This window comes from Nostoc sp. CCY0012, assembly GCF_963920855.1.
Lineage (GTDB): Bacteria > Cyanobacteriota > Cyanobacteriia > Cyanobacteriales > Nostocaceae > Cyanocohniella.
The window spans coordinates 1-100,322 of the sequence record NZ_CAWUDM010000008.1 but is presented as its reverse complement, the minus strand read 5'-3'; the positions used below and the strand labels follow the sequence as shown (position 1 = coordinate 100,322).

At 42.0% G+C, this 100,322-nt stretch carries 91 protein-coding genes; 39 read left to right on the top strand and 52 right to left on the bottom strand.

Annotated features, from left to right (window positions below; all coding sequences use genetic code 11):
* Nucleotides 1-213 precede the first annotated feature (213 nt).
* Nucleotides 214-549 carry a cytochrome c6 PetJ gene (gene petJ, locus ACM0OS_RS03780; RefSeq protein WP_414541817.1) on the bottom strand — a complete coding sequence of 112 codons (336 nt, stop codon included), beginning with the start codon at nucleotides 547-549 and terminating at the stop codon, nucleotides 214-216.
* 47 nt (nucleotides 550-596) lie between these two features.
* Nucleotides 597-821, bottom strand: coding sequence for a hypothetical protein (locus ACM0OS_RS03775; RefSeq protein WP_414541816.1), 225 nt, complete (start codon nucleotides 819-821; stop codon nucleotides 597-599).
* A 293-nt stretch (nucleotides 822-1,114) separates the two neighbouring features.
* Here ACM0OS_RS03775 and ACM0OS_RS03770 point away from each other — a divergent pair, with 293 nt between their 5' ends.
* A complete protein-coding gene (locus tag ACM0OS_RS03770; RefSeq protein ID WP_414541815.1) occupies nucleotides 1,115-1,915 on the top strand; it encodes a histidine kinase in 801 nt (266 codons plus the stop codon).
* A gap of 151 nt (nucleotides 1,916-2,066) precedes the next feature.
* On the opposite strand, the gene ACM0OS_RS03765 is transcribed toward ACM0OS_RS03770, so the two are convergent.
* From ACM0OS_RS03765 to ACM0OS_RS03755, 3 genes are all read right to left on the bottom strand, one after another.
* Nucleotides 2,067-2,258 (bottom strand): YqaE/Pmp3 family membrane protein, encoded by a 192-nt coding sequence (locus tag ACM0OS_RS03765; RefSeq protein ID WP_414541814.1) that lies wholly within the window; start codon nucleotides 2,256-2,258, stop codon nucleotides 2,067-2,069.
* A 79-nt stretch (nucleotides 2,259-2,337) separates the two neighbouring features.
* Entirely contained in the window at nucleotides 2,338-2,736 is a 399-nt protein-coding gene (locus tag ACM0OS_RS03760) for a phage holin family protein (RefSeq protein WP_414541813.1), read from the bottom strand.
* A gap of 232 nt (nucleotides 2,737-2,968) precedes the next feature.
* Nucleotides 2,969-5,128 carry a Tex family protein gene (locus tag ACM0OS_RS03755; RefSeq protein ID WP_414541812.1) on the bottom strand — a complete coding sequence of 720 codons (2,160 nt, stop codon included), beginning with the start codon at nucleotides 5,126-5,128 and terminating at the stop codon, nucleotides 2,969-2,971.
* A 238-nt stretch (nucleotides 5,129-5,366) separates the two neighbouring features.
* Between ACM0OS_RS03755 and ACM0OS_RS03750 the strand changes: the two genes are divergently transcribed.
* The gene (locus ACM0OS_RS03750; RefSeq protein WP_414541811.1) at nucleotides 5,367-5,567 is read left to right on the top strand and encodes a hypothetical protein; all 201 of its coding nucleotides are present in this window, start codon (nucleotides 5,367-5,369) and stop codon (nucleotides 5,565-5,567) included.
* A 149-nt stretch (nucleotides 5,568-5,716) separates the two neighbouring features.
* Here ACM0OS_RS03750 and ACM0OS_RS03745 read toward each other — a convergent pair whose 3' ends face one another.
* Entirely contained in the window at nucleotides 5,717-5,926 is a 210-nt protein-coding gene (locus ACM0OS_RS03745; protein WP_414541810.1) for a hypothetical protein, read from the bottom strand.
* Here ACM0OS_RS03745 and ACM0OS_RS03740 point away from each other — a divergent pair.
* The 4 genes from ACM0OS_RS03740 to atpC all read left to right on the top strand — a co-directional run bounded on the left by ACM0OS_RS03740 (nucleotide 5,895) and on the right by atpC (nucleotide 9,373).
* On the top strand, nucleotides 5,895-5,975 hold the full coding sequence (locus ACM0OS_RS03740; protein ID WP_414541823.1) for a hypothetical protein: 81 nt from the start codon (nucleotides 5,895-5,897) through the stop codon (nucleotides 5,973-5,975). The two genes, ACM0OS_RS03745 and ACM0OS_RS03740, sit on opposite strands and share 32 nt — an antisense overlap.
* Before the next feature lie 441 nt (nucleotides 5,976-6,416).
* Nucleotides 6,417-7,142 (top strand): PEP-CTERM sorting domain-containing protein, encoded by a 726-nt coding sequence (locus ACM0OS_RS03735; RefSeq protein WP_414541809.1) that lies wholly within the window; start codon nucleotides 6,417-6,419, stop codon nucleotides 7,140-7,142.
* 247 nt (nucleotides 7,143-7,389) lie between these two features.
* The gene (gene atpD / locus ACM0OS_RS03730; RefSeq protein ID WP_414541808.1) at nucleotides 7,390-8,838 is read left to right on the top strand and encodes a F0F1 ATP synthase subunit beta; all 1,449 of its coding nucleotides are present in this window, start codon (nucleotides 7,390-7,392) and stop codon (nucleotides 8,836-8,838) included.
* Nucleotides 8,839-8,959: 121 nt separating this feature from the next.
* The gene (atpC, locus tag ACM0OS_RS03725; protein ID WP_414541807.1) at nucleotides 8,960-9,373 is read left to right on the top strand and encodes an ATP synthase F1 subunit epsilon; all 414 of its coding nucleotides are present in this window, start codon (nucleotides 8,960-8,962) and stop codon (nucleotides 9,371-9,373) included.
* A gap of 97 nt (nucleotides 9,374-9,470) precedes the next feature.
* On the opposite strand, the gene ACM0OS_RS03720 is transcribed toward atpC, so the two are convergent.
* A complete protein-coding gene (locus ACM0OS_RS03720; RefSeq protein ID WP_414541806.1) occupies nucleotides 9,471-10,427 on the bottom strand; it encodes a DUF4351 domain-containing protein in 957 nt (318 codons plus the stop codon).
* Nucleotides 10,428-10,601: 174 nt separating this feature from the next.
* On the bottom strand, nucleotides 10,602-11,825 hold the full coding sequence (locus tag ACM0OS_RS03715; RefSeq protein ID WP_414541805.1) for an acetate kinase: 1,224 nt from the start codon (nucleotides 11,823-11,825) through the stop codon (nucleotides 10,602-10,604).
* A 99-nt stretch (nucleotides 11,826-11,924) separates the two neighbouring features.
* Between ACM0OS_RS03715 and ACM0OS_RS03710 the strand changes: the two genes are divergently transcribed.
* Nucleotides 11,925-12,302, top strand: a complete 378-nt coding sequence (locus ACM0OS_RS03710) for a hypothetical protein (protein ID WP_414541804.1) — start codon at nucleotides 11,925-11,927, stop codon at nucleotides 12,300-12,302.
* 140 nt (nucleotides 12,303-12,442) lie between these two features.
* Here the strand turns inward: ACM0OS_RS03710 and ACM0OS_RS03705 are convergent, their stop codons facing one another.
* From ACM0OS_RS03705 to gap, 3 genes are all read right to left on the bottom strand, one after another.
* The gene (locus tag ACM0OS_RS03705) at nucleotides 12,443-13,447 is read right to left on the bottom strand and encodes a transaldolase (protein WP_414541803.1); all 1,005 of its coding nucleotides are present in this window, start codon (nucleotides 13,445-13,447) and stop codon (nucleotides 12,443-12,445) included.
* 154 nt (nucleotides 13,448-13,601) lie between these two features.
* Nucleotides 13,602-15,032: a pyruvate kinase gene (gene pyk, locus ACM0OS_RS03700; RefSeq protein ID WP_414541802.1), complete on the bottom strand. Its 1,431-nt coding sequence runs from the start codon at nucleotides 15,030-15,032 to the stop codon at nucleotides 13,602-13,604.
* A gap of 245 nt (nucleotides 15,033-15,277) precedes the next feature.
* Nucleotides 15,278-16,315 (bottom strand): type I glyceraldehyde-3-phosphate dehydrogenase, encoded by a 1,038-nt coding sequence (gene gap, locus ACM0OS_RS03695; RefSeq protein ID WP_414541801.1) that lies wholly within the window; start codon nucleotides 16,313-16,315, stop codon nucleotides 15,278-15,280.
* Between the two features lie 362 nt (nucleotides 16,316-16,677).
* Here gap and ACM0OS_RS03690 point away from each other — a divergent pair, with 362 nt between their 5' ends.
* The 3 genes from ACM0OS_RS03690 to tmk all read left to right on the top strand — a co-directional run bounded on the left by ACM0OS_RS03690 (nucleotide 16,678) and on the right by tmk (nucleotide 18,440).
* Nucleotides 16,678-17,157 carry a DUF6398 domain-containing protein gene (locus tag ACM0OS_RS03690; RefSeq protein ID WP_414541800.1) on the top strand — a complete coding sequence of 160 codons (480 nt, stop codon included), beginning with the start codon at nucleotides 16,678-16,680 and terminating at the stop codon, nucleotides 17,155-17,157.
* A 53-nt stretch (nucleotides 17,158-17,210) separates the two neighbouring features.
* A complete protein-coding gene (locus ACM0OS_RS03685) occupies nucleotides 17,211-17,666 on the top strand; it encodes a plasmid pRiA4b ORF-3 family protein (protein ID WP_414541799.1) in 456 nt (151 codons plus the stop codon).
* Nucleotides 17,667-17,804: 138 nt separating this feature from the next.
* Nucleotides 17,805-18,440, top strand: a complete 636-nt coding sequence (gene tmk / locus ACM0OS_RS03680) for a dTMP kinase (RefSeq protein ID WP_414541798.1) — start codon at nucleotides 17,805-17,807, stop codon at nucleotides 18,438-18,440.
* A 259-nt stretch (nucleotides 18,441-18,699) separates the two neighbouring features.
* On the opposite strand, the gene ACM0OS_RS03675 is transcribed toward tmk, so the two are convergent.
* Nucleotides 18,700-19,053: a four-helix bundle copper-binding protein gene (locus ACM0OS_RS03675; RefSeq protein ID WP_414541797.1), complete on the bottom strand. Its 354-nt coding sequence runs from the start codon at nucleotides 19,051-19,053 to the stop codon at nucleotides 18,700-18,702.
* 336 nt (nucleotides 19,054-19,389) lie between these two features.
* Between ACM0OS_RS03675 and holB the strand changes: the two genes are divergently transcribed.
* On the top strand, nucleotides 19,390-20,355 hold the full coding sequence (gene holB, locus ACM0OS_RS03670) for a DNA polymerase III subunit delta' (RefSeq protein WP_414541796.1): 966 nt from the start codon (nucleotides 19,390-19,392) through the stop codon (nucleotides 20,353-20,355).
* Here holB and ACM0OS_RS03665 read toward each other — a convergent pair.
* Nucleotides 20,335-20,550 (bottom strand): type II toxin-antitoxin system PemK/MazF family toxin, encoded by a 216-nt coding sequence (locus tag ACM0OS_RS03665; protein WP_414541795.1) that lies wholly within the window; start codon nucleotides 20,548-20,550, stop codon nucleotides 20,335-20,337. The two genes, holB and ACM0OS_RS03665, sit on opposite strands and share 21 nt — an antisense overlap.
* 619 nt (nucleotides 20,551-21,169) lie before the next feature.
* Between ACM0OS_RS03665 and ACM0OS_RS03660 the strand changes: the two genes are divergently transcribed.
* Together ACM0OS_RS03660 and ACM0OS_RS03655 are read left to right on the top strand one after the other, a co-directional pair.
* Nucleotides 21,170-22,609, top strand: a complete 1,440-nt coding sequence (locus ACM0OS_RS03660) for a TldD/PmbA family protein (RefSeq protein ID WP_414541794.1) — start codon at nucleotides 21,170-21,172, stop codon at nucleotides 22,607-22,609.
* Nucleotides 22,610-22,875: 266 nt separating this feature from the next.
* The gene (locus tag ACM0OS_RS03655; RefSeq protein WP_414541793.1) at nucleotides 22,876-24,222 is read left to right on the top strand and encodes a TldD/PmbA family protein; all 1,347 of its coding nucleotides are present in this window, start codon (nucleotides 22,876-22,878) and stop codon (nucleotides 24,220-24,222) included.
* 331 nt (nucleotides 24,223-24,553) lie between these two features.
* Here the strand turns inward: ACM0OS_RS03655 and ACM0OS_RS03650 are convergent, their stop codons facing one another.
* A complete protein-coding gene (locus ACM0OS_RS03650; protein WP_414541792.1) occupies nucleotides 24,554-25,135 on the bottom strand; it encodes a hypothetical protein in 582 nt (193 codons plus the stop codon).
* 627 nt (nucleotides 25,136-25,762) lie between these two features.
* On the opposite strand from ACM0OS_RS03650, the gene bioD reads away from it, so the two are divergent.
* From bioD to ACM0OS_RS03630, 4 genes are all read left to right on the top strand, one after another.
* Nucleotides 25,763-26,455: a dethiobiotin synthase gene (gene bioD / locus ACM0OS_RS03645; protein ID WP_414541791.1), complete on the top strand. Its 693-nt coding sequence runs from the start codon at nucleotides 25,763-25,765 to the stop codon at nucleotides 26,453-26,455.
* Nucleotides 26,456-26,693: 238 nt separating this feature from the next.
* On the top strand, nucleotides 26,694-27,908 hold the full coding sequence (locus tag ACM0OS_RS03640; protein ID WP_414541790.1) for a M20 family metallopeptidase: 1,215 nt from the start codon (nucleotides 26,694-26,696) through the stop codon (nucleotides 27,906-27,908).
* Nucleotides 27,905-30,067, top strand: a complete 2,163-nt coding sequence (locus tag ACM0OS_RS03635) for a DEAD/DEAH box helicase (protein ID WP_414541789.1) — start codon at nucleotides 27,905-27,907, stop codon at nucleotides 30,065-30,067. The genes ACM0OS_RS03640 and ACM0OS_RS03635 overlap by 4 nt, the downstream gene beginning before the upstream one ends.
* 12 nt (nucleotides 30,068-30,079) lie before the next feature.
* Complete coding sequence (locus tag ACM0OS_RS03630; protein ID WP_414541788.1) at nucleotides 30,080-30,664, top strand: Npun_F5749 family FMN-dependent PPOX-type flavoprotein; 585 nt, start codon at nucleotides 30,080-30,082, stop codon at nucleotides 30,662-30,664.
* A gap of 115 nt (nucleotides 30,665-30,779) precedes the next feature.
* Here the strand turns inward: ACM0OS_RS03630 and cysE are convergent, their stop codons facing one another.
* The gene (gene cysE, locus ACM0OS_RS03625) at nucleotides 30,780-31,544 is read right to left on the bottom strand and encodes a serine O-acetyltransferase (protein ID WP_414541787.1); all 765 of its coding nucleotides are present in this window, start codon (nucleotides 31,542-31,544) and stop codon (nucleotides 30,780-30,782) included.
* Nucleotides 31,545-31,933: 389 nt separating this feature from the next.
* Here cysE and ACM0OS_RS03620 point away from each other — a divergent pair, with 389 nt between their 5' ends.
* Nucleotides 31,934-32,539 carry a hypothetical protein gene (locus ACM0OS_RS03620; protein ID WP_414541786.1) on the top strand — a complete coding sequence of 202 codons (606 nt, stop codon included), beginning with the start codon at nucleotides 31,934-31,936 and terminating at the stop codon, nucleotides 32,537-32,539.
* A gap of 177 nt (nucleotides 32,540-32,716) precedes the next feature.
* Here the strand turns inward: ACM0OS_RS03620 and ACM0OS_RS03615 are convergent, their stop codons facing one another.
* Together ACM0OS_RS03615 and ACM0OS_RS03610 are read right to left on the bottom strand one after the other, a co-directional pair.
* Nucleotides 32,717-33,100, bottom strand: coding sequence for a nuclear transport factor 2 family protein (locus ACM0OS_RS03615; protein ID WP_414541785.1), 384 nt, complete (start codon nucleotides 33,098-33,100; stop codon nucleotides 32,717-32,719).
* A gap of 243 nt (nucleotides 33,101-33,343) precedes the next feature.
* Nucleotides 33,344-35,059, bottom strand: a complete 1,716-nt coding sequence (locus tag ACM0OS_RS03610; RefSeq protein ID WP_414541784.1) for a protein kinase domain-containing protein — start codon at nucleotides 35,057-35,059, stop codon at nucleotides 33,344-33,346.
* 785 nt (nucleotides 35,060-35,844) lie between these two features.
* On the opposite strand from ACM0OS_RS03610, the gene ACM0OS_RS03605 reads away from it, so the two are divergent.
* Nucleotides 35,845-36,861, top strand: a complete 1,017-nt coding sequence (locus ACM0OS_RS03605) for a ribose-phosphate pyrophosphokinase (protein WP_414541783.1) — start codon at nucleotides 35,845-35,847, stop codon at nucleotides 36,859-36,861.
* A gap of 83 nt (nucleotides 36,862-36,944) precedes the next feature.
* On the opposite strand, the gene ACM0OS_RS03600 is transcribed toward ACM0OS_RS03605, so the two are convergent.
* The 7 genes from ACM0OS_RS03600 to ACM0OS_RS03570 form a co-directional block, all read right to left on the bottom strand.
* Entirely contained in the window at nucleotides 36,945-37,517 is a 573-nt protein-coding gene (locus ACM0OS_RS03600) for an HD domain-containing protein (RefSeq protein WP_414541782.1), read from the bottom strand.
* Between the two features lie 27 nt (nucleotides 37,518-37,544).
* Nucleotides 37,545-39,680 (bottom strand): cation:proton antiporter, encoded by a 2,136-nt coding sequence (locus ACM0OS_RS03595; protein WP_414541781.1) that lies wholly within the window; start codon nucleotides 39,678-39,680, stop codon nucleotides 37,545-37,547.
* Nucleotides 39,681-39,827: 147 nt separating this feature from the next.
* Nucleotides 39,828-40,484 carry an HAS-barrel domain-containing protein gene (locus tag ACM0OS_RS03590; RefSeq protein WP_414541780.1) on the bottom strand — a complete coding sequence of 219 codons (657 nt, stop codon included), beginning with the start codon at nucleotides 40,482-40,484 and terminating at the stop codon, nucleotides 39,828-39,830.
* Nucleotides 40,485-40,551: 67 nt separating this feature from the next.
* Nucleotides 40,552-40,749: an NAD(P)H dehydrogenase subunit NdhS gene (locus ACM0OS_RS03585; protein WP_414541822.1), complete on the bottom strand. Its 198-nt coding sequence runs from the start codon at nucleotides 40,747-40,749 to the stop codon at nucleotides 40,552-40,554.
* 94 nt (nucleotides 40,750-40,843) lie between these two features.
* Complete coding sequence (rodA, locus tag ACM0OS_RS03580; protein ID WP_414541779.1) at nucleotides 40,844-42,160, bottom strand: rod shape-determining protein RodA; 1,317 nt, start codon at nucleotides 42,158-42,160, stop codon at nucleotides 40,844-40,846.
* A gap of 123 nt (nucleotides 42,161-42,283) precedes the next feature.
* A complete protein-coding gene (locus ACM0OS_RS03575) occupies nucleotides 42,284-43,354 on the bottom strand; it encodes an Mrp/NBP35 family ATP-binding protein (protein ID WP_414541778.1) in 1,071 nt (356 codons plus the stop codon).
* Between the two features lie 328 nt (nucleotides 43,355-43,682).
* The gene (locus ACM0OS_RS03570; RefSeq protein ID WP_414541777.1) at nucleotides 43,683-44,207 is read right to left on the bottom strand and encodes an SRPBCC family protein; all 525 of its coding nucleotides are present in this window, start codon (nucleotides 44,205-44,207) and stop codon (nucleotides 43,683-43,685) included.
* Between the two features lie 310 nt (nucleotides 44,208-44,517).
* On the opposite strand from ACM0OS_RS03570, the gene hemF reads away from it, so the two are divergent.
* Nucleotides 44,518-45,558: an oxygen-dependent coproporphyrinogen oxidase gene (gene hemF / locus ACM0OS_RS03565; RefSeq protein WP_414541776.1), complete on the top strand. Its 1,041-nt coding sequence runs from the start codon at nucleotides 44,518-44,520 to the stop codon at nucleotides 45,556-45,558.
* Nucleotides 45,559-45,803: 245 nt separating this feature from the next.
* The gene (locus ACM0OS_RS03560; protein WP_414541821.1) at nucleotides 45,804-46,172 is read left to right on the top strand and encodes an STAS domain-containing protein; all 369 of its coding nucleotides are present in this window, start codon (nucleotides 45,804-45,806) and stop codon (nucleotides 46,170-46,172) included.
* 43 nt (nucleotides 46,173-46,215) lie between these two features.
* Here ACM0OS_RS03560 and ACM0OS_RS03555 read toward each other — a convergent pair whose 3' ends face one another.
* On the bottom strand, nucleotides 46,216-46,812 hold the full coding sequence (locus ACM0OS_RS03555) for a chromophore lyase CpcT/CpeT (RefSeq protein WP_414541775.1): 597 nt from the start codon (nucleotides 46,810-46,812) through the stop codon (nucleotides 46,216-46,218).
* A gap of 171 nt (nucleotides 46,813-46,983) precedes the next feature.
* On the opposite strand from ACM0OS_RS03555, the gene psb29 reads away from it, so the two are divergent.
* Nucleotides 46,984-47,691: a photosystem II biogenesis protein Psp29 gene (psb29, locus tag ACM0OS_RS03550; RefSeq protein WP_414541774.1), complete on the top strand. Its 708-nt coding sequence runs from the start codon at nucleotides 46,984-46,986 to the stop codon at nucleotides 47,689-47,691.
* A 192-nt stretch (nucleotides 47,692-47,883) separates the two neighbouring features.
* Here the strand turns inward: psb29 and ACM0OS_RS03545 are convergent, their stop codons facing one another.
* From ACM0OS_RS03545 to ACM0OS_RS03535, 3 genes are all read right to left on the bottom strand, one after another.
* Nucleotides 47,884-48,246, bottom strand: coding sequence for a phage holin family protein (locus ACM0OS_RS03545; protein WP_414541773.1), 363 nt, complete (start codon nucleotides 48,244-48,246; stop codon nucleotides 47,884-47,886).
* A gap of 200 nt (nucleotides 48,247-48,446) precedes the next feature.
* Nucleotides 48,447-49,079, bottom strand: coding sequence for a biopolymer transporter ExbD (locus ACM0OS_RS03540; RefSeq protein WP_414541772.1), 633 nt, complete (start codon nucleotides 49,077-49,079; stop codon nucleotides 48,447-48,449).
* 129 nt (nucleotides 49,080-49,208) lie between these two features.
* Nucleotides 49,209-49,967 carry a MotA/TolQ/ExbB proton channel family protein gene (locus tag ACM0OS_RS03535; protein WP_414541771.1) on the bottom strand — a complete coding sequence of 253 codons (759 nt, stop codon included), beginning with the start codon at nucleotides 49,965-49,967 and terminating at the stop codon, nucleotides 49,209-49,211.
* A 214-nt stretch (nucleotides 49,968-50,181) separates the two neighbouring features.
* On the opposite strand from ACM0OS_RS03535, the gene ACM0OS_RS03530 reads away from it, so the two are divergent.
* Together ACM0OS_RS03530 and ACM0OS_RS03525 are read left to right on the top strand one after the other, a co-directional pair.
* Complete coding sequence (locus ACM0OS_RS03530) at nucleotides 50,182-50,463, top strand: YkvA family protein (protein WP_414541770.1); 282 nt, start codon at nucleotides 50,182-50,184, stop codon at nucleotides 50,461-50,463.
* Nucleotides 50,464-50,998: 535 nt separating this feature from the next.
* Entirely contained in the window at nucleotides 50,999-52,234 is a 1,236-nt protein-coding gene (locus ACM0OS_RS03525) for a hypothetical protein (protein WP_414541769.1), read from the top strand.
* A gap of 65 nt (nucleotides 52,235-52,299) precedes the next feature.
* On the opposite strand, the gene ACM0OS_RS03520 is transcribed toward ACM0OS_RS03525, so the two are convergent.
* Complete coding sequence (locus tag ACM0OS_RS03520; protein ID WP_414541820.1) at nucleotides 52,300-55,518, bottom strand: glycoside hydrolase family 15 protein; 3,219 nt, start codon at nucleotides 55,516-55,518, stop codon at nucleotides 52,300-52,302.
* 363 nt (nucleotides 55,519-55,881) lie between these two features.
* On the opposite strand from ACM0OS_RS03520, the gene ACM0OS_RS03515 reads away from it, so the two are divergent.
* Nucleotides 55,882-56,013 (top strand): hypothetical protein, encoded by a 132-nt coding sequence (locus ACM0OS_RS03515; protein ID WP_414541768.1) that lies wholly within the window; start codon nucleotides 55,882-55,884, stop codon nucleotides 56,011-56,013.
* 31 nt (nucleotides 56,014-56,044) lie between these two features.
* On the opposite strand, the gene ACM0OS_RS03510 is transcribed toward ACM0OS_RS03515, so the two are convergent.
* From ACM0OS_RS03510 to metH, 5 genes are all read right to left on the bottom strand, one after another.
* On the bottom strand, nucleotides 56,045-57,031 hold the full coding sequence (locus ACM0OS_RS03510) for a YgfZ/GcvT domain-containing protein (protein WP_414541767.1): 987 nt from the start codon (nucleotides 57,029-57,031) through the stop codon (nucleotides 56,045-56,047).
* A gap of 168 nt (nucleotides 57,032-57,199) precedes the next feature.
* A complete protein-coding gene (locus ACM0OS_RS03505; RefSeq protein WP_414541766.1) occupies nucleotides 57,200-57,451 on the bottom strand; it encodes a CopG family antitoxin in 252 nt (83 codons plus the stop codon).
* A 117-nt stretch (nucleotides 57,452-57,568) separates the two neighbouring features.
* Nucleotides 57,569-58,267, bottom strand: coding sequence for a M15 family metallopeptidase (locus tag ACM0OS_RS03500; RefSeq protein WP_414541765.1), 699 nt, complete (start codon nucleotides 58,265-58,267; stop codon nucleotides 57,569-57,571).
* A 16-nt stretch (nucleotides 58,268-58,283) separates the two neighbouring features.
* Nucleotides 58,284-58,694: an endonuclease domain-containing protein gene (locus tag ACM0OS_RS03495; protein ID WP_414541764.1), complete on the bottom strand. Its 411-nt coding sequence runs from the start codon at nucleotides 58,692-58,694 to the stop codon at nucleotides 58,284-58,286.
* A 114-nt stretch (nucleotides 58,695-58,808) separates the two neighbouring features.
* The gene (gene metH, locus ACM0OS_RS03490; RefSeq protein WP_414541762.1) at nucleotides 58,809-62,345 is read right to left on the bottom strand and encodes a methionine synthase; all 3,537 of its coding nucleotides are present in this window, start codon (nucleotides 62,343-62,345) and stop codon (nucleotides 58,809-58,811) included.
* Nucleotides 62,346-62,564: 219 nt separating this feature from the next.
* Between metH and ACM0OS_RS03485 the strand changes: the two genes are divergently transcribed.
* Entirely contained in the window at nucleotides 62,565-63,206 is a 642-nt protein-coding gene (locus ACM0OS_RS03485; RefSeq protein ID WP_414541761.1) for a Uma2 family endonuclease, read from the top strand.
* A gap of 42 nt (nucleotides 63,207-63,248) precedes the next feature.
* On the opposite strand, the gene ACM0OS_RS03480 is transcribed toward ACM0OS_RS03485, so the two are convergent.
* Nucleotides 63,249-64,535 carry an ABC transporter substrate-binding protein gene (locus ACM0OS_RS03480; RefSeq protein ID WP_414541819.1) on the bottom strand — a complete coding sequence of 429 codons (1,287 nt, stop codon included), beginning with the start codon at nucleotides 64,533-64,535 and terminating at the stop codon, nucleotides 63,249-63,251.
* A 238-nt stretch (nucleotides 64,536-64,773) separates the two neighbouring features.
* Here ACM0OS_RS03480 and ACM0OS_RS03475 point away from each other — a divergent pair, with 238 nt between their 5' ends.
* The gene (locus ACM0OS_RS03475) at nucleotides 64,774-65,532 is read left to right on the top strand and encodes a YebC/PmpR family DNA-binding transcriptional regulator (RefSeq protein ID WP_414541760.1); all 759 of its coding nucleotides are present in this window, start codon (nucleotides 64,774-64,776) and stop codon (nucleotides 65,530-65,532) included.
* Nucleotides 65,533-65,564: 32 nt separating this feature from the next.
* Here ACM0OS_RS03475 and ACM0OS_RS03470 read toward each other — a convergent pair whose 3' ends face one another.
* The 7 genes from ACM0OS_RS03470 to ACM0OS_RS03440 all read right to left on the bottom strand — a co-directional run bounded on the left by ACM0OS_RS03470 (nucleotide 65,565) and on the right by ACM0OS_RS03440 (nucleotide 75,757).
* Complete coding sequence (locus ACM0OS_RS03470) at nucleotides 65,565-67,376, bottom strand: ABC transporter ATP-binding protein (protein WP_414541759.1); 1,812 nt, start codon at nucleotides 67,374-67,376, stop codon at nucleotides 65,565-65,567.
* Nucleotides 67,377-67,501: 125 nt separating this feature from the next.
* A complete protein-coding gene (locus ACM0OS_RS03465) occupies nucleotides 67,502-69,001 on the bottom strand; it encodes an iron uptake porin (RefSeq protein ID WP_414541758.1) in 1,500 nt (499 codons plus the stop codon).
* Between the two features lie 112 nt (nucleotides 69,002-69,113).
* Nucleotides 69,114-70,091 carry a phosphotransferase gene (locus ACM0OS_RS03460; RefSeq protein ID WP_414541757.1) on the bottom strand — a complete coding sequence of 326 codons (978 nt, stop codon included), beginning with the start codon at nucleotides 70,089-70,091 and terminating at the stop codon, nucleotides 69,114-69,116.
* 68 nt (nucleotides 70,092-70,159) lie between these two features.
* Nucleotides 70,160-71,989 carry an ABC transporter ATP-binding protein gene (locus ACM0OS_RS03455; RefSeq protein WP_414541756.1) on the bottom strand — a complete coding sequence of 610 codons (1,830 nt, stop codon included), beginning with the start codon at nucleotides 71,987-71,989 and terminating at the stop codon, nucleotides 70,160-70,162.
* Entirely contained in the window at nucleotides 71,990-73,147 is a 1,158-nt protein-coding gene (locus tag ACM0OS_RS03450; protein WP_414541755.1) for a glycosyltransferase family 4 protein, read from the bottom strand.
* Nucleotides 73,144-74,385 (bottom strand): glycosyltransferase, encoded by a 1,242-nt coding sequence (locus ACM0OS_RS03445; RefSeq protein ID WP_414541754.1) that lies wholly within the window; start codon nucleotides 74,383-74,385, stop codon nucleotides 73,144-73,146. Before ACM0OS_RS03445 ends, ACM0OS_RS03450 begins: the two co-directional genes overlap by 4 nt.
* An 85-nt stretch (nucleotides 74,386-74,470) precedes the next feature.
* Entirely contained in the window at nucleotides 74,471-75,757 is a 1,287-nt protein-coding gene (locus tag ACM0OS_RS03440) for a glycosyltransferase family protein (RefSeq protein ID WP_414541753.1), read from the bottom strand.
* A gap of 690 nt (nucleotides 75,758-76,447) precedes the next feature.
* Between ACM0OS_RS03440 and ACM0OS_RS03435 the strand changes: the two genes are divergently transcribed.
* The 7 genes from ACM0OS_RS03435 to ACM0OS_RS03405 all read left to right on the top strand — a co-directional run bounded on the left by ACM0OS_RS03435 (nucleotide 76,448) and on the right by ACM0OS_RS03405 (nucleotide 84,580).
* Nucleotides 76,448-78,073 (top strand): sensor histidine kinase, encoded by a 1,626-nt coding sequence (locus ACM0OS_RS03435; RefSeq protein ID WP_414541752.1) that lies wholly within the window; start codon nucleotides 76,448-76,450, stop codon nucleotides 78,071-78,073.
* On the top strand, nucleotides 78,051-78,719 hold the full coding sequence (locus ACM0OS_RS03430; RefSeq protein WP_414541751.1) for a response regulator transcription factor: 669 nt from the start codon (nucleotides 78,051-78,053) through the stop codon (nucleotides 78,717-78,719). The genes ACM0OS_RS03435 and ACM0OS_RS03430 overlap by 23 nt, the downstream gene beginning before the upstream one ends.
* A gap of 44 nt (nucleotides 78,720-78,763) precedes the next feature.
* Nucleotides 78,764-79,867 carry a HAMP domain-containing protein gene (locus tag ACM0OS_RS03425; protein ID WP_414541750.1) on the top strand — a complete coding sequence of 368 codons (1,104 nt, stop codon included), beginning with the start codon at nucleotides 78,764-78,766 and terminating at the stop codon, nucleotides 79,865-79,867.
* A 148-nt stretch (nucleotides 79,868-80,015) separates the two neighbouring features.
* Nucleotides 80,016-81,044 carry a 2-hydroxyacid dehydrogenase gene (locus tag ACM0OS_RS03420; protein WP_414541749.1) on the top strand — a complete coding sequence of 343 codons (1,029 nt, stop codon included), beginning with the start codon at nucleotides 80,016-80,018 and terminating at the stop codon, nucleotides 81,042-81,044.
* Nucleotides 81,045-81,390: 346 nt separating this feature from the next.
* On the top strand, nucleotides 81,391-81,657 hold the full coding sequence (locus tag ACM0OS_RS03415; protein WP_414541748.1) for a hypothetical protein: 267 nt from the start codon (nucleotides 81,391-81,393) through the stop codon (nucleotides 81,655-81,657).
* Nucleotides 81,658-82,365: 708 nt separating this feature from the next.
* Nucleotides 82,366-84,132: an arginine--tRNA ligase gene (gene argS / locus ACM0OS_RS03410; protein WP_414541747.1), complete on the top strand. Its 1,767-nt coding sequence runs from the start codon at nucleotides 82,366-82,368 to the stop codon at nucleotides 84,130-84,132.
* Between the two features lie 166 nt (nucleotides 84,133-84,298).
* A complete protein-coding gene (locus ACM0OS_RS03405; protein WP_414541746.1) occupies nucleotides 84,299-84,580 on the top strand; it encodes a hypothetical protein in 282 nt (93 codons plus the stop codon).
* Nucleotides 84,581-84,639: 59 nt separating this feature from the next.
* On the opposite strand, the gene ACM0OS_RS03400 is transcribed toward ACM0OS_RS03405, so the two are convergent.
* The gene (locus ACM0OS_RS03400) at nucleotides 84,640-85,005 is read right to left on the bottom strand and encodes a Lin0512 family protein (RefSeq protein ID WP_414541745.1); all 366 of its coding nucleotides are present in this window, start codon (nucleotides 85,003-85,005) and stop codon (nucleotides 84,640-84,642) included.
* Between the two features lie 1,047 nt (nucleotides 85,006-86,052).
* On the opposite strand from ACM0OS_RS03400, the gene ACM0OS_RS03395 reads away from it, so the two are divergent.
* The gene (locus ACM0OS_RS03395) at nucleotides 86,053-86,391 is read left to right on the top strand and encodes a hypothetical protein (protein WP_414541744.1); all 339 of its coding nucleotides are present in this window, start codon (nucleotides 86,053-86,055) and stop codon (nucleotides 86,389-86,391) included.
* A 39-nt stretch (nucleotides 86,392-86,430) separates the two neighbouring features.
* On the opposite strand, the gene gcvP is transcribed toward ACM0OS_RS03395, so the two are convergent.
* Together gcvP and ACM0OS_RS03385 are read right to left on the bottom strand one after the other, a co-directional pair.
* On the bottom strand, nucleotides 86,431-89,349 hold the full coding sequence (gene gcvP / locus ACM0OS_RS03390) for an aminomethyl-transferring glycine dehydrogenase (protein ID WP_414541743.1): 2,919 nt from the start codon (nucleotides 89,347-89,349) through the stop codon (nucleotides 86,431-86,433).
* 93 nt (nucleotides 89,350-89,442) lie between these two features.
* Nucleotides 89,443-90,021: a DUF3611 family protein gene (locus ACM0OS_RS03385; protein WP_414541742.1), complete on the bottom strand. Its 579-nt coding sequence runs from the start codon at nucleotides 90,019-90,021 to the stop codon at nucleotides 89,443-89,445.
* Between the two features lie 253 nt (nucleotides 90,022-90,274).
* Here ACM0OS_RS03385 and ACM0OS_RS03380 point away from each other — a divergent pair, with 253 nt between their 5' ends.
* Nucleotides 90,275-90,748, top strand: a complete 474-nt coding sequence (locus ACM0OS_RS03380; RefSeq protein ID WP_414541741.1) for a TspO/MBR family protein — start codon at nucleotides 90,275-90,277, stop codon at nucleotides 90,746-90,748.
* A gap of 220 nt (nucleotides 90,749-90,968) precedes the next feature.
* Here the strand turns inward: ACM0OS_RS03380 and ACM0OS_RS03375 are convergent, their stop codons facing one another.
* Nucleotides 90,969-91,457, bottom strand: a complete 489-nt coding sequence (locus ACM0OS_RS03375) for a hypothetical protein (RefSeq protein ID WP_414541740.1) — start codon at nucleotides 91,455-91,457, stop codon at nucleotides 90,969-90,971.
* Between the two features lie 165 nt (nucleotides 91,458-91,622).
* Between ACM0OS_RS03375 and ACM0OS_RS03370 the strand changes: the two genes are divergently transcribed.
* Nucleotides 91,623-93,524 carry a protein kinase domain-containing protein gene (locus ACM0OS_RS03370; protein WP_414541739.1) on the top strand — a complete coding sequence of 634 codons (1,902 nt, stop codon included), beginning with the start codon at nucleotides 91,623-91,625 and terminating at the stop codon, nucleotides 93,522-93,524.
* A gap of 97 nt (nucleotides 93,525-93,621) precedes the next feature.
* On the opposite strand, the gene ACM0OS_RS03365 is transcribed toward ACM0OS_RS03370, so the two are convergent.
* The 4 genes from ACM0OS_RS03365 to ndhL all read right to left on the bottom strand — a co-directional run bounded on the left by ACM0OS_RS03365 (nucleotide 93,622) and on the right by ndhL (nucleotide 95,978).
* On the bottom strand, nucleotides 93,622-94,284 hold the full coding sequence (locus ACM0OS_RS03365) for a heterocyst differentiation related protein (protein ID WP_414541738.1): 663 nt from the start codon (nucleotides 94,282-94,284) through the stop codon (nucleotides 93,622-93,624).
* Nucleotides 94,285-94,550: 266 nt separating this feature from the next.
* Entirely contained in the window at nucleotides 94,551-95,351 is an 801-nt protein-coding gene (gene trpA / locus ACM0OS_RS03360; RefSeq protein ID WP_414541737.1) for a tryptophan synthase subunit alpha, read from the bottom strand.
* A gap of 78 nt (nucleotides 95,352-95,429) precedes the next feature.
* The gene (locus tag ACM0OS_RS03355; RefSeq protein WP_414541736.1) at nucleotides 95,430-95,741 is read right to left on the bottom strand and encodes a DUF3007 family protein; all 312 of its coding nucleotides are present in this window, start codon (nucleotides 95,739-95,741) and stop codon (nucleotides 95,430-95,432) included.
* A gap of 24 nt (nucleotides 95,742-95,765) precedes the next feature.
* Complete coding sequence (gene ndhL, locus ACM0OS_RS03350) at nucleotides 95,766-95,978, bottom strand: NAD(P)H-quinone oxidoreductase subunit L (RefSeq protein WP_414541818.1); 213 nt, start codon at nucleotides 95,976-95,978, stop codon at nucleotides 95,766-95,768.
* Nucleotides 95,979-96,766: 788 nt separating this feature from the next.
* Here ndhL and ACM0OS_RS03345 point away from each other — a divergent pair.
* Nucleotides 96,767-96,904 (top strand): hypothetical protein, encoded by a 138-nt coding sequence (locus tag ACM0OS_RS03345; protein ID WP_414541735.1) that lies wholly within the window; start codon nucleotides 96,767-96,769, stop codon nucleotides 96,902-96,904.
* Nucleotides 96,905-97,415: 511 nt separating this feature from the next.
* Entirely contained in the window at nucleotides 97,416-97,760 is a 345-nt protein-coding gene (locus ACM0OS_RS03340) for a transposase (RefSeq protein WP_414541734.1), read from the top strand.
* A 453-nt stretch (nucleotides 97,761-98,213) separates the two neighbouring features.
* Here ACM0OS_RS03340 and ACM0OS_RS03335 read toward each other — a convergent pair whose 3' ends face one another.
* Complete coding sequence (locus ACM0OS_RS03335) at nucleotides 98,214-99,785, bottom strand: caspase family protein (protein WP_414541733.1); 1,572 nt, start codon at nucleotides 99,783-99,785, stop codon at nucleotides 98,214-98,216.
* Nucleotides 99,778-100,194, bottom strand: coding sequence for a sugar ABC transporter permease (locus ACM0OS_RS03330; RefSeq protein WP_414541732.1), 417 nt, complete (start codon nucleotides 100,192-100,194; stop codon nucleotides 99,778-99,780). The genes ACM0OS_RS03335 and ACM0OS_RS03330 overlap by 8 nt, the downstream gene beginning before the upstream one ends.
* Nucleotides 100,195-100,322: the final 128 nt, after the last annotated feature.

Sequence of the window (100,322 nt, the reverse complement as noted above, 5' to 3'; positions counted from 1 at the left end):
CAGGCTCTATCCCTTATTAAACAAGCTGTTTAGCCTTCTTGTCACCCGTTAAGCTTTCGGAGATTGCCTGCAACTAAGATGGTTTTGGGGGTAGTGCTAGATTGCATACTAGTAACTGCTCCTGTAAAGCTCGATTATCGTCGATATTCGTCGCCAAAATCGCCAATCAGACGACTTGCGTTTGATAAGGCCATATTTTTAATTTTCAATTATCTAATGCCAACCAGTGTCGGCTTGTTCAAGAACATAAACAGCAACAGCTTCTATTTGCTGTGATGTGAGACGGTCTTTGTAGGCTGACATATTATTTTTACCATTAGTGACTATGGATGCGATCGCCTCGACGGAATCCATACCATATTTCTGGAGGGCTTTCTTGTGCAAGTTTTTACCCCGCCTGATGATGTTACCGCCATTGATATGACACCCCGCACAATGAACACTAAACACTTCTGCACCATTACTGGTATCTGAGGCGATCGCAGGCAATGTAAAATTACTAAAAAATAACAAAATTGTTACTAATAATACTGTTAATGGTCTTTTCATTCACATACCCCGGATACTGAATTAGCTTAGTGACATTGCAGCCCATCCTACAAAGATTCAAAGTCAGTGATAAATCCCGTATATTTGGCACAATTTTCTTGAAACGTCTCAGCATCGCTGATATCTTCTATTTTATATGCCATAATCCGTGTTTCATCGGGCATTTTTTTAGAAGAAATACACTCGCATGGATACTGATCGGCCATCTTTTTAAAATCAGCCCCATATTGTTTCCAGGCATCACCAGAACAAGTAACATTTACGCGCCACATAACGAAATTGATTGACTAATAACTCATTACTTATCATCCCATAAATAGGTAAATACTTACAAACTATGTGTGGGGAGAGAGGAAGAAAAAGCAAACGGGGAACAGTCAATCAAAAAACTTACCGAATGAATCGCCTCTGTGTGTCCTCTACGCCTCTGGGGTTTGTTTAAAAAATAATGATTGCAGCTTTTACTAGCGCACAATTTATATCTAAAGGAAGTACCCAATCCTGAAAATACATTTCATAATATAGATGTAACACAATACCTAATAAAAATTAGGAATGCTTCAATATGTCTAACAACATCAAAGAAAAAATCCAAACTGACCTCAAACAAGTTCAAGAAACTGGACAATTAAGAACCGAAAGAATTCGGGAGATTGTCAAATCTGCTGTTTCTCAGGTAAGTTCAGAATTTAAAACAGGCTCAAAAGAAATTCGTTTACTTGTCAAAGATGCTGTTTCTGCTGTCATTGAAAATCTCCAAGACAAAAGTACAGAAATTAAAGAAGACGTGACAGCTTCTATTGAAGGCGCACTAGAAGGAGTTAACAGTAAAAGACATGAAGCTATTGTGAAAACCCAAGCAGAAGTCAAAAGGCTACAAGCTCAATTAGACAATGAAGAAGAACAAATTCAGCAAGAAGTTGATGGAATTTTAGCAGAAATTGAAGATACAGGTAAAGATAAAACTGCTGAAACTAAAATTGCTATTGACTCTGCGGTTAATGCCATCAAAGATAGTGAAGAAGTATCTTTATTAAAGAAACGCTATGCACAACTGCAAGCACAACTAGCTATTGTTCGCGCTAATTTAGCTGCACGGTATGGCGGACGCTCTGAGGAAGTTAAAGATTATATAGATGAAGCAAAAAACTGGTATAATCAAGCCCGTCCCCAAGCCGAAGTTTTAGCTACACAAGTAGAAGAGAAGCGATCGCAGTTAGAAGATAAACTAGGAGAAGCAGGTTCATCTCTAGCTTATAAGGAGCGCCAAATCAAACAAACTCTCAGGGAATTACTGTTATCAGCAGCTGACTTATTTAAAGATAAAGAACTTGCTGATAAAGATGAACAACTTACGAAGAAATAGCGCGCTATTTTAACCATAAATGTACATAAAATGGTTTCCAGAGTTGTCAAATATTAAAATAATAGGGTAGGTAATTACCACCCTATTTTGCTTTATCTATGGAAAAAATCATGGTAGAGAAATAGCACTGCTACATCTCTACCAAAAAAACCTAGTAAGTACCTCTGCCTGTACTCATTTGTTCTTCGTGCTTGGCAATAACCCAAACGGCATGAATACTACCGGGAAGCCAACCTAAAAGTGTCAGCAAAACATTAATTAACAAAGTTGGGCCTACACCCACTGTCAGGAAAACGCCTAAAGGAGGCAATACTAAACCTAGAAGAAAACGAACTATTTTCATGATTTGGTGCTTGTGTTTGATGAGTTGCTAATGAAGATACTGAATTGTCGTAATTCAGCTATTGGATGCGATTACTTATCTAGCTAGAAGGTAATTCACCTTGGGTATTGACATCACTACTGCTTAAAGCAGGATTTCTTGCAGCAAAATAATTGTTGATGAAGGTGCTAGCAAAAGATAGAATCACTGGACCTAGAATAAACGCAATAATTCCTCGGACTGCGAACCCAGGTACTAGCAACGCTGCTAACCAGAAACAGAAACCATTGACGATTAGTGAAAAGGCACCTAATGAAACAAAATTCAGTGGCAATGAAAGAGTAGAAAGCACTGGCTTCACTGAACTATTAATCAGTCCAATTGCGAAACCAGCAATCAAAGCCGCCGGAAAATTAGCTAGGTTAACTCCTGGAACCACTAAATCGACAATTAGTAAGCTTAGTGCTGTAGCTATGATAGTTAAAAGTGTTCCCCACATTTTTTTTACCTAAAAATAAAAGATAGAGTGTACGCGAATCTTAATTACTATCTTGAACAATATTCTCGACTTTTACATCTTTTTTCCGATAGATTTAGCTTCTACCATTAGGCTGATTATAGAAAAAACTTATAGCAGTATCTCCCCGCTAAATAAAAGGTTTTTCCCACTCCCCATTACCCCTTATCCCCAGAGGGACCCTGAGTTTCCCACTCCCCACTCCCCACCTACGCTATTGTTTGACTGCTTTCATCGATAAACTAATTCTCTTTAATTTTTCATTAACTTCTAACACCCGGACTTGCACAACTTGTCCTACTTTGACAATTTTTTTGGGGTCATCTACAAACCTGTCAGCCAGTTGAGAAATATGTACTAAACCATCTTGATGTACGCCAATATCTACAAACGCACCGAAGTTAGCAACATTTGTGACAATCCCCTCTAAATCCATTCCCACTTGTAAATCGGTGATTTCCTTAATGCCTTCTCTAAAAGTGGCATACTTAAATTCTGCACGGGGGTCTCTACCGGGTTTATCGAGTTCGCTGATAATATCTCGCAGTGTCGGTTCACCAACGCTATCGGTGACGTATTTCTTCAAGTTGGTCTTTTTGAGTTGTGCAGCAATTTGGGTCACTTGATTTAAAGGTACATCCAAATCAGCTGCGATCGCCTGCACCACTGAATAACTTTCTGGATGGACTGCGGTATTATCTAAGGGGTTATCTCCCCCACGAATTCGCAGAAAACCCGCAGCTTGTTCAAAGGCTTTTGGCCCCAACTTTGTCACCTTCAATAGTTGGCGACGATTTTTAAAGGCTCCATGCTGGTTGCGATAAGCAACAATATTATTAGCAACTGTGGCGGTAATTCCTGAAACAAAAGTTAACAATTCCTTGGAAGCGGTGTTTAAGTCTACACCAACGTAGTTAACGCAACTTTCTACGGTGTCATCTAGTTTCTTTTTCAGCAACTTTTGATCAACGTCGTGCTGATATTGTCCCACACCGATAGACTTAGGATCAATTTTCACTAGTTCCGCTAGTGGGTCTTGCAAACGGCGACCGATACTAATGGCGCCACGTACGGTAATATCCAATTCGGGAAACTCTGCGAGTGCGACTTTACTAGCAGAATATATTGATGCCCCAGATTCATTTACCATGACTTTAATCGGTTGACGGTCGATGGCTTGTAATACTTGGGTGATAAACTCATCTGTCTCGCGGGAAGCTGTACCGTTACCAATGGCAATCAACTCAATTTGATATTTTTCAATTAAAGTTTTAATAGTTTGGGCTGCTTTGGCGCGTTGTTCAGCAGCTTGATGTGGAAACACCGCCTGATATTCTAAAAATTGTCCTGTTTGGTCAAGTACTACAACTTTACACCCAGTTCTAAACCCTGGGTCTATAGCTAGAGTCGGTTTCATCCCCGCTGGCGCAGATAGTAACAATTCGCGGAGATTCGCTTCAAAGGTCTTAATTGACTCAATATCAGCATGAGTTTTCTTTAAAGAAATCACTTCACCCACGATAGAAGTCTTCATCAGCCGATTAAATGCATCTTTCAGCATCGCCTGATAAAAATCGCGGATTACGCGAACTTTTGTCTGAATTTCTTTTGATTCTAGATAAGAAAGTACCAAATCTTCGTCAAAAGCAATTTCATAGTTTAAGATTCCCTCAGCATCACCCCGACACAACGCCAACATATTATGGGGTGCAATATTTCTCACCTGAATTTGATAGTTGCGGTACATTTCAAACTTAGTTGTACCTTCGGGATAATCATTTTTAATGCGGGAAACAAAGACTCCCTCTGCTAACAGGTAATCACGCAGATATGCCCGTAGCTCGGCTTTTTCTGCTACCTCTTCCGCTAAAATATCCGCAGCACCTTTCAACGCCTCTTGGGGTGTTTTCACTTCCTGAGTTTCCGCAACATACTTCGCTGCTTCTGCTTCCAGTGATGCTATAACGCCATTCTTGACATTCAGCGACTTGATAAACTCTGCTAGTGGTTCCAGTCCTTTTTCTCTAGCAATAGTGGCGCGGGTGCGTCGCTTGGGTCGATAAGGTAGATATAAATCCTCAAGTTCAGTTTTTTGTAAACAAGCGGTAATTTTGGCTTTCAGGTCATCTGTTAGTTTATCTTGTTCGGCGATCGCATTTAAAATCACCGATTTTCGCTCCTCTAATTCGGTTAAATAACTATATCGCTCAAACAAATCCCGCAGTTGCACTTCATTCATCTCACCAGTGCGTTCTTTGCGGTAACGTGCAATAAACGGAACTGTCGCCCCCTCCGCCAAAAGTTCCAGTGCATTTTGTACCTGATAAGGTTTGAGGTCTAATTCAGTCGCCAGTAATTGGGGAATGTTCAGCATCGGGTGTGTAATATCAAAAAGGTACTCCTAGATGTAATATGCTAGATCGTTCTCTCAACAATGGCACCAAAGATTCACTTATTGACTTGACAATTAGGTAATTTCAACTTTCTCAGCTATTTATTTCTCTAGATAATTTTGACAAAAATACCCTTAGTTGTAAAATTAACCAAACTTATCACAACAGTTTCAATCTACTTTTATCAAATATTACAGTTTAGTTACGAGGATAGTGAAAATGCATTTTTCTTTTTTAATTCCGCTATGTACTGGTTTAGTAACCGGGTATGTAGCGAAAAAGTGTAATGACGAAATAGCCTATCTTACAGGATTATTTACGGTTATCAGTTTGATATTGAGTTTAGTTTTAGCACCTTGGCAATTTCAGTTAGTGCTGTTAATTCTTGTGCTGGTTAGCACCAACAGATTTTTACATTAGGATGTTCACGAGTTGATTCTTCCTGTGAGCAATGTAAAATCTAGCCTTTGGTAGATGTTGTGATTAGCTTTCTTGAGTGGAGGGTGTAACGCTTCTCCCTTTTCACCGACACAGTAGCTCTTGGTAAAAGTCCAGTTTGTGTGAATTTATTAAACAGCAACTTCACAAGCTTGAGAAACTCCCGTTAGTATCAACAGCATCAAAGGAGATATTTTCGGCTTTGCCATTGAGACAGTTGATCGTGTTTCGGCTCCTTCTTTTGCTGTCATATCCAACCTCCATGCTCCCCAGCCAATAAGCCAGACAGTTCCTGAACCAACTTCTCTCATTGCTATTTTAGGCTTAGGTGTCTTCGGCATTACCTCACTCTGCAAACGAAAACAACAAGCCGCAGCTAAATTAATTTAATACCTGCATTTGAGATGATGGTGATCTGTCCTTTAGCAACTATACAGCTCACCAACTCACTTAATGCATGGACTAAGACAGTATTATACAAAAAAAGGCCCAAGTGCCAGTAGTTTGTCTAAAAATAGTCGAAATAGACAACCATCTATTTAACCTTTTCCATTACAAATACTGCATAATTCCCCTAAAGGTCATATTTTTAGGAATGTAAATTGTGCTTTAAAATGTGATTTTTTTATAAAATATACGTATTAATATCAAGAACCATATTATCTTAATTAAGCAGTCTTGAGTCTATATCCGGCTCTCACCGATAACCCTGGCTGTCTGTACGTAATTTTACTAAAATAATCGAAGACATCTAAATAATGATAATTTAGACTGCTGACAAGACTAACGCCAGAACTTCAGTACATTACTTTCATGACAACTGCGACGGTAATGAAAAAACTATTCCTAGCTAGTGCTGGAGCCACATTTTTTGCTTTAACTACATTAGCGTTAGGCAAGGCAGAAGCAGCAACAATTGTGCTTGATTTTGAAGGAATTGGCCAGCTTAATCCTGTGGGGAACTTCTACAATCAAGCACCTAATAACTTTGGTATAACTTTCTCTCCCAACGCCCTAGCTCTAGTTGATACTGACGCTGGTGGTACAGGTAATTTTGGTGGTGAACCTAGCCCAGAGACAATTTTATTCTTTCAAGAAGGATCTGGTGTAATTTTCAACGCACTCAATGGATTTGACACTGGGTTTTCATTTTTTTACACATCTTTATTACCTAGATTCCCCGGACTTGTCACAGTATATGACGGACTCAATGCCAGTGGAAATATACTTGCGACTTTAGAATTAGCAATCACACCATTTAACCAAGCACCTGATCCCACTGGTGACTATAGTCCATTAGTGCCAATCGGTGTATCATTTTCCGGGATAGCAAAATCAGTTGAACTCCAAGGTATACCTGATCAAATTGGTTTTGACAATATCACCATAGGTTCTGCCATCCCCATTGTGATTCAAGCTGTACCTGAACCAACTGCAATGTTGGGTATCTTAGCGTTAGGTGCTGTTGGTGCTACTACTGCACGGAAAAAATATCATTCAAAAAACGGAGTACCAGGGTACTTAAGCTGGTCAGAATGGCTTGCTAGATTTCTATGAGCAAGCCTCACACCTTTAGGTTGAGGTTCCTGACAGCAGTAAGCGTTTATGTTAGTGTGCCGGAAGCTATAGTTATGCCCGTAGATCTGATCGCCTAAGGAAAAATCACATATCACCCCACTCCTTTTTTTAAGGAATTACTAAGGTAGTTGTGTCCCCTTCCGGTGCTAGAGTGAAAGATGACATTGCATAATCTTATGTCTTCCAAGACCCTATCTGAAATATAGCTTCAATTATTAGGCTCAGCATGGTCACCACAGCAGAAAAAACAAACATTGGCTACATTACCCAAATCATCGGTCCAGTTGTAGACGTTAAATTTCCCGGCGGTAAACTGCCACAAATCTACAACGCTTTGACCATCAAAGGCACTAACGAAGCTGGACAGGAAATCAACCTCACTGTTGAAGTACAACAGCTTCTGGGCGACAACCAGGTGCGAGCTGTTGCAATGAGTTCCACTGATGGCTTAGTCCGTGGTCTGGAAGTTGTTGATACAGGTGCTGCCATCAGCGTACCAGTCGGTAAAGTTACCTTGGGCCGGATTTTTAACGTCCTGGGTGAACCTGTAGACAATCAAGGCCCTGTCAGTTCTCAGGACACCTTACCCATCCACCGTCCTTCTCCCAAATTCACTGAACTGGAAACCAAACCTTCGGTGTTTGAAACTGGGATTAAAGTTGTTGACCTCCTGACTCCCTATCGTCGTGGTGGTAAGATTGGTCTATTCGGCGGCGCAGGCGTCGGTAAGACCGTAATCATGATGGAGTTGATTAACAACATAGCGACCCAGCACGGTGGCGTGTCTGTATTTGCTGGTGTGGGTGAGCGTACCCGTGAGGGAAATGACCTCTACAACGAAATGATTGAATCTGGGGTAATCAACAAAGATAACCTCAACGAATCAAAAATTGCTCTAGTTTATGGTCAAATGAACGAGCCACCTGGAGCGAGAATGCGGGTTGGCCTGTCAGGCTTGACTATGGCAGAATACTTCCGTGATGTTAACAAGCAAGACGTACTGCTGTTTATTGACAACATCTTCCGGTTTGTACAAGCAGGTTCTGAAGTATCGGCGCTGTTGGGTCGGATGCCTTCAGCGGTAGGATACCAGCCAACATTGGGAACCGACGTAGGTGCATTACAAGAACGAATCACCTCGACCACAGAGGGTTCAATCACCTCGATTCAAGCAGTATACGTACCTGCGGACGACTTAACTGACCCCGCACCTGCAACCACCTTTGCTCACTTGGATGGAACCACAGTACTGTCACGTGGTTTAGCAGCTAAGGGGATTTATCCCGCAGTTGATCCATTGGGTTCTACCTCCACCATGTTGCAGCCGGAGATTGTAGGTGACGAACACTACAGTACTGCTCGTGCTGTGCAGTCAACCCTGCAACGTTACAAAGAACTTCAAGACATCATCGCCATTCTGGGTCTAGATGAATTGTCTGAAGAAGACCGTCTGATCGTAGCACGGGCGCGGAAGGTTGAGCGTTTCTTATCTCAGCCATTCTTTGTAGCTGAAGTATTCACTGGTTCTCCTGGTAAGTATGTGAAGTTGGAAGATACCATCAAGGGCTTCCAAATGATTTTATCTGGTGAATTGGATGAACTACCAGAACAGGCTTTCTACTTGGTGGGCGACATCAACGAAGCGATCGCCAAAGCTGAAAAGCTGAAGGGTTAATTCGTAATGCGTAATTCGTAATAGAGCCTACGGATGCCGCCAGGCTGTACGTAATTATGTTTCTGATTACGGGTTATGGATTACTTGTTATTAAGTAGTCACCAATGAGAAATTAAGCAATATGCCTTTAACTGTTCGTGTAGTTTCCCCAGATAAGACAGTATGGGATGCTGTAGCTGAAGAAGTGGTTCTACCTAGTACTACTGGTCAGTTGGGCATCTTAAGTGGACACGCACCTCTGTTGACGGCTTTAGATACAGGTGTGATGCGCGTCCGTGCTAGCAAAAATGACAATTGGCAAGCGATCGCTTTATTGGGCGGTTTTGCTGAAGTCGAAGAAGATGAAGTGACAATTCTGGTTAATGGTGCTGAACGTGGCGACACGATTAAACTTGAAGATGCTCGTACAGCTTATAACCAAGCTCAAACACGTCTGAATCAAGTGCCAGCAGGCGATCGCCAAGCACAAATCCAGGCAAATCAAGCCTTTAAACGCGCCCGCGCTCGGTTTCAAGCAGCTGGCGGTTTGGTCTAAAAATTGACCATCAAATATCAAAGACTAGGGTGAGCTGATAGCTTACCCTAATTTTTTTACCAGCATTAAAAAATTCAGAGTCAAATAAGCGATCGCATTAATTTGCTTCTAGCCAGTTGAGTAAGTCAGCATTCGACCTAAAATCTAATAGAGCCTCACCCAATGCTTCCAACTGTTCTAGGGACAAAGTTTGAATTTGTTCTCGAACTTCTGGGGGGAAATCTCCCACTCGTTTTTGTAGTTGTCGTAGTACCAATGCTTGTGCTTGCTTGAGTTGTCCCTCTTGTTTACCTCGTTCGTAGCCAATGCGCTCACCTGTGGTAATGTAACTCATGCTACGCTCCTGCTCAAATTGTTTAAACTCTTGCCAAAATTCTGCTTCTAATGCTTTTGGTAAAATCATAACCCAATCAATAAATCGATAGAGATTACGAATATCTTTTTCTTGCCAACCTTGTTCATACAATCGTCGAATTAAACTAAATTTCCAAGTTTTCCTTTCTCCTGGTTTTTTCTTAGTTTGCTGCGTCTTTAAATGTGCCATCACCACTGTGGCAAAGGGATTGTCACTTGCTTCTAATTCACTCCAGCGATGTTGATAATCCAGCAGTTTGACAGTTCCAAATCGAAAATTCAGACCACAATCAGGATAATCGTAACTATATTGATTTGGTCGCCAAGTTGAATCTGCATCACACAAAATGGCGAGGCTAACGGCGGGTTTGCCAAATTTATCAAAAATCCGCAAACTATAAGTAAAGATCCGCTCGGCAAAGTTATCTTCTGGTTTGGCTTGGATTTCTATATGAATCAATAACCAAATTTCCTCGCCTTGCAGCAGCCAGACTTTGACTAATTTATCTGCATATCTTCGTCCTTGTTCTGCTTCTCTAGAAATTTGTTGAAATTCTTTGTCGAGAAACTGATGAGGACGTTCCCAATCGATGAGTGCAGCGGTTTGGGGGAAGAAAAACTGCATGGCTTGGGGAAAGTATGCTTCTAAAATTTCTTTCCAAGGTGAATCATGATCTGCTCTTTGTTGTTTCTCGGTCATTAGTTAATTGTTTGTTCATGTTCTTCATCATAAAATGTGATTGCGTTAGTGCTGTTTTGTCTGGCTACGAACATTTTCTAATACTGCTTTTTAGCCTTACCTTGCCATGCCACGCCACTATAAAGTGAGCGATCGCTTGATGATAAAATTCTCTAAAGAGAATATACAGAAAAATTATGAATTACGAGTTACTAACTGCCAACATTGTTGAGCGATCGCCCAGTCTTCTTGAGTTTTAATGACTAATACTCGAATTTGGGAATCCTCTGTAGCTATATCTTCATCAACAGGCTGCTGCTGATTTTTAGATGGGTCAACTTTCAATCCTAAAAACCCAAAGGCTTCACAGGCGGCTTGGCGGATTCCTGGAGATTTTTCACCAATACCTGCGGTGAATACTAACGCATCTAATCCCCCTAAACTGGCTAGCATGGAACCAATACCAGCCCGCAAGCGATGTACATACATATCCCAAGCTAATTGAGCGCGGTAATTACCTTGAGCGATCGCCTCGATTACCTGGGGTAAGTCGCTGGATACTCCCGAAATTCCCCGTAATCCTGAATCTTTATTTAATACATAATCTAATCGTTCAGCAGAATAATTTGATTGTCTTAATAAATAAATTAAAATTCCTGGGTCAACTGCACCGGAACGGCTACCCATCATCAACCCATCAAGGGGTGTGAATCCCATAGTTGTGTCAACACTACGACCATTTTTAATTGCCGCCAACGAGCAACCATTACCCAAATGACAAGTGATTAATTTGAGGGATGCTAAATCGCGGTTAAGAATTTGAGCAGCACGCCCAGAGCAATATTGGTGACTAATACCATGAAACCCATAGCGGCGGATACCTTGCTCTACCCACTCATAAGGGCCAGGATAAATAGCTGCTGCATCAGGCAGACTGGCATGAAATCCAGTATCAAACACTGCCACTTGGGTCACATCTCCCAAGCTTTGCTCTATGGCTTCTATGCCTTCTAAAGCGGCTGGGTTGTGTGCAGGAGCCAGACTAGACAGATTAGATATAGTCTGTTTCACATTTTCTGTGATCACCACACTTTTTCTGTATTCTTGCCCACCATGTACTATACGGTGTCCCACCACATCAATTTCTGAAAGATGATCGATGACTTTGGTGGCTCCACGACTGAGGGTATAAAGCATATAGGCGACATGTGCGCGGCGCGAATCACCATAAATTGATTCTTGCAGCGTTTCACCCGTCGCTGTTTTCACTTCAATTTCTGCCACACTCCGATCTTGAGTCCAGTTAACTTTTCCTTCCCAAAGAGGTTGGGGTGCTTGAGGGGGAAGTTTATGATCTGCAATGTCATACAGACAACTTTTTTGACTGCTAGATCCAGCATTCAGAACTAATACTTTCATTACTTTTACCTATTTGACGTTTGTGAACAGTTAACTATATGAGTGCTAATTTTCAGCTATTAAATATACTCATTACCACTAATTCAAGAAAGGCAAAACGTGAAAAGTTTCCAGAAGCTGTATTCAATTACAATTTTGCTATTTGCCTTCATCTATCCGCCGGCTATAGCTGAAGCTAAAGATAGTAACAATAATGTTCTCCATCAGCAGAACGTGGGACTAGAGACAAATTTAATAGGGGAAGGAGATACCAGTCCAGAACTTTTGTTAGCTCATAGACATCGTAGAAGACGTTATCGTAGTAACCGTTCCACACGACACCGCTATAACCGGAGAACGCGTAATCAACGACACTATCGCGGCAGAAGAAGATATCCACCACGCATTAATTACAGTGGACAATACTATCGTCGTGGAAGATGGAAGTTAGTGCGCGATCGCCGTGGCAGATTAATGTATGACTGGAGAAGACATTAAATGGGGAGTAGGGAGTGGGGAATATAGATGTAGTTTTTGTCCCTCTTCCATAATTCTTATGACCCTGTTCCCTAAGTTACCCTCAGAGTAACAGGTTGAAGATGTCTCCAACCTGTTTTTTTATACTCAGAATAGTGCCTTTAGTGGCTGGCGATGACTTCTCCTTCCAAGCGAGTTAGTCGTTCTGCCAAAAGTTGTTCTAAAGAAACTAGTGCTTTGGTAAAGCCATCAATACCTTCTGCTAGTTTGTCAGATGCCATGCGGTCAGCAGCGTGCATCTTGTCAAAGGTAGCTTTATCAACGGAGATTTTTTCAATTTCCAATTCAGCTACTTTAGCAGCATCAAGTTTGCGAGGTAGTTCGCCAATGGTAGCTTGCAATTCCGCCAACAGCGCTGGAGAAATGGTTAGCAAGTCACAACCAGCAAGTTCGGTGATTTCGCCAATATTACGGAAGCTGGCTCCCATAACTTCGGTTTTATGGCCGAATTTCTTGTAATAGTTGTAGATTGTGGTGACAGATAATACTCCTGGATCTTCAGCCGCGGGGTAGCTATCTTTGCCTGTATCTTTTTTGTACCAGTCCAAAATCCGACCAACGAATGGCGAAATCAGAGTAACACCTGCTTCAGCACAGGCGATCGCTTGGTGCAAACCAAACAACAATGTCAAGTTACAATGAATACCTTCTTTCTCCAAAATTTCCGCAGCGCGAATACCTTCCCAGGTAGCAGCAATTTTGATGAGGACGCGATCGCGGTCAACGCCAGCAGCTTTGTACTGGGCAATTAATTCTCTAGCTTTGGTAACGGTAGCTTCTGTATCAAAAGACAAACGGGCATCTACTTCTGTAGAAACGCGACCAGGAATAATTTGTAAAATCTTTAACCCGAAAGCTACTGCCAATCGGTCAAAAGCCAAAGTAACTATATCGGCTTGGCTAGCACTAGAGCCGGCATCTTTCTTGGCTTGCAGCAAAGTTTGGTCAACGATTTCTTGATATTCTGGCATCTGTGCCGCCGATGTAATCAAGGAAGGATTCGTTGTAGCATCTTGGGGTTGCACCTTCTCAATTGCTTTGATATCCCCTGTATCTGCAACCACAACTGTCATTTGACGCAATTGCTCTAGTAAACTTTTAGACATAAATTTCTCCGTGAGTTGTGCTTGTTCAGGACTTACTTAAATTCCCTTCTTGGTTACTTTGTCCTGTTCTGTGAAAATTCTGATTTTGGCAATTTTACTTAAGCATCGCCTAAATTTACTGGCAGTCTAGAGCCTCAGCCCTATTCTAGGCGTGTTAAGCCAAAATTGGCTGTCCAATAGAATGCACTTTAATTAAACTGGTTGTGCCGGATTTACCAATTGGGACACCAGAGGTAATTACTACCTTATCGCCATGTTTTGCCAAACCCATTTCGACAACTGTGTTCACCACATTCATAAACATTTCTTCTGCCTTGTAAACCGGAGGAATCAGTAAAGATTCTACCCCCCAAGAAAGCGCTAATTGACGATAAGCCGTTTCATCAGGAGTCAGGGCAATAATCGGTGTAGAAGGACGATATTTAGATATTAATTGGGCCGTACCTCCCGAAGATGTATTACAAAGAATTGCTCGAGCGCCAGTTTCGTAAGCTATTCTACAAACCGCCTCTGCCACAGATTCGGTGACACTAAGATTACCTGCTTCATGAGACCAGGAATGCCTACTACCTGCTGGTAAAGATTTTTCTGTACACACAGCGATATCATGCATCATTTGCACAGCCGCAATGGGATATTCGCCCACAGCGGTTTCCCCAGACAGCATAACTGCATCCGTACCATCCAAGATCGAGTTAGCTACATCAGTGGCTTCAGCACGAGTGGGATCGGGAGCGCTAATCATCGACTCTAGCATTTGTGTGGCAGTAATCACCGGCTTACCAGCTTGATTACAACGGCGAATAATGTCCTTTTGAATCATGGGAACTTGATGGATCGGCATTTCCACCCCTAAGTCGCCACGGGCAATCATAATCGCATCTGCAACCTCAAGAATCGAGTTAAATCCTTCCACAGCCTCAGCACGTTCAATTTTAGCAATTAACCGAATCGAAGCCCCAGCCGCTTCAATCATCCGTCGAGCAGGTTCCAAATCTTGAGGCGATCGCACAAAAGAAACCGCCACTAAATCCACACCCAATTGGATGCCAAAACGCAAATCCATCAAGTCTTTTTCGGTGATAGAACTCACAGGTAAAGGAGTTTCTGGCAAGTTAACACCCTTATGAGTGGAAAGTAACCCACCAATTTTTACCAACGCCCGGATTTTATCAGCATCACGCTCCGTCACAATCAACTTCACGCGACCATCATTAATTAAAATCGGTTCACCTGGCCGCACCATTGCAAACAAAGTCGGCAAAGGTAAAGGCAGTTCATCGATGCTTTCACCCTTGTCTTGTAAGACAAAAGTTACCTCATCGCCTGCTTCCACCTTAAGACCTGCCGATGGTAAAGTTCCCAACCGAATTTTGGGGCCACACAAGTCTTGCATAATTGCAATTGGTTTTTGCTGTTCAGCGCTAATTTGTCTGAGATGCCGAGCAGTTTGGGCATGGAACTCATAAGCGCCGTGGGAAAAATTCAACCGCGCGACATTCATTCCCGCTGCTACCAAAGCTTGCAATTTTTCCGGTGCAGACGTAGCAGGCCCAACAGTACAGATAATTTTGGTTCGACGCATAAAGTTTAGGGGTTTTAAAATAGCCTGGGGCGAATAATTCGTAATAGAGCCTACGGCACGCTAACGCGAACGTAATTCGGCCCCATAACCTGCGACTATGAATGCTTTAGGCGATTACCTCACTTAATACATCCAAATTCGCCTGTGTTTCATATCACTCCTTTAATCAATAAAAATGCGTTTTTATGCATGGAACAAACAGGGGGCAGAGTATTCCTAGCCTCTAGCCTCTAGCCCCCAATTCATCAAGCCACAGCAGCAGTAAGTTGTTCTTTCTGTGACATGGATAACATTAAATCAACTACCCGATTCGAGTAGCCCCACTCGTTGTCATACCAAGCAACCACCTTAAAGAAATTAGCGTTCAACTCAATTCCAGCACCTGCGTCGAAAATACTGGAATGGGTATCACCCTGGAAATCAGTGGAAACTACTGCTTCGTCTGTATATCCTAATACTCCTTTCAATTCACCTCCAGCAGCTTTTTGCATGGCTGCACAGATTTCTTGGTAGCTGGTAGCTTTGGCAGTTTTAAAAGTCAAATCAACCACAGAAACATCGGGGGTGGGAACCCGAAAAGCCATACCAGTTAACTTACCTTTCAATTCTGGTAAAACCAATGCGACTGCTTTCGCCGCTCCTGTGGAAGAAGGAATAATATTTTGGGCTGCACCCCTACCACCGCGCCAGTCTTTTTTGCTGGGGCCATCTACAGTAGGCTGAGTAGCAGTCATGGCGTGAACTGTGGTCATCAACCCTTCGGTTAAACCAAAGTTATCATTGATGACTTTAGCGATGGGAGCTAGACAGTTGGTGGTACAGCTAGCATTAGAGACAATCAAATCTTTGGCTGGGTCAAATAAATGATGATTTACACCCATTAATAGGGTTTTGACTCTCTCTGGATCTTTCGTAGGAGCAGAAATTATCACTCGCTTGGCACCCGCTTGCAGATGCTTAGAAGCCCCCTCATAATCAGTGAACAGCCCAGTAGACTCTACAACATAATCTGCACCCAATTTGCCCCAAGGTAACTCAGCCGGATTCCGCACCGACATACAAGGGATAAAATGCCCATCAATGACGATACCGTCTTCTTTCGCTTCTACTTTACTTCTCAACTGACCGTGAGTTGAGTCGTACTTGAAGAGGTAAGCCAGGTTATCTGGTGGTACTAAGTCATTAATCCCCACAAACTCGATATTGGGGTTATTGATACCAGCACGCAACACAAGTCGCCCGATCCGACCAAAACCATTGATGCCAACTTTTAACTTAGTCAAGATTAAACCTCCTGTTGTGGGAGTGGAACAAAAGGCGAAAAGTAAAAGAACATGACTTTTACCCTTTACCTTCTGATCCTGACAGTCTTAACTAGCTAAGGCATATTTGCTTGGCATCTTTTAAGGTTTGATCCACCCATTATTATTGGTGTAAATATAAAGTATCAATAATTCAAATATTTTTGATACTTGTAAAAATTAATATACCAATGAGTCAACTATGTGTTTTTTTATAAGTAAGATATGCAAATTTTGATTCCGTGTCAGTCACTGATAATGCTAACTCAGGGTAACAAGTATGGCTAAAACTCAAAAATCAGAAAATGTTCACCAACGCAATGCAAGAAAAGTTCAATAGCATTGTGTCCATAACGGATGATTTTGCCAAACAGCATTTAAACGATGAATATAGCCAGTTGATTCGATTTGCCACAGCCGCCCTGTGTCGCAAGAGACCATCGCCATTATCAAAGGGTAAGGATAACACTTGGGCTTGTGGAATTACTCATGCGATCGGTATGGTCAATTTTCTCTTTGATTCATCGCAAGATCCTCATATTGGTGCCAAGGATTTGTACCAGTGGTTTGGTGTTAGTCCTAGCACTGGTCAATCAAAATCAAAACAAGTACGGGATACTCTGGACATGCATCAGATGGACCCTAATTGGTGCTTACCCAGTAAGTTAGACAACAACCCCATAGCTTGGATGATTTCTGTTGATGGATTTATCTTAGATGCCAGGTCTGTACCTCGACAAATTCAAGGTCTGTACCTCGACAAATTCAAGAAGAAGCTTATGCAAAAGGCTTCATTCCTTATCTTCCAGATGATGGCGCATTAGAGGATATTAGTGAAACGCCGGCATCACCCCAGGAACCAAAAGCAGTTAACAATGTGCTGGATGTATTTTTAATAGACGGCCCAATTACAGAGAAATTCGTTGCTGAAAATTCAGTGGTATCTCGAACCATTGAGATTAAGGGTAGTAATACCTTGGCAGATTTGCATAAAATCATCTTCAAGGCATTCGACCGAGAAGAAGAGCATATGTATGAATTTCAAGTGGGAGGGAATGGCCCGCAAGATCCCAATGCTAGACGGTATGGCTTAAAACAAGCATTTTCAAGCTTCGATTTGACAGAAGCGCCTACAGGGGAGGTTGCTAGTACTACAATTGCTTCGCTGGGTTTATCTATTGATGATGCGTTTGGTTACTGGTTTGATTTTGGTGATGATTGGTGGCACCAGATTGATGTCACGAACATTGTAGATAAAGCTCCATCAGGCAAGTATCCCAAAATTACTAAACGAGTTGGGGCTAGTCCTCCTCAATATGCAGATTTTGACTAGAAAAAAGTCTCAAAAATTATCAGATGCTATTGTGAGCAAGTATCAATACTACGAATTTTGGCATTAAGGCGATCGCTCAAAACTCATTAAGGCTTCAGCAGTTGGTGTAAAATCTCAGTTGAAACCAACATAATAAGCATGGGCGGCAAATTAATTGTCTTTGAAGGGGTAGAAGGTTGTGGCAAAACCAGCCAAATGCAACTGTGTTGTCAATGGCTGCAAAATCTAGGTATCTCAGTATTTGTCACGCGTGAACCTGGGGGAACAGAGTTAGGTTTACAATTGCGCCATTTATTACTAGATAAGGGCGAAAACAAACCAATTGCTGAGTTGACAGAGTTACTTTTATATGCAGCTGATAGAGCGCAACATGTAGAACAAGAACTGAAGCCAAATTTAGCAGCGGGAAAATATATCTTGTGCGATCGCTACACTGACTCTACCACTGCCTACCAAGGTTATGGACGGGGTTTGAATATGAGTTTAATTAATCAACTTAACTATATTGCCACTGGTGGTTTAGAAAGCGATTTAACTATCTGGTTAGATGTTGATGCTGAAGTCGGACTAGCTCGCAAAAGAGGAAATGAAGACGATTTCGACCGAATTGAACAAGAAACAATTGCTTTTCATCGCCGGGTACAGCAAGGATACGCACAGTTAGCCGCATCGTATCCATCTCGAATTGTACGGGTAGATGGGAACTTAAGTCAAGAAGCTGTGCAACAAGTGATCCAGGGAATTTTAGGCGATCGCCTGCAATCTGGGAATTGATCTATGGTTCCTTTTTGCCAACAGTCTCATTTAGAAATTGCTTATTTTTCTATACTTTAGCCAAATTATGAGGGTTCAACGGCTGTAGAAGTATTGTGAATACGACCAACACAGGCAAGCTTGGCAAAAATATGGGCTAATAAAATAGGCTCAGGCTGTCCCGGTATAAGCAGTAAATAATAAAATAATGCTGTTTACTAGCGATCGCTGACCGCAGCACCAATAAATTGCAACGCAGCAGTCAGCAATTATATATAACTTACGCCATAGCAGTAGCTACTTGGCGACAAGAATCCGCACAGCGACGGCAAGATGCGGCACAGCGTTTGCAGTGGTCGTTATCGTGTTTTCCACATTCACTGGCACAGCGATCGCAAGCTTCCGCACAAATTTCACACATTTGAGCATGGAGAGCAGAATTGCGCGACATAAAACGGGCGCAGAGAGCGCAGGTATCAGTACAGTCTTGGCATAGCTTAATACATTGAGTCATCATCTGTACCATATTGCTATTTAAGCAGGCATCGGCACAGTTTTCACAGTCACGTAGGCAATTAAAGCAAGCCTCTATGCAAGTTTCAACCAGGGATTGGTGAGATTGGGCTGTCGTCATAATTATACCTCTGATTTCAATTTATCAATTTCACAAGAGGCAGTATTTATACCTCTTCGCCCTTAAGTTAAAAGATTACTAATATGCTTGCCTCTGCCTCGTGACATAAAGAATATTAAAGAATATTTATTACTAATTAACTATAACTATTTCATCCTAATTTCATTTAAGTATGCATAACTATTTTGTAGTTATACAAGCAAGTGGTTTAAAGTCCTGCCGACATTGCTGCTTTAATAACAGCATCAGGGATGTAATCTTGCAAGCTAATAAATTAGCCACTGGTTGTCCTTTTCATCAGTAATAACGGTCATGAGTCGATTTACAATATTATTCATGACAAATGATCCATTTGCACCACTTTTAGGGCAACCACAAGCCATAGAATTACTCACTCAGGCTGTAAAACAAAGCCGGGTTGCCCCTGCTTATCTTTTTGTAGGGCCAGATGGCGTGGGTAGGAGTTTAGCCGCCCGGTGCTTTGTGGAATTGTTGTTTTCTAGTCAGACGCGTAATATTGATACTGTGCAAAGTCGTTTGCGTCAAGGCAATCATCCTGATTTGTGGTGGGTGCAGCCAACGTACCAATTCCAAGGACAACGACTAACAGCAAAAGAAGCAGCGGAAAAAAAACTGAAGCGCAAAGCACCGCCTGTAATTAGACTAGAGCAGATTCGGGAAATTACTGAGTTTCTCGGCCGTCCTTCCTTGGAAGCACCAAGAAATGTTGTAGTGCTAGAAGAAGCGCAAACAATGGCAGAAGCAGCCGCTAATGCTTTACTGAAGACTTTAGAAGAACCTGGACAGGCCACGATAATTTTAATTGCACCATCTTCTGAGTCTGTATTGCCGACTTTGGTATCACGCTGTCAACGTATTCCTTTTTATCGTTTAGATACACAATCTTTAACGCAAGTGCTTACCCAAACCAACCATACGGAAATTTTGCAGCATCAGGTAGCGTTACGTATAGCAGCTGGTAGTCCAGGTAGTGCGATCGCATCTTATGAACAATTGCAGATAATTCCTGATAATTTACTCCAAGATGTCACCAAAGCGCCTTCATCTTACCGCCATGCCTTGGAGTTAGGCAAAAAAATTGATCAAGAATTAGATACAGAAGCGCAACTATGGTTAATCGATTATCTTCAACAATCCTACTGGCAGCAATGGCATCAACCAGGAATTATTAACCAGCTAGAAAAAACGCGTAAAGCCTTACTTTGTTATGCCCAACCACGTTTGGTTTGGGAATGTACATTCATCGCTATGTTCAAGGCTTTAAACAATCAATGTCTCTAGCCTTGCTTGTACTTCTTCTATTAAATCTTGTAGGACACTTTCAACAAATTTTACATTTCTAGCTCTCCAATCTAGTGTTTTGATTTGGTCGGCTAGTACAACTCCTGTTGTTTGCATTCCCTCAACCAGTAGAACTTCAAAACTAAGCCCCTTTGAATTGCTAGTTATGGGACACGCTAAAACCAAAGAAGCCATACGATTGTATTTAAGTAGGTAGGCACAAATAAAGTCAATTATGTAACAGAATGTAAAAGCCTTATAACCATTGCGTTCGCGGAGCGTGACCGCTTCGGTCTTATACTTCGCTTCACTCCGTTATGCTCGTAATGACATACCTGTAAATTCTCCTGCCTACCTACTTAATTGGAGATATCACCAGCACAGGGCGATAACCAATTTGCTCCCGTCCTCGTGGTTTTTGTTCGTTATTTAATGTCCTAGCAATATCATCAAATGACATTCCTGAAGTTTGCAGGGCCAATGCACGCCGAATCGAATCAGCCGTAAATTGCTGTGAGGCTCCAAATTCTAATTTGATAATATCTCCCCTATTGGGAAAGTACGGCTTAACTACAGACTGATAAATGCTATATTAGTAGTTTTGCAGAAATGAAATCATTAGATGCGATCGCCTCACAGATATATCATACGTAATTAGCCAAATTTCCTCAGTATACTAAATTAATCAGACGAAGCCTAGTAACTCTAGAATTCGTACCTTGTGCTATTTTAATTTTAGTCCTATCCATAGAGCTAAAAGGGGAGCATCCGGTTTTACTATACTGTTTCTTTTATCAATCTCACTATAAAAAAGATGTGGTCTGAACTCACCAAAGCGATCGCCACCTTCGATATCCCTGCTGATTGGATTGGTATTCGAGCCGTCAAAAAAAATTCCTCAACTCGCCATGTGCGTGATGGCTTACCCCAAATTAACGGCAAATCCTCCACGATGGGAGTGATGCTGGAAGTTTTAGCAAATGGCTGTCTCGGTTATGCAGCTACCAACTCCTTAGATCTACCATCACTGCAAGCTGCTGCCCACACAGCTTATAAACAAGCACTTGCAGCTAGTAAATGGATGATCTATCCCTTTAGTGAAAGTCAACGCCCCAAAGTTGTGGGTGAATATAACTCTCCGTTTTTAGAACCATTAGATGCCCTCAGTCCCGGAGAAATCAACAATTTACTGGTTCGTATCTGCCAGACACTCAAAATTAATGACAAAATTGTCCAAACAACAGCCAGCGCTAGTACCACCGAAAGAGAAACTTGGTTTGCCAGCAGCAACGGCTCAGAAGTATATCAAAAAATCATCTCTATCGGGACTCATTATGGCGCGATCGCCCAAGATGGTGCAATAGTTCAGCAACGTACTAACAACGGCTGGCAAGCACACTGCTACCAAGGTGGATGGGAACTTTTAAAACAAGATGACTTATGGCCGCAAGTGCAACAAGTGGGAGAACAAGCTGTAGAACTCTTAACAGCAGCAGAATGCCCCAACACCCGCACTAACTTAGTGTTAGCACCAGACCAAATGATGCTACAAATCCATGAAAGTGTGGGACATCCCCTAGAAATTGACCGAATATTGGGAGATGAGCGCAACTACGCAGGCGGCAGCTTTGTGAAAACCAGTGACTTTGGCAACCTCGTATACGGTTCACCACTGATGAACATCACCTTTGACCCCACCGTACCCGGTGAATTTGCCAGCTATGGTTTTGATGATACAGGTGCTGTCGCCACAAGGGAACATGTCATCAAAGAAGGCGTACTACAAAGAGGTTTAGGCAGCCTAGAAAGCCAAGCCAGAGCAGGTGTCCCAGGAGTAGCTTGCGCCCGTGCTTCCTCGTGGAATCGACCAGCAATTGACCGTATGGCCAACCTCAACCTAGAACCTGGAAACGCCACCTTTGAAGAAATCATTGGTAGTATAGAACACGGTGTTTACATGGAATCTAATCGGTCTTGGTCAATAGACGATCGCCGTTATAAATTTCAATTTGGTTGCGAGTACGCCAAATTAATCGAAAACGGCAAACTCACCAAAACCTTGCGTAACCCCAACTATCGAGCCACAACCCCAGAATTTTGGCATAGCCTCACCCAAATAGGAAACGCAGAGAACTGGCAAATGTACGGCACTCCTATGTGTGGTAAAGGCGAACCCAATCAAGCCATTTGGGTAGGACATGGTTCCCCTGTGTGTGTATTCGCTAACGTTGAGGTTTTTGGTGGAGGAGGCTAGTACCGCTGCGCGGAAGTCAAAAGTCAAAAGTCAAAAAGCTTATCAAACAGGCTGTTTGACGATTTCAAATGGTATGCCTATTTACGCCGTGCTGTACTAGAGGCGCTTAGGCTAGAAAAAAATACTTTACCAAAAGATAAGGTTTAAAGCCGAGTGGAATTGTGGGCGATAGCTCCCTTGCTTCACTCCTTGTGGGTGGTTTTTCTCCCCTGCTCCCTGCCCCCTGCCCCCCTGCTTTTTTACTTCCCAAATTCCCAATTTCTATTATGAAAACTGTCGAATTATCTACCTTAGAAGTCAGTTTTAATCAACTAATTGAAACTCTGCTAATTAAAAAAAATACAGAGGAACAATTTACTGTCAAACTTAGCAGTGAGCGCAGCCAATTTACTCGTTTCAATCATGCCAAAGTGCGACAAACAGGTTTAGTTGCTGATGGTTGGATAGAACTCACTTTAATGACAAATCAGCGCAGCAGTTTTCAGCATTTTCCTTTCACGGGCAATTGGGATTCAGATTGGCAAAATGCATACAAGGCCTTACAAGAAATGCGTGACGAAATTACTTTATTGCCTGTTGATCCTTATTTAGTTTTGCCAACGGAAAATAATACTAGTCGGGAAGTAAAATCAGGACAATTATTAGCGGCAGAATCAGTAGCATCAACGGTATTAGAACTAGTTGCTGAATTAGATTTCACGGGTATGTATGCCGGAGGAGTTGTAATTAAAGCTTATGGTGATTCCAATGGTCAAAAACACTGGTTTGCTAGTGATTCTTTTACATTAGATTATTCAATATTTGATACCTTTGGGCAAGCTGTTAAAGGTATATTCGCAGGTAGTGATTGGGATGAAAAATCTTATATAGCCAAGATTAATGAAGCAAAAGAACAACTAAAATTGCTTGCCCGTCCTGCGAAACAATTGATCAAAGGAAAGTATAAAACCTATTTTGCTCCTGCGGCTGTTGCGGATTTATTAGGTATGCTTTCTTGGTCAGCTATTGGTGAAGCTGATTTACAACAAGGAAACAGCGCCTTAGCTGCTTTATCACGCCAAGAAAAACAACTTTCTTCTAAGTTTAATTTGCAAGAAAATTTTCAACAGGTATTAGTACCACGATTTAATCAATTGGGAGAAATGGCAGCGCCAGAATTACCGTTAATAAAAAAAGGCATTTTAGTAAATACTCTAGTCAATTCGCGCACGGCAAAAGAATACGGCAAAAATGCCAATGGTGCTAATAGTTTGGAAACATTACGCGCACCAGAAATAAGTCCTGGCAATTTAAATTTTGAGGAGATTATTGCAAGTTTAGATACAGGATTATATATATCAAATTTGCATTACTTGAACTGGAGCGATCGCCCGGCTGGTAGAATTACAGGTATGACCCGTTATGCCTGTTTTTGGGTAGAAAATGGGGAAATTATCGCCCCCATAGAAAACTTACGCTTTGATGAAAGTCTTTATCGCTTTTGGGGAGAAAATCTCGTAGATTTTACCAGTTTTCAAGAATTTATCCCAGAAGTTGGTACTTATGAAAATCGTCAACTCGGAGGTAGTCTAGTTCCGGGGATGTTGGTAAATGATTTTACCTATACTTTGTAATGGGGTGCTGAATTTCGTCAATGGGTAGGTGTTGGCAAAGAAAGGTAAAAGATTTGGTGGGTTCATAATGATTACCTCTTTTCTTTCACTCTGGAGAGGGAAAAATAAGTGTAGGTTGGGTAGAACGTAGTGAAACCCAACAATAACAATGTCTTTGGGTGTTGGGTTGCGCTGTGCTTAACCCAACCTACGCCTGCATATCACGTTTTATAACCAAGATACAAACTACCACTATCTCTATTAGGGATTGAAAAATTTTGTAGCTGAAAAGAATTAGAAAAGGGCTTAAGCAGAGATTCAAAACGTATTAAATTGAATTACAAAGCGTTATTTAACGACTATTATTTACTTGCACCCTAATAGTACGTCTGGGACAGCGCCAACTAATTGTACCAGTACCGACATCAGTGCAACCTTGTGTTTGCATGGCATTTCTGGAAACATCACTGGGACGATAGAACCGCCAACGTCCTCTTTCATCAGGCCCCGATTCGGCGCTGAGTTCTCTTGTGGAATATCTATAACCACGAGAACGATAGCTAGAGGAACCATAATTACTCACTTGCACCCTGATAGTACGACGCCGACAACTCCAAGTGGATGAGCTAGCGCGAACTTCGGTACAACCTTGTGCTTGCATAGCATTTCGTGAAACATCACTGGGACGAAAGAAAATCCAACGTCCTCTGTTATCAGGCCCCGAAACCGCTTTTAGTTGCCGTGTATATCTGCTACGATTACCACGATGTTGCCGATGATGGTGAGATACCAGCGAGGGAGTACTAATAGGCTGAATCTCTTGCGCGAAGGCTGAAGATTCTTTTGTGTTCATAGGAACTGTAGCCAAGAGAATACTACAAGCTGCAAAAGTCACTAATTGAGACAATCGACTTATTGGGCCAGCACCAGACATAATATTCTGTCCTTGGTTTAAATCTTATTAATTAATCATAACTGCTGCTTATGAAAACTAAGTTCCAGTTGTGAGAAATTTATATAAAAAATATGCCCAATTGCTATTTATTCTAAATAAATAGAATGTGCTTTTTTACTAAAAAACCAAATATTAAGTAACCGTGTATTTTATTAATTTTAAATTATAATTTTTTATATTTCTGTCAAAAGTAATTAGTGATAATACTAACTTGTCAAAGGCTTGTCAAATATAGATAAAGAGAATTTAGATATGCAAATAATATTTAATATTATTTTTGTTAGTGAATAATTATACTGCTGGAATGCCCTGAGGGAATTTTCCGTGACAGCCTAAATTAAGTGTATGGGTCTATACGTAAATAACCCAAATGATTGAGATAAAATTTTAAAAAGCCGCTTTTCTTTTTATAACTATATCCTGACAATGTGTGGAATTATGACGAAGTAATTGATTAAAAATCATGAATTAATATACAGCAGTTTTCATTGCACAGAAGAAAAATTTACCTGGGGTTAACTCAGTTAATAAAACGCTGTGAGCTTCTAGGGTATATTACAATATAGAGAAACTGTACAGACTTAATAAAGTAATTACTAATATAAATTGCTAAACACACTACTGATTACTGCAACTGATACCGAAGCTGGCAAAACTGTTTTAACAACAGCCTTAGCAGCTTATTGGCAAAAATATTACCCGCAGCATAGCTGGGGAATTATGAAACCGCTGCAATCGGGATTTGGCGATAGCGAGTTGTATCAACGGCTATTTACGTTAAACCAATCTGCCGCAGAAATTACACCTTTGTATTTCCAAGCCCCCCTCGCCCCACCCATAGCCGCAGCTAAGGAAAATCGCCAAGTGGATTTAGCCTTAGTTTGGCAAGCTTTTTCGCAGTTGCGATCGCAGCGTGATTTCGTCTTAGTAGAAGCCTTGGGCGGATTAGGATCACCAGTCACAGATGAGTTGACAGTAGCCGATTTAGCCGGAGAATGGCGTTTACCAACAATCTTAGTAGTACCTGTAAAATTAGGTGCGATCGCCCAAGCAGTGGCTAATGTGGCATTGGCTAGGCAAACAAAAGTGAATCTCAAAGGTATAGTTCTCAACTGTGTTCAACCCCGTACAGATGCCGAAATAGCCGATTGGACACCATCAGATTTAATTCAATCACTGACAAATACACCAGTTTTAGGTTGTTTGCCTTATTTAGATAATCCCGAAGATTTGGATAAACTCGCCCAAGTAGCATCAAATCTCGATTGGGAAAGAATAACCGCAGATGAGCGCCGATGACATTTAACTATGCAAGCTGAACATTTTCAGAACGATTAGACTGTAAAAATACTCTAAGTTAGCTGCCTAATTTAGCTTTACTTAAGGAATATGAATTAAATAACATGCAAGTCTAGTTTTTGACCTCACCCCGCCTTTGACTTGCGTCATAGTCTCCCCTCTCCTTGGTAAGGAGAGGGGTTGGGGGTGAGGTTCTGTATCTTATTAAATCCACATTCCTAACTAGCTTGTCTTCATCATGGTTTCCACCTTTCCCAACTCGTCTGTCGATCTATCTCGTATTCGACTTTCAATTCGCACATTGCAACCGCAATTGGTAGAATGGCGGCGGCGACTGCATCAAAAACCAGAGTTGGGTTTTCAAGAGAAACTCACTGCTGAATTGATCACGCGCCAGTTGCAAGCATGGGGCATTGAGCATCAAACTGGGATAGCCGAGACTGGTATTGTTGCCATTATCAAGGGTGAAAAACCCGGTTCTGACAAAGTATTAGCAATTCGGGCAGATATGGATGCTTTGCCCATTCAAGAACTTAACGAAGTTCCCTATAAATCGCAACATGACGGCGTAATGCACGCTTGTGGACATGATGGACATACTGCGATCGCTCTTGGTACAGCTTATTATCTTCATCAGCATCGCCATGACTTTGGCGGTACGGTGAAAATGATTTTCCAGCCAGCAGAAGAAGGGCCAGGCGGCGCAAAACCTATGATTACCGCCGGGGTACTCAAAAACCCAGATGTCGATGCCATTATCGGATTACATTTGTGGAATAACTTACCCTTGGGGACAGTCGGCGTTCGTGCTGGGGCATTAATGGCATCTGTAGAGTGCTTTAAATGCACCATCTTCGGTAAAGGTGGACACGGTGCCATGCCTCATCAAACCGTTGATTCTATTGTAGTGGCTGCCCAAGTTGTGAATGCACTACAAACCATTGTGGCGCGTAACGTCAACCCCATTGATTCAGCTGTGGTTACAGTCGGTGAACTTCATGCCGGCACAAAGCTAAACGTGATTGCTGATACTGCCCGTCTAAGTGGTACTATCAGGTATTTCAACCCAGATTTTCAAGGATTCTTTAACCAGCGAGTCGAGCAAATCATTGCCGGAGTTTGCCAAAGTCATGGTGCAAATTATGACTTAAATTATTGGAGCCTTTATCCTCCAGTGATCAATGATGCTGGCATGGCAGAACTAGTAAAATCAGTAGCGGAAGAAGTCATAGAAACCCCCATAGGTATTGTGCCAGAATGCCAAACAATGGGCGGCGAAGATATGTCATTCTTCTTACAAGAAGTTCCTGGTTGTTACTTTTTCTTAGGTTCTGCCAACCCCGCCAAAGATTTAGCCTATCCTCATCATCATCCCCGATTTGATTTTGATGAAACTGCCTTGGCAATGGGTGTAGAAATATTTGTGCGTTGCGTGGAGAAGTTTTTGAATTGAGCTTTTCTAAACTTGCACCCTTCATCCAAGAATACATTTATCAAAATAACTGGAGTGAATTACGCCCAGTACAATTAGCAGCGTGTGAAGTGATATTCGACACTGATGCTCATTTGCTGGTGGCGGCTGCGACTGCTGCGGGGAAAACAGAAGCAGCATTTTTACCAGTTTTGACTTTATTACACGAACAACCTGCTAGTACTATTGGGGCATTATATATTGGCCCTATTAAAGCCTTAATTAATGACCAATTTGCCCGCCTGAATGATTTATTGAAATCGGCAGACATCCCCGTATATCACTGGCATGGTGATGTGGCACAAAGTCGTAAAAATAAACTTTTAAAAAATCCCCAAGGTATTCTGCAAATTACGCCAGAATCTTTAGAAAGCTTGTTAATTAATAAGCATCATGATTTAATGCGTTTATTTGGTGATTTACGATTTGTCATCATCGATGAAATTCATGCCTTTATGGGTTCTGAACGTGGTTGTCAGATTATTTGTCAATTGCAGCGTTTAGCCAACTTGACACAAACCCAACCCCGGCGCATTGGTTTATCTGCTACTTTGGGTGATTACTCAATGGCTGAAGAATGGTTGCGTTCGGGAACTGATAAGCCAGTAATTACTCCCAATATCACAGCCGCAAAACGCCAAATTAAGCTAGCAGTAGAACACTTTTATATTAATAATGAAATTGACGAATTAGAGGCGACAGATTACGAAAAATATATTTTTAATCTCAGTAATTCTCGTAAATGCTTAATTTTTGCTAACAACCGCACCCAAACTGAATCAATTATTGCATCGTTGCGACGAATTGCCACAGAACAAGCATCACCAGATATTTATCACGTCCATCATGGAAGTATATCTGCTAGCTTACGCCAAGCTGCGGAAAATGCTATGCGTGAACCTAATCATCCTGCGGTTACTGCTGCTACTCTAACTTTAGAATTAGGCGTAGATATTGGTCATTTAGAGCGAGTTATTCAGTTAGAATCACCGTTATCTGTAGCTAGCTTTTTACAACGCTTAGGGCGTAGTGGCAGAAGAGGTGAAGCCGCTGACATGCGCTTTGTTTGTGCCGAAAATCAACCCTTATCTGAAGCACCACTACCAGAACAAATTCCCTGGCAACTTTTACAGTGTATTGCCATTATTCAACTTTATATAGAAGAACGTTGGATTGAACCGATTAAACCTGTTAAATATCCCTTAAGTTTGCTATATCATCAAACAATGAGTATTTTGGTAGCCACCGGAGAAATGACACCGGCTGCCTTAGCTAAACAAATTTTCAATCTGCCACCATTTGCGGCTATTTCCCCAGCCGATTTTAAATTATTACTCCGCTATTTAATTGATATTGAGCATATACAGCAAACTGAAAAAGGTAAATTAATCATTGGTTTGGCAGGAGAAAAAATAGTCGGTAAATTTCAGTTTTATGCCGTCTTTGCTGACAATCAAGAATATACAGTCAAGCAAGGGACAACAGAAATTGGTAGTATTGCTTTACCGCCGCCTGTGGGTAATCAATTCGCCTTAGCAGGAAGAACTTGGGAAGTTTTAGAAGTTGACTTTAAGAAAAAGGTAATTTTAGCCAAGCAGGTATCAGGTAAAGCTACGATTTATTGGCGTGGTGGTAGTGGAAGTATTCATATAAGAGTTTTGCAAAAAATGCGGCAGGTTATACTAGAAGATGTAGAATACAACTATTTACAAAAGAATGCTCAAAAACGTTTACAAACAGCTCGGCAAATAGTCAAAAATGCTGGACTAGATAAACAAAATATTTTGCAATTAGAAAAAGGTAAATGCTGTATTTTTCCTTGGATGGGTACAGTAGCTTACCGGACTTTAGAAAGATTGCTTAACTCATTTTGCCGAGAATCATTAGAAATTAACAGTATTGGTGGAGTGAATCCTTATTATTTGACAATCAAACTAGGTAAAGATAGATTTAAAGATTTGCAACCAGAATTGGTTTCATTGTGTGAACAAAGAATTAGTGCAGAAGATTTAGTTAGTTCCGCAGAAGCCCCAGAACTGCAAAAATATGATCAATTTATTCCGCATCCCCTATTAAGAAAAGCTTTTGCGTGTGATTATCTAGATATTATAGAAATGAAGCAGCAAATTTTACTTTGGTAGGCAATTAAAATCATGTCCATTGCTCCTTGGCGAAGCGCGATCGCCCATGCCCTTCATCGCAACCGTAGTCTTGTATATGCCCGTTATTTACAGTTAGCAACAGTCAAGGAAAACGGCCGCCCTGCAAATCGGACAGTAGTCTTCCGTGGCTTTCTAGAAGATACTAACCAGCTAAAATTTATTACTGATAGTCGTAGTGATAAAGTTGACCAAATCCAATGGCAACCTTGGGCAGAAATTTGCTGGTACTTTCCCAACACGCGAGAACAATTTCGCATTTCTGGCAGCTTAACTTTAGTAGGAGATAATGAATTTCAACCTATGCTACAGCCAGCCCGCGCCAACATGTGGCAAGAACTGAGTGATGCCGCCCGATTACAATTTGCTTGGCCCCATCCCAGTAAACCGAGAGTTGATGAACCAGCAGCCTTTGAGCCAGCACCACCAGATCCCAGTCAGCCAGTAGCGAATTTTTGTTTACTCCTACTCGATCCAGTGCAAGTAGATTACTTAGAATTGCGCGGTGAACCCCAAAACCGCCGAATTTACAGCCGCGATGAGCAGCAAGAGTGGTGTAGCCAGGAAATTAATCCGTAGGCATTGGGGACTGGGAAGAAGAGGCAGGGGGGCAGGGGGCAGGGGAGAAAGGCTTTCGTTGAGTATCAACATCCTTGTTTTTCATTCCTCTCATCTCCCTCCTTACCACTCTCTACTAAATCCCTGCTCCGTCTAAAAATTGCTGGATTGCCTTATCTCTGAGGCTACACAGGGGAATATCCTTCGGTAATTCGCCTTCGTGAGAGATTAAAGATACGGACAAAACTTGGGACTTTGTAGAAGATTGCTGCTGCTGAATACTTTCTATTTGTTGTTCTAGAGATTCAATGCGATCAACTAAGGCGCGAATGACTTCAGCTTCTGAATCGGGTAAGTTGTTGTGTTCTAGGGGGCCTACTCGCGCTCCAGAACGATAGACAATGCGACCAGGTACGCCTACCACTGTGCAATCAGAAGGCACATCCCGCAAAACAACTGAACCAGCACCAATGCGAACATTATTACCAATTTGAATATTGCCCAGCACTTTAGCACCAGCACCAACTACAACATTTTCACCCACAGTGGGATGGCGCTTGCCGGTTTCCTTACCAGTTCCGCCAAGGGTAACACCTTGATAAATCAGGGCATAATCCCCCACGATCGCAGTTTCACCAATTACCACACCCATGCCGTGGTCAATAAATACACCCTGCCCAATAGTTGCACCTGGGTGGATTTCTATTCCTGTCAAAAACCTAGCTGTGTGAGAAATTAAGCGGGGGATAAAGGGAAGACCAACATGATGCAGCCAGTGAGCCAGCCGATGGAATAGCAGGGCTTGCAAACCTGGGTAACAAAACAAGACCTCCAACCAGTTTCGGGCCGCCGGGTCACGTTCAAATATGATGCGAAAATCAGCACGTAGTGTAGATAGCACGAGATAGTACCCTCGGAAAGCAAAACGAGCTACTCTCCCATAGTATCGTCCCTGGTGTCAACTCTGGAAATTAGGGAGGGGGAAATGGGACATCAGGAAGTATTTTCTTTCTTGTCCCCCAGAATGCAGCGTCAGATTTTTATTATCTCCTTAACTATTCCTTAACTATCTTGTTAACTAGGATTTTACTGCTAGGTTTACTGCGACGGCAAAAGCGCGGCATTGTAAATATTGGTTTTGAAAGTTTTCTGATTATATTTCTATATCTGGGTGGATTTATGCTGTTATTTTTTTCGCAATAATGAAAAAAAATGAATTGTTTGACCAGAACGGCAGATTGATTGTCATTGATCCAATAGCTTTCTTTTGTCGTTTAAATCTTAAAACTTATGCGATCACAACGTTTCACCTTACAAAAAATCCTCCCTTTATCACTAATTCTGCTTTTTGTTCCTCTGACATCCTGCCGAGTAGAACAAGAACAAGCAGCTCGCTTACCTGATATAGAAGTAGAGCCTGGAAGGTTACCAGAGTACGATATTCAAGGACCTGATGTAAACGTTGGAGTAACGGAGCGCACAGTCACAGTGCCTAAAGTCGTTGTGGTACAGGAAGAGGAAACCATTAAAGTTCCTTTCATTGATGTTGATGTACCCGGAGCAGAGCGTCAGGAGCGTACGATAACGGTTGAAGCAGAGGTACCCTCTGGTGGTTACAATCTTGAAATTCAAGATATCTATACGGTCAACAACCAACTGTGGGTGGTTTCTCGACTTGAAGAGGAAAATCCAAATGCGCCACAGGCAGCAGTACGTGTGTCTGATCGCATTGTCATCAATGCTCCAGATATGCCAGTACGCCACTACATTATTGGAGAGCGTCCTAGGAGTAGCTTTAACGAACAGTACACATTCATTGACAGCCAGCAGCAGATTGCCTCTCAACTAGAGTCAGGAAGGCAGCTATATGGACAACAGCAACAGACTGGTAGCTAAGGTAAATCAGCTTTACCTCTCTTGTGAGAAACTTGTTGCTCCACCTGTAAAAGGGGTTTTTGTAACAATTGTGCAGCACTTACGCTATGGCTGAAAGAGTTACCAGTAAAGAGTTTCAGCCATATCTTCCCCACACATTTATTTGATTATCATTATTAAGTCTTCAGTATTAATTTTTCAGTTGTTGGTGCTTAACGTAACCACGCTTCCTGCAATCACTTTCCAGTTGTTTTCAAATAGCTTCCAAACCCTGAGATAGCGGAATTTGCCATCAATTTCTTGCCCTAAATAGTTTCCTTTGATCTCTACTGTGACAGCAACAACAACGTCGTCTGCAACCGTGTTTAGCATCAGATCGCTTGATTCAACTGTATGCAGGTTGATGTTTCCCGAATGGTAATTTTTTAGATCCATCGCTTTGGTTGCTGTTTCGCCACTAGGCCCGTTAAACAGAAGCTCATCGTGAAGCAGTTGATCCAAAAGTTCCACATTATTGGTTTTCATCGCTGAGAGGAGTTTTTTTTCGTTAGCGATTACCTGGGCTTTGTGGGTGGCATCCATGCTGTTTGTTGTTTGATTTGACCAAAGATGAGTTCATGGTACAGGGTGTAGAACCAGCCGATCAAGGGTAGCTAAACCATACCCGTAAAGAGCCATAACACTGCAACCATAAGCAAGTTTTATGTCTCAATGAAGGAATAAGACTTGTGGCGATTGCGATCGCTATTAAACTGCTGCTCGCTCGGTCAAAGTATCATATAAAACAAAGCTAGAAGGACGGGGCTTGTATCCCATTATTTTCTGTCAAAGTTGTGGTGTGCTATCAGTAGGGGTGTTATTTACTCCGTCAAAGTCGGGTTGAGGTATTGGTGGTGGTGTAGGGGTGGGAATTGGGGTTTGAGTAGGTGTTGTGGGTGTAGGTGTTTCCGTGGGGATGGGAACAGGAATGGGAATTGGGGTTTGGGTGGGTGTCGGCGTTTCTATGGGCGTTTCTGTCGGTGTTGGTGTGGGGATGACAGAAGTTTCTAATGCTACATTGAGGCTGTAATCGCTGTCAGTAATTTCTGGAACCAGAGTTAACTGAATTATATATCTACCAGTATCCGGCAATATTCCTTCATAGGTCGTTACTTGCTGGGCATTAGGATCAATCGGTTGTTGATTGGCATCTAAGACTGTTAATAAAACGCCATTTCCTTGCTCCATGAATGCCGTTAATGTGTCTCCTACTTGCCCAGAAAAGCTGTACTGGATGATTTGATTGGCTTTGATAGTATCATCCACAACGGTGCTGTTAGTGGGGCCAAATGTCAAGCGTCTACTCAAGATGACTGGTTCATCTGGTTGATCAACAGTAGGTGTAGGTGTAGGTTCAGGCGTAGGAGAAAATGTTTCCCCACCAGTCACCACTGGAGAAGGAAAATTTTGTGGTGTTTGGTCTGATGCTGTATCTGATTGATTACGAATAGAACTTACTAATGCCCAAGAACCAACTCCTGCTAAAATCACGACGGCGCTACCAATAGCCCCCAGTGCTAATGGATTATCTAAAACTGAGTTAGAGCGAATAGGGGGAATTACAGGATCAGGTTTATGGGGTGAACCTGGGGGTGATACTGGATCTGGACGACGACCCACGGCAATTGTTTGGATATTGGAGACTTGGGGAGTTGGTATACTGGGTTGGTCCATAGCTTGCAATGCTTGAGCGACATCAGCAGCACTAGCATAGCGATCGCTCGGTAGATGATTTAACATCCGATTTAAAACATGGGCAAATTGGGGATTTACTCTGACCCATCTTTGCCAATTCCAAGTTAGTTGGGTGTCATCAAATAAATCAGGTGGTTCTTTACCCGTCAACAATACGATCCCTGTCACAGCTAGGGCATACAAGTCACTATTAGGATAAGCATGTCCGGCTTGCATTTGTTCACTGGGAGCATAGCCTAATTTGCCCACAGTGGTAATTGGTTCTTTACTATCTGGGGATTGTAGCCGTGTTGCTAATTCCTTCACTACTCCAAAGTCAATTAACACTGGCTTAGTATCGCTATTGCGTAAAATAATATTTTCTGGTGAGATATCCCGGTGAATAATTCCCCGACTATGAATATGCTCTAACACTGGCAGCAAAGAGCGAATCAACTGCAATACTTCTGCTTCGGTGAAAGTTTCACCAATAGCTAGGCGATCGCCTAACAAAGTACGGTAATTTTGACCTGCAACATAATCCTGCACTAAAAATAAGCGGTGGTCTTGCTCAAATCTTTCCCGAAACTGCGGTACTTGAGAATGCTCGATTTGATATAAAATTGAAGCCTCTCGCTGGAATAGTTCTTGTGCCTTCTCCCAAGTGTCAGCTGCCGTCGAGGGAATCAATTCTTTAATGGCACAAAGTTCGTTAAAGCGCCGTTGATCTTCTGCCAAATAGGTTCGACCAAATCCCCCTTGTCCAAGAATTTGAATTATGCGGTAACGGTTTTGCAGGATAGAACCAACTGTAATGGGTGCTTGCATGATTAATTAATTTAATATAATAGCAACTGGGTAGGAAGCAACTTACCAAGAATAAGTTTGGGCAGAGAAAATCAGAACTACCGTAATAGTACGTGCTAATTAAGTCTTCAAAGAATTATTTAACTCTATTTTTCCAATCTGCCATCCGTAAGTATGTGTGAGAAATTGCCGGAATATACGGTCAACAAAACCAACTGCCTACGGACGATTAATTTCAACCTTTTTTGGGGCGATTTGCGTCAAGAGCAGTCTCCATATCAACATCAACGCCAACATCTAGCACTACTGTATACCCTGAGCTATATCATCTCACGCCAGCTCAATTTGCCACATCTGAGAATTTTTTATGTAATTCACTATCAAAAACCTAGTCGGTTAGTTTATAATTTTGCAGCTAGTATCATAGAATATACAGCCGAGATTCAACTGTCCATGAAGAATTTATTCATGAGTGTTTGTACTTTCTCACTCCCAGTAAATATGAATTAAACCATGAATGGCTGACTTGCAGTTATAAATAAAACAGATGCCTGCAATCCTCTATCCCACCAAAATTTACGAGCTTTTGATTACTTAAATCCACTTAACTATGAGGCTAGCTCACAGACTTGATTTCAGTTCAGTTATCAATTTAATGGTTTTTCTACCACAGGGACTAAAAGATGACTTACAAATGATCATATTGAGAAATGTTTAAAGTTTTTATGAAAGCTTGAAGAAAACTTACAGATGTTTTTTTAGGCTATTTCAGTTAAATCTGCTAATTATCTAATGATACTATTGCCATGAATGCACATCGAGGGTCTGCTGTGCTTAGTTCTGCAAGTTTAAAGGTGCAACCAGCAGCCACGGGATTGACTGAAAATCATCGCCTGCGGCTATTTTCTGGCTCTGCCAATGTCCAACTGTCTCAAGAAGTTGCTCGTTATCTGGGCATGGACTTGGGGCCAATGATTCGCAAAAGATTCGCAGATGGAGAACTATACGTTCAAATTCAAGAGTCTATTAGAGGTTGTGATGTTTATCTCATCCAGCCTACTTGTCAACCTGTCAATGACCATTTGATGGAATTGATGATTATGGTTGATGCCTGTCGTCGGGCTTCTGCACGACAGATAACCGCAGTCATTCCTTATTATGGCTATGCTCGCGCTGATCGCAAAACGGCAGGGCGAGAGTCAATTACTGCCAAATTAGTAGCTAACCTGATTACTAAAGCCGGAGCTAGCCGCGTTCTGGCTATGGATTTGCACTCGGCGCAAATTCAAGGCTATTTCGATATACCGTTTGACCATGTTTACGGTTCACCAGTAATTTTAGATTATTTGGCCAGTAAACAACTGTCTGATATTGTGGTGGTTTCTCCCGATGTCGGCGGTGTTGCCAGAGCTAGAGCCTTTGCGAAAAAACTGAATGATGCGCCGTTGGCCATTATTGATAAACGTCGTCAGGCTCACAATGTTGCTGAAGTCTTGAATGTCATCGGTGATGTTAAAGGCAAAACGGCAATTTTGGTGGATGACATGATTGATACAGGTGGCACAATTACTGAAGGCGCACGCTTGCTACGTGAGGAAGGAGCCAGTCAGGTATATGCCTGTGCAACTCATGCCGTTTTCTCTCCTCCCGCGAAGGAACGTTTGTCCAGTGGCTGGTTTGAAGAAGTCATTGTCACTAATACGATTCCCATACCAGAACGCGATCGCTTTCCTCAATTAGTGGTTCTTTCGGTCGCTAATCTGTTAGGGGAAACCATCTGGCGCATCCACGAAGATACTTCAGTCAGTAGTATGTTCCGCTAGCCCAGAAAATACTGTTCTTCTAGTTACAATTTGGCATCAAAAAATATGAAGTATGAAGTATGAATTTTTTCAGCCTTCAGCCTTCATTTTTTATTAGATGTCAGTAACTCAATTTCTGTAACTACTCGTGCTAATTCTGCCACTAGCGGTGTGCTTCCCCTGTTGCTAAAAGCATCTACTAGGGCGCGATAATACCACAGCGTCCCTTCTCTACCGCCTTGAAAGCGTTGCCAAAGTGTTTCACCCAGCAAACGATAATCTTTGAGAATTGATTGGGCGTTGTAAAGTTTATCTGCTGCTGATACCAGTAACACTGAGGGGGAGGCGGTGGCAATGTGGGCAATATATGTCTCTTTGCGTTGTCGCCAAGGGGGTTTAGGTATGGTGTCGGCATCAGTACAACCATCAACAATGGCTGTGACATTTTCTCCAAAACGGCGACGAATTTCTGTCCGTGTGGCAGCCCCTCCTTGGTCTTCAATGGCATCATGAAGTAAAGCGGCGATCGCTTCATCTTCGTTGGCACCATATTCTAAAGCAATACTAGCAGCACCTAACAAGTGGGCGATGTAGGGAACCCCTGAACCTTTCCGTACCTGTTGTTGATGGAGTTGGGTAGCATATTTCAACGCTGCGGTAAATCGTTCTGAGAGCATGATATTTTTCCCAGGAAATTCCAAAAATTAAACAACAGCTGTAGTGGGGGAAATACCCGTTAGGATCATGCCTGTTTGGGTGTGTTGCGGTTCACCGAGCATGACAATAGAGCAAGTGAGTTGTCCTGCTAACTGAGTTGTGACATCGCTAATAGTTAACCCACTAGGATTTGTGCGATTACGTGTAAAAGGTAACACCACTAAATCATATAATCGTGCTGCCTGGAGAATTGCCTGGGCCACATTTTCATGAGCGATGATTTGAATTTCTGGGGGATTGGACACAGCTAAATTAGATACCAATCGGGTGAGATGCGATCGCCTGGCTGCGATTTTACTCGAACTAGTGCGGCGATCGCACACATTCAGCACCGTCACTTGGGCTTGATTGGCTTCTGCCAACATTTGGGCAAATTGTACGGGTTGCAGTGTTGATGCTGTTAAATTTTCCAATGGTACTAAAATACGTTGAAATTTTTTCGGTGAGTCCATCAGACGTGTCACCGCCACTGGACAATGAGCTGTCCACAATACGTTATCAATCACATTGCCAAATAAACGCGCTCTTAAACCAGTGCGTTTTCCCCAACCCATGACAATCAAACCTGCCTTTTGTTCACGAGCCGCCCTGCTAATTCCTGGAGCAAAAGCATCATCAATTCGCAGTAATGGTTCTGCTTCTACTCCCAGTACGCGACTTTGGGCTGTGGCTTTAGCCAATAACCGCTCACTTCGGCGCAGAGAAGCTTCTAACTGTGGTGCATCCATATGAGCAGCCGCAGTAGCGATCGCTAGCGGTACAATGCGGCCATGTGCTTGCTGTGCTAATAAAGCCGCCATTTCCATTAAATACTGCTGAGTTTGCGGATTGTAAATAGGTACAACTATCGTCCAAGAACTTTGTTTGGTTGCGGTGTTCTGATCAGATAAATTTGGGGTGGCTACTTCTGTTACTGGTGTAGAAGTCAAAGCCACAGCTATGCGACTGGTAATTAATGGCCCTACGATTGAGGTGACAAGCATTAAAACAAAGATACTGTTTAATACTTGTATTGGCAGTAACCCAGCTTGATATCCCACTAAAGCGGCGGCTAAAGTTGTACCTACTTGGGGTATCGATAGCGACCACATAGTCAGCATTTCCTGCCAGTTGTAGCGATAAACTAGTTTTGCCAAGAATGCGGCGATGAATTTACTGGCAATTAAACCAACTACAATCAACAACGTTAACTGGAGGGTGGTAATGCTGGTAATCAAAGCAGGTACATCAATAATTAAGCCAAAGTTAACAAAGAAAATGGGAATAAATAAGACGCTGCCCACAAATACCACTTTTTCTTTAACTGGCCCTTCACCCACGGCTTCATTAACTGCTAAACCTGCTAGGAAAGCGCCAAAAATTTTGTCGATTTCCATGAATTGAGCACCCACCACAGCCAGAAAAACGGTCAGTAACACAAATAAAAATTTGTTGCCTTCGTCATCCCCCGAACGCCGAAAAAATTCTTTACCCGCCCAATCAAATCCTACCAAAATGATGATGGAGTAAATACTTAACCAAGTTAATAAACTGAGTAGCCCAGTCCCACTAAATGCTTCATCCTGAGGTGTGGCTACACAAACAGCTAATACTAACAGGGCGCTCAGATTGGTAAAAATTGCCGCTCCTAGACTAACGGTGACAGCTTCATTATTGACTACTCCCAGACGACTGATAATGGGATATGCCAAAAGAGTATAGGAAGCTAACAAAGAGCCAATTAAAATTGAAGTATTCCAGCCAAAGTCAAAAAACTTTCCTATTAAGGTGCCAACAATCAGGGGAAGAATAAATGTCAAGCTACCAAATCCCCAGGAGCGTTTTCTCTGGCGGTGAAAATGCTTGATTTCAACTTCTAAACCTGCTACAAACACCAAATAAACTAAGCCAATATCGGATAGCAGGCTAATTAGTGGCGATTCTGTATCTAATAGATTCCAGCCTGATGGGCCCAGTACTACCCCAGCAAAGACCAAACCCACTAATCCTGGTAGTCTCAGTCGCTCAAACAGGATGGGTACAACGAAAATAACCAACAGCAACACAGCAAAGGTGACAATTGGTTCCTTGCCAAGAACTTGAGAAGTTGGTTCCCAAGCAAGAACTTGTAAAATGAGTTCCATAGGTTGGACTTTAAGGGGCGACGGTGAAGCTGTGATTACCTTGGAGGCAATCAACTAAACCACGAGCAATAAATGTAAAAGCCACCCTGACAAAAAATGCAAAAGCTGTATTTACACTACTTAGGTAATTGTGCAAGAACTAACTACCTAAGGATGGATTTGACTCAATATAAACCGCAAGCGATCGTAGTCGTCTTTCAACAACAAGCTGAGGGTGCGTCCAGCTTGAATTAGCCATTGTCGGTCAGTTTTGCGTAACTGGTAGACATTACGGATAGCTGCTGCGGCTAATGACTCCACTGGCGCCCCATTTACAGAAAGTAGTGTCCGCAAAAAATCTAATCCTTCAGTGAATTTGATGATTGCCTCTGGTTCACATCGATAAACAGCCTGATGGATTTGCGGTGGACGGGGTGGTAGATACTGATATATTCCTTGGTTATAGCCTAGAGTATGGGACGGTTGCTCAAATCCCACGATGGCAGCCCGAAATTCCGTTTTGAGCATGGCAAATATTTGGGGTTGTTCTTCGCGTAAATCTTGTAATGACAATCCCAAAGCCACGGCCCTGTGTACAGAATCTATGGGCATGGTCGTGGCATAGTACACCACAGCATAAATTTGATTGCCTGACTCTTCATCGACAGAACAGACCCAACTACCAAAAGGTGGCATGGGGGGGAAACTCAAGTCTTCGGGTTCCAAGCACTGGGCCAAAAATTCCGTAGAAGTAGTCTCGATCACCTCCGCAATGTGGTTAGGGTGGCGATCGCCTGTGGCAAACTGTGGTAAAGGTAGGCGCATCGTAGTTATGAGTTCTGAGTCACTATTTCTTAGTCATTAGTCTTGATACTCATGACTGATGACTAATCTATTTTCCTTTTTTGCGTCCGGCTGTCAGTTCTACAGCTTCCAACTCTGACAGGCGAAAGGTAATTAATTTATCCCAGTTACCGCCTTCAAATAATACAGCTACCTTGCCATCACTCACGCGTTGTACAAGTCCTTCGGAGCGATAATAGGTATCTGCGGGATTTTTAACGCGAACTGTTGCTCCAGGCAGAATCATCATGTTTAGCCTCGCTGGTTTACTGTTAATAGCTTAATACTTATCATTAATCCCTAATCAAAAGTCTAGGGTTCTTTACCACTTTAGCTTTGACTCAATAATAGTGCTTTTGTCGTTGCCGAAAATTTGCTACCGATTCTACTATTCCTAACGCCAGGAAATTAGTCAGCATAGCTGAACGCCCGTAACTCATCCAAGGTAGGGGAATACCAGCTACAGGGGCTAAACCCACTGTCATCCCCACGTTCACAAGTAACTGAAACACGATCATTGATAAAACACCAATGGCCAACAATGAGCCAAAATTATCTTTAGCAGTTTGAGCTATTCGCAACAAACGAAAGCAAATCAAGCAGAAAGTCAATAGCACGACCAAACAACCAACAAAACCAAATTCTTCGCCCACGGCGGAGAAAATGAAGTCTGTATGCTGTTCAGGCACAAAATTTAGTTGGGTCATCGGGCCTTTAAACAAACCCCATCCCCAAATTTCCCCAGCACCAATGGCTATACGAGACTGATGCTGGTGATAGCCCACACCCAAGATATCGTATCCCGGTTTGAGAAATACCGTGAGGCGGTCTTTTTGATAATCTCTCAATATATGGTTCCAGGCAAAAACTCCTAATTCGCCACCTAAAAGGTTAAGAGCCGATGCACCAATACCATTCAGGGCAAATTTCCGCCCAGGGAGAGTTAACCAACCAATAATCCCCATAGCAACTATCCAAACTAACCCTAAAACACTCAAAGATAGTTCATCAAATAAAACTATTGGTTCAGATAAAGGCCAAGTGATACTAAAGAGAATGGCGGAAATTACTGGTGAAATCATCAATATGAGCCAGCCTGGATTAGCATTTGCCCAGTACAGCATTCCTAAGACGATGGCACCAAATACCAAGGATGTGGCCAAATCTGGCTGTAAAAAGATCAATGCCCAAGGAAGAGCCGTAACAGCCAACGCGCGAAACACATTTGGCAGGGTGGAAGCTGTGCGTTTGTGTAATACAGCCGCCAAGGTGATAATTATGCCCACTTTGGCAAATTCCGATGGTTGCACATTAAAGCTACCAATAGTAATCCATCGCTGTGCGCCTTTGGCGCTAGTACCAATGATCATCACAGCAATGAGGCTGAGGTTGGTCAGTGCGTATGTGAACCAATGCCATTGAATTAAATTTTCATACCGACTACGTGCTATCAGCAGCGAGAGGACAACGCCAATACCAGCCATCAACCAGTGCCACCACCAGTCAGCAACCGGTTGTGTGAGTTCCGTACTGAAGATCATCAGGCCACCAAACATACTGACACCAAAAGTCAGAAAAAATAGTAGCCAATCCATTTGTTGCCAAGGCTTGAACCAATACTGCCTGCGACTTTTGGGGACTGAACGTTTTAATAACATTGTGTGACGTGTAATTTTAGACTTTAGCTATTTGAGGTTAATTTTAATGACTACAGCTTGACTATATTAATAATCTGTATTCCTAGGTTATGGCCTAGGAATCAGACAAAAATTCAAAATTTATTATGTCAGGGCAGCAACTGATACCTTACCTGCGATGTTGAGAGCGATCGCAGTTAGTGCTTTTGCCGAAGCTGAATCGGGATCAGCCACAACTATAGGCACACCGCTATCACCGCCAAATCTCGTAGCAATTTCCAGGGGGATACAACCGAGTAAAGGCACTCCCAACTCTGATGCTGTCTTGGAACCACCACCAGAACCAAAGATGTCATACTGTTTATCTGGCATATCCGGGGGAATAAAGTAACTCATGTTTTCTACTATTCCCAAAACAGGTACGTTCAGCTGCTGGAACATTTTCAGTCCCTTGCGTGAATCTAACAATGCTACTGTTTGCGGTGTAGTCACAATTACTGCCCCAGACATGGGTACTGCCTGAGTTAAAGTTAACTGAGCATCGCCTGTTCCCGGTGGCATATCCACAATTAAATAATCTAGCTCTCCCCAGTCCACCTGATAGAGAAACTGGCGAATCACACCATTGAGCATGGGCCCCCGCCAAATCACTGGCTGATCTCGGTCAATCAAAAAGCCCATTGAGACTAATTTGACACCATGATTAAAGGCAGGTTCTAAAACTTCACCTTGTTCTGTGGAACGCACCACAATTTGAGCATCAGCTAAACCCAGCATGGTGGGATCATTGGGCCCATAAATATCGGCATCCAGTAATCCGACTTTCGCCCCAGTTTTCGCTAAAGCTACGGCTACATTCACTGCCACCGTACTTTTACCTACACCCCCCTTGCCGCTGGAAACAGCCAGAATATTTTTTACACCAGTAATGCCACTGCGATCGGGCAAGCTTTTTTGCTGTGGTGTTTCCGCTGTTACTTCTATGCTTACCTCTGTAACTCCAGGTAGCTTTTTAACAGCTTTCTCACAATCTTCAACGATAAATTCACGTAAAGGACAAGCAGGTGTAGTCAAGACCAAAGTAAAGTTCACCTTACCTTGATCAATTTTGACGTTGCGAATCATATTCAGTTCTACCAAACTCTTACGGAGTTCTGGGTCTTGCACTGGTCGCAACACTTCTAAGACAGAGCGGGCATCGAGGACATCGTACATATTGTGTTCACTGTTACCGTAGTAACAAAATTTAAGAAAATTTTATTATGTTCTACTTACGATCTTAACTTTCTTTGGGGAGTAGAGAGAAGAGGCAGGGGGGCAGGGTGCAGGGCGCAGGGGGGAGACTCATATCTTGCACCTTTACGTACAACCCCAGGTAAAGTAAAAAGATGCACGATAAACACACCTCACTTTTATAGGATTTTGTGGCTAAATCAGGGCTTTCGCTCTTTTACTAAGTAATAAAATTACATCGATTTTTCTTGGTGCAAGATGTGAGGAGATACTTCTGGCTATGACCAAAATTTTCCCTATTGCCTCTGTTCTAAAAATCAAAACAACTATCGTTGAGGGATTTTTTCTTACCTGATACCCCTGGTAACGCGGCCTGTTCTACAGCATCAACTAGGGAACGCGCGACACGATCTGCATATGGGCGCGATAATGACCAAATTAAAGGCGATAACCAACCCCGTAAAGTGACGGAATAAGATAAACAGGTACCACAAACTGTAGACTCTACTTTGTAGGTCACTCGTTCTTCGAGTCCAGGAATTGCTAATATCCGGATACTTAACATTTCGTTAGGATTAACACGCTCCACAAAAATGCGGATGGGTATGGGTGAAAAGCGTGTGACCGCTTGGTAAATTAATCCGGGTTTAGGTACTAATCCGTAGGGGACGTTGGTACTTTTGAGCAGTGGATGCCAGGAAACATCTGTTAAGTCAACCACCTTGAGCCATAATTCATCTACAGAAGCCGAACTAATTTCTCGATACGTCCTTACCAAAGAAGCACAAAATCGACGACGCTTGCGGTGGATGAATTTGGATAACCAACCTCGCATTTGCCTAATCCTCCTAGCTACGCACTTGCTGGTAACTCTGGTAGTGCTTGTAGACTAGTTAACCAGAGTCTGGTAATGTCACCAGAATGTTTCCATCAAGAAGTACAAAAAAAACTCAGTCAATATACAAGCCTATACGCATTTGAGGGAAAATAACTTTAGTTATGCCCAGCAATTGTGTAAATCCTCAATAAGTAAGAGAAAAGCAGATTGGGCAGATTAAGCCAAATTATCGGCTCATATTGCCCACAAATGGATAAAATGGCAAATTTGTGGCTTTTTGAAAATTGTAATTTAGGTCCGGGAATCTATGTTGACTAACTCGCAAACACCGACTGTAGAAGCATCATCAAAGTCTTTGCCTGGTAATGACTCTCAGGCGAGGATCAGTCGGTTTATGAAACAACTACAAGATGAAATTACCCAAGGGTTAACAGAACTCGATGGTGTGGGTAAGTTTCAAGAAGATAGTTGGGAACGTCCAGAAGGAGGTGGCGGGCGATCGCGGGTGCTGCGTGATGGGGCAATCTTTGAACAAGCAGGTGTTAATTTTTCTGAAGTTTGGGGTGATCATTTACCGCCGTCGATTTTAGCCCAACGCCCAGAAGCAGACGGACACGGTTTTTATGCTACTGGTACTTCTTTGGTATTACACCCACGTAATCCTTATGTACCTACAGTGCATCTGAATTACCGTTATTTTGAAGCTGGCCCTGTATGGTGGTTTGGCGGTGGTGCTGATTTAACACCCTATTACCCTTTTGCTGAAGATGCGGCACATTTTCACAAAACATTCAAGCAAACTTGCGACAAACATCACCCAGATTATTACCCAGTGTTTAAGCGCTGGTGTGATGAATATTTTTACCTGAAGCATCGGGGCGAGACTAGGGGCGTTGGCGGTTTGTTTCTCGATTACCAAGATGGCCAGGGTCTGTTATATCGCGGCCCTGACCCCAATGGTGAGGCTGCTAGTTATAGCAACCAAGTGGGCGCACCAGAAACCCGCAGTTGGGAAGATTTGTTTGCGTTGGTACAAGACTGTGGTCAAGCATTTTTGCCCGCCTATGTGCCAATTGTCAAACGGCGACAGGAAATGGAATATGGCGATCGCCAACGCAATTTTCAACTTTACCGTCGGGGGAGATATGTAGAATTTAACTTGGTTTATGACAGAGGTACGATTTTTGGCCTGCAAACCAACGGTCGGACAGAATCTATTCTTATGTCTTTACCACCTTTGGTTCGGTGGGAATACGGGTATCAACCAGAACCAAATACTCCAGAAGCCGAGTTGTATGAAATTTTCCTAAAGCCCCAAGATTGGGTCAACTGGACACCCAGTACTTAAAAGGTACTCAGCATTGTTTTGGTGAGTTAAACTACTAAAGTAAGCACTTGAAAAAGTGACTTTTACTGATGTAGCTTGTTAAGCTCAAGTGTCAGTACCGGATAATTGTGTGACTGGTGAGTCAAGCAACTTACGCGATCGCTGGTAATTTGTCCGGTGATGTGAAAGTAAAAATTGCTTACAAAACGAGTTTTTTGGCTCACCAATCCCCAACTCAATTTAGATTAGTGTCACCGGGAGGCTTAGTGATTCAGATAGAACAGGCAACTTATACAACCCAAGACGGCAATACTGTGATTGTCTTAACACCCTCAGGCCGTCTAGACATCACCACAGCTTGGCAATTTCGCTTGAAGTTACAAGAGTGTATCTCCAAACTTAGTAGCCATGTAGTTGTGAATCTCGGTCAGGTAAATTTTATTGATAGTTCTGGTCTTACGTCTTTGGTGGCTGGGATGCGTGATGCTGATAAAGTTAAAGGCAGTTTCCGCATCTGTAATGTACATCCAGAAGCAAAACTTGTATTTGAAGTGACCATGATGGACACAGTATTTGAAATCTTTGAAACTGAGGAGGAAGCTTTAGAAGGTGTCCCTCGTAGCATGGCCAGTTAAAGCTGCTTTTATATTGATGCACAAAATTAGCTGTGTTATGCCACTAATACTGTTTTACCTTGGTGTAGCGATACGGGCCTAAAATTGCTCCCCAGGTTGCTTTTCCAGTATCCGCGTCAATTCCCTTATCGTAGCTATGAAATTCTGTTGATGTGGCTGCAAAACCTAGAGAAACTTGTATGCTTTGACCTTGATACGTAAAGCTGCAACAAGTATCTGGAAGTTGATGGGTAGCAAATTTATAGCTAGTGGGGGTGAGGGTTGTTTGGGTAACTGTGAGGATGCAGCCTGGTAATAAATCTAATTGATCCGGTGTTAATGTTTGGAGTAAATCAGGATTAACCCCTGCACCAATGAAAACACTTGGATCTTTGAACATATAATATTGTATCTCTAGGGGTGCATCATTAGAGCTACCAGGCCTCAACCGCATAATTCGTTGCCGATAAGGACGATCTAGGTTGACAATATTAGCTTGCTCGGCAAATAAGGTAATACTGTCTGCTGTAAATAAATCAACTGGTCTTTGCCAAAGACGCAGATGAACATACCAGGCTGGATCTGCTAAAGCTTGTTGTTGATTATTAAACTCACCAGCTAGATACTCACCTAGGGCAACTAATTTTGGCGAAAAACTCATAAATTATGATGCACATTCACATTTAATGATAATTTTTATTTAAATCTTTCGTAAAGATGGGTCAGACCCCTCATGCCATATACTTGCTGAAGTGAATGTTCGGAAACCTGAACTTGGCAAAGTAGCCTTTAAGCGAGAAAATAAGATCACATCTCCCTTAACATTTTCTTTGTGAATAACGTCCGTACTGTCTCTGATACAAAGCGAACTTTTTATTCGCTGCACACCCGGCCCATCAACACGATTTATCGTCGGGTGGTGGAAGAATTGATGGTAGAAATGCATCTACTATCAGTAAATAACGATTTTGCCTATAATCCCATTTATGCCTTGGGTGTTGTCACCACCTTTGACCGCTTCATGCAAGGCTATGAACCACAACGGGATCAAGAATCAATTTTTAATGCCCTGTGTCAAGGTGTAGAGCAAGAACCGCAACGCTACCGACAGGATGCTGAACGGTTACAAGCCTTAGCTAAAGATTTGCCAGTCAATGATTTAATTGCGTGGTTAAGCCAAACCAATCATTTAGATCGAGATGCTGACTTACAAGCACAGTTGCAGGCGATCGCTAATAATCCGCACTTTAAATACAGTCGCTTGTTTGCAGTGGGTTTATTTTCTTTATTGGAACAGTCAGATCCCGAATTAGTCAAGGATGAAAAGCAACGCCTGGAAGCGTTGAAAACCATTGCTAATGGCTTACATTTATCTGAAGAAAAACTCAGTAAGGATTTAGAACTATACAGTGCTAATTTAGAGAAAATGGCTCAAGCACTCATAGTAATGGCAGATATGCTGTCAGCTGATCGAAAAAAACGCGAACAGCGCCAACAACAAGCAGCTACCCCAGCTACTCCGCCAACAACTAACGAATAATGAATTACTACAAAAGTAATCGATATAATTCGTAATTTATAATCCGTAATTCGTAATCTTTCCCCTCATAAATTGAGGGGATTAATTCTAGGAACAAATTTTATTCCATCCCTCAAGAAACTAAAAATTAGAATTCTTTATTAATTACGAATTACGTTCGCGTAGCGTGCCGGAGGCTCTATTAGTAATTATTTAAACTCCTAATAATCTGTAGATTAGGCTGTTGACGATGGTGAGTGCAAAAGCCCCAAGTACAGCACTCCAGATGCCAAAACGTAAACGAAAACCCTCTACTAACCAAGCTGCAATACTAAAACAAACTACGGCAATCATAAATGTGAAAATGCCAGATAGGAAGTTGAAAGTCAACAAGTTTGGTACTGCAAATATCAGGCGTAAAATTGGTCTGATTACTGCTGTGACAATACCAAGAATGGCCGCAGAAAAAAAGGCTTTACTTGGCGTGTCTACTTCAACTCCTATAGGCAGCTTACTAATAATCAATAAGCTGATAGATGTTACTACCCAAACTATTAACAGCGTCACAATATTCATGCCACAACCCTTGAAACGCGAATGGTGATTGGCGGTAAATCCCTAAGCTTATCGATAAAAATCTTTGAAGCTTAACCAATTATTTATAAATTAACAGAGATTAGTACTCTAGCTTTTATTTATTCCGGATATCTTTAGGTTTAGATGCGAAGACAAGGGGATTTATCCTCTCCCCTTGTGCATCTAATTTACCTTGCAAGTTAGGGATTAGCTGTTTCAGGTGTTACAGGCGGCGCTGGAGGTGCGAAGTCGTTGGGTACAGGAGGAATTCCTGGAGCGATACCTTGACCGGGTGGTAGTTGATTGGGGTCAAAGGGCAAGTTGGGGTTAAAATCATTCATGCCGGGAACTGGTGCAGGTACTTCGCCAGGATTAATGGGTAAAGGCAGATTTGGTGAGCCTGTGGGAATTTGAGATGGGCCGGGGATAATTCCCAAGGATACGCGATCGCCTCCCACTTGCCGCATCAAGTCTAATACCTCAATCACATCATTGTAGGTGGCTGTGCGTGAAGCATTTAGCACCAAAATGCCATTGGGATTAGCTTGGAGATATTGGCTTAATCCTTGAGCCAATTGTTCTCGTCTGACAAGCTGTTTTTCTATGTAAGTATTGCCGACTGCATCAATAGTGACAATTAGAGTAGCACTTTGGGAAGCGACCCCACCAACTGTACTGGTACTAGCTTGGGGCAAATCAATATTGATGGCTTGTTGTCGAGTAAATTGCAAAGCTGCCAGCAAAAAAAATGTCAAGATGCAAAAAACGACATCAATTAAGGGAATGATTTGAATCTGTGCGTCTTCAACTGGAGTATGTAAATTAACTTTCATCGTCTCACGCTTATGCCGATTGGGGATTACTCAATTTTGGATTAACAGATTTTTTCATTTTCAATTTAAAAAACCCACTGCACTGCTGACGCTTCGCTGACGTAAATCTAAAATCCCAAATTAATTGACTTATGGTTCAGGATCTAATGTGTCAGATGTAGCCGATGGTTCAGGAGGTTTAGGAAACGGGTTTTTGCCACGTTTGCGGGGGACATTGGGACTTTCTCGTAAAGATTCGCCCACAATTATGGATGTACTTCTGCTACCGTCAGATGGAGACTCGCGATATAACAATTCCATTTCATTTCCCGCTTTGCGGAAAATTTTCACTTGGTCAACGACAAAACTTTGAAATAAGCGGTAGAAGACCAAGCTCACAATGGCAACTATTAATCCCGCGGCGGTACTGATTAAGGATTCACCAATACCAGTTGTCACACCCGCTGTAGATTCAGTTCCCAAATCCCCAATGCGAATGGAACGCAAAGACTGAATCAAACCCAAAACTGTACCTAGCAAACCTAACAGTGGTGAAAGGGCTATCACAGCTTCTAAAAGTTTTTCCCCCCGACGCATTCCCGCTAATTCATCTTCGGCGGTGGACTCTAAAGCTAGTCGAAAGGTTTCCGGATCACGTTTTGGTACGCTCAAAGGCGCATAAAGGAATCTCCCCACAGGCTGATGGCTGGCGTTTCTGGCAATATCCGCTGCAACTTCCCAACTATCACGAGCCGCATGAAGAACGCGATTGACTATTTCCTTTTCTTGAGTCATGATTCGTAGCCAGAACCACAAACGCTCAAAAATTACACTTAAAGACAGAATTGACAGCACAAGCAGGGGCCACATTGCGGGCCCGCCCTTTTCAAATAAATCTAAAATATCCACTGGTTAAATTTCCTCCTCCATTTCTATAGCAACTATCCCCAAGCATTTTAATTCTAAAGATTAATGCACAATTACCATATTTCTGTACAGAATCGCAGAGTAGGTATTGGCGACCGATCATGAGTAGCGTCTTCCATACTATTTGGGACGGTTATTCCCACCGGGATTTCTTAGCATAATTTGTCAAAATAAAAAATAACTGGAGGATCAAAAAATGAACTTCTCAATCCAATCCCTGTACAATTGGTATCGCAATTTACTTCGTAATCCCACTTATCGTTGGTGGGTAATTTTAGGAACATTAGTTTATATTGTCAGTCCTATTGACATTATTCCCGATGTTTTTCCTATTGTCGGGCAAATTGACGATGTAGTAATTTTCTCCTTGTTAGTTTCTGAGTTGTCTGGGCTAGCGATCGCCAGTTTGAAAGCTCGCAAGAGTTCTCCTGATGTTAGCACTGAGACGGTTGATGTGGATGCGGTATCGATGAAGTAGGAGTTTTAACACCGCAGTTTGTTGAGCGGAGTCGATGTCCGGACTGGCTGATAATCATCATAATGCGACCATTGGGATACCTGGCGCAGTTGCGGGGATGAAGATGCTAGTAACCACAATAGGCTCCCCACATTAATTGAGATTGATTACCCTTTTTTCGTAATTTTGAAAGTTTCTTAACATAATTATAAATATAGGTTTTAGATAATCCTTAAACTAAGCTTGAAAAGTCATCTCAGGCTTAGTTTAATTTTTTGGTGTATTTGGTGGTCGCTACTGAACGAATAAAATTTTCATCGGTATTAGATAATATCCATGTGAAACTTACTGGAGAGATTTTGTTTGATGTGCCGTCACTATATGTACGCTCACCCTTTTACTAGTTTAAAAGGATATGGCTGCATATTTTCATGAGAGCCAATGTATATAGCAATAAGCCCAGGAAATGAAGGACATCCGTTAGACCTTGATTTTTTTGGTAATTGACTTACAAGCATCTACTTAAAGATGTAAATTTACGCATAGGAATATTCTCATGAAAACTGAAACTCCAAACGCATTGCATTTGTCTCAAGGGTACATTCAAATAACTCGTAAGTCTTTGATGGTAGCTGCTAGCGCCGCCATAATGTTTGGGCATATTCCTTTACTCGCTTCAGTAGCACAAGCAGAAACCGTCAATATAACCGTTCCCAAAGCAGCTGTTGCTACGGCTTTTAATGGGGCCCTCAGTTCAACTAAAATCCATCTCCATAATTTGGGGCCGAAAAACGGCACAACCTGGCACAAGGACGCAAGTTATATACTATTGCCTACTGGCTCTAAGGTGCCACTTCCCATTCCTGAATATAAGTACGAAATTAACAATATTCGGCACCTCAAATATTACGTCAACGATTTAAATACAAGTTCTATTCAAGCCACTGTCAATGGTAGCCGAATCAATGTAAATGCCAATTTTGAAAGTCAAGGCGAAGAGATCAAAGCAAAGTGTGTCCGCAGACTAGCTGGTAAATGGGGTGAGTGTTCCCTTGATATGGAACGCGATATCCACCTTGACAACTCAATTCTTTCAATTTCGCTAAATCCCGTCGCCTATAATGGCTCGATTTCCTATGGTTCTCCTAGCACTACCTTTAAAACTGACCTCAAAATCGCTAGCAAACTGTGTCAGGCATTTAAGGGCATCTGTGGCTGGATTGAAGGCAAAATCAAAACACAGCTGACCCCAACCATCGAAAGTCAGGTAACTAAATCTTTCAATGACCCTAAGATGAAGCAAGCGGTAGCCAATGCTGTAAGAAATTCGCCAGGTATCAGCAGTCTATTGAAAGATTGGAAAGTTACTAAGATTACTAGCCAAGGGAGCAATTACATCGTGACGGTAGATCGTCCAGACCAAATTGATGGTTCATCGGTTCAGAAGTTGTCGCTCACACCTACTCAAAAAGTAGTGACTTCAGCTTGTCCTACCACAGTGAAGCTAGATGCAACAATCCAAATGAAGCATACCGTAGCGGGTACCGGCTTTTTGACCTACGAGAACGGACAAAAATCTAACACCTTTAACTGGAGTGCTAAGAAGGGACAGACTGTGACATCTACAGTGAGCCGCCAATTCGACGGCAAACCAGGCTCAAAGAACGAGGGCTGGGGTGTGATGCAGGTGCAGTGGAAGGGTACTGATGGCAAAACTTATCAGGAAGTATCGAACAAAGCGACATTTTCGGTTAATTGCACACTTGCTGCACCCGGAGGAATCAAGCTCTAAAGAATATACCCTTCCCAATAAATGCCGGGGGAAGGGTAGAACGTAACTTTAAAGGTTTTACTGTATCAGATTGCTACGCTATCGTTGACAAATTCCGTCAAGAATCTAAATGCCTTCAAAATGTAACTGACGCAATCTTGAGGAGAGGTATTATAAAACGATCGCCACGCATTAGCCTTATCCTCATCATAGCGATCGCCTCTTTCTTGATGTTGTTCTAGCCATGCCAAGCGGACTGCGTGACCAATTAATACATCTAAAACTATGTATTCTTCGATTTGCAGGTTGGGGTTGTTAGCGACAATGGTGGCTAATTCCATTAAGGCTTCAATATTCACTTGGCGGTATTCTGGCGCTTGAATTTTATTTAAAAGATGCTCTACTCTTAAAGCAAAATTCTTTTCGCCAGCAGTCATCTCTGATAAGATCAACTCGCTATCTAAACGATTGCGGCGCTCTAGTTTATCGCCGATGACTAAACCTTTACAATGTTGCATTAATAGCCAAACTTGCTGGAAGAAGTCTTTAGGTACACGGTTTAATGCTCCTTCTGCTTGGCGAAATCTCCGCCAGCCACCTGGAGGAACGGCGCTTTCTTCTTCTTCGTTTGTCGGTAGCACTACCCAAGCAATATCGCTTTCTTTTTGTTTGACGTGCAATGATTCCTGCTGGCGCAACAAATTACTCACACCTGTATAACCTGTTAACACCTGACGCAAACGCATTTTCACTTCAAAGGGTGGTAGTTCCATCAAGCGTTCGTAGGCTTCATCTTGGGTGACATGCAACTCTTGGGCTAATTCACTGGTAATTAACAAAATCAGATAGCCGACTCGCAGAGTTAACAATCCTTGAAACAGTTCAGGTTCTGATCTAATTAACACCCCCAGATAAATGATAATTTCTTGAGTGAGGACGCGATCGCGGATATCTTCACGACAAAAATGATTAATTTTTTCCACGATTTCCCGATGGGGCATGGGTACAGCAATGAGTGATGCTTGACTGTAAGCTTTACCTACAGCAATTTGCTTACCCCGCACCAAAATACTGGTGACTGTATCTGACAAGCTGATATCAACCATCTGCCGCAATCCAGCCGCCCGCCGTACTACTGCCCAAAAACCTAAATCCCCGGCTTTGGTGTAGACTTCATCAAGTAAATCGGCTGCTGTCACAGGCTGCTGTGGGCCACCAAAACCTGTATCAAACTCTAGTCCTTGTAAACGAATTAAAGTTTGTAATAATTCAATTTGTTCGTAAATATTTTCAGATGCACGTAAGGAAGACAGCAATAACCCCAAGTTAGTTTCGTATTCCATCTGGAATTCTTGGGTATTTCCTAAGCGTAAGTTTTCTCCAGGATGGTAAGCCAGGTAATAGCAACGAGGCCCGGCATCTTTGACAGGTGGTTGGAAGAAATCTCCATCTTGGAGAAAATCAATTCTTTGCATCCCAGCTGTTAGCATCAGTTGATTTAATCGTCCTAATTTCACCTGCACGCCGTTACATATACCACTTTTCAATTCCTGCATTAATTCTAATAATGCTTCAGAACCGATTTCCAACATGGTATGGGTCAACATTAAAGTTAGGGTAGGACGCCCCAACTCACTCCAATACGTTTGAATGTAAGCGAGTTCACTTCTAATTTGATCTAGAAGAAAGTGATAATCAAGGGTTAAATAAAACTGTTGAGCATCTAAAAATGACGGTAAAAAGACAATGGTTTCGTTGTGAATCCGAAAGATTCTCGATGTAGTCAAACTCCGCAATCGCCGCACCGGACGACCAGTTAAACCGAGTTTATCATTACGCCCAATTTGGGTATAAATAGCTGAAAGTTCTCCAGCTTTTCTGACTTGAATTGGTTCTACTTGTTTTGGTGTTTGGGTTTCAATACCGTGAACTTCTAGTTTGCTTTGTAAGTCTTCATCCTCAGCTAGCAAGGCAATTTGGACTAAAGCTTTGCGTTTTTTACCTATACATAAATGTCTGCCTAAAGGATCTATATCGCCAACGGCCAGTAAGTCTTCACTTAACAGTTGACCAAGAAAATATAAACTTTGCGCCCAAACTAAAGGAATGTTCTCATTAGGTAATCGGGGTTGACTTTGGGGATCTAACCTTTCGGCTTCTACGTTTTCGGCTGGTACGTAATAAAGTTCTGGTAATAAACCGACACCATCACGTTCTACTAATAATGACTGTAAACGTTCTTGGTAATCTTTAACTTGCTGGCTATTACCGCGAAACAACCCATCTAAAAATAAATAAGTGAAAAATAAAGGCCATTCACATTCAATATGCTCAAATTGCTTGAGTTCCCAAGGTTCGTAGTGTAAGCGTTGGCTATCTTCTAAAACGGTTTGGTGTCCATCGCGCAAGAAGCGTTTGCAGCCGTATTTACCTTGGAGTTTGTTGATAATATCGTTAAATGTGCGCTCGTGTAATTGCACATCTTCAATGGCAAAGGCAGGATAACTAATAATACTCAGCAGCGCCGCATCAATTTCTTTAGAAGCCGATTCTCTAGGTAATAAAGATTCCAAAGTAAGCCGGGCGCGGGCGATTTCATCGGGTAGGACATGAATTACTGATGCTTGACTCCCACGAACACCAAACAAATCTAGTCCGTTAATTGCTTCTAAGGCCGCTTTAGCCATGCCTACTGAACTGGCGTTTAACTCGGCACTGCCATGATTAATTTTATTACCCCGTTCCCAAATCCCAAAATCTGGTGTGCGGTAAGCGCGTCCAATGTAATAAACCAAGTTTTGGACAAAATTTACTTCATCAATCGTATAAATAATTTGCAATCCAGAAGCAGTCATTTGGGCCAGCATCAGTAAAAATAGAGATGTGGCATCAAGTTGCAAATGTCCCCATTCGTCATCGCCGACCACAATATCAGCAGTTGCAGTGTTGTATTTAGCGTGTAGCCCATCCAGTGGCGATTGTGTGTGTTTAAATTGCTCCACTTTATGGGACTGACGCAACATGGCAAATAGCAACCCCCGCATCAACTTGATGACGCTGTGTTCTAATTCGTAAGTACGCCCTTTGTCTTCATCAATTTTGCGGTATGCCAGAGCTAAACCCCAAACTCCTAAGATGCTGTAAACATTGTCTCGTACCCAAGCATCAGTATAATCACCGTGGGCAGTGATTGCCGTACTCGCAGGCAGTAAACCAGTAATGGGATTTTGACGCGTGAGGATGATCGTCTTGATTTGCTGGTAGTAGTAATCCAGTCGGTTTGACAATGCGGTGACTGTTTTCATCATCTGATTTTGGGGTAGCTTGCGAAATTAGAATCTGTGGCTGTGAAGTGAATAATATCAGCCAAGCCAGAACAGAATACGTGATCAACGAAGGTGTAACAAATTAGGGTAGCGTGAAAAATCTTATTATCTCGCGTTAGTAGCCTTTTGGTGACGCAATTGTCAATGAACCATAACTAATTCCCCAAATTTGTGCAAATCTTTATTTACACTTAGCTCAATTTATACCAATTTTTAGAAAACCTCTGTTAAATATAAAATATGCTTGACAAGCATAGAAAAAAATGCATAAGCAAAATTTAATTACAATCAAGGTTTTCAAAGTTGGGTACACAAAAAAACTTCTCAAAAAGAGGTGTAATTATGTCTCTGCGTTACAACGAAAATCATGCACGGTTAGTTAAAGTTGTTTATTCTCAAGTAAAAGTGAATGGCAAAACAGAGTTAGTGCCATTGGAACTATATGCTGATGGTTCCTTGAAACGCGTAGGATAAATCAGTTATCATTCAAAGCTGTTAACTGTATCTACTCTGGGTATTGGTGAGAAACAAAGGGGATGTCTACTACTTCACCTTCGGTTTCTCCTACTTGGACTTTTAAACCAACACCACCGACTTTGCTGCGGATGTAACCTAATCCAAAGTAACCATCAGTGGTTTCAGTGTAACTGGTAAGCTTACCAACTTTTTCATCTTGAATGGCGATCGCACTGCCTACTGTTGCAGGTGCATTGAGGCGGATACCCCACAGGTATTGTTTGACACCTTTATAGGTATTTAATCGGGCAATGGTTTCTTGACCGATGTAGCAACCCTTATTAAAGGAAATTGTTTGCCATAAACCCACTTCTAAAGGATTGTAATCATCAGTAAGTTCCGCATCTGGGGCTGGTCGTCCTTGTAATATGCGTAACGTATCCCAAGCGCGATCGCTCAACTCTACTACACCTAATTCTATAATTTGCTGCCATAGTTTCTCTTTCTCGGCAACTGGCAATATCAGCGTATATCCAGGAGTAGCCAAACCACTACCCACAGCAACGATTACCTGATTATCTAATACAAGATGATTGCCATCAGGTTGACCGATGATGGCCCCAGCACCCAGATGTTTGATCACGGCATCACTTTCTGGCCCAATCAAGCTAAAAGTGGCTGTGTCATCAGTGACATCGGTTAATTGCACCTTATCGGCAAAAAAGATATAGCGATCCAGCCATTGTATTAGAGATTCACGGCGGCTAGGGGAAACCAGCAATAGCACTGCATCCTCTAAAATATACGCAGTTACCAGGTCAATGGTGCGGGCTGTAGATGACACCATCACAGTATCACAACCCTGTCCTGGCTTACGGCTTTGGAAATCGTTAGTACTTTGATTGTGTAAAAAACGTATTCTATCAACATCAGAAACACGGATGCGTCCCCAAAAAGAGCGATCGCATACAGCAACCTTGGTTGTTGCGGCTTGGATAGCTGTTGCGTCTTGAGCGTCAATTGCAGATGTGGACATAGGAATGCAGAGAAGTTTGTCACCGAGAGGATCTTAGCAAATTAAGGTTTGGGGGTTCAATTGAGTGGGGTAATGCGAACACCTACACGATAGGAATCAACACAAAAAAAAAGTAAAGAACGCTATCGTACTTTGATGTTCGCTTCTCTCATTTTGGATGCCAAATTACTACTCAGCACCTAAATACCGTTCTATCGCACGTCTAATGTAACGCTGATAAGGAATACCTTCTTTCTTGGAAACAGATTTAACTTTTTCTAGCATCTCCTCAGACATCCGTACATTGACACTTTTATCTTTAGGCTTAAATTCAAAAGTTACTGGCTTGAAATTATCAGAAGTAAGATAATCTGACAAATCATCTTCTAAGAGTGCCTCTATTTCTTCATCACTTTTAAGTCTTGGGAAAGTTTTGTCCATATTTCTGTACCTCTGTGTCTCTCATATATCTGGCACTGATCGGTCTAATGAGTATTTCATCTACCGGAAATAATAAAAAATGTCTAAGTTGGTTATTTACTCTTTAATCCCCAGTCCCTAATTCCTAACAATTCGCCCATAACGCGCCGTTGAACCATTTTGATTTAACCAAGCCCACATTTGATCACCATAGGAGAAATGCCACCATTCTCTGGGATTGCGTTGAAATCCGGCTTTTAACATGACTTCATTTAATAATTGCCGATTGTGGTGATATTGTTGGGCTTGTGGGTGGTCACTATGGGCATAGTAATTGGGATGCGATCGCTCTGACAATTCATCAATAGGCGATCCCATATCTACTATTTCCCCTGTATCATCAACCAGCGTCACATCTACAGCCGCACCTGTACTGTGGGGAGGGGGAGTTTTTTCATCTAAACTCGGTACAGCCCAAATTTCATAAACTGATTGCCAAATTTCTTGACGTTGGTTTAGTGATAACTCAGCCTCAGTCAATCCGCGTTGCTGTAACGCTTGGGCAAAGCTGTAATCTACCATAAACTGTTGTACAGCCACTGGGCGATAAGCATCAAAAATTTGGATATACCAACCAGGATAAATTTCTTGTAGATAATTTTGGGCTTGAATTAAATTTTTGACCACACTTGCGCGCAAATAATAAGGAGAATGTTCCCCATAAGGCGCACCGAGTTTTTCATAAGGATGGGGAGATTCCACCGCAAACAATTCCAAAGGAATCTGCACCAGCAATTCACTGCATTCTAATATAGGGATTTGGTGATAAGGTCTCATTATTCAATATTATGTATTATCTTGCTCCCCTCTCCTTATTAAGGAGAGGGGCTGGGGGTGAGGTTCTTAAATTTTGTATATTCTGAACAATACTTTCTAAAACACCAGACAAATTACCATAAACATCATTATTAGTAAATCTAATAAACTTAATCCCTACTGATTCCATAAATTCTTGTCTTGCCTGATCATATTCAGCAGCACCATCTTCAAAGTGACTGTCACCATCAATTTCTATAGCTAACTTTAATTCAGGGCTGTAAAAATCTATAACAAACTTATCCACACTATATTGTCTACGAAACTTGCAATTTTCAAGTTGTCTATCTCTTACTTTATGCCAAATAAGTGTCTCAGCTTGTGTGATATTTTGGCGTAATAGTCGCCTTTTTTCTATTTCATTATTTTTGTTATAAAGTTTAGTCATTTTAAATATTAATATCTATAAGGAGACGTCAAGCCCGAACTATCTACCTACTATAATATTAACCTCACCCCGCCCTTCAGGCACCCCTCTCCTTATTAAGGAGAGGGGACAAGATTATGTGCTGAAGTACTTAGCTACCGGGTGATAAGCAATAATCGCCGTCGTAGACTGTTCTGGATAAATTTGCTCACTTTCATCCATATACAGATTAATTCTGTCAGTCCCTAACAACTCTAACTGCTTATATTGATCCTGCATATTTGGGCAAGCAGGATAACCAAAACTATACCGTGAACCTTGATAGCGCTGCGCCAAAATATCCCGAATATTATCCGGTTCCTCTGCCACAAAACCTAACTCCCGGCGAATCCTGGCGTGTGTCCATTCCGCCAACGCCTCAGCCACTTGCACAGCCAAACCGTGGAAATACAGATAATCACTGTATTGATTAGCAGCAAATAATCCTTGAGCAAACTCCGTGGCAATATCCCCCACAGTCACCGCCTGCATGGGAAACACATCAATTATCCCCGACTCCTTCGGCGCAAAGAAATCAGCAATACACAACCGCCTCAAAGACCTCTGTCTCGGAAACTCAAAACTTGCCTTTACCTCAGCGTTCTCTGTGTCTCTGTGGTTTGCATCATAAACATACAAAGTATTCCCCTCAGCCTGACAAGGAAAATACCCATAAACCACCTGGGGATGCAACAAATTCTCCTCAATTACCCGTTGCTTCCAACTCTCCAAAATGGGATACACCTTCTCCGCCAAAAAAGCCTGATACTCCTCCTTAGATTGTTCCTTCGGCTTGCGGAACTGCCATTGTCCAGCAACCAAAGCCTGTAAATCCAAATGCCAGAAAATTTCCTCAAGGGGAATATCATCAGGCTTTAATAACTGAGTTCCCCAAAAAGGCGGCGTAGGACGGGGAATATCTATAGCTACGGCTTCAGAACGACGGGTATTTGGAGGGAGCTGGGAGTCGGGAGTTGGGAGTTGGGATGATTCAGTTGGGGATGGGGAAGCGGCGATTTCTGGTTCGGCTTCTACTTCATCCAAAAATCCTTGTAAATCATCCCAATTATTAACAGCCTTGGCTGGCATTAATTTATCCATGAAATGCAAATCAGCAAAGGCATCCTTACCATACACCACCTTACCCTTGTAAGTGTTTTGGCAATCTTGATGCACAAACTTGGGGGTTAATGCTGCACCACCTAAAATGACCGGTACAGTAATTCCCTTTTCGTTGAATACTGCCAAATTTTCTTTCATAAAGGCAGTGGATTTCACCAACAAACCACTCATAGCAATACAATCAGCTTTATGCTGTTGGTAAGCCTCGATGATATTTTCTACAGGCTGCTTAATTCCCAAGTTAATTACCTTGTAGCCATTGTTGGATAAGATAATATCCACCAAGTTTTTACCAATATCATGGACATCACCTTTCACAGTGGCAATAATAAAAGTTCCCTTGGCATTATTGCCAGATTCTGACTTTTCCATGAACGGTTCTAGATAAGCAACCGCTGCTTTCATGGTTTCCGCAGACTGCAACACAAAAGGTAATTGCATTTGTCCTGAACCGAACAATTCACCGACAACTTTCATCCCATCTAATAGAAAGGTGTTGATAATTTCCAAAGGGGGATATTGTTCTAAGGCTTTTTTCAGTTGGTCTTCTAAACCGATGCGTTCGCCGTCGATGATATGGCGTTTCAGGCGTTCTTGGATGGGGAGATTTTCATCAATACCTTTGTCGCGTTTGGTCGTCACCCCTTCAAAAAGTGTGGTCAATTCTCCCAAGGGATCATAAACGCAGACATCACCCTCAAATTTACGTTGATCATAAATTAAGTCAAGACAAACTTCTTGATGCTTTGCTTCAATTTTTGACAAAGGTAAAATCTTGTTAGGGCTGACAATGGCTGCATCCATGCCGGCTTGTATCGCCTCGTGCAAAAACATCGAGTTCAGCACGACTCGTGATGCGGGATTCAAACCAAAGGAAATATTAGATACACCCAAAATTACATGACATCCCGGCAATTCCTGCCGAATCCGCCGAATTGCTTCAATGGTAGCCTTACCATTGGCTCTGTCTTCTTCAATCCCCGTGGAAATAGGTAGAGCCAAGGTATCAAAGAATATCTCAGTGGCAGGAATACCATATTCTACAGCTTGACGATAAGCACGTTGGGCAATTTCAAACTTTCTCTGTGCTGTGCGCGCCATGCCATCTTCATCGATAGTACCAATGACTACACCAGCACCATATTTTTTCGCTAATTCCAGCACTTGGAGAAAACGTGGTTCCCCATCTTCGTAGTTGGTGGAGTTCAACAAACACTTACCACCGGCTACCTTTAAACCTGCCTCCATTTTTTCCCATTCGGTGGAGTCAAGCATTAATGGTAATGTAACATTATTGACAATGCGCGAAACCAGTTCGTGCATATCTCGCACACCGTCACGTCCCACATAATCGACGTTGACATCCAGAATATGCGCGCCTTCTTTAACTTGCGCCCTAGCCATTGAAACTAGACCATTCCAATCTTCGGCATTGAGTAAATCACGGCATTTCTTGGAACCACTGGCGTTGAGGCGTTCACCGACAATCAAGAAGGAATTATCTTGGTCATACGGTTGAGTCGAATAAATTGATGCAGCAGATGGTTCTAAACTTGGCTGTCTAGTTTTTGGTGTGAGTTCTTGGGCAATTTCTGCCAATTGTTGAATGTGTTCTGGACGTGTCCCACAGCAACCCCCAATCACTTGGACACCCAAATCTTCAACAAAATGCATTAACGCCATGCGTAATTCCATTGGTGTCAGGCGGTAGTGTGCTTGACCACCAACGTTCTCCGGTAAACCTGCGTTGGGTATACAAGAGACAATGAACGGTGAATGTTCTGATAGATACTTGATGTGTGGTTTCATCAAGTCCGGGCCTGTGGCACAGTTTAAACCCAGGATATCTATGGGATATGGTTCGAGAATTGTCAGGACAGCGCTGATTTCTGAACCCACCAGCATTGTACCCATACTTTCCATTGTCACAGATACCATTAACGGGCGGCGTTCCCCTTTTTTGGCAAAAACTTCTTCAATACCATTCAATGCTGCTTTGATTTGCAGCACATCTTGACAAGTCTCCACCAAAAATAAATCAACACCACCATCAAATAGCGCTTCGGCTTGTTCGGCGAAGTTAAATTTTAAGGTGTCAAAGTCGATATGTCCCAGAGTTGGGAGTTTGGTTGTGGGGCCAATGGAACCGGCGACAAATCGGGGTTTTTCTGGTGTAGAAAATTCGGCGGCGACGCGCTTGGCTATTTCTACTGCTGTTTTATTTAAGTAATAGGTTTGGTCAGCTAAGTCATATTCTGCTAACACAATGGATGTTGCACCAAAGGTGTCTGTTTCAATGACATCAGCACCAGCGGAGAGAAAGTCACGGTGAACTTTGGCGACAGCTTCGGGGTTTGTATGGACTAGGTATTCGTTACAACCTTCATACTGTGGCCCTCCGAAGTCATCAGCAGTCAGGTTTTGGGTTTGTAGGTTGGTTCCCATTGCACCGTCGAAGACTATAACTGGACGGTTGGGACTACGCAGACGTTCTAGGAAAGGATGAGTCATATTTTCCTAAGGGAAATTTGTTAGTCTAATGATATTTTCCCATTTAAACGCAAAGGTGAGACAGCACGTTGGGGTGGCAATACCCGACTTGTAGTGACTATCGTGTACGAATGTAAGCGCAGAGAATTTGCCATGAGGCAATGTGGATTTTATCTGGGCTAATCCGACTGGAGCAATCATCTATAATTACTTGTAAATCAAGTCATGCTTCACAAGAATATGAGTGAATTACAAACAAAGCTCAATTCTGATACTTGGGTAGTAGCTACTTGGGATGAATATATTCAAGTGATTGAAAGTCCTGCTTGTGAAAAAGCAAAAGGTTACTACTATGATGGAAAAATGAGGGTCGAAATGCCACCAGTGGGAAATGATCATGCTAGTGATCACACAATTATTATTTCTGCTATTAGCATATTTACTGCCGTTAAGGGTATTAACTTAAATGGTAAGGATTGCTGTAGTTATAGGCAAGTAGGACGTAGAGAAGTCCAACCTGATATTTCTTATTATATTGGTGACAATGCTGATGCTATTCCCTACGGTACTTCTATTATCAACCTCGATATTTATCCACCACCTGATTTAGTGATTGAGGTGGCGAATACTTCATTGGCTGATGACCAAGGTGCAAAACGACTTTTGTATGAAGATTTAGGGGTGAAGGAATATTGGATTGTTGATGTTTTAAATGTTCAAGTTATTGCTTTTGCTATTGAGAATGGTGGTAGTCGGCGAATTAGTGAGTCTTTGGTTTTACCGGGATTGGCATTTTCTTTACTCAATGAAGCGTTACGGCGGACTCGTCAAATGAATCATGGTCAAGTTGGTGCTTGGTTATTAACCCAATTTCAGGGCTAATACCAATTTGTAAATTTGAATTTCCAGGATTCAAGAGAATAATTACCTGAAGATTAAATTTAATCGCTGCTGGGTTCTGGTTAATGCTTGTTCTGGGGAACTTTGCCCTAATAAGACAGATTCTATTGCCCGGCCTAAACTATCGGAAATGCGATTATAACCCGGAAAGATGGGACGCGATCGCCCGTGTTGGGCTTGGTCTAAAAATACTTGCAAGGATGGTTGCTTGTTGACAAATTCTTGATAACGGGGATTTTCGCGCGATTTCAAGTTGATGGGTAAATAGCCTGTTCCCAACGCCAATTCTGTCTGAAATTCTTCACTCATGGTATATTCGGCAAAGGTGAAGGCTGCTTGTTCTCTTTTTGGTGTGGTTTTGAATAAAAAGAGATTTTCACCCCCAATACTAGTAGCTGGTTCTTGGTCTACGGGAATGGGAAATACGCCAAAATCAACGCCACTTTCAGTAAATTCACCAAGACTCCACGGGCCAGTTACCTGCATGGCTACATTACCAGCTATTAAATCGCCTGTCTCATAGCCCCGTTCTGGGCCAGATAACATGGCGGAACCATCGGTAATTAAATTACGCCAAAATCCCAACGCTGCGATCGCCCCTTGATTATCTTGTAACATCACGTTAGATGGGTCTTGTGCATCCCCGGTGACTAACTCGCCGCCGCTACTCCACATAAATGGTAACCAGGTGAAGACAGTAAATTCTCCTTTCCCTGAAGGTAAAAACATACCATATTGATCTGTGCGGCCATCGCCATCAAAATCACGAGTTAATTGTTTAGCAACTTGGCGAAACTGTTCCCAAGTCCGGGGTAATTCTTTGATTCCGGCCTTCTCAAACAAACTGGGACGATAATACACACCCACGTTATTGGTTGCAAACGGTAATGACCAAATTTGCTCTTGGTATTCCATTGATTCAAACAACGCCGGGTCAATTTCGGCTTTCACCGGAGATTTGTCTAGCTTGTCATTTAAAGGAATTAGGGCTTCTAGTTCTACTAATTGACCAGCAATGGTGGGGTTGTACCATAATAAATCTGGCGGTGCATTACCAACGACGGCTGCCAAAATTTTGGGTGTTTGCTGATCCTGTTGTCCAGCATACAAAGACTCTACTTGAATATTCGGGTGATTTTGATTAAATTTATCTACCAGCTTTTGTAAAACATCCCGATTTGGCGGTGGATTCACACCTTGCCATAAAGTGATGTGAATTACATCTGCTTCTCTAGTTTGTGTAAATTGGCATCCACCTAAAGCCAGTATACCTACCAGAAATAACAGCAATAAATTTCTCAGGTATCGCAGGTTTTTTCTTTTTTTCTGGTAATTCCGGGGTGCAGAAAAAAGCCGTGCATCACTTTTCTTGAGTACATTGGCCAATTCTAGCGATTTGATAATCACACTTTTGGCACTTTTGATCAGATATCGCACAATTGGGGTAATTTTCACTATTCAGTTACATAATTCAACAAATGTGCCTTTGCATCTTGGCAAAAGCTATGTATATCCTAAACTTTGAAGGGAGCATTCATCATTTGAGATTATGGCAGGACATAGTAAATGGGCAAATATTAAGCGCCAGAAGGCTGTAGTAGATGCCAAAAAGGGTAAGACATTCACGCAGTTATCTAGGGCAATTATTGTGGCTGCGAGAAGCGGTGTACCAGACCCGGCGGGAAATTTTCAGCTACGCACAGCCATTGATAAAGCTAAAGCCGCGGGTATTCCTAATGATAATATTGAACGGGCGATCGCAAAAGGTACTGGCACTTTTGGCGTGGATGGTGCCAGTTTTGAGGCTATTCGTTACGAGGGTTATGGCCCTGGTGGTGTGGCAGTTTTAATTGAAGCTTTTACAGATAATCGTAATCGGACGGCTGCTGATTTGCGGGTGGCTTTTAGTAAAAATGGTGGCAATTTGGGTGAAACTGGCTGTGTTAGCTGGATGTTTGACCAAAAGGGTGTTTGTCTAGTTGCGGGTGTGGTAGACGAAGACCAGCTTTTAGAAGCGTCCCTAGAAGGTGGGGCGGAATTTTATGAAATGACTGAAGATGAGACGGCTGAGGTGTTTACTGAGGTGACAAATTTGGAAGTTCTCTCTCAGGCGTTGAAGGAACAAGGATTTCAGGTGAATGATGCGGAATTGCGTTGGCTTCCGAGTAATTATGTGGAAGTGACTGATACCGACCAGGCGCGATCGCTCCTCAAGTTAATTGATACTCTAGAGGGGTTGGATGATGTGCAAAATGTGACTGCTAATTTTGATATGGCAGAAAATTTGATGGATTTAATGATGGTTTAAGATTTAAATTAACCGTAATTCAGAATTACGAATTACTGATATCCCGCCGCTTGTAAGTAAAACAACTGTGCATAGCGTCTTTCTGTTTGTAATAATTCTTCGTGAGTGCCTTGTTCTGTGATTTTTCCACTTTCAATGACTACGATTTTATCGGCCATACGGACTGTGGAGAAGCGATGAGAAATTAAAAATACCATCTGATTTTTGGTCAGGGTGCGAAAATGATTGAATATATCAAACTCTGCTTGAGCATCCATTGCTGATGTGGGTTCATCTAAGACTAAAATATCTGCCTGTGTTCGCATAAAGGCGCGGGCTAGGGCGATTTTTTGCCATTGTCCCCCGGAAAGTTCTTGTCCTCTGTTGAACCAACGCCCCAGTTGTGTTTGAAAGTTTTGCGGCAATTTTTCGATGAAGGGTTGGGCCATGCCTTTTTCGGCGGCTATTTGCCAACGATTTTCATCTTCTAAATGTTCTACGTCGCCCACCCCGATATTCTCGCCGACGGTGAATTGGTAACGCACGAAGTTCTGAAAAATTACCCCAATGCGTTGTCGTAACACATCTACATCCCATTCTTGCAAATCTAAGCCATCTAAATAAATTCGCCCGGAATCTGGGGTGTAGAGTCGGGTAAGTAATTTAATTAATGTAGTTTTACCAGAACCGTTTTCACCGACAATTGCGAGTTTTTCTCCTGGTTTTAAATGTAGTGAAATATCTGTTAATGCAGGTTGGGAACTTCCGGGATAAGTAAAGGATACATTCTCAAAACGAATACCATCTTGAGGCTTGATACCTGTGGTAGCATCACCCCAAGTTTGTGGTACTTCTTCCTCTAAGAAATCGTAGAGATTTGATAAATATAAGTTGTCTTCGTACATTCCCCCGATGGAAGTCAAGGCGTTAGAAAATGTAGACTGTCCTTGGCGAAACACGGTGAGATACATGGTCATATCTCCTAAGGAAATTCTTGCCATGACTGTTTCTATGACAATCCAAGCGTAGGCTAGGTAAAAAGCCACTGTACTCACTAAACTCAGGAGATATCCCCACAGCCCCCGCCGCAGCGTTAAATCTCGGTCTTCACCATAAAGTTGATGAAATAAGTTGCGGTAACGTCCTAATAAAGTATCTCCGAGTTGGTAGAGTTTGATTTCTGTAGCAAAGTCTTCTCTAGCCAATAAATTTTCAATGTAGTGCTGTTGACGAGTTTCTGCGGCGCGCCAACTAAATAAACGAAAGGCTTGTCCAGCAAACTTGGTTTCGGCAATGAAGGCTGGCATGGCTGCTAAAATTAGTACTAGCACTGCCCAAGTTGAGAAATTTACTAATAATACGCCGTAGGTAATTAAAGACAGGGCGTTTTGTACCAAACCAAAGGTACGATTTACTAAAGAAAGGGGACGCACAGATGCTTCTCGCCGGGCGTTGGTGAGTTTGTCATAAAATTCTGAATCTTCAAAGTGGCGTAAATCTAATGTGAGAGCTTTTTCTAAAATCAGTACATTTACTTTTTGCCCAAGTAGCACTCGCAACAATGACTGACAAATAGAGATGCCTCGTTGACTAGCAGCCAACAGAGCGATCGCAACGGCTTCTAATCCTACATATAATAAAGGGCGAGAGATATCGCCATCACCCGCTTGAGCAGCCAAAACTACGGCATCAACAATTAACTTACCAAGGTAGGCGATCGCAGCTGGTAATAAACCAGCTATTAAAGTTAAAGTAGCCAGAATAATGGTCAGGATGTGGCTAGTATTCCACACTAAGCTGATAGCCCGTCCACTGTAGCGAAAAACTGCTAGTGATTGGCGCACGGTATTTCGTATCTTTTTCATACTTATTTATATAGCGTAGAAACACCTGTGATCACCAATTTCACCAATTTAGGCGTGTCTGTCCACTACATTTAATCTGAACTTAGCTCTAGCCTTTTGCAACCAACCGAAAACGCTGTAACTTTTTAAAAGCTAAATGTTGTCCGCACTGTACCAACATAAATGGTGTCATTACCTTGATTATTTTCTGGACTAGTAATCACGAATAAACCAGGAGTAATGGCAATATTATCAGTGACTTGAAAATGATAAAAGGCTTCTAGATGTAATGAACTATCTTGATCTTGAAGGTTTTCACCGAAACTATTGTAAGTGACTTTAGGAGGTTGACCCACCACAAACCCAGCAAAACTATCGTCTTCTTGCAGATCTCTGATAGCTAACATTAATGCCCATGTAGAGATAACAGCGCTTGGGGTAGTTGGTAAATCTTCTGCTTGTGCTTGGATGAAACCAATTCGTCCTCCGAGGGTGATACTAGGGTTAATTTGCCAAGCTGCTTCTGCACCAAAGGAATTAGCGGCGATCGCATCTGCCTCATTATCAAACGGATCGCCAGTTAATTCACTGCCGGTTCCCGTATTCAAATTATTGTAAGAGTGGATATAGGTAAAGCTGAGTGCTGTGGTTTTAGTGGGTTCAAGGGTAAGTTGAGCGATCGCCCCATAAGGACTAGCAAAAATCCCCCTCTCTGGGTTATTGACATCGCTGGTAATATATCCTAATGAGAAATTGAGAGAGTCATTGAAATTATGAGAAATACCGATACCTGCACCACCACCTTGGCGGCGAATGGGGTTTTCTCTGCCAAATGTAGAAATCGAGCCGTCTCCACTACCGCTAAATAGAGGATTGACAATAGGAACAAAGTCGCCTAAACCTCCTCCCAAAGCGTACAAAGTCATGCGGGTTTGCTTGCCTAGTGGGAATCTATAATCTAGTTCATCTACTTCCACCTCATTGTCGTTATCACCATCAAAACCCAAATTTGCCATTTGAGTGCCAGTAACATCTTCTAATTCTGGTGTGTTGCGTGCTTGCAAACGTACTTGTAATTCATCCTTACCAGTGAAACTGCTTTTGAGGCTCAGACGCAGGCGATCGCTCAATACTAAATTTTCATTAATTGGCTTTGTTTTACTGTTAGCTTTGTTTCCTCCAGCAAATCCACTCACAGCAAAGATAATTTCTCCTTCTAGTTCAACATCAGGTGAAAATTGTTGTTTTTCCAATGTTGCAACTTTGGTTTCTAATAAATCTACTCGCTGATTCAGGGTGGCTAATTCTGCTGAAAATTCTGCTTGTAATCGTTGGATAAGCGTTAATGTTTCTTGATTAGTTGTCTCAGATTTATTTATATTTATTAAGCAAGTATTTAATTGGCGACCAAATTTATATCTGTTTAAAGTTTTATTTTCAATATTGGCACAATTATATTGCTCAATCAATGATTTTAATGTTTGAAATTCCCAACTATCAACGTTAATATCTGACAATTGAGAAACTGGTGTAATTTTATTTAATTTATCATTTGGTGTTGCAATAGCTTGAGTTATGCTACTCAGGCAAAGTGAACTAATTAAAGTAATCAAGCGAATTGATCGCCAACTAATTAAATTTATCAATGCTCTCTCCTGGACGTAAAGTAAATATTTGGGGTTATTTGCGGTTATTTATTCTTTTGTGAACTGTATATGAGGAGGAATTTATTTCACGCAGAGACGCAGAGAGTAAGTATTAATTGACATGGAGACGCTGTTCGCATAAGTTTAATAGTTCTGAGGTAAAAGGGCGACGTTCTGGAAATTGGGTACTGATATGAATGTGTCTGACTAAAGTTAGGGTGGTGTAGGCTTCAATAACAGGGTAAGTTGTATTGTTTGTTAGTTCTATAAATCTTGTAATTAAAGCATTTTCATACTCACGTAATACTTTGAAATTACCAAAGTTACGAAGGCTGTATTCTTGAATATGAGCGATGAAGTTACCAATATCTAGCGCTGGATTACCTTCACAATATAAATCTAAGTCGATGAGATACAACCGAGAATTATTAATAATCACTTGATCAGGATAAAAATCTCGATGGATACCACAGGGTTTTAATTCTGGTGTATTTTCTCCTAAATGATGACTCGCTACTAATATTCGCTCTAAACGTATTTGCCATTCAGGATATTGTTCCATGACTAAAGTAAGGCGTTCTTGTAAAATTCGCAATTCATCTGACATGGTATGAGAACGCCGAGGAGGAATATTAGTTTGGTGTAGTTTATGAGCAGCTTCAGCAACTTTATTGGCTAGTAAAATATTATTATTTGGTGTCAGCAATTGAGTAGCAATCTTACCTTCAACCTGTCGCTGTAACCACATTTGCCATTCGGGAATTATCCCCACAGGTTCAGGTACAGAAATTCCATCAACACTATCATCTGCAAAACCCTGCTCCCACAAAGACTTTTGTAACTCATAACTATGAAAATCTGTACCCTTAGCCCTCACCTTACCAATCAGCCTAATTATTTTCCCAGAACCATCAACTAACTCATATGCAATCAAACAACGTCGTCCAGGTTTATGACGAATAACTTCCACTTTTTGCAGACAACAATTTTGAGCGATCGCCAAACACCGATCAAAACATTCTTCCACCCGCACCCGATCAATCGCCGCCTCCAAAAAAGGCATTTTACTATCAGTAACAAAAACAGTCATAATTATTCTTCTACTTTTTGCGACTTTGCAACGCTAGTTGCTACAAGTCGGCGGAGCCGCCCAACACACTAGCTCGCCTTTGCGTGAGTTATTTCCTCATTTCGCATTGCATTTTGCACCTCATACAAAGCCTTATATCGCCCATTTTCTTGCATCAACTCCACATGAGAACCCTGTTCCACCACTCGCCCATGTTCCAAATAAACAATAATATCTGCACGCGTGGCAAAATCAAGGTCATGAGTAATTAAAAAAGTTGTACAATTTTCTGACAACTGTTGTAGTGCATCAATCACAGCCTTCTCATTGCCCTTATCTAACCCTGTAGTCGGTTCATCTAAAATCAAAATTGGTGCTTGACGAATAGCAGCACGGGCGATCGCAATGCGTTGGCGTTGTCCACCAGAAAGAGTTGCGCCTCGTTCTCCTACCACAGTGTCGTATCCTTGCGGTAAAGCTTGAATGAAATCATCCGCATTAGCTAAACGAGCGGCTGCTACAATTTCTGCATCAGACACCCCAGCAATCCCGTAAGCAATATTTTCCCGGATAGTCGCCGCAAACAAAATACTATCTTGCAAAACCACACTAATTTGCGGGCGTAATGATGCCAATGTATACTCTCGAATATCCCGCCCATCAATGATCACACGACCTTGTGATGGGTCATAAAGTCGTAATAATAAACTGACTAATGTTGATTTACCACCCCCAGAAGTCCCCACAATCGCTACTTGCTGTCCCGGTTGAATGTTTAAGTTAATATCTTGCAGTAAAACTTGTCCTGATTCATAGGTAAAGTGAACATTCTCAAAACGCACTTCACCTCGGAAAATCGGTGCGGGAATAGCATCCGGTAAATCACGAACATCAGGCTGCTGATTTAAGACATCTAAAATTCGCTCACCAGAAGCCGCAGCTTTCGCCAGTCGTCCGGTGTACTTAGCAAAGTTCTGCACCGGCTTAAAAGCATTCTTCAGATAAGTCAGAAATACCAGCACATCCCCAGGCGTTAAAGCATCTCGTAACGCCAGCCAAGAACCGTACCATAAAACAATTGCTGTTCCTAAAGCAATCACAGCATCAACAGTGCGTTCTAAATGCGCCGCCAAGCGTTGAGTTTTGACACTTTCTTTGAGACTACGCTGATTTTGTTGAGCAAACACCCGCGCAAAAGCATCTTGTAACGAAAGCGCTTTCACCAATTTAATCGCAGCAATAGACTCCGCAGCCGTCGCCGCTACCATTCCTTCTTGTTTGCGTTGCTTTAATGAAGATGCGCGAATACGTTTGCTCAGTCGCTGAGTAATTAACCAAAATAACGGTAGGGTAAATAGTGACAGTAAAGTCAGACTGGGATTCATCCAAAACATGACCCCAATCATGCCAAATAAAGTGAGAATGCTCACTATCAAGGGTAATGCAGCCGTAATCATAATTTCTTGGAGACGACTAGCATCACTACTCACACGTACAATCAAATCACCGCTACGCGCCTTAGTGTGGTAGCCCAACGATAAATCTTGTAAGTGACAGTATAAATAATTACGGACTTTCCCCATAACTCGGCTACCCACAGTAGCTAGTCCCACAGTACTCCAGTAAGCAGCTAGGGCGCGTAAACCAGTAATAACTAGAACTGCAATAGCTGAAAATGTCAGCAATGTCATTGGTTCTAAGTTGGCAATAGCGGGAATATTATTTAACTTATCACCTCGTATTAATACGTAATCAAAAACAAACTTCAGTGGCCAAGGTTCCAGCACCCGTAGCCCCACATCTGCAATTAAAGCGATCGCAGAAACCAAAAGTAGTCCATATTGTGGGCGAATGTAAGGCCAGAAATAAGCCAGAACTCCCCCCAAACCAGGAATAGCTTGTTTTAGAGGTTTTGACATTTATCGCCTCACCTCCACAGAAAGTCCAGCTAGATGCAGAATCTTTTGGGCGATCGCATCCCAAGTATGATGTGTTAGCACCGTGTTGCGAGCAGCTTGTCCTAAACTATGACGCAGATCAGGCGATCGCCACAATTGTTCCAAGGAATTAGCCAGTGCGATTCTATCACCAGGAGGACAAAGAATACCATTTACCCCTGAATCAATTAAATCTGCTAATTGCCCAATATTACTAACAACTACAGGCAAACCAGCCGCCATATATTCATACACTTTCAAAGGGGAAAAATAAAAATCAGATTGTGTTGAATAAGGTGCAACAGCCACATCCATTTGTGCTAAAAATTGGGGAACATTATCAGGATGTACTGCACCAGTAAATTGAGTATAAACATCTAAATTTTTGGCAGCTAATTCTGCTGATAAATTGTCTCTTTCCGGGCCATCACCCACAATTAAAAGCCGAGCATTAGGAACACGCTGATGCAGATGTGCAAAAGCCTCTGTGAGAATTGATAATCCATGCCAAGGTTTCAACGAGCCGACAAATCCCACAGTAAAATTTTCTGAAGAATGAGAAAAATTAACACTAGAAAAACGCCGAGGATTAACTCCATTAGGAATCACATAAACTTTAGATTCATCAACATAATTCATTAAATAACTTTTCACTTCCTCAGATACAGCAATAATCACCTTAGCCGCCGAAAAAACCCGATTAGCCACATCTTCAGCACCATGAACATTAATCAATCCCCGATGCTTCGACTGTTCTGTAATCAAAGGCGAATTGACCTCCAAAATTCCAGGAATACCCTTCACTTGAGCAAACTCCATCCCGCCATAACTCCAAAGAGAATAACGCTCATAAACACAGTCAAAACAGCCAAACCTCTCCAAATCCCCATACAAATCAGCATTAATCGCCAAAGCAGCCTGCTCCCGTAAAGCCTTTTCCTGCTTAGGGATAGCCGGAAGTTGACAAACCGCAACATTACTTAAATCAGCAGGTAAATCGCCCCCCAACCGAGTAGCAAACAAATTCACCTCACACCCCTGTCCTTGCAACCCCCGAATCACCTCCTGCACATGAATCGAGCAACCCTTTTGCCCAAAAACAGGAATCCCCGGATCAGCACAGATATATGCAACTCTCACCCCTGACACCTCCTCTGCGTGAGAAATAAACTTCTTAAACTCTCCGCATTACGACAAATATCAAACTCCGACTCAATCAAACTCCTAGCACGAAGCGCCAAATCAACCCGCAAAGTCGAATCCTTCAAGAATTTCCCTAGAGCGATAGCTAACTTTTCAGCATCAAATTGAGGCACAATAAAACCAGTCTCCCTATCACGTACCAACTCCGGAATCCCCGTCACATCAGTACTGACACAAGGAGTTCCCAACGCCATCGCCTCTAATAAAACCGTAGGTAAACCATCCCGATTACCATCCTTACCAATCACATAAGGCGCTGCAAACACAGCCGCTTGCTGCATCAATTGAAACACCTCATTTTGAGGACGTGGCCCCACAATTTCCACCCTAGACTGTAACTTTAAATCTTGAATTTGCCTTTTTAATACAGGTTCTAAAGTCCCCGTACCCACAATTTGACATTGAAAATCATAATTTTTTTCCTGCAAAATAGCGCAAGCATCTATTAACACAGATAATCCCTTCTTCTCAATCAACCGCCCCACAGAAATAATCACAGGAGGACGATTAGCGGGAGAAGAATATTCTAATTGTCGTAAATCTAAACCGTTATAAATGCGCTTAACATGCTTGGCTGCTACACCATAAGTCTCTTGTAAATACTTGAGGTTATAGTCACTGACAGTCACCACAGTAGCCGCATCTTCTAGTTTGCGTTGCATATCTGCAAATTCCACACTTTCATGAAAGATATCTTTAGCATGAGCCGTGAAAGTATAAGGAATACCTGTAAAGTGAGATGCTAACCGAGCCACACTAGTAGCCACGGTACCAAAATGAGCGTGTAAATGAGTAATGCCTTTTAGTTGTGCTTCTCGTGCTAACCATGCAGCTTGGTAAACAGTACTCGCTTGTTCACCTTGAGCAACTGCTAACTTTGACCAAAAATCTGGGATAACTTGACTAGCTTCTTGTAATTCTGCCCAAAAATAGCTAGCAGCCGTCGGTGCAAGACTATTGAGTGAATCACTTACTCGTCCTTGAATTGGTTTTTTAATGTAAGTGACAGGCGCACGCACCTGGGAAATAATATTTTGAAAATGAGTATCAGAGGGTGGTCTTAAAGCAAAAATTTCAATGTTTAAGCCAGCTGCTTCATGAGCTAAGATTTCATTAACTACAAAGGTTTCAGAATATCGAGGATAACGTTTGAGGACGTAACCAACACGTGTCATAGTTCGTAGTTAGTAATTCGTAATTCGTAATTCGTAATTCGTAATTAAAGAAGGTTGGATTTTATATTTACTCTTCCTCATCCTCTCACGATGCTTGTTGTGATGAATGATGACCGGAGGTGAGGATTTCTTCAATAAATTGAGGAATGCGGGTGAGTCCGTTGAGATCGATATGGTTACGGACTTGGGGTGGTTTGATGTCTTGCTTTAACCAGTTGGTTATGGCTTGGGGTGTGAGGTGATCTGGGTGTAATACGTCAATTAAGCCAAGTGCTTGTAATCGTTCAGCCCGGATTAGTTGTTCTTTTCGGGGTTTGATGCGGGGTACAATGAGCGATCGCTTGGCAAATGACAGTAATTCACAAGTTGTATTGTAACCACCCATTGCAATGACTCGTTCGGCTCGATTCAATAACAGTGTTGGTTCAGCTAAATATTCTAATACCTGTAAGTTGTCACGTTGAGCGGCATAGTTTTGCAGTTTTTGCCTTGCTTCTCGTGGCATAAATGGCCCTGTCAAAATAATGCCATTCATTTCTGGTGGTAATTCAGCATGGGCAAATGTTTGCGCTAACCTCGCACCATCTTGTCCACCACCCACCAAGCACAATACTAATTTTTTTGATGGTAAATTGAGTGATTTAAATGCCTGGATGCTTTCGATATCCATGAACTTAAGGCGGCTACGTTGATCAAGATAGCCAGTGTAGCGAAATTTAGATACGGTTTTTGGCTTAAATTGATATTCCTCCACTAAATCATAAACCTTTGGATCACCATACACCCAGACCGCATCATAATATGTTTGAATCGCCTTTTCATTAGCTTTTCTTTTCCAATCTCGACGCACGGATTTGGGTTCATCTAAGACATCCCGCAAACCGAGAATGCAATGTGTTTGTTTTTGGCTTTGCAAGTAATTCAGCGTGGGATCTAGCTCGTTGACGGCTCCACGCGGTACATTATCTACAATGAAGATATCTGGTTTGAAAGCTTTAATCGTGGTAAGAATAACTTGCGATCGCAGTGTAATAATTTCCTGTAATGATAAATCCCATCGGCGCGCCTGATATTCCCCATCAATGTTTTTATGTAAAGCAGGTAGGGTTAAACAATCTACGCCTGGCGGTGTAGGGATATTGCCCGCATCTTTGATACCGCTAATCAGTAAAATATCAGTTTCTAGGGTCGAACAACCCAAGGTTTGAGCAATTAAAAAATTACGGCGTTTGTGTCCGAGCCCCATTGTGTCATGAGAGTATAAAGCAATACGCCACTTTCGTCCATTGTTGAATGAATTACTGGCCTCCGGAGGCTCTACACTAGCCGATGTTCGTGTTATTTCTCTACAGTGAGGGAACAAGTTCTTCATTTGCACTCCTGACAAATATTTTATCCGGTGCTAATACCATTTTTTGATCGCCATATCCACATAATTAATCTGCCTATATAGGCTTAGTTATGAATTCCTTTGCTTCAGCCTCTGGGTGGATAATGTGCTAGTCAGACTGTACTCAACAATTGACAAATTGAGGAAACACTTTTTTCAGAAAATCAACTTGATTATTACTGAAATTAGCCTGACAAATGATTGCCAACGTCGCTTTATCAATCGAATTTAATTAGACAAATTTTTAACAATGACTGATGGATATCTTAGGCAAAATATCCTGTTTTTTGACAAAAACTGTTTTTTCTCCTTTCTAAGCGGTTTCTCTAAAAAATTTAAATTAAGATTAGGTTATTGAAAAATTAACAGAAGTTAAACGCTATTTTATACTGTATCAATCTAATATAAAAATTGCATGAAAGTTAGATGAGAATTTTTTCATGTTTTATTACTAAACTAATTACCAGGATTCAGCCGAAATTTAAACATTAGTGAAGAAGGTGATTTTGCTCGATTTGGTTCAATAAAAATATTATGTATAAGTCATAAATATTGATACAACTACTGCCAAAATTGAATGAGCAAAATTAACTTGAATGGATTAACTGCAATTTTTTTAAGTTAAATAAACAAAATACACATCTAAACAACTGCAAACCACAAGGATGAAAAATGAGCAGGTCAATAAATCATCTACGCGAACGCCTCCGGCTCGGCTTTACTGAACGCTTGTCTATCTGCAATATCCCGCAAGGGCTGACATTGTGGCAGCAAGTGTTAGGAGAAGTACGTACCCGGATTTTGCTTTGGTACTTACTGATTTTAGGAATCACATTTCTCATTGCCATTCCGGCATTTCGCTATCAGCTCTACCAGCGTATTGATGAACGTGGTCGTCAGGCTATAAAAGCAGACATGATAGCTTTTCGGGCGTTAATTAGCGGCACAAGAATAATTCCAGCGGATGCAACCACTGATGATGACCCACAACAAATGCTCATTGAATTACAGCAGAATTGGTTACTCTCGCAACAAGAAAAAATCGTTGTTTCCAAATCTGTAGAAGATTTAATGAAACTATTTAGAGCTTATCTGTTGTATCGCATACCCGAAGATGAAACCTATTTCATTACTTTTATTGATGGTGAATTTTACAAATCCAGTCCGAGCGCTCGTCCCAAACAATTAGCCACAGACTCACTACTCATGAAACAATGGGCAACACAAACCCAAGCAGAACAGGACGAACAAGAATTTTTCACTCCTGAGGGTAATAAAATTATTTACACAGTAGAACCCATTGCCATTAATCAAAAAACACGGGGAGTCTTTGTTGTTGCTCATAATACTGCCGGGCAACGAGTACAAGCACTAGAAGCAGTCCGCGTGATTATTCAAGTTTCTAGTTTAGTCTTTGTGGTGTCATTAATCTTAGCTTGGTTAGCGGCGGGAAGGATCATGGCTCCTTTAAGGACAATCATTACTACCGCTCATGCCATTAGTGAGTCAGATTTAACTCAGCGTTTACCAGCTCATGGTAGAGGAGAACTAGGAGAACTGGCTAGCACATTTAATGAAATGATGGATAGATTAGAAGCAGCCTTTGCTACCCAACGTGAATTTGTGAACGATGCGGGACACGAACTAAGAACTCCCATCACCATTATTCGTGGACATTTGGAACTCATGGGAGATGATCCCCAAGAACAACAAGAAACTTTGGCATTGGTGATAGGAGAACTAGACCGCATGAGTCGTTTAGTTGATGATTTAATTTTGCTAGCCAAAGCAGAACGCACAGATTTTTTACAGTTAACAACAATCAATGTGGCAGAGTTAACCCAAGAGTTATTTTGTAAAGCTCAAGCATTAGCAGAAAGAGACTGGCAAATAGATGCTGTGGCCAAAGGCCGCATTGTCGTAGATCGCCAAAGAATTACTGAAGCCATGATGAATCTAGCGCAAAATGCTACTCAGCATACAAATAACAATGATACTATTGCCATAGGTTCAGCGATCGCCAAAGGCAAGGTGCATTTCTGGGTACGCGATACCGGCGAAGGCATTCCCTTGGTTGATCAAAAACGGATCTTTGAGCGCTTTGCCCGAACTTCCAACAGTCGCCGTCGTTCTGAGGGTGCGGGGTTAGGACTATCCATTGTGCGAGCGATCGCCGAGTCCCACTGCGGGCAAGTATTACTTCGCAGTCAATTAGGAAAAGGTTCGATGTTTACTATTGTTTTACCCCTCGATCCGCCGCAAAAAATCAGTGCCTATGCCCAACATTCTCATCGTTGAAGATGAATCTCGAATTGCCTCGTTTATCCAAAAAGGATTGCGATCGCAGGGATTTACCACCACAGTCGTGACAGATGGACAAAATGTGCTGGATGTGGTAGCAAGTGGCACATTTGATTTATTAATTTTGGATTTGGGTTTACCTAGCAAAGATGGATTTCAAGTACTTCAAGAACTGCGGGGACAGGGCGAAGACCTACCAGTAATTATCCTTTCTGCCCGTAGCGACATTAACGACAAAGTTGCTGGACTAGAAGGAGGAGCAGATGATTATGTCACCAAACCCTTCCGATTTGAAGAACTCCTAGCACGGGTAAGATTGCGGTTACGAGGTCACCGAACTGTCAGAGATGCTACACACTTAACCCTAAGATCCGGCAACCTAGTACTTGATTTACGAACTCGACAAGTTAAAATAAGCGATCGCCTCATCGAACTACCCGCCCGTGAATTTGCAATGGTAGAAATGTTTTGCCGTCATCCGGGACAAGTCATCAGTCGAGAGCAACTGTTAGATCACGTTTGGGGTTACGATTATAACCCAGGTTCAAATATTGTTGATGTATACGTCGGTTATCTCCGCAAAAAACTAGGTAGCAAACTCATTGAGACAGTTAGAGGCATGGGCTATCGTCTACGGATTTAATACCCTCTGGAACGGATTAAAGTTCATCTAAGTCGTGATTGATTATGAAACAGCACAATAACTTTGATGAACTGGCTGTTGACCAGTCAAATAGCCCTTTGAGTTCGAGGTATTGGTTCAGACATCTGAAGGTTGGTCAAAAAATTGCTCTGGGATATGGGCTGCTGTTAAGTGTCGTCTTACTGGGAACTAGCATCGGGTTTTTGATTGCAGATCATTACCAGCGACAAGCGCACCAACGCAAAGAAGCAGCCATTGAAGAGTTATATCAGATGTATCAACTAAAAACCATTGTGTTTCGGGTTCGCACCAATCAACACAAGTTAATTTTGTACATGGATCAACCACCAAGATGGGGAGAACAATATACTCAGTTACTGAAGTATGTTGAGCAAGCTAGACAAGTTTGGTTTGATTTCAAGGCTAACTACAGCACTGAAAACAGCATCATATATGATTCTGTAATTGAACAAAAAGCAGTTCACCGCTTATTGCAGACCCATAAAGGCTTTGATGCTTACTTAGAGCGCACAGAATCTCTATTTCAGAATAATAATCCCAGTCAATTATCATTAAACGATATTCAAATCGCACAAACGCAACTATTCAACTTCATGCATGGCTCATCAGTTTTTATGATTGATGATTTTCTAGATGACATTACCAATCTTGTGGAAGTAATAGCCCAGGAGTATCAGCAAGCCAATTTGGAACTGCAAAGGGCAGAAAAATTGCGCTTCTACATTATTTTAGGTAGTCTGTCACTATCAATTGCCATCGCTACATTATTAGCAATTTACACTAGTCGCGCCATTGCCCGTCCCATTCAAGCAGTTACTCATGTAGCCCAACAGGTGACAGAGGAATCTAATTTTGATTTGCAAGCACCCGTCATGACTAATGATGAAGTGGGTATCTTAGCTGCTTCTCTGAATCGTCTTATCCAGGAAGTTCAGCAACTCATTCAAGTCCAACATGATACCAACGAACAGCTAGAAGTATACAGCCAGGTTCTAGAAGAAAAAGTACGCGCCCGCACACGAGAGTTAAATGAAAAAAATCTCAGCTTAGAGGCAGCATTAGAGGAATTGCGGCGTACTAAAGCTCAACTAGGAGCAACCGAGCAAAGTATTCAGAGCAAATCCTAAAATTTTGCTTTAGCGATGGAACTACCCACACCAATGTTCACACCCATAGCCAGCAACAATAGCAGTCAGAAGAAGATGCGATCGCTCTTGTAACCAGCAAGCTATCATGTATGGGAAAAAATATGCAGCATATAGCCTGAGGTTTGGCATGAAAGTAGCAGTCTTCAGTACAAAGGCCTATGACCGACAATTTTTAGAAGCTGCAAATTCTCCGATTCAACATGAGTTGGTTTTTTTTGAACCCCGTTTGAATCAAAGCACCGCTATCTTAGCCGCAGGATTTCCGGCTGTGTGTGTATTTGTACATGATCTGGTTGATGCCCCAACTTTAGAAATTCTCGCTTCCGGGGGAACTCGCCTGATTGCCTTACGATGTGCCGGATTTAACAATGTAGATTTACAAGCCGCAGCAGATTTGGGTATTAAAGTCGTCCGTGTCCCTGCTTATTCACCCTATGGGGTTGCAGAACACGCCGTAGGATTGATTTTAAGCCTCAATCGCAAAATTCATCATGCCTATAACCGTGTCCGTGAAGGTAATTTTGCCCTCTCAGGGCTGTTGGGATTTAACCTCAATGGACGCACCGTAGGGATTATTGGTACTGGCAAAATCGGTCTAATTTTAGGACAGATTATGAAAGGTTTTGGCTGTAATTTACTCGCCTATGATGTGTATCACAATGCAGAATTAGCGGCAATGGGCGGGAAATATGTAGAGTTGCCTGAGTTATTTGCTAACTCTGATATCATCTCCTTGCATTGTCCCCTGACGCCGGAAACTCATCACTTGATTAATGCCGAATCCATAGAACAAATGAAGCCCAAAGTGATGTTAATTAATACCAGTCGGGGCGCATTAATTGATACCCAGGCAGTCATCGAAGGACTAAAGTCACGCAAAATTGGTTCTTTGGGTGTGGATGTCTACGAACAAGAATCAGATTTGTTTTTTGAGGATTTATCTGGCGAAATTATTCAAGATGATGTCTTCCAACGTCTGACAACCTTTCCCAACGTATTAATTACTGGACATCAAGCCTTTTTTACAGAAGAAGCTCTCCACAATATTGCTGAGACAACCTTTACTAATATTACCGACATTGAACATAATCGTTCCTGCCCCAACGAAATCAGCGCTCAACCGCAAACCCCAAGGGACTTGCAATTAAAAAAATAATCAAATCCCTGCGGGACGCTACGCGGTAAGCGCAGCTATGCCTGTTAGGGCTTTACACTGTTTAGGCAGGGGAGCAGGGGGCAGGGGGGAAAAGAAAAATACCATTAAAATTATTTTCTTGTCTCCCCCAACTCATTTAACGACGATCTCACTTTTTCGAGTGGTTTCCGCCCTGCTGTAAGTTTTGTAAAACCGATAAAAAAAATTTGGCAGCCAATTTGGCAGAAAATTCTTTAATTCCCGTAAATTAGATCCTAAAAGCAGAGTATGTTGTAATTACTGTCACACCAATTGTGCAATTGGTTGACTTATGATAAACGACAAATAGTTAATAGGGGGTGAACTGATGGCACAGCCTAATCAGGAAGGTAAAAATAATTTTCTTTACCCTCGGAGTCGCTACTATGGTCATTTTCATCCAGACAACATAGTATTTAACGCCAATCTCCAAGAGTTTGCTCAAAAAGTTGGCTACATCTCCAGTTTAGAAACATCTGGAAAACTGACTCCCCAACAGGCTTATAAAAGAATTAAAGCTCTTTGGAAACAGTTAAAACGCAGTAAAAAAGAGCTAGGAATTGGGAACCAACAAGAACCACCAATATCATCCTGAAATTATTTAAATTCTCAGCCAAGCACCTGAAATTCATCTGGAGCGAGTGACACCATCATATTTTCAGATTCTATTTGAATAATCCAACGCTTACTCGTTTGATTTCGGGAATTTGACTCTACACCACAAACTACGCCAACTTTTCCGATTACGTATGCTGGACGGAGAATCAAGACTTTGTTCCCTACTTGAATATTCTTGGAGGTATACAACTATTTCTCCTAGAGGTTTTTGATTTTATAAGAATAAAATTATACAAGTGAGAGCCGATAGTTAATCTTATTTTAACGAAAATTTGTGTATTCAATAATCTTTTCTTAACTAAATACGGCAGATACCATGCATTTTGGGCGTTGGAAATGACAGGCTTTGGGAGTGAGTCAACAAATGGGAGTTAGAAAACCAAAGCAAGTGTGTGGTGTAATTTTCCGACTTGTGTGTACACGCGATGACTGTAAGTAGGACAGCGTAAATAATTAAAGGTTTGTAGAAAGGTTTGTAGTGAGGACTTTAGTCCTCAAATAAGCGGCTCTAGCCGCTGACTACGAAATGAATTTGAATTATTTTACATTGCTTAACATAGGTTGATTTTTTCTCGCCGACTTACTTAACTGTGTGAATATATTTTCAGGCCAAAATAATCGGGTCTGAAATCACGTCTAACCATCAGGCAGCCCATAGCCTTCTCGAACAGATAAAATTGACAATATGAACGCTACACAAGAACAACTAAAACTGAAATTTGCCCAGGCTTTGGCGGCTGCTTTTGGCACTGAATACGCTGGAGTAGATCCCATTTTGGTGGCTGCGAGTAATCCTAAATTTGGTGATTATCAGGCGAACGTGGCTTTATCGTTGAGTAAAAAGTTAGGACAGCAACCAAGAGCGATCGCTACTGCTATTGTTGAAAATCTAGATATATCTCATATTTGTGAACAGCCAGAAATAGCTGGGCCCGGTTTTATTAATCTGAAACTCCAAACAGCATACCTAGAAGCCCAACTCAACGCCATTCAAGCAGATTCTCGACTAGGAGTCCCCGCAGCCAAAACACCAAAACGGGAAATTGTCGATTTTTCTAGTCCGAATATTGCCAAAGAAATGCACGTTGGACACTTGCGTTCGACAATTATTGGTGATTCCATCGCTCGAATTTTGGAATTTCAAGGACATGATGTTTTGCGCTTAAATCACGTAGGTGATTGGGGGACGCAATTTGGTATGTTAATCACCTATCTACGGGAAGTTTACCCGGAAGCCCTCACTACTGCCAATGCTTTAGATATTGGAGATTTAGTCAGCTTCTACCGCAAAGCTAAACAGCGCTTTGATGAAGATGAAGTTTTTCAAGAAACAGCACGTCAGGAAGTTGTCAGATTACAAGCAGGTGCAACAGATACACTCCACGCTTGGAAACTATTATGTGAACAATCCCGGCGTGAGTTTCAGGTAATTTATGATTTGCTAAATGTGCAAGTCACCGAACGGGGAGAATCTTTTTATAATCCTTTACTACCAACAGTTGTAGAAGATTTACAGTCATCTGGTTTGTTAGAAGAAAATCAAGGCGCTCAGGTGGTTTTCTTGGAAGGGTTTACCAACAGAGAAGGTGAGCCTTTGCCTTTAATTGTGCAAAAATCCGATGGTGGTTATAATTACGCCACAACAGATTTAGCAGCATTACGCTACCGCATCCAACAAGATGAAGCCAAGCGGATAATTTATGTTACAGACGCGGGACAGGGAAATCACTTTGCTCAATTTTTTCAGGTAGCAGGTAAAGCTGGATGGATTCCTGATGATGTGGAATTAGTTCATGTTCCCTTTGGTTTGGTGTTAGGAGAAGATGGCAAAAAATTCAAAACTCGTTCTGGTGATACAGTCAGGTTACGCGATTTATTAGATGAAGCAGTGATTCGGGCCCGTGCAGATTTAGCAGCTAGGTTACAAGAAGAAGAACGCACAGAAACAGAGGAATTTATTAATGAAGTTTCCCAGATAGTTGGTATTAGTGCGGTTAAATATGCCGATTTAAGTCAAAACCGTACAAGTAACTATATTTTTAGTTACGACAAAATGCTGGATCTTAAGGGTAATACTGCACCCTATATGCTGTATGCTTATGCACGGATTCAGGGAATTAGCCGTAAGGGTGGGATTAATTTTCAGGAGTTGGGAGATCATGCTCAAGTTTTGTTGCAGCATGAAACAGAATTAGCACTGGCAAAGTATTTACTGCAATTAGATGAGGTAATTAGTGCGGTAGAACAAGATTTATTGCCTAATCGGTTGTGTGAATATTTGTATGAGTTGAGTAAGAAGTTTAATCAGTTTTATGACCGTAATCAAGGGGTAAGAGTGCTGGAGGCGGAGGAACCATTAAGGACTTCTCGTTTGGTTTTATGTGATTTGACGGCTAAAACTTTGCGGTTGGGATTGTCTTTGTTGGGGATTCAGGTTTTAGAGAGGATGTAGGAGCAAGATATTAATTTTTTTAACGCCAAGAGGTACCAAGGTAACGTGAAGGTTTTTTGTTGTGTTTCCTTGACGTTTTGGCGGTCATTCCTATTAGCTGGTGTCAAATGATGGTGACGCTTGCTTTTATTATGGGTAATATCCCCAATCTCAAAGCACGATCGCCATGAATGATAAAGAAATCAAACAATTAATGGAGAGTAATGCTAAAACTGCCCAAGCTATGTTAGATGAAATAGCTGATGCTCGACAGGAACGGCAAGAACTTAGGGAAGGAATGGTACAACTGCAAAATGCAATGGCACGGTTAATAAATATCCAAGAGACAATGGCTAATTTACTCGTTTCTCTTGATGGCGATCGCCCCACTATCCTCAAGAAACTGTCAGCAATTGAATATAAGCTGGATCAGCTATTGCCACAACAACCAGAAGATGCTCCCAAATAAATTAGTTTTGCTCATGGGCGATGTCTGGTGGCAATTTAAAGCAATTTTAAATCACACAATTATGCGTTTTCCACCAAAACTGTCACAGATGCTATGGCTATCAACATTTCATCATTTTTATCGTTGAGAGAAGAAATAGCTCGTCCTTGAACCACCATCCCTCCAGATTCTACAGTCAGGGTTTTGCGGCCAAATGGCAGTACAGCTAATACTTCCGCTTCCCTGACTTGTTCTGGATAGGGAACGGCTATTTGAACTTCCACAATCATTTCATCAGGATCGCTTAAACCAGCCACTTCCCACACACCAGGTAAGGCATTATGAGCGATCGCATTGCGTACAGCCCTGGCTGCTGCTACTGTTGGTTCCTGTCCATGCTGATCTATTCCCATCCCCATCTCAATAATCAAACGTTTACGAGCCACAGCCATCTCCTGTAAATATTTAAATTTGTTCTTCTTCCTCAGAGAACCAAATCTCTGCTAATAAACTCAAACCAATGAGCCAAAAAAAGCAGCAAACCAAAAACCAAAATAGTCCCATCATTTCCATTACCTCCAATTAGTAGTTTTTTGCAAAAAAATCTCACGTTTCAGGTAAATTCATCAGGAAAATCTTAGCTATAACACAGTTGTTTATATCATCATAAATCTACATATTTTCTAACAATTTAGTTGAGATTGCTCTCTGAGTAAATTATTACTTTGATTAAAAAGATTATTTATAAAATTAATAAAAATAAATCTTTAAAGGGGTTTTTCAGTAAACAATGTATTCAATTACACTATTGTTCTGCCATCCTGTGACTTTAAACCTCGTCCATCGTGAACAGTGCAGTTATTCTCATTGCAACGTCAGGAAGTAATCTCATAATCTTGACGGCAAACTACAGTAGTTCTCAAAATAAACAAGCTTAACAGCCAAAATACTTAATTTTTCGGCAAATTATCCACCGGAAAAGCTCTGCGCTAAAATAGAGGCATTGGGGTAAAAATCTCTGTCATTGACACTCTCCCGGCTAAAGCCACGGAGATTCTTGATTCAACGAGTCCACTTAGATGAAACTCCTTGCGGTATCTCACCCAGAGGTGGTTCTCTCCTCAAGCGTTAACTTTCGGTATGCCCTACCGTAGTTGGATGACTCCAAAATTTGTTTGAGTGTAAATACTGCTCGTCTAGCCCCCATGAAAATTTTACCTATTCCTGGAAAAGAGCTAGAACTATGGAATAGAACCCCATATTTTCAATTGTCAAGGTGCAGCGTAGAGCCTTCCGGCAACATCGGGTTTTTATACAGGTTGATTACCCTTCCTGTTCAAATCAGTTTAACATCAAAACACCCTCAAGGGTGCAGCTAGCTTTCATCACCTGCCTAAAGTCCGAAAAACGCCACAATGTTGCTGTTTCTCAGGTGTTTTCAGCGTCTTTCTTATAAGTTCCACAAATGACCAATTTTTACCACTCAAGTAACAATGTCTCAAGAGCATAACGAATCACTCCAGGTTCAGCAAATAGCCAGTCTTAAACCGAAACATTTTGCTGATTTAATCAGAGCTGCTCAGTTAATTTTTGACCCTACTGCGGGACTCGCAGGCAGACATTTAGAAATTGACTGGCAAGATTTTGGTGTTCCTGATAATGTAGAACAAAATTTGAAGGAACTGGGTCAACAATATCAATATGCCTCTCCCCATATTCCTAGTGATATCATCTGGAGTCAATTAACTCCCGAAACTCGGATTTGGTTTCTCGACAATAAAGATGAACTGTGGCACTTTGAGGAGGCGTTTCCAGCGCTGGACGAAGATTAGTATTGTTAGACAGGTACATTGTACCTGCCTACAGCGATCCTATTGATAAGCATCCATCGGTAAACAAGAACACACAAAATTCCTGTCACCAAAAGCTGCATCAATTCTGCCTACACTAGGCCAGAACTTGTGTTCACGATTCCAAGGCGTAGGATAAGCAGCTTGTTCCCGCGAATAAGGATGATTCCATTCCCCGACAATCAAACTCTCAGCCGTATGAGGTGCATTTTTCAAGAGATTATCTTGAATATCCATCTTGCCAGATTCAATTGCCGCGATTTCTTGACGAATAGCAATCATGGCATCACAGAAACGGTCTAATTCTGCCTGAGATTCGCTTTCTGTGGGTTCCACCATAATAGTCCCCGCCACAGGCCAAGAAACAGTGGGCGCATGGTAACCATAATCCATCAACCGCTTGGCAATATCATCAATTTCGATGCCTGCTGATTTTTTGAGTGATCGTAAATCTAAAATACACTCATGGGCAACTAAATTATTTTTGCCTTTGTATAAAACAGGGTAATAAGAACTTAGCTTGTGAGCGATGTAATTAGCATTGAGAATTGCCACCTTGGTTGCTTGCGTCAAACCATCGGCACCCATCATGGCGATGTACATCCAGGAAATCACTAGTATACTAGCACTACCCCAAGGCGCAGCTGCAATAGCACCAATCCGCTGAGAATCAGAAATTTTCTTCTCCCTATTCCCCACCACTGGGTGTCCAGGTAAAAACGGCACCAAATGAGCCGCCACACCAATAGGCCCCATACCAGGGCCACCTCCACCATGAGGAATACAGAAAGTTTTGTGCAAATTCAAATGACAGACATCTGCACCAATATCACCAGGACGACAAATACCGACTTGGGCATTCATATTCGCCCCATCCATATAAACTTGTCCACCGTGGTTATGTACCACCGCACAAATTTCTTGAATTGCTTCCTCAAAGACACCGTGAGTTGAAGGATAAGTCACCATCAAAGCAGCTAGTTCATGACTATGCTTTTCTGCCTTGGCTTTTAAATCATCAACATCAATATTACCGTTTTCATCACAGGCAACTGCCACCACCTTCATCCCGCACATAACTGCACTAGCTGGGTTTGTCCCATGTGCTGAGGTAGGAATCAAACAAATATTACGGTGTGTTTCCTGAAGACTTGCATGATATTGGCGAATTACTAAAAGTCCTGCGTACTCTCCTTGAGAACCAGCATTAGGTTGGAGAGAAACTCCCGCAAACCCGGTAATCTCAGCTAACCACGCTTCAAGTTGCTGAAAGAGAATTTGATAACCCCGTGTTTGAGACAAAGGGGCAAAAGGATGAATCTTGCCAAATTCCTCCCAAGTGACAGGAATCATCTCAGCCGTGGCATTCAGCTTCATGGTACATGAACCCAAGGGAATCATCGACGTAGTTAAAGATAAATCCTTGGTTTCTAGCTGATGTAGATAACGCAATAATTCTGTTTCTGAATGATAGCGATTAAATACGGGATGGGTGAGGTAGTCGCTGGTACGGGGGAGAAAGAGGTGGGATGAGGGAGAAGTTAATTCTTCTAGGGTGAAGGGGAGGTTATCTGTACCTGCGAAAATTTGCCAGAGGTCAATTAAGTCTTCTGGTGTGGTGGTTTCATCTAAGGATATACCCACAGCAGTGGCATCGAAAATTCGCAAGTTAATATTGCGGGCTTGGCAAGCTTCCAGAATTGCTTTAATGGAGTATGTGCCTAACTCGACGCGCAACGTATCAAAGAAAGACTCAGAACTAACTGTGTAACCTAGTCTTTTTAAGCCATCTGCCAAAATCACCGTTTGCTGGTGGATATTGTGGGCGATCGCCTTCAATCCATCTGCACCATGATAAACTGCATACATACTGGCCATAACAGCCAATAACACTTGGGCAGTACAAATATTACTCGTAGCTTTTTCGCGGCGGATGTGCTGTTCACGGGTTTGTAAAGCTAGACGCAAAGCCACCTTGCCCTGGACATCTTTTGATACCCCAACAATTCGTCCAGGAACCTGCCGTTTATACTCTGCTTTCGTAGCAAAATAAGCAGCATGAGGCCCCCCAAACCCCAAAGGAATACCGAAGCGTTGAGTGCTACCCACAGCAATATCAGCACCAAATTCACCTGGTGGCGTGAGTAAAGTTAAGCTTAATGGGTCTGCGGCTACCGTTACCAATGCACCCTGAGCATGGGCTTTGCCAATAAATTCGCCATAGTCGTAAATAGTGCCATCACTGGCAGGATATTGCAGAATTGCCCCAAAAATTGGTTGAGCAAAATCAAATGTTTGATGGTCACCGACAATAATATTAATACCTAGAGGTTTAGCCCGTGTTTGCAAAACATCAATAGTTTGGGGATGACAATCATCAGCAACAAAATAAGCATTTGCCTGATTTTTGCAAACACCATAGCTGAGACTCATGGCCTCTGCGGCGGCTGTCGCCTCATCAAGTAATGACGCATTGGCTATTTCCAAACCTGTGAGGTCGATAATCATGGTTTGAAAATTCAGCAACGCTTCCAAACGTCCTTGGGCAATTTCTGGCTGATAGGGAGTGTAGGCAGTATACCAACCCGGATTTTCCAGGATATTCCGCCCAATAACAGGAGGTGTAATGCAATCGTAATATCCCATGCCAATGTATGAACGGCAAACCTGGTTTTTGGCAGCAATTTGTTTTAATTTAGCCAGTGCAGCATACTCACTTTGCGCTTCTGGTAACTTAAGATTTTTATTTAACCGGATAGCCTGGGGTACTGTTTGGTCAATCAGTGAGTCCAAACTGGGAAATCCCAATACCTGAAGAATTTGCTGAATTTCATCAGAGTTAGGGCCAATATGTCGTTGTGCAAAATTAATTGATGTTTGACTCCTATTATTCAGCACTTGCGGATGACTTGATTGAGGACGAGGGGCATGAGATACCACAGATGGAACTCCAGACGCAACTATTTAATATTTTGCAACAAATACTCACAACAAGTGGGAGTTGCTACTTCAAAATACCACCTAGCCCCATTTCTAATGTTGATGCACCTTTTCCAGTAACCATATAGAAGCCACCGTACCCACAAAGTGAGCGCCAATAGCATTAAGATTAGCCACCACAATGAACACATCAAGGGCGCGAATTATTTTATTAGGGTCAGTAATTGCCACACCAGGGGGTTGGGATACAGCTTTGGCCACCAACACACTGACACTGATGCTAGCTCCCACAATAGTAATTAATATTCCCACTAAACTCACAATGATTCCCAGGCGAATGGCTCTGATTGTATCGGCCTTACTAGGATGTAGAGTAGGGTTAGGATTATCTAAGCGTCTACCTATGCGAGTGTAACGAAAATCCCAAAAGACGCTGAATAACAAAATTAAAATTCCACATACAGCCCAAAATATGCCAACGCCTAAGCCTGGATTTGGCTGATTAGTAGCTTCACGTCCAGTAGCAGCAAATAACAAAGTTATCCCAGAAACCAGTGCCAGTGCCAATTGTAGCCATAAAGTAATCCACCCTGTCAGGCGAATAGTATTGGCAATTTTATGCAGCTTATGTAGCGATGTGGCGAGCGATCGCACTTCTGATTCTGGTTGCATACTTTATATTTATTTGCTTATCCCCATGATAAATAATATGTCTACTCACCTGATATATACGCCCATCCCAGGACAGAAATATCGCCAAATGGGTATTAGTTATAAGTCATTGGCTAAAATCCTCCCTCGTTCCCAATACCAGCCTCAGTTATCAAACTCTGGGATGATGCTTAATAAGTCACTTAATTGACAAAATACCCCTAGAAAAAATGATATTTAAGCCATAGGCAGCAAATCGCAAAGGATAAGGGGCATGATTAGATCTTGGATGGTGATTGGGGGTGTAGCTTTGTTGATTGCCTTGGCCGCTAACTTCATTACACCAAGCGATCGCCAATGGTTCAAGCACTTACAAAGACCCCGATGGTTAACTATTGAAGCAGCAATTCCCATTATCTGGACTGTAATTTTTATTTGCGGTGCTTGGTCAGCTTATATTATTTGGGAAAGTAACCCAGGAACCACTAGCACTTGGTTATTAATGGGCTTATATTTACTCTTAGAAATTGTCACTATTGCTTATACACCTGTCATGTTTCGGTTGCGTAGTCTGCGAGTGGGTACGATTCTGGGCGGTACAGGTTTGATTATTTGTATGATATTGATACTTGCAGTCTTACCTATTTCTGGTTGGGCAGCACTATTACTAGTTCCCTATTTACTGTGGAGTCCCATTGGTACTTACACCACCTGGCAAATGATGCGCCTCAATCCTCAAGATGTTTAATTAAACCTCGTCCATCCTTTTTTGTCATGGCGACGCCAGGAAGCAATCTCATAATCTTGACTACAAACTACAGTTTTCAAAGTAGACACTGTGCGATCGCTGATTTTGAAGGACTTGCAAGAAAGCGATAAATCGCTCACTACGAACAAAAAATCTGGATTCCTGTAGCCCCAAAATTTTCTTCTGGGGCATTTTAGTATAACTGACCACTCAGCACGGATTAATGATCTGGTAAATTAGTAAACGCTTGCTCAACCAACTCCTTAGTCTTATCTTCTAAGCGTTGCCAATCTACTTCCCCAGCCTCGTCAATTAAACTAGTATCAATATTGGCAGTTGAACTTTCCGGAGTGTAATTTAGAAAACACACTTGATAACATAGCTCCCACAAATCTATACTTATATCTTGCTGTTGACGTTGCAAACGCAGATGATATCCTGGATGGGGCATTGGCAAATCGGCAAGAGTTGCTCTGATTTCATCTACCTGTTCCGATGTTGCAGTTTCCATTTCTTGCAACAGGTGAGTCACCAAAGCTTTCATTTCATCAGTAGTGGTAGCTGGCCAAATTAGTACATCGTGATAAGTTCCTTTCCAAGAAGATGCATCAAGGTGTTTGCGAATATTATCGACAACACGAATGAAAGCAGGTTGCATGAGGAGTTCAGCCTGCTGCCATGTAACAGGATTAGTTATTTTAGGTGGCATTTGTAGTAAACAAGGACACTAAAAGACAAATAAACAAGTCTGTGTTTATTAAAAAGCTGATTTTTTAGTTTAAATCTTTATCTCAAGATAGCGGATTTCATGCAAAAAAAATTGGAGATATTTATTACCAGTAGGAAAATTAGGTAATAACTCTGAGGGGAAAATATGATAGGCAAGCTACTAGACCATCGTTACCAAGTTATCCGAGTCCTGGCCCAAGGGGGATTTGGTCAAACCTATATTGCCCAAGATACCAGGCGACCTGGCAACCCTATCTGTGTTGTCAAGCACCTCAAGCCTGCAACTTCCGACCCCAGAGTTTTTACTACTGCCCAGCGGTTATTTAACAGCGAAGCGGAAACCTTAGAAAATTTAGGCAATCATGACCAGATACCCCGCCTGCTGGCTTACTTTGATGAAAACCAAGAATTTTATTTAGTCCAAGAATTTATTCCTGGACAGACCTTAGCTGAGGAACTCATACCCGGTCAGCGTTGGAGTGAAAGCCAAGTTATTCAACTGTTGCAAGAAGTTCTGAAACTACTCGAATTTGTGCATGGACAAGGCGTGATTCACCGCGATATTAAACCAGATAATATTATTCGTCGCGCGGCTGATCAAAAATTAGTTTTAGTAGACTTTGGGGCAGTTAAACAATTGCGATCGCAATTGGTGACTGTGGGTGGACAACCGACAGCTACAGTGGTTATCGGTACTCCTGGCTATATGCCCACAGAACAAGGACAAGGTAAACCGCGCCCCAACAGTGATATATATTCCCTGGGGATTATTGCCATTCAAGCGCTGACAGGGTTACCCGCAGGAGAATTACAAGAAGACCCTAATACTGGAGAAATTCTCTGGCAGCATTTAACAAACGTAAATTATCGGTTGGCCGCTGTCTTAAACAAAATGGTGCGTTATCACTTCAAAGACCGCTACCAAAATGCTACGGAAGCGCTGCAAGCTTGTACAAGCATCATGAATCCGGTGTTTACACCTGCCATACCTCCAGAATTTTCCCAAAATCAACGCTACCAGCCTACTAAATCGTTATCTCAAGTATCCCCACACAAAACCGTTGCTGTAGCGCCTGCAAATCCTGTGGCTGCTAAACCAATTCACCAAGAAACTAGCAAATCCGATCCGTGGCCGTTTTTAATTGGGTTATTTTTGGCAGGTGGGGCGGCTGCTTTGGCAGCAAATGTGTATCCTAATATGAGAAATTTAGCTGCTAATTTTACAGGTAATCGTTCAGCAACAAATAGTTGCGTAGCTGTAATTACAGGTAATTCTAATATTCGTTCTGAACCTAGTTCTATTAATTCTGATAATGTTTTGCAGTCCGTTGGTACTAACACCAACTTAGAGGTGACTGGTAATCGTACAAAACGCGGTTGGATAGAAGTTAAACTTAATTCTGGTCGTTTGGCTTGGGCGCACCAGGATGTCATTGCCAATAATGAACAATGGGTGGCTTGCCTCCGAGACAAGGGTCTGGCTATTAACACAGTAGATGATACTTCCTTAATTACAGCTAGACCAATTCCTCAACCCAAACCAAAACCTAGCAATGTAGCAACTCCATCGCCTGCACCCACAGATATCTCAAATGAATCACAACCTAGTGATAACAGTGATCAAGTTGTGGAACAAGCAAAACAAAAGTATGAATCAGGCGATATCCGGGGGGCGATCGCTTTGCTAAGATCTATTCCTGGCAATGCTTCTTCTAGTATTAGAGAGACAGCCGCCATTATTGCCCAGTGGCAGCAAGAGTGGGCGAAAGCAGACGCATTATTTAATGAGATCAATAAAGCTATAGAAGATGGTCAATGGGATAAAGTTTTAGATTATAAAAATCATCCCGAAAAATTGCCAGATACTCAATATTGGCGCAACAAAATACAACCATTATTTCAACAAGCAGCCGAAAATTTGGCAAAGCAGGCATTTCCTCCAGCAGAAAATTCAGATAATCAACATCAGTCCCAAAAGGAAGCTACCAATCCTGAAAACCCATCTGCTACAAAGAATCCTATTGCCAATGATGAAGCACAGGAATAATATTCTGCAACAAAACAGATCCCCGAATTTTGGCACAAATGAGGGATCTGAGCGTCAATTTACCAAAAATAATCAATCATTCGTAATTAAACAGCCATTAATGCATCTCGTCGTATTCTGGGGCTTCAACTCGTCTAGCTTCTACTCGAGCTGAAGGTAAAAATTCAGCGCGACGTACAGGAGCTAAAGGCGGTGTTCCACCCTGGTAAGGATGAATTACTTGTACTGTCCGAGTAGGACGCTGCCGTGGCGAAAATAAAGCCAATACACCAGCAACTACGACACCACCACCAATGGTAAGTGTTGCCCCTCCTACTGCCCAAACGATGGGTGAAGACCACCACGGATCTTGTGGCTTTAAGACTTCTGATGCCACTTTTTGGCTATTTTGTTGAGCCAGTTGCAACTGCTGGTTATTGTAATTTTGGAATTGGAACTGGAGTTGTCTATTTGTCTCCCTCAGCTGTTCGTTGTCACTTTTTAAACGCTCCAACTGCATATTCATCCGTTCCATTTCCACACGCTGCTCTGGATTGGGAGCCGCAGGTTGGGGATTGAAATTAGGATTATATCCGTATGGATTGTAAGGCGACGGATACATGGGGGGCTGCTGCATCATGGGCGGCGCTAAATTAGCCGGCATCTGGGGAGAAGGTATAGCGAAATTACTTTGCATGGGAGTGTTTGCACCCCTGAGCATTACAAGAGCCGCCAGCCCAGCTACGGCAACTCCGCCGATAAATGCCATACTCTCACTCATCGCCTTGGCCTCTCAATTGCGACGTAACTATTATCATTTGTGACTGACTCACTCTCACACTCATCATTATTTCGCCTACTCAACGTCACATAACACTCAACTATAAGCGACCGTATTAGCTAGTTTTTTTTGACAGCCTACTATCTGCTGTTAATATTCAAAACTATATCCGCTAAATTGTCCACTTAACAAGGGTAAAAAAACGACGCTGTTATCTTTTTTAATCTACTTTCTCTTTCTGTGCAAGATTGAGTAGTTTTGCTGTACTAGGTTGTTTTAATAGCAGCCTTGAGGCTTTGACAAAATTCGGTGATCGCCTTTAGTCCTTGTTCTGGTGTCCCCTCAGCTAAACGTTTAACAAAGGCACTGCCGACAATGGCGGCATCTGCGCCCCATTCTTTGACTTGCTTCGCTTGGGCTACTTCGGAAATACCAAATCCTACGCCAATCGGCTTATCAGTAACATTACGAATACTTGTTAACAAATCTGATACACGAGATTCCATTTGCGATCGCATCCCTGTAACACCAGTGACACTGACCAAATAAATAAAGCCTTGGGACGCTCGCGCGATGGCTTCTATCCGTTCGGCGGAACTAGTGGGAGCCACCAATAAAGTTAAATCAATGCCAATTTTACTGGCTGGTTCCAGCAAACCCGCAGCTTCCTCTAGAGGTAAATCGGGTACTACTAATCCTGATACCCCAGCACCAGCAATGTCTTGGAGAAACTTATCAATGCCACGGTGCAAAATGGGGTTGTAATAAGTAAACAGGATAATAGGCGATCGCAAACTCGGTGTAGTCGCTTGCAGCATTTCCAGCACTGCTTCTAATTTCGTTCCCCGTTGCAAGGCGCGGGTAGCAGCAGCTTGAATCACTGGCCCATCAGCTAGCGGATCAGAATAAGGCACACCGAGTTCAATAATATCGGCTCCATTGCGATCCAAAATCTGCAACGCTGCGGCTGTTGTCTCTAAATCGGGGTCACCAGCAGTAATAAACGGAATCAAAGCACATTCTTGATTTCGTCCCAAGGTTTGAAAGCAGTCAGAAATAGCGGTCATTAGTCAAGTGTTATGAGTCACAAATTGGCATGGTCAGTGGCCAGTTCACAAACAATACAAAACTGACCAATGATCACTTTACACCTGAGTCTGCTCTTCTTGTTCTATTTCTGCCTGAAGTTTCGCTAATTCTTCGGGAGTCAGTTTGTCTAATCGTTGTTGCAGAAAAGCTTGTTCATACTGTTCCCGTTGTTCATGGTAGGTCATTTGATTTCCCACCGCGCGGAATACATAGGTGGCTAACCAGCCCATCAAGCCGCTAACTAGCAAGACTTGGCTCCAGATCCCAGCTTGTTGACCATCTAAACCCACTAGCTGTAATCCTACATATGCCAAGCCACCAGCAATAAAAACACCCAAGCCAATTCCAATAGCATCAATGCGTCGCATGAGAGTTATGACCTACCAATCTCGTTAAACTTCAATTTGTCGCGGCCGTGGTCGAAGATTCACAAATGGCGATAAAATCAACAACCCTGGCAAGAATAAAAACACCATAAAATACATCACAGTCCGCTCAATGGAGCTAGCTACATACCAGCGCTGCTTGAGATAAATCATGACAACAACCGGGATTGCCAACAGGTAAGCTCCAGCCAAAACCAGATACAGCAGGGCGACAATCATAAATTCTTTCTCTAAGTGGACAAGAGCATTGAGTGCATCTATATTTCCATCATAGGCTGAACCCCCAACCTGAGGAAAGTCTTGCTGTTGTGCTTTGAAGATGAATTTACAGAAATTGCTTGCATCTGCCGATATAGATGCTACAATGTCAAAGCCAGTAACCAAGGACTGTTTTAGTCAAGCAAAATTGAAAAAGCTAATCCAGATAAATACAGAAGCAAAACAGACACTTCTAACTCTGGAAAAAAAATTTTCAATTTAGTTGCACAAAAGACACAATTGATGATGGAATAGATGAGGAGGTATTTGCTACCTCTAAAGAATAAAAAGCTCCTCATAAACGAGGGGGTGTGGCGGAATGGTAGACGCTACGGACTTAGACAACTGAGCCTTGATCGAGAAATCTTTCAAGTGTAAGCTCTCAAACTCAGGGAAACCTAAATCTGTTAACAGATATGGCAATCCTGAGCCAAGCCCAAAAATTTTCAGTTTTAGATGTGAGATTGTCCATCAATCCCAGATTTAGAACTAAGAATTAAGGGAAGGTGCAGAGACTCGACGGGAGCTACCCTAACGTTAAGACGAGGGTAAAGGGAGAGTCCAATTCTCAAAGCCGACGGTTATTAAAACCTGGCAGTAGTGAAAGCTGCAAGAGAATGAAAATCCGTTGACTGTAAAAAGTCGTGAGGGTTCAAGTCCCTCCACCCCCACTAAAAAATCAAATTTTCCATCGGCCTGCTTTGTGATTAATAGAAGAATGTCCTCATTGTGGTTCGCGTTTACCTGTGATGGCTAAGTTTTCGCCTGCGGGATTTTGTTCTCGTTGTTACGGGTGGTTGGGGCAGGAAATTAAAGGTGAAGAAGAAATAGAGAAATCTCGAATTAATATTCAAGGAATTAGTGAATTAATTGCACTGACTCCCTAATTAGGATATAAACCCATCCCAATCGAGTTAACCCGAAAATTACAATTGATTTTGTTAGTGTTTGAACAAGCAATTGGAAAGGATGTGAAGTTATTGGGAGATTTAGGGGGAATCATGGAATCTTAAATTAAATCAAAGTCAGCCGTATCATTTGGTGAAATTGATTATTCCTGTGTGTGAGAAGGCGAAGATTAGTATATCTCAGTTGTTTAGGTCAGATTTTCAGGAATTGGGCAAGATATTGTTCGGGAATTTTAGTCTGGAATTAAAGTTGTAGAAGTTTTTATTAGTATAAATAAGGATTGCTGCTAATGTTCTGAACGATACCATCGCCGTTCGCGTAGCGTCTCGAAGAGAAGGTGGGCGTTTCGCCATCGCCTGAACAACTTTTGCAAATGGCAGAGTTCGATAAGCAGGCAGCACTTGAAGCACTTTGTCAAGAGCAAACTTTGATTCCCTTTTGGTAAGATCGCCAGCTATTACTGGTAACTGATAACTGATAACTGAAAAGATGCCTCGAAAACCCCGCGACCTTAAGCCAAACTACTGCTATCACGTTACTGTTCGCTGTAACAACCGAGAATTTAAACTTATCCGCCATGAATGTCGTGAAGTGTTCCTATATACTTTGAAGAAGGCGATCGAGAAGTTTAACTTTAAGCTCTATGCTCTCTGTATCATGAGCAACCATGTGCATTACCTGTTTGAACCCTCACAACCTGAAGACTTGCCCCGCATCATGCACTGGTTAAATTGGTACACTGCCATGTGTTTCAACCGGATGCTCAATCGGTCGAATTCGGAAATTGCCCCAGGTGCCAGGTATCGAGTGAGAAAGAATGCTATGAATTCGTGAGAAACCTTCCCAGAAATAAGTTTACAGAAAGCTACCAGCGTCCAATGTAGATGGATGTAAGATAGACTATGAGGATATAGACTATGAGGATATACCCTTGGAACACTTTGGAACATTGGAACACGAAATATCACCCTTGGAACACGAAATATCACGCCCGCCCGCCAGATGACAACGACGGAGCGGAACGTGCGGTAAACCCCTGCGTTTCCCACCACCAGTAAGCGAAAAATAGCGTAAGCAACAAAAGCGAAATAATCACAAAAATCACGGCAGCGCGGCGGATTGCGAAAACGGCAGCGCGGCGGATTGGCGAATTTTGCACCGCACGGCGCCCAATGAGGAAACACCATCCCATACACAATAAAATACTATTCCCAACTATAAATAAATTACCAGAATCGGAAGAAAAAGCTGCTGCTATCAACCCTAAACCTAAAGCTGTGCTTCCAACTAGCACACTTCGCCTAGCTTTTTTCCTAAAGCTGTGCTTCCAACTAGCACACTTCGCCTAGCTTTTTTCGAGGAAAGAAATCCTGCCTGTCTTGGTTGGGGTTGTGAAGGAACGTTTTCTTGTGGTTGCGGTCTAAGTTGTTCTTCCTGCTCTCGCTTCCGCCTTTCTTCCAGTCGTTTTTGATACTCTTCCTGTTCTCGTTGCTTTTGAGCTTCTAACTGTCTAGCTCTTTGTGCTTCTTGTTCTTTGCGTCTTTCTTCCTCCTTTAGTTTCTCCTGATACTTAGCAGCCAGAATCGGTTGTTCAATTAGCTGTACATCTTCAGGTCTAAGTCCTAAAGACTGCTGCCAACTGTTGATTTGCTGCCGAGCATGACTGCTCAAAGGATATTCTCGTTCAATAGCTTTATTGAATTCTTGTTCGTATTGCCGGAGTTTATTATTATACTCGTCTTGTGCTTGTCGTTCTTTTTGTTTTTGCTGTTGCTGTATTTCAGGAATAATCTTCTGCCTGATTGGCTCTACTTCTTCATCCTGAAGTTCATATCTTTCCTGAATTCGCTTTAATTCTTCCCAAATCCAATCACTATCAAGAGAACCTTCTTCAGCTAATGCTCCTTTCAAAGCCTTTTCATATTTCTTCAAATTTTCTTGTTTCTTCTGAATAGGAGCGAAGATTTCTTGTTCGATTAATTGGGATTCGGCTTGAGATATTTGTAATTCCTGGCGCAACTCTTCTAACAAACTACGAGCAAAAGTAGGAATTTTACCTCGTTTTAAATAACGCTGAATTTCTTTTCGATACTTCTCTCTAGGATCGGTAATTTTGGTTTTAAAAAGATGAATCTTATGACCTTGCCTCACTGGATAAAACTCTGGGTTCATTTCGAGTTTTGCTTCAGATATTTTGTTCTTGGCATATTCATGTAATTCCTCCAGAGAAAGCCAGTCATTGCCGTCTTGATCTGCTTTTCCTGTACGAACACCTTCTAGGAGATAATAGGTATAGACAGAAAGGTCAAATTCATCCTTAGCCCAAGCATATTCGGTAGCACTAGCAGCCGTGAGTATGCCACGTCCCTCACCTCCTAATTGCTCTTTAATTAGAGCGTTAGCAGTACCTTTAGCACTTAGTCCCTTAGCAAATGCCCCACTATGACAACAGTCGAGAATAATAGCAATTCGTTTGGATGGACATTGATTCATCCACTGATGTACCCAATTTGATGATACGGCAGTTGTAGGGCGTAATTTACCATTTTCCTTGCGAGTTTCATAAGTGGAAAAGAAGAATATCCCACTTTCATCAGTAATTCCATGACCAGAGAAGTAAAATAACAGGAGATCATCCTTTTTTCGTTTACCTTTCTCAAATAAATCATAAACAGCATCTTCTATTCGCTGTTTCTTAGGGTTTTTCAACACAGTAATGTCAGATTCTTTAAACCCCCCTAACTCTGGATCTATCAAAGCTTGTTTCATTGCATCCACATCCGCAGAGCTTTTCGGTAAAGAGGCTAAATCTCCAGAATCGAATTGACCTACTGCAATTAATAAAGCAATTTTAGCCATTTATGTTAGCCTTCTCTTCAGTGGTGGAATTACCTTTTGCCCATTCTTGTGCTTTTTGGAAAACAAATTCAAACTCTTCTCTGCTGCTGGCTTTGAGGTTAATTTCTCTACCGTCAGGAGTTTTGAGTGCTAACTCAATCTGTTTATTCCCCAAGCGATCGCCCAAAAATCCCATTAATTTTTTAAGATTAGCGGGGTTAACCTCTGCGTTTAACAGTCCTAAAATGAAGCCACCGAAAGCCTTTGAACCTGCTGGTGCTTGATTAACTGCCACCAAATCTGCACTTTCTACGATTTCACTTTCCTCAAGTTGTTCTCGCCAGTTCTGAGTTTCTTCTTGTAACTCGTCGTTATCTAAATCTGCATCTTGAATGGCGATAGTGATTTTAAAATTAGCTTGTTCTGTCATGTTTTCAATTTCCTTAAATAGAGTTTTCTATAAGTTACTAGGTGAGGCAAACCGTTAATTTTCTCTGTTCTGTTCCTTAGTGGTGCAGAAAAGTCTTGAACCGCTTGTATACCAGGAGTCTGACTGAG

What these genes read in the sequence shown, in the direction of transcription:
- ACM0OS_RS03340 (WP_414541734.1), top strand. Translation starts at nt 97,416, where the DNA reads ATGCCTCGAAAACCCCGCGACCTTAAGCCAAACTACTGCTATCACGTT.
- ACM0OS_RS03415 (WP_414541748.1), top strand. Translation starts at nt 81,391, where the DNA reads ATGGCACAGCCTAATCAGGAAGGTAAAAATAATTTTCTTTACCCTCGG.
- ACM0OS_RS03435 (WP_414541752.1), top strand. Translation starts at nt 76,448, where the DNA reads ATGAGCAGGTCAATAAATCATCTACGCGAACGCCTCCGGCTCGGCTTT.
- ACM0OS_RS03575 (WP_414541778.1), bottom strand. Translation starts at nt 43,354, where the DNA reads ATGTACGATGTCCTCGATGCCCGCTCTGTCTTAGAAGTGTTGCGACCA.
- ACM0OS_RS03510 (WP_414541767.1), bottom strand. Translation starts at nt 57,031, where the DNA reads ATGTCCACATCTGCAATTGACGCTCAAGACGCAACAGCTATCCAAGCC.
- ACM0OS_RS03460 (WP_414541757.1), bottom strand. Translation starts at nt 70,091, where the DNA reads ATGACTGTTTTTGTTACTGATAGTAAAATGCCTTTTTTGGAGGCGGCG.
- ACM0OS_RS03720 (WP_414541806.1), bottom strand. Translation starts at nt 10,427, where the DNA reads ATGACCGAGAAACAACAAAGAGCAGATCATGATTCACCTTGGAAAGAA.
- tmk (WP_414541798.1), top strand. Translation starts at nt 17,805, where the DNA reads ATGGGCGGCAAATTAATTGTCTTTGAAGGGGTAGAAGGTTGTGGCAAA.
- ACM0OS_RS03515 (WP_414541768.1), top strand. Translation starts at nt 55,882, where the DNA reads ATGTCTCTGCGTTACAACGAAAATCATGCACGGTTAGTTAAAGTTGTT.
- ACM0OS_RS03735 (WP_414541809.1), top strand. Translation starts at nt 6,417, where the DNA reads ATGAAAAAACTATTCCTAGCTAGTGCTGGAGCCACATTTTTTGCTTTA.
- ACM0OS_RS03585 (WP_414541822.1), bottom strand. Translation starts at nt 40,749, where the DNA reads ATGATTCTGCCTGGAGCAACAGTTCGCGTTAAAAATCCCGCAGATACC.
- ACM0OS_RS03610 (WP_414541784.1), bottom strand. Translation starts at nt 35,059, where the DNA reads ATGCAAGCACCCATTACAGTTGGTTCTATCCTGCAAAACCGTTACCGC.
- ACM0OS_RS03500 (WP_414541765.1), bottom strand. Translation starts at nt 58,267, where the DNA reads ATGAGACCTTATCACCAAATCCCTATATTAGAATGCAGTGAATTGCTG.
- ACM0OS_RS03525 (WP_414541769.1), top strand. Translation starts at nt 50,999, where the DNA reads ATGAAAACTGAAACTCCAAACGCATTGCATTTGTCTCAAGGGTACATT.
- hemF (WP_414541776.1), top strand. Translation starts at nt 44,518, where the DNA reads ATGTTGACTAACTCGCAAACACCGACTGTAGAAGCATCATCAAAGTCT.
- ACM0OS_RS03770 (WP_414541815.1), top strand. Translation starts at nt 1,115, where the DNA reads ATGTCTAACAACATCAAAGAAAAAATCCAAACTGACCTCAAACAAGTT.
- ACM0OS_RS03365 (WP_414541738.1), bottom strand. Translation starts at nt 94,284, where the DNA reads ATGAGTGAGAGTATGGCATTTATCGGCGGAGTTGCCGTAGCTGGGCTG.
- trpA (WP_414541737.1), bottom strand. Translation starts at nt 95,351, where the DNA reads ATGACCGCTATTTCTGACTGCTTTCAAACCTTGGGACGAAATCAAGAA.
- ACM0OS_RS03590 (WP_414541780.1), bottom strand. Translation starts at nt 40,484, where the DNA reads ATGCGCCTACCTTTACCACAGTTTGCCACAGGCGATCGCCACCCTAAC.
- ACM0OS_RS03650 (WP_414541792.1), bottom strand. Translation starts at nt 25,135, where the DNA reads ATGTCTGGTGCTGGCCCAATAAGTCGATTGTCTCAATTAGTGACTTTT.
- ACM0OS_RS03520 (WP_414541820.1), bottom strand. Translation starts at nt 55,518, where the DNA reads ATGAAAACAGTCACCGCATTGTCAAACCGACTGGATTACTACTACCAG.
- ACM0OS_RS03375 (WP_414541740.1), bottom strand. Translation starts at nt 91,457, where the DNA reads ATGCCACCTAAAATAACTAATCCTGTTACATGGCAGCAGGCTGAACTC.
- ACM0OS_RS03505 (WP_414541766.1), bottom strand. Translation starts at nt 57,451, where the DNA reads ATGGACAAAACTTTCCCAAGACTTAAAAGTGATGAAGAAATAGAGGCA.
- ACM0OS_RS03330 (WP_414541732.1), bottom strand. Translation starts at nt 100,194, where the DNA reads ATGACAGAACAAGCTAATTTTAAAATCACTATCGCCATTCAAGATGCA.
- ACM0OS_RS03445 (WP_414541754.1), bottom strand. Translation starts at nt 74,385, where the DNA reads ATGACACGTGTTGGTTACGTCCTCAAACGTTATCCTCGATATTCTGAA.
- ACM0OS_RS03485 (WP_414541761.1), top strand. Translation starts at nt 62,565, where the DNA reads ATGAGTGAATTACAAACAAAGCTCAATTCTGATACTTGGGTAGTAGCT.
- ACM0OS_RS03715 (WP_414541805.1), bottom strand. Translation starts at nt 11,825, where the DNA reads ATGAAAGTATTAGTTCTGAATGCTGGATCTAGCAGTCAAAAAAGTTGT.
- petJ (WP_414541817.1), bottom strand. Translation starts at nt 549, where the DNA reads ATGAAAAGACCATTAACAGTATTATTAGTAACAATTTTGTTATTTTTT.
- ndhL (WP_414541818.1), bottom strand. Translation starts at nt 95,978, where the DNA reads ATGATTGTCGCCCTGCTGTATCTGGTTTTGGCTGGAGCTTACCTGTTG.
- pyk (WP_414541802.1), bottom strand. Translation starts at nt 15,032, where the DNA reads ATGCGTCGAACCAAAATTATCTGTACTGTTGGGCCTGCTACGTCTGCA.
- ACM0OS_RS03405 (WP_414541746.1), top strand. Translation starts at nt 84,299, where the DNA reads ATGAATGATAAAGAAATCAAACAATTAATGGAGAGTAATGCTAAAACT.
- ACM0OS_RS03755 (WP_414541812.1), bottom strand. Translation starts at nt 5,128, where the DNA reads ATGCTGAACATTCCCCAATTACTGGCGACTGAATTAGACCTCAAACCT.
- ACM0OS_RS03455 (WP_414541756.1), bottom strand. Translation starts at nt 71,989, where the DNA reads ATGTCAAAACCTCTAAAACAAGCTATTCCTGGTTTGGGGGGAGTTCTG.
- ACM0OS_RS03660 (WP_414541794.1), top strand. Translation starts at nt 21,170, where the DNA reads ATGTGGTCTGAACTCACCAAAGCGATCGCCACCTTCGATATCCCTGCT.
- holB (WP_414541796.1), top strand. Translation starts at nt 19,390, where the DNA reads ATGACAAATGATCCATTTGCACCACTTTTAGGGCAACCACAAGCCATA.
- ACM0OS_RS03345 (WP_414541735.1), top strand. Translation starts at nt 96,767, where the DNA reads ATGGCTAAGTTTTCGCCTGCGGGATTTTGTTCTCGTTGTTACGGGTGG.
- ACM0OS_RS03655 (WP_414541793.1), top strand. Translation starts at nt 22,876, where the DNA reads ATGAAAACTGTCGAATTATCTACCTTAGAAGTCAGTTTTAATCAACTA.
- ACM0OS_RS03420 (WP_414541749.1), top strand. Translation starts at nt 80,016, where the DNA reads ATGAAAGTAGCAGTCTTCAGTACAAAGGCCTATGACCGACAATTTTTA.
- ACM0OS_RS03570 (WP_414541777.1), bottom strand. Translation starts at nt 44,207, where the DNA reads ATGCGAGGTTGGTTATCCAAATTCATCCACCGCAAGCGTCGTCGATTT.
- ACM0OS_RS03530 (WP_414541770.1), top strand. Translation starts at nt 50,182, where the DNA reads ATGAACTTCTCAATCCAATCCCTGTACAATTGGTATCGCAATTTACTT.
- ACM0OS_RS03765 (WP_414541814.1), bottom strand. Translation starts at nt 2,258, where the DNA reads ATGAAAATAGTTCGTTTTCTTCTAGGTTTAGTATTGCCTCCTTTAGGC.
- ACM0OS_RS03380 (WP_414541741.1), top strand. Translation starts at nt 90,275, where the DNA reads ATGATTAGATCTTGGATGGTGATTGGGGGTGTAGCTTTGTTGATTGCC.
- ACM0OS_RS03750 (WP_414541811.1), top strand. Translation starts at nt 5,367, where the DNA reads ATGCATTTTTCTTTTTTAATTCCGCTATGTACTGGTTTAGTAACCGGG.
- ACM0OS_RS03630 (WP_414541788.1), top strand. Translation starts at nt 30,080, where the DNA reads ATGTCCATTGCTCCTTGGCGAAGCGCGATCGCCCATGCCCTTCATCGC.
- ACM0OS_RS03370 (WP_414541739.1), top strand. Translation starts at nt 91,623, where the DNA reads ATGATAGGCAAGCTACTAGACCATCGTTACCAAGTTATCCGAGTCCTG.
- ACM0OS_RS03615 (WP_414541785.1), bottom strand. Translation starts at nt 33,100, where the DNA reads ATGGATGCCACCCACAAAGCCCAGGTAATCGCTAACGAAAAAAAACTC.
- ACM0OS_RS03430 (WP_414541751.1), top strand. Translation starts at nt 78,051, where the DNA reads ATGCCCAACATTCTCATCGTTGAAGATGAATCTCGAATTGCCTCGTTT.
- argS (WP_414541747.1), top strand. Translation starts at nt 82,366, where the DNA reads ATGAACGCTACACAAGAACAACTAAAACTGAAATTTGCCCAGGCTTTG.
- ACM0OS_RS03745 (WP_414541810.1), bottom strand. Translation starts at nt 5,926, where the DNA reads ATGCCGAAGACACCTAAGCCTAAAATAGCAATGAGAGAAGTTGGTTCA.
- ACM0OS_RS03470 (WP_414541759.1), bottom strand. Translation starts at nt 67,376, where the DNA reads ATGAAAAAGATACGAAATACCGTGCGCCAATCACTAGCAGTTTTTCGC.
- atpD (WP_414541808.1), top strand. Translation starts at nt 7,390, where the DNA reads ATGGTCACCACAGCAGAAAAAACAAACATTGGCTACATTACCCAAATC.
- ACM0OS_RS03620 (WP_414541786.1), top strand. Translation starts at nt 31,934, where the DNA reads ATGCGATCACAACGTTTCACCTTACAAAAAATCCTCCCTTTATCACTA.
- ACM0OS_RS03385 (WP_414541742.1), bottom strand. Translation starts at nt 90,021, where the DNA reads ATGCAACCAGAATCAGAAGTGCGATCGCTCGCCACATCGCTACATAAG.
- rodA (WP_414541779.1), bottom strand. Translation starts at nt 42,160, where the DNA reads ATGTTATTAAAACGTTCAGTCCCCAAAAGTCGCAGGCAGTATTGGTTC.
- ACM0OS_RS03540 (WP_414541772.1), bottom strand. Translation starts at nt 49,079, where the DNA reads ATGAAAGTTAATTTACATACTCCAGTTGAAGACGCACAGATTCAAATC.
- ACM0OS_RS03440 (WP_414541753.1), bottom strand. Translation starts at nt 75,757, where the DNA reads ATGAAGAACTTGTTCCCTCACTGTAGAGAAATAACACGAACATCGGCT.
- ACM0OS_RS03545 (WP_414541773.1), bottom strand. Translation starts at nt 48,246, where the DNA reads ATGAATATTGTGACGCTGTTAATAGTTTGGGTAGTAACATCTATCAGC.
- ACM0OS_RS03705 (WP_414541803.1), bottom strand. Translation starts at nt 13,447, where the DNA reads ATGTCTAAAAGTTTACTAGAGCAATTGCGTCAAATGACAGTTGTGGTT.
- ACM0OS_RS03600 (WP_414541782.1), bottom strand. Translation starts at nt 37,517, where the DNA reads ATGCTCTCAGAACGATTTACCGCAGCGTTGAAATATGCTACCCAACTC.
- ACM0OS_RS03495 (WP_414541764.1), bottom strand. Translation starts at nt 58,694, where the DNA reads ATGACTAAACTTTATAACAAAAATAATGAAATAGAAAAAAGGCGACTA.
- ACM0OS_RS03475 (WP_414541760.1), top strand. Translation starts at nt 64,774, where the DNA reads ATGGCAGGACATAGTAAATGGGCAAATATTAAGCGCCAGAAGGCTGTA.
- ACM0OS_RS03775 (WP_414541816.1), bottom strand. Translation starts at nt 821, where the DNA reads ATGTGGCGCGTAAATGTTACTTGTTCTGGTGATGCCTGGAAACAATAT.
- ACM0OS_RS03675 (WP_414541797.1), bottom strand. Translation starts at nt 19,053, where the DNA reads ATGACGACAGCCCAATCTCACCAATCCCTGGTTGAAACTTGCATAGAG.
- ACM0OS_RS03395 (WP_414541744.1), top strand. Translation starts at nt 86,053, where the DNA reads ATGTCTCAAGAGCATAACGAATCACTCCAGGTTCAGCAAATAGCCAGT.
- ACM0OS_RS03665 (WP_414541795.1), bottom strand. Translation starts at nt 20,550, where the DNA reads ATGGCTTCTTTGGTTTTAGCGTGTCCCATAACTAGCAATTCAAAGGGG.
- ACM0OS_RS03335 (WP_414541733.1), bottom strand. Translation starts at nt 99,785, where the DNA reads ATGGCTAAAATTGCTTTATTAATTGCAGTAGGTCAATTCGATTCTGGA.
- ACM0OS_RS03595 (WP_414541781.1), bottom strand. Translation starts at nt 39,680, where the DNA reads ATGGAACTCATTTTACAAGTTCTTGCTTGGGAACCAACTTCTCAAGTT.
- ACM0OS_RS03605 (WP_414541783.1), top strand. Translation starts at nt 35,845, where the DNA reads ATGAATGCACATCGAGGGTCTGCTGTGCTTAGTTCTGCAAGTTTAAAG.
- ACM0OS_RS03640 (WP_414541790.1), top strand. Translation starts at nt 26,694, where the DNA reads ATGGTTTCCACCTTTCCCAACTCGTCTGTCGATCTATCTCGTATTCGA.
- ACM0OS_RS03355 (WP_414541736.1), bottom strand. Translation starts at nt 95,741, where the DNA reads ATGCGACGCATTGATGCTATTGGAATTGGCTTGGGTGTTTTTATTGCT.
- metH (WP_414541762.1), bottom strand. Translation starts at nt 62,345, where the DNA reads ATGACTCATCCTTTCCTAGAACGTCTGCGTAGTCCCAACCGTCCAGTT.
- ACM0OS_RS03425 (WP_414541750.1), top strand. Translation starts at nt 78,764, where the DNA reads ATGAAACAGCACAATAACTTTGATGAACTGGCTGTTGACCAGTCAAAT.
- ACM0OS_RS03760 (WP_414541813.1), bottom strand. Translation starts at nt 2,736, where the DNA reads ATGTGGGGAACACTTTTAACTATCATAGCTACAGCACTAAGCTTACTA.
- atpC (WP_414541807.1), top strand. Translation starts at nt 8,960, where the DNA reads ATGCCTTTAACTGTTCGTGTAGTTTCCCCAGATAAGACAGTATGGGAT.
- ACM0OS_RS03555 (WP_414541775.1), bottom strand. Translation starts at nt 46,812, where the DNA reads ATGAGTTTTTCGCCAAAATTAGTTGCCCTAGGTGAGTATCTAGCTGGT.